Here is a 112912-nt window from a genome sequence, read left to right as displayed (position 1 = left end):
ATGAGCTACTCCAGCCAATTTAAATACCGAATGATACACAATCTTTCGCCGCCGTGGGTTGACAGGCCTGGAGCGGCTAGGTATATTTGTACCGTTCGATATATAAAGAACGCGACGCGTGGCGCCATGTCGGCCGGAAACCGACGGAACACCACGCAATTTTTTTACTTATTTATGTACCATTCGGTATATTTATCGGAGCACGCACATGTCAAAATCCATTGAAGCACGCCTCGACGCCATCGAAAGCCGGTTCGCCATCGATGCCCTGATCGCCAATTACGCGGAGGCGTTCGACACCATGAATGAGGAACTGCTGGCCACGTTGTGGCATCCCGACTCGCGACTATACCTTGGCGCAAACGGCAATTCCGAGGGCCTGGAGGCCATCCTGGCGCAAGCGCGCGTCAACATGAAACGCATGCCGCATATGCACCATTGGATGGCCAACGCCCTGATCACGCTGGACGGTGACAACGGCCACGGCCTGGTCGCGGCGGACTGTCTTTTCTACGACGTTGAAAAGGGCCCCTTGCAGGTCAGCGGCCAGTATCGCGACATCTATCAACGGCGGGACGGCCGCTGGGCATTCCTGGAGCGGACCTTCGAGATGCACTTCGCGACGCCGCTGCAGAACTGGAAACCCATCAGCGGCACCGAACGCTTCGGCCTGCCTGACTGAACCGAACCCAAGGAGCTGAACATCATGCACGCGAAGACTTCAGACAAGCGGCGGTGGCTCGCATTTGCGGTGTTGCTGGTGGGGGCGTTCCTGCCGCCACTGGACTTCTTCATCGTCAATGTGGCGATGCCGTCCATACAGGGCAGCCTCGACGCGAGTGCCGCAGAACTGCAACTCGTCATCTCGGGCTATGCCGCCGCCTACGCGGTCTTCCTCATCACCGGCGGCCGGCTCGGCGACCTCTTCGGACGGCGACGGATGTTCCTGATCGGCATCAGCGGCTTCGGCCTGACTTCGCTGATGTGCGGTCTTGCCACCTCGCCGTCGATGCTGATCGCCGGGCGCGTGCTGCAAGGGCTGAGCGCGGCCGCGATGGCGCCGCAAGGGCTGGCGTCGATCCACGCGCTGTTTCCGGTGCATGAGCGCGCACGCGCGCTCGGCCTGTACGGCGCGACCGTCGGGCTGGCGGCGGTGGTGGCGCAGGCATTGGGCGGCGCGCTGATCTCGGCCGACGTTTTTCACCTTCAGTGGCGCGTCATCTTTCTCATCAACCTGCCGGTGGTTGCCGCCGTGCTGATCGGCGGCTTGCCGCTGCTGCCCGACAGCCGGGGCGACAGCCCCGCCCCCATCGACCGCGTCGGCGTGCTGCTGTGCGCCCTCACGTTGGGTCTGCTGATCGTGCCACTGGTCGAGGGGCGCGAACTGGGCTGGCCGGCCTGGGCATGCGTGATGCTGATCGCGAGCCCGGTGGCTGGCGTCTGGTTCTGGCAGTACGAGAAGTCGTTCGCGCGCCGTGGCGGCGTGCCGCTGGTGAATGTAGAACTGGTCCATCAGCCGGGCCTGATGAGTGGACTCACCGGCGTGCTGTTCTTCTATGTCGTGTCGGCGTTCTTCCTGGTATTTTCGGTGTACCTGCAGTCAGCGCTCGGCCTGGATCCGCTGGCGACCGGGCTGATCTTCCTGCCGTTTGGCGTCGGCTTTTTCATCGGACCGCTGACCACGCCGCTGGCGATCCGCTACTTCGGCCACTGGGTGCCGGCGATCGGCATGCTGCTCGAAGTGGTGGGCTGCGTCTACCTTGCCGCGCTGGTTGCCGATGCGCCAGGGCAGTTGCCGGCTCACCTGCCACTGGTCGTTGCGGTGGGACTGCTCGGTTTCGGCCAGGGCTGGGCGCTGCCGACGCTGGTGCGCTCAGTCATCGATCGGGCGCCGGCGACGGGGTCGGGAATGATCGCCGGCATCACGAATTCTGCGCTGCAGATCAGCGCGGCGCTCGGCGTCGCCGTCATCGGCGGCATCTTTTTCGGTATCGCGGGAACATCGCCCAGCGCGCTGTCGATGGCACATGCGCTCATGGCCGCCATGCTGTGTATCGGCGGCAGCCTGGCGATCTCCGCGATCTTTTCAGTGGTGGCCTGGCGCTCGAGCGCCCGACAGCCCTAGATCTCTACACGCTGTGGAAACGTCAGCGGAAATTCGATAGAATCGTTCGATGACTAAAGCAAGCAGATCAAAGACCGCTCCCGCCAAGGGCGATGAAGAAGGCACGCGCGCCCGGATCCTGAACGTCGCGCTGCAGGAATTTTCCCGGCTCGGGCTGAGCGGCGCCCGCATCGATACGATCGCGGCCGAAAGCGGCCTCAATAAAGCCATGATTTACTACCACTTCGGTAGCAAGGAAGAGTTGTACGTGGCCGCGCTCAAGGAAAGCTACCACCGCTTCCGCGAGATCGAGGGCGCGGTGGAGGTCGATGGCACGCTGGCGCCCGAGCAGGCGTTGCGCAAGCTGGTCAGCGCGAGTTTCGATTTTCACGCGGCCCATCCTGAATTCGTCCGCATGGTGATGGGCGAGAATATCAACCAGGGCGAGTACATCAGCAAGATTCCCGAACTGCGCGCCATCAACCATAGCGCGATCGCCTTGCTGGAACAGGTCTGCCAGCGCGGCATTGCGGCCGGCGTGTTTCGCGCCGATGTGGATCCGGTCGACCTGCACATGTCGATCAGCGCGCTGTCGTTTTACAACGTGTCGAACCGCCACACCTTCAGCTTCATCTTCGGCCGCGACCTCGGGGCGGCCGATGTGCACGCGGCACGGCGCGCCTCGGTGGTGGACACCATCCTGCGCGCCGTGCGCGCCGCCTGACTCAGAAGGTGATTTTCAGCTGGGTGCCAACCGCCAGCGCGTTTTGCGTCGCGCGGTAGCTGAACGCGCCCGGGTCGACGATATACTGCACGTCGGCCCGCACGCCCAGCCAGCGCAGCGGCTGCCAGCCATAGCTCAGTTCAACCACGGTTTCGCCGGCCGGCAGCGCCGCATAGCCGCCGGTATCCGGATTGGCCACAGCGGCGCTCGCGCGCAGGCGTGGATTGAGCTGCGCATGGACCACACCCAGCGCCACCGTATCGGCGTCGCGGCCGGCGAAGGTGCCGGTCTTGACCAGGCCGGCAGCATACCAGCGCGTGATCTGCGCCGATGCCTTCGGATTGGCGGTGAACTGGCCGAACAGCGCGAGGCTGCGGCCGCTGGCGTTGTCGCGCACGATCGCCTGGTCCGCCAGCAGGTACACGCCATGGCGTTCATCGACGGTGCCGGGTTGACCCTGGCGCCTGGCGCTGGCGGTGTCGTAGATGAGGCCCAGCTTGTAATGGCCGGGGAGCGCCCTGCTGTGCGGCGAGCTGCCGGGCGCGTACTCCACTTCCAGCGGCAGTATCACACCCGCCGTGCCGGCGGCAAAGGGCCGGAACGCGTTGTCCTTGTCGCCGAGATGCGGATTGTCCTGGAAGGCGCCAGTGCGGACAAACAGCTCAGGCTGCACCTGGTAGCGCACCGCCGCGCCCCAGCGCGCGTTCGGGTAGTTGTACCAGCCGGTATTGCCCGACATCGACAGCGGATGGGCGCAGAAGGCCGCGTTCACCAGCTGGCAGCCGATGGCCATGCCGCCCAGGTCATTGCCCATGGCGAAGAAGCCCAGGCGCAGATTGAGGCGGTTGCCGAGCAGGTTCTGCTCAACGCTGGCCTCGCTCAGGCGCGTGTACGGGCCGCCGTGGACTTCCTGCACCGGCAGCCGGTTGCCGATATAGTCGGCCGACACCCCGCCGCCGCGCCGGTCATTGATGGTGAAATGCAGCGTGGCGCCGGACCAGCCGGCCAGCCGCGCCATGTCGAAGTCGGCGCCCAGGCGCACTTGCTGGGCGTAGGTGCTGCCGCGATCGCGGCCGCCGCTGACGTTGGCAAAGGTCTCGGAGACGTAATCGCCGCGCAAGTTGACGCCGGCCTGGGTGTACTGGCTCCGCGCGCCGCCCCAGTCGCCGGTGAGAGTGGCGGAGTCGCCCGCCTGTGCACCAGCCGAGGCCAGCGCGGCCGCGACGATCAGGGCGGCGCTGCCGGCGCGTCCCGTCAGGTAGGTATGTTCGTGTTGCATTGTATCGTTACACATTATTGTTGTTTCAGTGCGTAGGCGATCACGTAATCGCCACGGTCCGGCGACTGGCGCGCGCCGCCGGCCGAAATCAGCACGTACTGCTTGCCGGTCTTGGGCGACACATAGCTCATTGGGCCGCCCTGGCTGCCGACCGGCAGGCGTGCCTTCCAGACTTCCTTGCCGGTCGCGCTGTCGAAAGCGCGCAGGTAGTAATCCTGGGTGCCGGCGATGAACACCAGTCCGCCTTGCGTGGCCAGCGTGCCGCCCAGCGTCGGCATCCCGACCGGCATTGTCATGCGCATCTTGACGCCGAACGGACCGGTGTCCTGCACGGTACCGACCGGCACTTGCCACAGCACCTTCTGCGTCTTCAGGTCCACCGCCGAGAGCGTGCCGAACGGCGGCTTCTGGCACGGAATGCCGAGCGGCGACATGAAACGGTTCTTGTTGACCGCGTACGGCGTGCCTTTCAGCGGCACCGCGCCCATGCCGGTGTTGACCGCCTCGCCGCCGTTGCTGGCCGGGCCGCTGTCGGTTTTCTGCGGGATCATCTGCACCCACAGACCGAGGCGCATGTCGTTGACGAAGATCAGGTGGTTGTTCGGGTCGGTGGACAGGCTGCCCCAGTTCATGCCGCCCAGCGAGCCCGGGAAGCTCAGCGACACGTCGGTGCCCGGCGCCGTGAACAGGCCTTCATAGCGCATCGACTTGAAGCTGATGCGGCACGCCAGCTGATCGAACGGCGTGGCGCCCCACATGTCCGATTCGTTCAGCTTTTCCGCGCCGATTTGCGGCATGCCGACCGAGAACGGCTGCGTCAGCGCATACTGCTCGCCGCTGATGCCGGCGGTCTTCACCGGGCGCTCCTCGACGCGCGTGATCGGCTTGCCCGTCAGGCGGTCGAGCACGAAGATCTGCCCCGATTTCGAGCCGAACACGACGGCAGGCGTGGTCTTGCCATCCTGGCCGGGGAAATCGATCAGGCTGGGCTGCATAGGCACATTAAAGTCCCACAGGTCGTTGTGCACCGTCTGGTAGACCCACTTCTCCTTACCGGTGGTGGCGTCGAGCGCCAGGATCGAGGTGGCGTAGCGGTGATCGAGCGGCGTGCGGTTGCCGCCCCACAGGTCGACCGACGAGCTGCCCATCGGAATGAATACCGTGTTCATTGCCGCGTCATACGACATCGGCGCCCACGAATTCGGCGTGCTGCGGGCATAGGTACGGCCCGGCTCCAGCGGCGCGTTCGGATTGTCGCGGCCCGGATCGAAAGCCCAGCGCATCTGGCCGGTAATGACATCGAAGCCGCGCAGGACGCCGCCCGGCATGTCGGTCTGCACGTTGTCCGCCACGCGGCCGCCGACCACCACGGTCGTGCCGGCCAGCGTTGGCGCCGAGGTCAGCTGGTATTTCGGATCTGCCGCGTCGCCCAGGCCGGCCTTCAGATCGACAACACCACCGTTGCCGAAGCCGGCGCACAGGGCGCCGGTGTCGGCGTCGATGGCCACCAGGCGGGCATCGATGGTATTCATCAGCAGGCGGCGCTGGCAGTTGTCGCCGGCCGCCACCGCCGCCGGCAGTACCGGCGTGGCGCCGGCCAGCGTCGGCTGGGCCAGCGGCTGGGTGGCGTCGAAGTACGCGAGGCCCCGACAGCGGTTCCAGACCTGCGATTGCGCGTTGATGTCGCGCTCCCAGATTTTCTTGCCGCTGTCGGCATCGACCGCGATCACGTTGTTATGCGGCGTGCACAGGTAGACGCGGTCGCCGATCTGCAGCGGCGTTTGCTGGTCCTCGGCGCCGTTGCCGGTCGGGCTGATCGGGGTGTCGCCAGTGTGGAAGGTCCATGCGACCTCGAGCTTGCTGACATTGTCGCGGGTGATCTGGTCCAGCGCCGCAAAGCGGCTGCCGCCCGGCGTGTTGCCGTAGTTGCTCCAGTTCTTTTGCTCATGGCCAGGGGCGACCGGCACCAGCGGCGCGGGCGTGCCGTGGAACGCGACGGTCGGGTGCGGCTGAAACATCTGCACGAAGGTCGCGACCATCACCAGCGCCAGCACGGCGGCGGCGAGGTAGGCGCCGCGGCCAGTGGCGGCACCGGTGTCAGCCTGGCGCAGCGCTGGCCAGGCCAGCAGGGACAGCACCATCAGGCCGGCGGGCAGCATCAGGCGCGAGACCAGTGGCCAGAAATCGAGGCCGGCGTCCACCAGGGCCCAGATCACGGTGCCGGCGAATGCCGCGCCATACACCAGCACGGCGGACGACTTCAGGCGCATGAACTGGATGGCGGCCGCGACGATGACGACGCCGGCGATTAAAAAGTACAGGCTCCCGTGCAGGGCCGCCAGCTTGGCGCCGCCAACGGCAAAGAACAGGCCGGTGGCCAGCAAGACGAGGCCGAGCACTATACACCCGGCTTTCAGTGCCACTGAATGATGGGCTTCACTTCTTGTCATTTTGAACATCCCTTCGGTAACTGACATCGGCTGGACGAAATCCGCCGAAAACGGGATTATAACTAACTATTTGGTTAATTGCTGAGGGTGGTTAAAATCGGCTGAAAAATGCAAACACGCCGCGTGCGGGCGATGCCTTTAGCGGGCATAAATGACAAACGGCCCGGACGTCATCACGACCGGGCCGTCAAGGCAGCGCTTAAACGCTATGCCGTCAAACCGCAATGGCAATTATTACTTTCTCACTCTCACTCCATCCTCAACAGAGGAAGAAATCAATTTAAAAACAAGTATTTAGCAATAGGCAAGCCAACAATACCATGAAAAATACATATTGAGATTGTTTCACCAAGAAGAGCAAATATGGCCGTTTCAAGGGTCTACCTTTCCGCTGCAGGCGCCACAAGCTGCACAACCACTTTGCCTTTCGCCCTGCCCTGTTCGAGGTAAGCCAGGCCCTCTCTGGCCTGAGTGAACGGAAATATTTTATCGACGACCGGACGCAGCCGTGACGCAGCAAGATGACCGCCGATCTCGGCCAATTGCTGGCCATCCGGACGCACGAACAGGAAGGAATAGCTGGCATTGCGCTGTTTCGCAAGCCGGATGATCTTCCCGCTCAACAGGCCGAACACGAACCTCATCAGGAAATTCATCCCGCGCTTGCGCGCGAATGCCGCATCCGGCGGGCCGATCAGCGATATGATCTGGCTACCGGGCCCAACAACCTGCAGGGATTTTTCCAGCTCGCCGCCGCGCAGTGTTGCCAGCACCACGTCGTAGTTGCGCAGCAGCGATTCAAATTCCTGCTTCTTATAATCGATCACTTCGTCAGCGCCGAGCTGACGCACCAATTCCACATTGGCGGTGCTGGTCGTCGTCGCCACCTTGGCCCCGAGCAGTTTCGCCAACTGGATGGCGAAGCTGCCAATACCGCCGGCGCCCGCCGGAATGAATACTTTCTGGCCAGGCTGCAGCTGGGCCCGTTCAATCAAGGCTTGCCACGAAGTGAGACCCACCATCGGTATCGATGCGGCCTGGACAAAGTCCAGCTTGTCGGGCTTAAGCGCTGCCACGTGCTCAGGCACCGCTGCGTACTCGGCAAGCGCGCCGACACCCAAGTCAAAGGTGCTGGCAAATACCGCATCGCCGATTTTAAAGCGGGTCACCCGGCTACCGGTCTCGACCACCACGCCAGCGAGGTCGCTGCCCATGGTCGACGGCAGCTGGAGCTTGATGATGGGTTTGAAGCTCCCGGTTGGGATCATGTTATCAATAGGATTGAGGCCTGCCGCGTGAACCTGGACCAAGATCTCATCCGGCTTGACGGTTGGCCGGGGCAGGTCTGCGAACTCGACGTTCTTTGCGCCGCCGTAGCGTTTCAAGACGAGTGCTTTCATTGCTTTTGCTCCCTGATGATTTGCGAAATGGTGCGAGAAACTTGTGGCGGCCTACGCCAGGCTTAAATCCTTGCGCAGCCCTGCGTCCACCAGGCCCGCCGGGGCGAATGCGCGCAATAAGCGCAACCGCTTTGCCAGGGAGCCAGCGGTGTAGCGCAGTTTCGGCTTGCCTGTCCGCGCGGCCAACAATACGGTCTCCGCGACCACGTCCGGCCCCTCGGCACCGGCCATCGCCTCCTGCACCCGGCGGGCCACGGCATTCCGCACTTCGTCGTAGGCATTCAGCTTGGCGTCAGGTTCCAGCAGGTTGGCATCGAATGGCGTCTTGGTGTACGCCGGTTCGATCACGATGGAACGGATGCCCCAGTTGCGCAATTCGTGGTCCAGGGACTCGGAATAGCCTTCGATAGCGTGCTTGCTGGCGGCGTATAAAGCGCCGTAGGGCATCGGCAGAAAACCCAGCACAGAACCGATGTGGAGTATACGGCCCTCCCCCCTCGCCCGCATATGGGGCAGCACGGCGCGCGTCATGCGGACCACGCCGAAGAAGTTCGTGTCGAAAATCGCCTGCGCCTGTTTGAGAGAGCTTTCTTCGGCACCGGCAGGGGCCACCCCGAAGCCTGCATTATTGACCAGCAGATCGATGCGTCCTTCCTGCGCGATCACCGCCGCGACGGCGGCTTGCACCGAAGCCTCGCTTGTCACATCGAGGGTAAGCATCTCGTACCCCTTTGTCGGCCCGTGGGCGCTACGGCGGCTGCTACCGTAGACTTTGAAGCCAGCCTCGGACAGGCGCGTTGCAGTCGCTGCACCAATGCCGGACGAGGCGCCGGTTACCAATGCAATCTTTTTCATACAGCTTCCCCTCGGGATCAAATTTAAAATATGATGACCATCATATTCATGGGTAAAAAAAAATGCCTAATCAACCCTTGAGCCGGCGACCAGCGAAAATTGTTTTAGCGCGGCGGCACACAACGCTTGCGACAACTTCGGATCGTCGACAGCACGCGCCACCATCGTCGTACCGATCAAGCCGCACACCAGCGCCATTGCCTGTTCGTGCGCCTGGGGCTGCCCCCAATTCGGCAATTGACGCGCGAATAAGTCAATCATTTCCTTAATGTGGATGGTCGCCGCCCGCCGCACCTCCGGTGCTTGCCGTGGCATTTCCGACCCCAACGCCGAAACGGGGCACCCTGTTTCAATCGCCGCGATGTGCTCCGGAGACAAATAGGCCTGCATCATGGCCTGCAACGCAAGCCCAGGGGGAGCCGCCGCCGCCACGCGCGCCGCCAACGCTACCGACTCGGCACCAGCGCGATCCCCGGCTTCCGCCAGCAGCGCATCCCGAGAATCGAAGTGCGCGTAGAAGCCGCCATGCGTCAGGCCGGCTTCTTTCATGATGTCTGCGACACCAGTACCGCCATAGCCGGTGCGGCGAATGGCACGAGCCGCAACTTCCACGATACGCTCGTGCGTTTCTTCTTTGCGGTTTAAGAACTTCTGATTGGGGGTTTTGTTGCGCATGATGATCATCATATACCAATTTCTAAAGACACGCTTCAAGCCTTTTATTCCAGCTAAACGCAGACAGCCTTCCATGAAAAATGTCATTGATGACCCAACCAAGATCATCAATGACATTCATTTAACTCAATTAAATCAATGGGTTAAAAACTGGCTCATTCCCACTCGATGGTCGCGGGCGGCTTGCCGCTGATGTCATACACCACGCGGTTGATACCACGCACTTCGTTGATGATGCGATTGGACACCTTGCCCAGCAGCGCATGCGGCAGGTGCGCCCAGTGCGCGGTCATGAAGTCCTGGGTCTGCACGGCGCGCAGCGCCACCACGTATTCGTAGGTGCGGCCGTCGCCCATCACGCCGACCGATTTGACCGGCAAGAACACGGCGAACGCCTGCGAGGTCGCCTCGTACCAGTTCCGCGGCACGGCGTCCTGATCGAAGCCCGGCACCACGGTCGCCTCGTACGGCGTGTTGCGCAGTTCTTCGATGAAGATGGCGTCGGCCTGGCGCAGCAGGTCGGCGTATTCCTTCTTGACTTCGCCCAGGATGCGCACGCCCAGGCCAGGACCCGGGAACGGATGGCGGTAGACCATGTCATGCGGCAGGCCCAGCGCCACGCCCAGCTTGCGCACTTCGTCCTTGAACAGTTCGCGCAGCGGCTCCAGCAACTGCAGCTTCATGTGCTCCGGCAGGCCGCCGACGTTGTGGTGCGACTTGATGGTCTGGCCCTTCTTGCCCTTGCCAGCCGACTCGATCACGTCCGGGTAGATGGTGCCCTGCGCCAGCCACTTGGCGTTGACCAGCTTGCCCGATTCGCGGTCGAACACTTCAACGAACTCGCGGCCGATGATCTTGCGCTTTTGCTCGGGATCGGAGACGCCGGCCAGGTGGCCCATGAACTGGTCTTCGGCGTCGATGCGGATCACCTTGACGCCCAGGTTTTTGGCGAACATGTCCATGACCATCTTGCCTTCGTTCAGGCGCAGCAGGCCGTGGTCGACGAACACGCAGGTCAGCTGGTCGCCGATGGCGCGGTGGATCAGCGCCGCCGCCACCGACGAGTCGACGCCGCCCGACAGGCCCAGGATCACCTCATCCGTGCCCACCTGCGCGCGGATTTTCTCGACCGCTTCCGAGATGTAGTCCGGCATGTTCCAGTCCGACTTGCAGCCGCAGATTTCGTGCACGAAGCGGCTCAGCATGACCTTGCCCTGCACCGTGTGCGTGACTTCCGGGTGCCACTGCACGCCGTAGAAACGCTTCTCCTCGTTGGCCATGGCGGCGATCGGGCACGATGGCGTGTCGCCCATCAGCACGAAGCCCGGCGGCATGTCCAGCACCTTGTCGCCGTGGCTCATCCAGACCTTTTGCATGCCGTGGCCTTCGTCGGTGACGAAGTCGACGATGCCGTCCAGCAGCTTGGTGTGGTTGCGCGCGCGCACCTCGGCATAGCCGAATTCCCGCACCTTGCCGTTCTCGACCTTGCCGCCCAGTTGCGCGGCCATGGTCTGCATGCCGTAGCAGATGCCGAGCACCGGCACGCCCAGGTCGAACACGGCGTCCGGCGCGCGCGGCGCGTCGCCTTCCAGCGTGGAGCTGTGGCTGCCCGACAGGATCACGCCGGCGGCGCCGTAATTGCGCACGAATTCGTCGCTGACGTCATACGGATACACTTCCGAGAACACGCCGGCGTCGCGCACGCGGCGCGCGATCAGCTGGGTCACTTGGGAGCCGAAATCGAGAATGAGGATTTTAGAGTGCATGGAGTCTGAACCAGGTTGAATATAGAAAAACGCCGGCGTCGGCCGGCGTTTGCAAGGATCGCTTAGTCGCCGGAACGGTAGTTCGGCGCTTCCTTGGTGATTTGCACGTCGTGCACGTGCGATTCGCGCATGCCGGCCGAGGTGATCTCGACGAACTCGGCTTTGTTGCGCAGCTCATCGATGGTGGCGCAGCCGCAGTAGCCCATCGACTGGCGCACGCCGCCGACCAGCTGGAAGATGATCGCCAGCACCGAGCCCTTGTAGGCGACGCGGCCTTCGATCCCTTCCGGCACGAACTTGTCAGCCTTCATGGTGGCGTCCTGGAAATAGCGGTCGGCCGAGCCGTCCGACATCGCGCCCAGCGAGCCCATGCCGCGGTAGGACTTGTACGAGCGGCCCTGGTACAGGATCACCTCGCCCGGCGCCTCTTCGGTGCCGGCAAACATCGAGCCCATCATCACGGTCGAGGCGCCGGCGGCCAGCGCCTTCGAGATGTCGCCCGAGAAGCGGATGCCGCCGTCGGCGATGCATGGCACGCCGGTGCCTTCCAGCGCCTCGGCGACGTTGGAGATGGCGGTGATTTGCGGCACGCCGACGCCGGCGACGATACGGGTGGTGCAGATCGAGCCCGGGCCGATGCCGACCTTGACCGCGTCCGCGCCGTATTCGACCAGCGCCTTAGCGGCGGCGGCGGTGGCGATGTTGCCGCCGATGACGTCCACTTGCGGGTACTTGGTCTTGATCCACTTCACGCGGTCGAGGATGCCCTGCGAGTGGCCGTGGGCGGTGTCGACCACCAGCACGTCCACGCCGGCAGCGACCAGCAGGTCGATGCGCTCTTCATCCTTGGCGCCCACGCCGACGGCGGCGCCCACCAGCAGCTTGCCCTGCGAGTCCTTCGACGCCAGCGGGTGCTCGTGCGATTTCTGGATATCCTTGACGGTGATCAGGCCGCGCAGCTCGAAGGCGTCGTTGACCACCAGCACGCGCTCCAGGCGGTGCTTGTTCATCAGGCGCTTGGCTTCGGTGGTGTCGGCGTCTTCCTTGACGTACACCAGCTTTTCGCGCGGCGTCATCTTGACGCGCACCTCGGCGTCCAGCTCCTGCTCGAAGCGCAGGTCGCGGTTGGTGATGATGCCGACCACTTCCTTGCCCTCGACCACCGGGAAGCCGGAAATGCCATACTGCTCGGTCAGCTTGATGACGTCGCGGATCTTCATGGTCGGCGGGATGGTGATCGGGTCACGCAGCACGCCAGCCTCGAAGCGCTTGACGCGCGCCACTTCACGCGCCTGATCCTTCGGATTCAGGTTCTTGTGAATGATGCCAATACCGCCCTCTTGCGCCATGGCGATGGCCAGGCGCGCCTCGGTGACCGTATCCATGGCTGCCGACAGCAGCGGGATGTTCAGGCTGATATTGCGAGTCAGACGGGTTTTGAGGGACGTATCCGCAGGAAGAACGTTGGAGTACGCTGGGACGAGCAGCACGTCATCGAAGGTGAGTGCTTTTTGGAGTAGACGCATAGCATTTCCTATAGGCGCAAAAGCAGATTATACGCGCTTTGTACTTTTTTGTCTGCAACTTCCCCAGAGCCCCCTAGACTTAGTGGTTTGGAGTAGATAATAAACTACCTGTATGCCCGGAATTGTCCAAAATGGTTTGAGTTTTCGCCCAAATTTCGCCCACGTTTGCCCCACTTCAATGCCTATGCCGAGTCCTGAACCCAACCAGCGGCGCCGTTCGCATTGACCTACCGCAGCATGCGCGCCTCACGCTTGGTCAGTTCCCGCTCCTTGATGTCGATCTCCACCAGCCATCCGGCGCGCTCCAGGCGCTCGGGCTGTTCGCCATGTGCGTCCCAGACCCGTAACCCGCCGAGCTCGAAGGCTTCATCAGACATCCACTTAATGTGGCAGTCGACCGCCGGGCATCCGCGACTGGCAGACCCACGTTTGCGCCAGTCCGCGCGGGCGGTCGCCGCTTTGTCGCAGCTCCTCAATACCGCTGAGCACCAACGTCCCTCCCTGCAGCTTCACCAGCTTCGGCTGCAGAAGCTGGACAAGAATCCGCTGTTCGCTGATCGGCATCAGTCGCGCAATCTTTGACGGGCGCCGGTCGCCGTCGAGCGCGACCTCGACCACCACCAGCTCCAGCAACGAGGTGCCGTCGACCGCCCGCACTGCCGCAGCTAGCGCATATCCGTTCTCCCGCCGCCTCGATGCCCAAACCTTCATTATTTCCCCGGATCCGATACTGCACACATATACGACATTAAGCCTGCAAAGGAATCGCGCTGGAGACGACGATGGGCGTGATCATCGAGCTGCACGACGCCGGCTTCTGGAAGACTGAGACGTGGAAGGACTCTGGCGCGCCCACCGTGCGCCGGGCGCCGGCGGCCAGCGCGAAGGCTTGGTAGCCAGCTACGGCATGGTGCCGCGCAAGCGCATCCCGCCAGGCGTTCGCCCATTCGACACGAAGAACGGGCGCGCCGAGACCGTCGGTCGGCTGCGGTCCTTCTCTGGCGCGTGGACGAAGTCGCAGCTGTGCCTGATGCCGATGACCACCTTCTACGAACCGAACTACGAAAGCGGCAAGCCCGTGCGCTGGCGTATTGGCGCAGACGAATCGATGTTCGCCGTGGCCGGGCTATTGCGCTAATGGGACGGCGAGGCTGGCTCATAGCTCAGCTTTACGCAGCTGACGATCAACGCGGATGACCATCCGCTGATGCGGCGCTTCGCAAGCCGGGGGACGAAAAGCGCACGCTAATGATCGTGCCGCATGACGTCGTCGCGCGGCCAGTACAGCGCCTGCGCCTGGTACACGCGGCGGCCAGTCCAGCGCCTGCGCCTGGTACACGCGGCGGCCCGCCCAGCGCTGGCGGTAGTTGGCCAGCATGAACTGGGTTGCCCGGCGCAGCGCCACCTCCTTCTCGGCGTCGGCGCGCGGGGCCCAGTCAGCCACTCCGAGGGCGGTGCAGCGCGCATCGGCGGCGGCGACACTGGCGTAGCTTACAGCATCAGGTGGACCCAAGCCGGTTTCAATTACAAGCAAAATTCACAGCCAAAATAAAATATTGCCAACAAGTTTGCAATTTAGCATGTAGAATGAATTGTTGCCAATATATACACCACTAGGGGGTACTCATATGAAAATGCTCTTCCAGGCAGTGCCGTTGCTTTTTGCGCTTTTGTCGACCGCCGCACAAGCGAACACATACAGCTTCTCATTCACCTTCAATATTGGCATTGTCGTTAGCGGTCAATTTGACGGGACGCCGATCGACGGTCTTGTTACAGACCTTTCCAATCCGTCAGTTTTCGTCGATGGCGTACAGAAAAGCGGCCACTTAGAAATTGCAGGAGAGGTGTCCTCTAACGGAAAACGTAACAACTTCTACGTCGGCGCCGGTCCTGATTTTGTTTTTCAATTTTACGCGGGGGGAGCTTATCCTGATTACCTCAGTATGGTTAACCTCTACGATTCATCTTTGGATCCTAAGTATCAAGTGATCCCAGATTATTATTTACTAACGCAAATGTATGATAACGGTAATAACTGGCAATTGCGGGACATCAACGCCGTTCCAGAACCTGAAACCTATGCGATGCTGGTGGCCGGCTTGGGCCTGGTGGGCGCTGTGACACTGCGCCGCAAGCAGCTGTAAGCGAAGCCCTCTGAAGAGCCGCTCGGGGCTTTTTGCCCATATTGCTGGCGGCGCGCAGACGGTCTGCATCGACACGGCAGCGATCTGCGACGCATGAATCCCATCCTCGATGTATGCGCCGTAGTCGAGGTAGATCGTCGCATTCGTAACCTTGTTGTTCACGTAGAGCGTGGAATGGGGTGGTGGTGGCATGTAGGATGGCTGCTCGGCCAAACGATCAGACGCTTTTCCACTTTCGGCGATGCTGAGGTTGGCCTCGTACTTAATTGCTCGCAACGCCCATTGAGCGCCACGGATTGATTGACAGTTGCTATGAATCATGGCGAAATCGGTGCATGCCTTACTGGAGCGCCGTATGAATCACCGCCATATCCTGCTTGCCGCCCTGCTGCTGGCGGCCGCGCCACTGTCGCTGGCGCAGTACATCTGGATCGACGACAAAGGCGTCAAGCAGTTGTCCGACCGGCCGCCGCCGCCCGGCATTCCGGAAAAGCGCATCTTGAAGGCGCCGGGCAAGCCGTTGTTCAATCCGTATGCGCCGGCCGCGACGGAGTCCGGCGACAGCGCGCAGCCGACACCGTCACCGGCGCCGACGTTGACAGAGCGCAACGAGGATTTTAAACAGCGCAAGCTGGCCGCCGCCGAATCCGCCCAGCGTGCCGCCGACGAGGCCAGGCGCAAGGCCGATCAGACTTCCCGCTGCGACGCGGCACGTAAAAACCAGCAGGCGCTGGACCAGGGCGTGCGGCTAAGCACCTTCGATAAAAATGGCGAACGCAGCTTCATGGACGACGCCCAGCGCGAGGAATTGCGTAAAAATACGCAAGCGGTGTTGGCCGAATGCAAATAAATGCTCTCTCTTTCGGCTTGGCTGCCGTATGATATCGCTATCAATATCATTCATGTTGCAGCAATGACGAAGACACAAGCGGGCAGGAGCCGCGCCAGCGGCCGTATCACTCTGGCGATGGTGGCCAACAAGGCCGGCGTAGCGACCATGACCGCGTCGCGCGCCATCACCCAGCCGGAGATGGTGTCGCAGGCGTTGCGCGACCGCGTTGAGAAGGCGGTGGCCGAGCTGGGCTACGTGCCCAACCGCGCCGCGCGGGCGCTGGCGTCGTCGCAGTCGAAGGTGATTGCGGTACTGGTGCCGTCGCTGTCCAACGCCGTGTTCACCGAGGTGCTGGCCGGCATCCAGGACGCGCTGGACGCCGATGATTACCAGATCCTGATCGGCAATACCCGCTATTCCGACAAGGAAGAGGAAAAGCTGATCAACACCTACCTGCAGTCGAATCCCGATGGCATGCTGTTGTCCGGCCTGACCCACAGCCCGCGGGTGCAGCAGATCCTGTCCACCTTGCGCATGCCGGTGGTGTCGATGATGGACATGTCGACCGATCCCGAGCAGCTGACGGTCGGATTCTCGCAATTCCAGGCCGGCCACGCGATGACCCGCTATCTGCTGGAAAAAGGCCACCAGCGCATCGGTTTCATCGGCGCCCAGCTGGACGAGCGCACGCTGCGCCGCGCCGAGGGCTACCGCAAGGCGATGCATGAAGCCGGCCTGGCCGACGCCCGGCTGGAGGTGATGGTGGCCGAACCGTCCACCATCGCCCTCGGCGCCGAGCTGCTGGGCCGCATGCTGGCGCAGGCGCCCGACTGCGACGCCATCTTCTGCTGCAACGACGACCTGGCGCATGGCGCCATTTACCAATGCCAGCGGCGCGGCATCGCCGTGCCGACGCAACTGGCGATTTGCGGCTTCAACGACTTGCCGGCATCGGCCTGGATGAATCCGTCGCTGACCACGATCGGCACGCCGCGCTACCGCATCGGTTACGAGGCGGCCGCCCTGCTGCGCTCGGTCATCAAGGGCGACACGCCGCCCAACCGCCAGATCGACCTCGGCTTCACGCTGATGGCGCGCGAGAGCGCTTGAGCGTACGCGAGCGGAACCATCGCCGGCACCGCCGACGGCAGCGAGCCCGGCTGTTGCGCCGCACCATCGATAATGCTTTACATTTTTTTCAATCCGTCTAAACTCGCCGTACCTGTTAGCGCTATCATTCCTATGAATAAAAATACACAAGCCCGTTGGGTGGTGATGGGCGTCAGCGGCTGCGGCAAGAGTTCGATTGGGCTGCAGCTGGCCGGCGCGCTGGACGTGCCCTTCCTCGAAGGCGATGCTTACCACTCTTATGCAAACGTTGCCAAGATGACCGCCGGCGTGCCCCTGACCGACGCCGACCGCGCCGACTGGCTGCAGGCGCTGCACAAGGAGATCCACGACGCCCGTGTGCGCGGCAGCGGCCTGGTGCTGTCCTGCTCGTCGCTCAAACGCCGCTACCGCGACCTGCTGCGCAGCGCCGACCCCGAGCTGCGCTTCGCCCACCTGGCCGGCCCGCGTGAACTGATCGCCGAGCGCATGGCCGCGCGCAAGGATCACTACATGCCCACCTCGCTGCTGGACAGCCAGCTGGCCGCGCTGGAACCGCTGCAGGAGGACGAAGCCGGCATCGTGCTCGACATCGCCGGATCGCCCACCGAGCTGGTGCGGCAGATCCTGCAAACATGATAGTTACCGCTATCAAATCCAGGCTCTCCCCGGAACGGCAACACGTTCCGTTCAGGCAGTGATACCCTTGCTGCCTGCTTTTACATGCGCGTAAAGACGAATTGTGACTAAACAACTGACCTGGCGGGAAAAAATCAGCTACGGCGTGGCCGACATGGGGTTCAATTTCTACTGGACCAATATCGCCACCTTCCTGCTGATCTATTACACCGACGTGTTTGGCATTTCGGCCGCCGCCGCCGCGTCCATGATGTTCGCGATCAAAATCGTCAACGCCTTCACCGACCCGATGATCGGCGCCGCCGCCGACCGCACCAGCACGCGCTGGGGCAAGTTCCGTCCGTGGCTGATCTGGGTGCCGCTGCCGCTGGCCGGCGCCGCCTTCCTCACCTACACCACGCCCGACCTGTCCGAGGGCGGCAAGATCGTCTGGGCCTATGGCACCTACCTGGCGATGATGGTGTGCTACACCTGCATCAACATCCCCTACAACGCGCTGTCCGGGGTGCTGTCGGCGGACGCGCAGGAACGCTCGACCGTCAACGGCCTGCGCTTCATCTTCGCCTTTGCCGGCGGCACGCTGGTGACCGCCGCCACGCCGGCGCTGGTGCGCTGGCTGGGCGCCGGCAACGACAAGCTGGGCTGGCAGCTGACCATGCTGACCTGGAGCGTGCTGGCCTCGCTGTTGTTCGTGCTGACCTTCCTCAACACGCGCGAGCGCATCGCCCCGCCGTCCACGCAGAAGAGCAACGTCTGGCAGGACGTGCGCGATTTGTCGCAGAACCGGCCGTGGGTGGCGCTGTTCTTCCTGGCGCTGATCATCATGATCACCATCACGCTGCGCACCAGCAGCGCGGCCTACTACTTCAAGTACGTGGTCGGTCGCCCGGACCTGATGGCGGGCTTTGTGCCGGCCTACATGATGGCGGCCGCCGCCGGCGCCGCGCTCACGCCGCTGATGACGCGCTTCGTCGACAAGAAGAAGCTGATGATCATCCTGATGAGCATCACCGCCGTGCTGTCGTCCGCCTTCTTCTTCGTGCCGCGCGACCAGATCGGGCTGATGTTCGCGCTGCAGATCGGCATGGGCCTGGCGCTCGGCCCCAAGTCGCCGCTGGCGTTCTCGATGTACGCCGACACCGCCGACTACAACGAGTGGCGCACCGGCCGCCGCGCCACCGCCATGACCTTCGCTGCCGCCACCTTCTCGCAAAAGCTGGGCACCGCGATCGCGGTGGCGGTGATCGGCTGGATCTTCACCCGCCTCGGCTACGTCGCCAACGCCGCGCAGAGCGAAGGCTCGCAGGCCGGCATCGTGTGGCTGATGTCCTTTATTCCGGCCGCCTTCGCGCTGCTCGCGGTGGCCGTGATGTTCCTCTACAACCTCGATAACAACAAGCTGCTGCGGATCCAGGCGGATCTGGAAGCGCGCAAATCCTGACGGAGAAAGCAATGCTACGCCCCACCCATGACGGTCACCGCTACGAACTGACCAGCGCCACGGCCATGCCGCAGGCGGCCGGCTTCCTGTGGAACCAGAAGATGATGATCCAGATCACCTGCCGCGGCTACGCCACCGCGCAGTTCATGCAGCCGGAGCCCGCCAAGTACGCGCACGCGCCCAACCTGGAGGCCAAGACCTTCATGCAGCCGGAGCAGAACTACTACGCGCACCACCCCGGCCGCTTCTTCTACATCAAGGACGAGGAAACCGGCCAGCTGTTCTCGGCGCCGTACGAGCCGGTGCGCGCGCCGGTGGACCGCTTCACCTTCTCGGTCGGCAAGAGCAACCTGGAATGGACCATCGAGCACCTCGGCGTGCGGGTGGAACTGACTCTCGGTTTGCCGGTGGCGGACGTGGTGGAACTGTGGTCGCTGCGCGTGACCAATCTGTCCGGCCGCGCGCGCAAGCTGAGTATCTATCCCTATTTCCCGATCGGCTACATGTCGTGGATGAACCAGTCCGGCGAATACCGGCCGGACCTGGGCGGCGTGGTGGCCAGCAGTGTCACGCCGTACCAGAAGGTGGCCGATTACTTCAAGCAGAAGGACTTCAAGGACAAGACCTACTTCCTGTGCGAGCAAGCGCCGGACGCGTGGGAAGTGCGCCAGTCGGCGTTCGAGGGCGAAGGCGGCTTGCACGCGCCCTCCTCCATCGTCGCCGACCAGATGGGCAACAGCGACGCCCGCTACGAAACGCCCACCGCCGCCGTGCAGTACCGCGTGGCGCTGGCCGAGGGCGAGGCGCGCGATTACCGCTTCCTGTTCGGCCCCGCGTTTGACGACGCCGAAATCGCGGCGGTGCGCGCCAGGTACCTGAACGCGGCCGCCTTCCAGGCCGCCGCCGACGACTACGCGGCCTACGTCGCCAGCGGCCAGGGATGCCTGAAGATCGAAACGCCGGACGCGGACCTGGACAACTTCGTCAACAACTGGCTGCCGCGCCAGGTGTTCTACCACGGCGACGTCAATCGCCTGAGCACCGACCCGCAGACCCGCAACTACCTGCAGGACAATATGGGCATGAGCTTCATCAAGCCCAGCGTGATGCGCGCCGCCTTCCTGCACGCGCTGTCGCAGCAGGAGGCCAGCGGCGCCATGCCGGACGGGATCCTGCTGGCCGAGGGCGCTGAACTGAAATACATCAACCAGGTGCCGCACACCGACCATTGCGTGTGGCTGCCGGTGGCGCTCAAGGTCTATCTTGATGAAACCGGCGACTACGACATCCTGCACGAGGACGTGGTGGGCAAGGAAACCGGCATCGCCCTCACCGTGTCCGAGCGCGTAAGCAGCGCCATGGACTGGCTGCTGCAGGCGCGCGACAAGCGTGGCCTCAGCTACATCGCGCAAGGCGACTGGTGCGACCCGATGAACATGGTCGGCTACAAGGGCCGCGGCGTGTCTGGCTGGCTGACCGTGGCCACCGCCTACGCGCTCAATCTGTGGGCCGAGATCTGCGAAACCACCGGCGCCAGTTCCTCGCTGTGCGAAAGCGCCAAGCACTTCCGCGCCGGGGCGCGCGCCGTCAACCGCGCCGCCAACGAGCACCTGTGGGACGGCGACTGGTTCGCGCGCGGCATCACCGACGACAATGTCACCTTCGGCATCAAGAAGGACAAGGAGGGCCGCATCTGGCTCAACCCGCAGGCCTGGTCCATTCTCGGCGGCGCCGCCAACGCCGGCCAGCGCGCCTCGATGCTGGAACAGGTTGACCAGCAGCTGGTGACGCCCTACGGCGTGCAGATGTTCGCGCCGCCGTTCAGCGCCATGCGCGACGACGTCGGCCGCGTCACGCAAAAGCATCCGGGATCGGCGGAGAACGGCGCGGTGTACAACCACGCGGCGGTGTTCTACATCTACAGCCTGTACACCATCAACGAGAGCGACCGCGCCTACGACCTGCTGCGCCGCATGCTGCCGGGTCCGAGCGAGGCCGATTACCTGCAGCGCGGCCAGCTGCCGGTGTTCATCCCCAATTACTATCGCGGCGCCTTCCACGAGTATCCGCGCACGGCCGGCCGCTCCAGCCAGTTGTTCAACACCGGCACCGTGTCGTGGGTCTACCTGTGCTTTGTCGAGGGCCTGTGCGGCTTGAAGGGCAACAGCGAGGGGCTGACCATCAAGCCGCAGCTGCCATCGCACTGGAATGGCATGAAGGTGGTGCGCCAGTTCCGCCACGCGACCTTCAATGTGTCTATACAACGTGCGGACGTGGACGACATCCAGGTGTGGCAGGACGGGAAGCGTTTGACTGAAAACGTTATCAAAGGTATCGTTGCGGGCGGAGCATATGCGCTGGAGGTCCTCATCCCGCGCTGACACATCAACTTAAAATTATAAGGACACTGTAATCCTATGAAGAAGCGTCTCTGGCTGTCCCTGGCACTGGCTTATCCACTCATGTTGACCGGCGCCGCGCACGCCGCAGACGCCTCCAAACCCTGGCTCGATCCGGCGCAATCGCCGGACGCGCGCGCCGAGCAGCTGGTCAAGGCGATGACGCTGGACGAAAAAATCCAGACCGTCTTCGCCTACTTCTCCACCGAATTCGCCCCGAAAAAATACGAGCAGCCGAAGGAAGGCCGTCCCGATTCGGCCGGCTACGTGCCTGGCATTCCGCGTCTCGGCCTGCCGCCACAATGGCAGTCGGACGCCGGCGTTGGCGTCGCCACGCAGGCCGTCTCCAAGAAGCCGTACGAGCGCACCTCGCTGCCTTCCGGCCTGGCCACCACCGCCACCTGGAATCCGCAACTGGCGTTCGCCGGCGGCGCCATGATCGGCAGCGAAGCCCGCAGCACCGGCTTTAACATCCTGCTGGCCGGCGGCGTCAACCTGATGCGCGAGCCGCGCAACGGCCGCAACTTCGAATACGGCGGCGAAGATCCGCTGCTGGCCGGCACCATGGTCGGCGAACAGATTCGCGGCATCCAGTCGAACCACATCATCTCCACCGTCAAGCACTACGCCTTCAACGACCAGGAAACCAACCGCAATCACGTCAACGTCAAGATCGAGGACAAGGCTGGCCGCATGTCGGACCTGCTGGCGCTGCAGTTTGCGATCGAGCGCGGCGACCCGGGCTCGGTGATGTGCGCGTATAACCGCATCAACGGCGACTACGCCTGCGAGAACGACTACCTGCTCAACGAGGTGCTGAAGAAGGACTGGAAGTACACCGGTTACGTGATGTCCGACTGGGGCGCGACCCACTCCACCATCCCGGCCGCCAACCGTGGCCTGGACCAGCAGTCCGGCCATCCGTTCGACAAGTCGGACTACTTCAACCAGGCGCTGAAGGAAGCGGTGGTCAACCGCCACGTGCCGGAAGCGCGCCTGGATGACATGGTCAAGCGCATCACCCGCACCATGTTCGCGCACGGCGTGGTCGAGCATCCGGTATCGACGCCAACGTCGGCCGATGCCGGCATCGACTTCGAGGCGCACGGCAAGGTCACGCAAGCCGACGCCGAAGAGGCCATCGTCCTGCTGAAGAACCACAACGACCTGCTGCCGCTGGCGGCCGGCGTGCGCAGCATCGCCATCATCGGCGGCCACGCGGATGTGGGCGTGCTGTCGGGCGGCGGCTCGGCACAGGTTTATCCGAAAGGTGGTTCGGCGGTGCCGAATGAGGGCCCGACGCACTTCCCTGGCCCCATCGTCTACCACCGCTCGTCGCCGATGGGCGAACTGGCCAAGCTGACCAGGGCCAAGCTGACCTACAACGACGGCAAGGACGTCGTCGCCGCCGCCAAGCTGGCCGCCGGCGCCGACGTGGTCATCGTCTTCGGCAACCAGTGGCTGGCCGAGAGCTTCGACGCCGACGACCTGAATCTGCCGAACAAGCAGGACGACCTGATCGCCGCCGTGGCCAAGGCCAATCCGAAAACCGTGGTGGTGCTGCAGACCGGCGGCCCGGTCGTCATGCCATGGCTGGACAAGGTCGGCGCCGTGGTCGAGGCCTGGTATCCGGGCTCGAATGGCGGCGCGGCGATTGCCCGCGTGCTGAGTGGCGAAGTGAATCCGTCCGGCCGCCTGCCGGCCACGTTCCCGGCGTCGCTGGCGCAGCTGCCGCGTCCCAAGCTGGATGGCGACGCCAAGACCAAGGATGAAAACATCATCGAGAAGGTCACCACCGACTACAACATCGAAGGCGCGGCGGTCGGCTACAAGTGGTTTGACTTGAAGGGCCACAAGCCGCTGTTCCCGTTTGGTTACGGCCTGTCGTACACCAGCTTTGCATATGAGGGCCTGAGCGCCAAGCCAGCCGGCAATGGCATCGAGGTCAGCTTCAACATCAAGAACACCGGCAAGCGCGATGGCAAGGCCGTGGGCCAGGTCTACGTGTCGCCGGTGGCAGGCGGCTGGGAAGCGCCGAAGCGCCTGGGTGGCTGGGACAAGCTGGCCGTCAAGGCCGGCGCCAGCGGCCAGGCCAAGGTGAAGATCGATCCGCGCCTGCTGGGCGTGTACGACAGCGCCAGCAAGACCTGGAAGATCGCCGCCGGCGAGTACCTGGTTACGCTGGCCGAATCGGCTGGCGCCAAGCCGGCGGCCAGCGTCAAGGTCAAGCTGGACGCGCGCACGGTGGACGTCAACGGCCGCTGATGCGTGGATGGCGCGCCGCTAGCGCGGCTTGTCCGGCGTGGACAGGCCGTTCAGCAGCGGCGCCAGTCCGGGCTTGAAGGCGCGCTTGACGGCGGCATCGTCGAAGTAGTGCGCAAAAATGCCCTGCACCGCCTGATCCGCCAGCATGGCTTTGACGACGGCGGCGTAGTACTGGCGCGTATCGGCCGGCACCGTATTCCGGGACAGGTAGATGCCCGTCACGCGCGGCGCCGATTCGGGCAGCGGTACGATTGCCGCGCGCGCCTGCAGGCGGCTCTGCTTCAGATACTTGCTGTAGATTGGCGGCGTGGCCAGCGTGCCGTCGGCGCGGCCCATTTCCAGTTTGCCGAACACGGTTTCGAAATCGTTCACCACCTCCAGCCGGCCGGCGGCGGCCAGCCGCGCCAGCTGGGTTTCTATCGCCGGATCATACGCCAGGCCGCGCGTGACATTGAGCCGGCCGGTGCCGCGCGCGACAAAGTCGCTCAGGCTGGTGTAATGCTGTGTGCCCGGATCCGCCAGCACCAGATCGTATTGCACCCAGGCGTAAGGCAGATGGTCGGCGTAGGCATCCCGCTCCGGCAGCCGCAACGAACCCATCGTCATATCGATATGTCCCGCCGCCAGCTCGATGAACAGCCGCTGGCGCGGATACCAGTGAAATTCGAACTTGCAGCCGCTGCGCCGGGCCATCTCCCTGGCGATATCGACCGAGATGCCGGCGATGCGCCCCTGCTCGCGGTAGGCGGCATAGCCAAGGTCGCTGAGGCCGACGCGCGTGACGGCCGGACACGCCGGCGCCGCGCTGGCGGGCGGCACGCCGCAGCACAAACTGGCGACCAGGAGCAAGAACTTGCGTCTCATCATGAACTCTTAGCTTGGGATAACGATGAGTGTATCTTAGGCTGGCATCGCAACGCGAGAAAAGCCCCACGCCTGCAAACCCACTTTGCAACAGTGCAAGGCGGCCTGCGCGGACGGCGCTAAACTGCACCCATGCCACTATCTCCCAACAAGCAAGCCGAACTGCATCGCGCCTTGCAGGACGCGCTGGCCGACCGCGCCCTGGTGGCGGCCATGCCGGACCTGCAGCCGATGGCCGGCACGCCGCCGCTGCCGGCCGCCTTCATCGCCGACAGCCAACTGCACATCGTGCGCCACAAGGACAGCGGCTGCGTGCAATTCGTGTTTCCCGGACCGACCGGACCGGGACTGGTGTCGCCGGCGCAAGCGGGCTGGGACTGGATCGTGCAGGCCACGCTCAACGCCAGGGAGCGCATGACGCAGGCAATGATCGACAAGATCGAGGCGCACAGCAAGCCGGAGCGCTTGCTGGCGCTGCGTCACGGCTACGGCCACAGCGCCACGCAGGGCGAACTGGCGATGGCGCGCGGCCGCAAGGTGCTGATCCTGGTGCATGGCGTGTTCAGCTCGACCGAGGCGGCGTTCGGCGCGCTCGACCTGCAAGCGCTGCTGGAGCGCTACGAGGGCCGGGTGTTCGGCTACGACCACTGGACCATCGCCCGCACGCCCCAGCAGAACGCCATGAACCTGCTGCACCGTCTGCCGCCCAACGCCGGCTGGGAAGTCGACCTGCTGTGCCACAGCCGCGGCGGACTGGTGGTGCGCTCGCTGCTGAGCGAGGGCCTGGCCGACATCGCCCGCGCGCGGGCCGGACGCATCGCCAGGGTGGGCAAGGTGATGTTTGTGGCGGCCGCCAACCAGGGCTCGCCGCTGGCGCAGCCGGACGACATCAAGCATTTCCTCAATGTCGCCGCGCTGCTGGCCTCGTTCAGCGGCAGCCTGGCGCTGGACGTGGTGATCGGGCTGGCGCGGATGGTGGTGTCGCTCGGTTTCGACCGCCCCAGCGTGCAGGCGCTGGCCGAGGATTCAACGCTGATCTCGCTGCTGAACCGCGGCGGCTCGCTGCTGACCAGCGCCAACAGCTACTACGCCCGCGCCAATTTCGCTTACGGCGACTCGGCGCTGGAGCGCGCCGGCGCCCTGCTCAACCGCGCGCTGATCGACAACGCCAACGACATGGTCGTACCCTATGCCAACGTCCTGCTGCCCGACGCCACGCCCGAGGCCGACCACATGCTCAGCTTCGGCAGCGCCGACCAGTAACAGAACGAAGTCTGGCACACCGAGTTCTTCCACCACCCGGCCACGCGTGATTTTGTATTGCGGAATCTGAGTTGATCAATCGCCGGACTCGGCGGACTCGGCGGACGATGCGGTCTTGCGGCGGCGGCGGGCGTGCTTGGGGTCGGCGATCAGCGGCCGGTAGAGTTCGACGCGGTCGTGGGCGCGCAGCGGCGTGTCCAGCGGCTTTTTCTTGCCGTAGATGCCGGTCTGCAGCTGGCTCAGGTCCAGACCGGGCACCTCGTCCAGCACGCCGCTGAGGGCGATCGCCTGCTCCAGCGTGGTGCCGGCCGGCACCTGCAGGTCGCGCAGGAATTGCACCGCGTCGCTGGCGTAGCACACCTGGATGGCAAAGGTCTCAGCCGCCATAGACCGTTTCCGCCCGTTTGCAGAAGGAGTCGACCATGCTGTTGGCGATCATGCCGAACACCGGCCCCACCAGCTTGTCCAGCAAGCCGCTGGAAAATTCATAGCGCAGGTCCAGCTCGATCTTGCACGCGTCCGCGCGCAACGATTTGAAGGTCCATACCCCGTCCAGGCACTTGAAAGGCCCGTCCACCAGCTTCATCTTGATTTGATCGGGCGGCGTGTTCTCGTTCGAGGTGGTGAAGCTCTGCTTGACGCCATGGTAGTTGATGCCGACGCTGGCCACTACCGTGTTGCCATTGCGCTCGCGGATCTCGACACCACCGCACCACGGCAGAAACTTGGGATAGTCCTCGATGCCGGCCACCAGATCAAACATTTGCTGCGCGCTGTAACCCAGGAAAACTGATTTGTGTACTACTGCCATTGTCTAACCATTTGCTATGATGTTGAATTATTCGCGTCCGACGGCGCGCAGCAGTAGTTTAACCGATACCAACTCATGACCATAGCCGATAACAAAAAAGCCTTTTTTGACTACTTCATCGAAGACCGCTACGAAGCCGGCATCGTGCTCGAAGGCTGGGAAGTCAAGGCCATCCGCGACGGCCGGGTGCAGATCAAGGAAGCCTACGTGACCATCAAGGGCGACGAGCTGTTCCTGTTCGGCGCCCACATCAGCGCCCTGCCGACCGCCTCCACCCACATCACGCCCGACATGGTGCGCACCCGCAAGCTGCTGCTGCACCGCCAGGAAATGGACAAGCTGATCGGCAAGGTCACGCGCGCCGGCTACACGCTGGTGCCGCTCAACCTGCACTTCAAGGGCGGCCGCGTCAAATGCGAGGTCGGCCTGGCCAAGGGCAAGAAACAGCATGACAAACGTGCCACGGAGAAAGATCGCGACAACAAGCGCGAGGTCCAGCAGGCGATGAAAGTGCACAAGCGCTAAACTGTTGCGCGTCCCGTACACCACCCGGTCCCGCGCCGGGTTTTTTATCGCCGCCTGAATTTCTAATTAGAAACATCCATGCTAAACTGGGCGCTGGATGATTTTACATTCGTGGCCATCGGCTGGCCGCGACGACTGGACTTTTGACGACGAGGCTATCATGGCGCTGAAAACTGCAATGGCTCTGGCGGCCGGGGTGACGCTGCTGGCGGGATGCGCGGCGCGCTACACGCCGACGCCGCTGGCCGCCAACTTCCCCACCACCAAGCAAGCCAAGCTGCAGGCCGCCTACCACTGGGGCGTGATTTCCGACAATATCGAAAAACGCGTCGTGGCCGAGCTGCGCAAGAGCCCGCCGCGCCCGGTGTACATCAACGAGCCGAAGAACCCGTCGGCATTCCAGCGCGCGCTGGCGACCCAGCTGACCACCTCGCTGGTCAACGACGGCTACGTCGTCTCGCGCAGCCCGGCCGGCTCGCTCAAGATCGACATGGACGTGCAGGCGGTGACGTTCAGCGCCAACCGGCCGCAGTACCGCTACCACGGCGAGCGCGCCATCCTCGGCAGCGGCGTCTGGCTGCTGAGCGAGATCGAGGCGCCAGCCCTGCTCAACGTCGCGGTCGGCGCCGGCGCCTGGGATGCCTACGACTGGTTCAACGCCCAGTTCGCGCCGGGCGACACGCCCAAGACCGAAATCATCGTCACCGTCTCGGTGTCCGACCAGTACCGCTACCTGGCGCGCAACACTTCGGCCTATTACGTGGCCGACAGCGACCGCATCCTGTACGGCATCGTCGACCCGACGCCCGAAGAACCTAAACTGACCCGCACCTTCCAGGTGCGCGGAGATATGTGATGCAGATGACATCCCTGGTCCGCGCCGGCATGCTGGCCCTGCCGCTGTTGCTGGCGGCCTGCTCGTCGACGCCGAAAAATGACGAAGGCAACTACGCCACCATCTCGCCCAACCAGTTCATCAACGCCAACTACAAGGCGGCCGACACGCTGCTGCAGCAGCTGAGCGGCAAGCTGGTGGCCGACAAGCCGCTGATCGTCGCCACCGTGGTCAACATCGACGCGCTGGAACAGACCACCACGCTGGGCCGGCTGGTGTCGGAGCAGGTGTCCACGCGCATGGCGCAAGGCGGCCTGAGCATGCTGGAAATGAAGCTGCGCAACAGCGTCTACCTGAAGCGCAACCAAGGCGAGCTGATGCTCACGCGCGAGATCGGCGAAGTGGCCACCAGCCACAACGCCCAGGCCATCGTGGTCGGCTCGTACGCGGAAACCAGCGACATGGTGTTCATCAACATCAAGGTGATCCAGCCCAACACCAACTTCGTGCTGGCCGGCACCGACTACGTGCTGGCCAAGGAAGCCATCGTCCGCTCCATGCTGCAGCGCTAAGCCGCTTACAGCAGCAGCGGCAGCACCTCCACCGCCGACGCCTCCACCTTCAGGCCGATCAGGTCGTCCGCCCGGGTCCTGCCCAGGTTGATGGCCGCGATCGGCTTGTTCGCCTGCGCCGCCAGCTTGGCGAAGCGGTAGCCCGAAAACACCATCAGCGACGAGCCGACCACCAGCACCGCGTCCGCCTCGTCGGCCCATTGCAGGGCCTCGGCCGTGCGCTGCGGCGGGATGTTGTCGCCGAAGAAGATCACATCGGGCTGCAGCACGCCGCCGCAGGCGTCGCACACCGGCAGCCGGAAATCCTGGAATTCGTCCAGTTCGACCTCGGCGTCGCCGTCCGGCCGCGCCTCCGGTACTACCTCGCCGGCCGGCCCGGTCGGCACCAGCGACGGGTTGGCTTCGGCCAGCCACTGCTGGATGGCGGCGCGCGGATGCACCTTGCGGCACGCCAGGCACAGCACGCCATGGATGTTGCCGTGCAGCTCGATCAGCTTGCGGCTGCCGGCAGCGGTGTGCAGCCCGTCGACGTTTTGGGTGATGATGCTGTGGATGCGGCCGGTCCGCTCCAGTTCGGCCAGCGCGTGGTGGCCGGCGTTGGGCGCGGCACCGGCCAGGGTCGGGTAGCCGGCCATGCTGCGCGCCCAGTAGCGGCGGCGCACGGCCTCGGACTTGCGAAAGTCCGGCCCCTGGATCGGATTGCGGCCGCGCCGCACGCCGTCCTTGTCGCGGTAGTCGGGAATGCCGGACGCCGTGCTCAGGCCGGCGCCGGTCAGCACCAGCACTCGCTCGTGGCGCTGCAGGAAGGTGCTCAGGTGGTCGATTTGCTGGTTCAGGTTCATATGCGCATGGTAGCCTAAAAATAATTTCCCGATTTGTAGAACCGTTTGCGTTCGGCAAGGTATTAACCGGGAAAATGGAGGAAGTGGATGGCCCCGGATTCAGATGATGCACAATTATTAGGCAGGATCGCCGCCGGGGACAGGCATGCCTTCGAGACGCTGTATCGCGCGTATTTTCCGCGCCTGTCGCGTTTTGCCGGCCGCATGGCGCGCAATCCGGCGCTGATCGAGGAAGTGGTCAATGACACCATGTTGGTCGTTTGGCAAAAAGCGGCCAGCTACGACGGCAGTTGCAAGCCCTCCACCTGGATTTTCGCGATTGCCTACCGCAAGACGCTGAAGGGGCTGAAACTGACCGACGAGCCGGTCGAATCGGACGCGTCGCTGTACGAAGATGAGGGCGACAGCCAGCCGGAACAAGTGCTGGGCCGGCAGCAGATGCAACAGACCGTGGCCGACGCGCTGGACGCGCTGCCGGCCGCGCAGCGGGCGGTGATGGTGCTGACGTATTATCACGATATGGCCTATGCCGAGATCGCCGAGATTGTCGACTGCCCGCTGAATACGGTCAAGACCCGCATGTTTCATGCGCGGCACCGATTGAAGGATTTGTTGTGGAACGAAAGAGAGAGCAGCCGATGAGCGGGCGCGTGGTCAGACTGGATATACCGGAGCATCAGGCGGTGCGCGAATTGCTGCCGTGGTATGCGTCGGCGCAGCTATCGGCGGACGAGACGCGGCGCGTGCACGAGCATCTGCAGGGCTGCGCGCAGTGCCGCTACGAGCTCGAATGGGAATACGGCATGCGCACCGAGGCCGCGATGCGCGCCGACCAGTTGCCCGATGGCGTGGACATGGAACGCGCGCTGGCCCGGCTGCTGCCGGCGCTCGGCCCGCAGGAACGCACAGCGCCAGCCAATACTGCCGCCCCGACCGGTGCCGCGCATGTCGCGCCAGCCAACATCGCCGCCCAGACCGCCACCGGGCATGCCGCGCCAGCTGACATCGCCGCCGACGCCGACACCGCCGCTGCACAGGGCACACAGCGCGCATCGGCCGCCCCCGGCACGCCGCAACGCGTCGCATGGTGGCGCGCGGCGGCGGCCAACCAATCCTCGTGGCTGCGCTGGGCGGTTGCCGCGCAGTGGGTGACCATCATCGGCCTGGGCACCCTGCTGCTGCGTCCCGACGACACGCCGGCCTACCGTGTCCTTGGCGCCAGCGCGGCGGCTGGCGGCAACATGGTCGTCATGTTCCAGCCCAACACCAGCGAACGCGAACTGCGCCGCATCCTGCAGGCGCAAAATGCCCGCATCGTCGACGGCCCCACCGTCACAGACGCCTGGCTGCTGAACGTGCCCGCCGACCGCCACGCCCAGGTGCTGCAAGCGCTGCGCGCCAACGCCGCCGTCAAGCTGGCGGAGCCGCTGGATGGCGAGGCCCGGCCGTGAAATGGCTGCGCATCCTGCTGCTGTGGGCCGCGCTGGCCGCCGCGCACGCGCCGGCGCTGGCCGCCCGTCCCGAAAGCGACCTGCCCACCACGGATGTCGCCGCAACCGCCAGCCCGGGCGCCAAGGACGAGTACCGCGATGACCACCAGTTGCTGGTGATGCTGCGCCTGCCCGCCACGCACTATCGGCCAGATGCCAGCTACGGCGGCCGCTACATCGAAGACAACAGCCGTAACGCCCGCCAGCGCCGCGCCGAGGCACTCGCCCGCCAGCACGGCCTGACGCTGGTCGAAGGCTGGGCCATGCCGGTGCTGGGCATCGACTGCTACGTCATGCGCTATCCGGACACCGCCAACGCCGAACAACTGATCGCCCAGTTGGCGCGCGACCCGCAAGTGGAATGGGCGCAGCCGGTGGCGCGCTTTGAGGGCATGGCCATGAGCCAGACGGCCGGCGCCGCTGTCGCTGCCGATCTCGACGCCGAACTGGCCGGCGATCCGCTCTACCGCGTCCAGCCCGCCGCGCGCTACTGGCACGTGGCCGAGCTCCACCGCTACACCAGCGGCCGCGACGTCAAGGTCGCCGTGATCGACAGCGGCATCGACGCCTTCCACCCCGACCTGCAAGGCCAACTGGCGCTGAACAACAACTTCGTCGACGCCGGCCCGGCCCCGCCGGAAAACCACGGCACCGCGGTGGCCGGCATCATCGCCGCCCGCGTTGGCGGCGGCGGCATCCTCGGCATCGCCCCGCGCGCCAAAGTGATGGGACTGCGGGCCTGCTGGCAGCAGCGCGATCTCGTCACCCGATGTAACAGCTTCACGCTGAGCAAGGCAATCAACTTCGCCATCCAGAACGGCGCGCAAATCATCAACCTCAGCCTGTCCGGCCCGCCCGACAGGCTGTTGGACCGTCTGCTCGACGTGGCGCTGGAACGCGGCATCAGCGTGGTTGGCGCCATCGACCCGCGCGCCACCGGCGCGGCGTTCCCGGCCAGCCACCGCGGCGTGCTGGCCGTCGCCGCGCAACCGCGCTTCGAGCCCGCGCAAACCGCCCCCATCCCTCGCCTGACCAGCGCACCCGGCGCGATCGCCCTCGCGCAGCCCGGCAGTGCGGCCCGCGTGAGCGGCGACAGCGACGGCAGCGCCGGCGCCGATCCGCCGCTGCTGGCGCCCGGCAACGACATCCCCACCTCGGCGCCGGGCGGGCGCTGGGTCTTCGTCAGCGGCAGCTCGTACGCCGCCGCCCACGTCAGCGGCATGCTGGCCTTGCTGGACGAATTGCGTCCCGGCGCCTCGCCGGCGCAAATGCGCGCGCTCATCCAATCGGGCGCGGCCCTGCATGCTGCTACCATAGACGCATGCACCGCCATCTCCCGCCTGGTGCGCGACCTCAGTTGCGTCCGCACCCTCAGCCAACGCGGCGCCGCGCCTTGACGCAGCGCGCCCTGCCCCTGCTGCTGGCCGCGCTGACCGCGCCCACCGCCGCGCAGATCGACCTCAGCGGCAGCGTCGGGCTGCAATCGGCCTACACCTTTCGCGGCCAGGCGGCCGGCACCAGCAGCCCGTCGCCGCAACTCACGCTCAATCTGGACAGCGCCAGCGGCTGGTACGCGGGCGCCTACGTCGCCGGCATGCACATCGGCGACGACTTCGGCTACAAGCTGCAAGGGTATGCCGGCTACGCGCACCGGCTGACGTCATCGCTGAGCTGGGATGCCGGCTGCGGCCGGATCACTTACACGCAATCGCACTTCAACGACTTCCACGAATGCTACGCCGGCGTCAGCAGCGAGCGCACCAGCGCGCGGCTCTCCTACGCACCGCGCTACTTCGGTTTCCGGGCCAAGGTGCTGTACGGCGAAGTCAACACCTTCTACCCGGTGCACCCGCGCTTCAACCTGATCGCCCACGCCGGCCTGCTATACAACCTGAGCGACGGCGTCTGGCCCGGCGTGCCGGCGCGCTCGCGCTACGACGTCAAGCTCGGCGTCGCCATCCCCTTCGACAACTGGACGCTGCAACTGGCGCGCGAACACAGCCGCGACGACGGCCTGCGCTACCGCAGCTACCCGGTCCATCCCCCCAAAGCCTGGACCGCCGGCCTCACCTACGCCTTTTAATCCGGGGTCAGGTCCTCCATTTCTACACGAGCTGTGCCGTACGCGTGCGTACGGCACAGCTCGTGTAGAAATGGAGGACCTGACCCCGGAGTTATTTGAGGCGGGCGCGCAGGTCTTCGACCGATGCCAACCACTCGGCGTGGTGCTCGCTCTCTTCCCATAGCTGGCGCAGTTCGCTGTCGGCGGACAGGATGCGGTCGAGCGCGCGCATGGCCTTGTCGGCCAGATCGGCGCGGGGCTTGGCCTTGGGCTTGCGCACGTCCACCCACTCGTCGACGGACGCGCTGTCTTCGGTGCGCGGGCCGCCTTTGCCTTGTAGACGGGCCAGCACTTCGATTGCCACCAGGGCCTCGGCCGCGAACGGCGCATCCAGTTCGCCCGGCGTGTCCAGCGCGGTGTTGAGGGTGTCTTCCACCGCGTCCAGATTGCTGGTCTCGTGCAGGTCTTCCGCCCAGTCTTGCGCGTAGTCGTTGCCGAACGCGTCTACCGCCCAGGTGCCCATGTCTTACTCCTTGATGATCTTGCCTTGTGTTTTGACGACTTGCAGCGCGGTGGCGATCAGCCCGCTCATGTCGCCCAGATTGGCCGGTATGATAATCGAATTGTTGGTCCTGGCCAGTTGGCCGAAGGCGTTCACGTACTGCTCGGCCACCTTGAGGTTCATGGCCTCGTCGCCGCCCGGTTCGCGCAGCGCGGCGCCGACCTGGCGCAACGCCGAGGCGTTCGCTTCCGCCAGCGCCACAATCGCCGCCGCCTGGCCTTGCGCGCGGTTGATGGCAGCCTGCTTGTCGCCCTCCGAGCGCGCGATCTGCGCTTCGCGCTCGCCGCTGGCGATGTTGATCTGCTCCTGCTTGCGGCCTTCCGAGGCGGCGATCAGCGCGCGCTTCTCGCGCTCAGCGGTGATCTGCGCCTGCATGGCGTGCAGGATTTCCTTCGGCGGCGTCAGGTCCTTGATCTCGTAGCGCAGTACCTTCACGCCCCAGTTGGCGGCCGATTCGTCGATCGCGTTCACGATCGTGGTGTTGATGTGCTCACGCTCCTCGAACGTCTTGTCCAGCTCCATGCGGCCGATGACGGAGCGTAGCGTGGTCTGCGCCAGCTGCGTGATGGCAGCGATGTAATTGGACGAGCCGTATGACGCGCGCATCGCGTCCGTTACCTGGAAGTACAAAATGCCATCCACCTGCAACTGCGTGTTGTCGCGCGTGATGCAGACCTGCGGCGGCACGTCCAGCGGGATCTCCTTCAGCACGTGCTTGTAGGCGATGCGGTCGACAAACGGTATCACGATGTTGAGGCCCGGCCCCAGCGTGGCGTGATACTTGCCGAGCCGCTCGACCACCCACGCGTGCTGCTGCGGCACCACGTTGATCGTCTTGAAAACAAATACCAGAGCCAGAATAAACAGAATGAAGGTGACATTGCCGATGCTGATGTCCATGTAGTTCTCCGTGAGTTGATCTTACGCCGCCACGATCAGGCGGCTGCCGCGCACTTCGCGTATCGTGTACTGCCCGGGGGCGCTGCTGCTGCCGGGCGCCAACTCCACATCCCACAGCGCGCCGCGATACATCACGCGCGCCGCGCCATCCTGCCACGCCGGCACATGGATGGTTTGACCAATGTCCAGGTTCACGTTGGGATCGCGCTCGGCCTGCACGCGCTGCTGCAGTTGTCCGTAGCGGCTGCGGCGCAAGGCGACCGTGGCGCCGACGCCGACCACGGCGGCGATCAGCCACTGCAACGCCTCACCCAGTCCGAGCAAGGCGGCGCCGCTGCCCGCCGCCAGGCCGATGGCAATCATCAGCAGATAGAAGGTGCCGCTGAACAGTTCCAGGATCACGGTCACGCCGGCGGCCGCCAGCCAGTAGCTCCAGTCACTCATGATGGTCTCCTTTCAAAATGCAAAAACCCCCGCGTCCCGTCAGGGCTGCGAGGGTTTCTGCTGCTGGACAGATGGTATTGATAGCGTTTTTTGCTACTGAATCCGATAACCCCAGTCTATACCATTTTCCGTTAACGTCAACTACTTCTGCAGCGACGCCAGCTTCTGCCAGGTGTCGATCACCGAGTCAGGATTCAGCGACATCGACTCGATGCCCTGCTCCATCAGCCACGCCGCGAAGTCCGGGTGGTCCGATGGGCCCTGGCCGCAGATGCCGATGTACTTGCCTTGCGAACGGCAGGCCTGGATCGCCTGCGACAGCAGCGCCTTGACCGCGTCGTCGCGCTCGTCGAAGTCGGCCGCCAGCAGCGCCATGCCGGAATCGCGGTCCAGGCCCAGGGTCAGCTGGGTCAGGTCGTTGGAACCGATCGAAAAGCCGTCGAAGTGCTCCAGGAAGCGCTCCGCCAGGATCGCGTTGGACGGCACTTCGCACATCATGATCAGGCGCAGGCCATTCTCGCCGCGCACCAGGCCATTCTTGGCCAGCAGGTCGACGACCTTCTCGGCCTGGCCCAGCGTGCGCACGAACGGCACCATGATCTCGACGTTGGTCAGGCCCATGTCGTTACGCACGCGCTTCATGGCCGCGCATTCCATTTCGAACGCGCCGGCGAAATCGGCCGCCAGGTAACGCGCCGCGCCGCGGAAGCCCAGCATCGGATTTTCCTCATCCGGCTCGTAGCGCGAACCGCCGATCAGCTTCTTGTACTCGTTGGACTTGAAGTCCGACAGGCGCACGATCACCGGCTTCGGCCAGAACGCGGCAGCGATGGTCGCCACGCCTTCGGCCAGCTTGTCGACGTAGAAGGCTTTCGGCGAAGCGTGGCCGCGCGCGACCGACTCCACCGCTTTCTTCAGGTCCGCATCAATGTTCGGGTACTCCAGAATCGCTTTCGGATGCACGCCGATGTTGTTATTGATGATGAACTCCAGGCGCGCCAGACCCACGCCGCCGTTCGGCACAGCCTGGAAGTCGAACGCCAGCTGCGGGTTGCCGACGTTGAGCATGATCTTGGTCGGCAGTTTCGGCAGCTCGCCGCGCGACACTTCCGACACTTCGGTTTCCAGCAGGCCGTCGTAGATCTTGCCCTCGTCGCCCTCGGCGCAGGACACGGTAACGAAGGTGCCGTCCTTCAGCACTTCAGTCGCATCGCCGCAGCCCACCACCGCCGGCACGCCCAGCTCCCGCGCGATGATCGCCGCGTGGCAGGTGCGGCCGCCACGGTTGGTAACGATGGCGGAAGCGCGCTTCATCACCGGCTCCCAGTTAGGGTCGGTCATATCGGCCACCAGCACGTCGCCCGGCTGCACGCGTTCCATTTCCGACGGGTCGGTGATGACGCGCACCGGACCGGCGCCGATCTTCTGGCCGATCGCACGGCCCGAGGCCAGCACGGTGCCGGACGACTTCAGCTTGAAGCGCTGCTGCACGTCGGTGGTCTTCTGCTGCGACTTCACGGTTTCCGGACGCGCCTGCAGGATGTACAGTTTGCCGTCGCGGCCATCCTTGCCCCACTCGATGTCCATCGGACGGCCGTAGTGGTTCTCGATGATGACGGCGTACTTGGCCAGCTCCACCACTTCCTCGTCGTTCAGCGAGTAGCGGTTGCGCAGCTCGACCGGCACGTCCACGGTCTTGACCGAGCGGCCCGCCTTGGCTTCGGCGGTGAACTCCATCTTGATCAGCTTCGAGCCGATGTTGCGGCGGATGACAGGCGACTTGCCCTTTTCCAGCATCGGCTTGTGGACGTAGAACTCGTCCGGATTGACCGCGCCCTGCACCACCGTCTCGCCCAGGCCATAGCTGGAGGTGACGAACACCACATCCTTGAAACCGGACTCGGTGTCGATGGTGAACATGACGCCGGCGGCGCCCAGGTCCGAGCGCACCATGCGCTGCACGCCGGCCGACAACGCCACTTCGGCGTGGGTGAAGCCCTTGTGCACGCGGTAGGAGATGGCCCGGTCGTTGTACAGCGACGCGAACACATGCTTCATCGCGTCCAGCACGTTGTCGATGCCGACCACGTTGAGGAAGGTCTCCTGCTGGCCGGCGAACGAGGCGTCCGGCAGGTCCTCGGCGGTGGCTGACGAGCGCACGGCGAACGACACTTCGGTGGACGAATCGGCCACCAGCTGGTCGTAGTAGGTGCGGATCTCGTCTTCCAGGCGCGGCTGGAATGGCGTGTCGATGATCCACTGGCGGATCTCGGCGCCGGCCTGTGCCAGCGAGCGCACGTCGTCGATGTTGAGATCCGACAGGCGGTCGGCGATGCGGTCGGCCAGCGACTTGCCGCCATCAACGCTATGCGACAGGAAGTCGCGGAACGCCTGGGCCGTGGTCGCAAAGCCGCCTGGCACGCGCACACCGGCGCCGGCCAACTGGCTGATCATCTCGCCTAGCGAGGCGTTTTTGCCGCCGACGGATTCCACATCCGTCATCCGCAAATTTTCAAACGAGGCAACGTATACCGCTTCGTTGTTCTGCTCCTTCAATGCTACGTTGGACATAATTACACCTTTTTGATGATAGAAATCTTTCCGGCGTCGGGCAGGCCCATGTTCTTGTTATTCTGGTGGCCGTGCCGCACAATGCATCCTGTTGGCGCCCATTCTACAGCCTGTGGCGCGAATTGACGATTCACAATACCGATAGCCGCCTCTACATGACACAAGAACAACGCCCCCCTCTTCCCGCCGCCGCCCGCACCGTCTTTTTCGTCTCGGATGGCACCGGGATTACCGCGGAAACCTTTGGTCACTCGGTGCTGACGCAGTTCGAATTGCGCTTCCGCCAGGTGCGGCTGCCGTTCATCGACACGCTGGACAAGGCGCACGAAGCGGTGCGCAAGATCAATGAGGCGTTTGCGACGGATGGTCAACGGCCGATCATTTTCTCGACGCTGGTGCATACCCAGCTGTCTGATGTCATACGGCAATGCAAGGGCATGTACATGGACATGTTCCAGACGTTTGTTGCCCCACTGGAACAAGAGCTGGGCGTGAAGTCGACGCATACGATCGGGCGGTCGCACAACATCGTCGACAGCGAGGAGTACAAGAACCGGATCGAGGCGATCAACTTCTCGCTGGCGCATGATGACGGACAGTCGCACAAGAACCTGGCCGAGGCGGATGTGATCCTGGTGGGCGTGTCGCGCTCGGGCAAGACGCCGACCAGTTTGTACCTGGCGATGCAGTATGGGATCAAGGCGGCCAACTATCCGCTGATTCCGGACGATTTTGAGCGGGGCAAGCTGCCGTCGTCGCTGTATGAGTTCAAGTCGAAGATCTTCGGGCTGACGATTACGCCGGAGCGCTTGACCGAGATTCGCAACGAGCGGCGGGCGGGGAGCAAGTATGCGTCGCTGGAGAACTGCCGCTACGAGGTGAATGAGGCGGAGGCGATGATGAAGCGCGAGGGGATACGCTGGCTGTCGTCCACCACCAAGTCGATCGAGGAGATTTCGACGACGATCCTGCAGGAGATCAAGCCGGACCGCCGGGAGTACTGACCACCCCGCACGGCCAGGCGGGGTCTGACCCCGTACGGGGTCAGACCCCTAAGTGGTGGCGCACGCGTCGAGGCAAAAGCGCGCGGGTTAGACGCGTGGCGGATCCGTCTCGCGCGCATACACGCGATGCCGCGCCAACACCCCGATAAACCCCTGTAACCCCTCGGCCGCGTCGCTCGATTCCACCACGATCACCCCGGGGTCCTGCACCCCATGCGGCAACTTGCGCGGGATCTTGGCCGCCTTCAGCAACTCCACCGCACTCCCCAACGCCAGCAGCGGCTTCCCATGCCGGTACTGCAGCTTCAAAAACTCCAGCGCATTCGCATCCCGGCTCAAGGCATCGCGCGCGTCCGCGCAATCCGGAATCACCACGCCGTCCCACGACACCGACGGCCCGCTCTCCAGGCTGATCTCCACATCCAGCGGCGCGTCGGTGTACGACACCACCGCCCCAATCCGCTGCCCAACCAGCCTTGGCACCGCCGCCTGATCCAGCAAGGCCGCGTACAGCTTGCGCGTCTGCATCCCATCCACGCCCGGCCCCACCAGCAAGGCCACGCGCCGCGTGCGTATCCCCGTCGCGCCCGGCCGCGCAAACAGCGACAACGAAGGCGACGCCATGTACTCGTACGCCGGCCTGTCCGTTGCCAGCGGCAGCGGCGGCGGCACTTCCATGCCCAGTCCCTCGGCCACCGCCGCCGCCAGCGCCGGATCCACATTCACCAGCAACGCCAACGTGCGGCGACGCACGGCCGGCGCCTGCACCCGCGTCAGCTCGAAGCGGAACGCGTTGATGATGTGCCGCTGCTCGGTCACACTCTGACTGATCCAGAATAGGCGCGCCTGCGCACAATGGTCGGCAAACAGCTCCGGCTTGCCGCGTACCTCATTGCCCTGCGATGGCTCCGCCACACTGACAAATCCCCGCGCCCCCGCCTGGAACGGACAACCGCCAGCCAGCGAATTCGGCTCGTAACTCACCCGCCCGCGGTTGATCTGCTGCCGATGGAAGCCGTCGCGCTGATTGTTATGAATCTGCGCCACCGGCGTGTTGATCGGAATCTCGTGGAAATTCGGCCCGCCGAGGCGCGTGATCTGGGTGTCAATGTACGAATGCAGCCGCCCTTGCAGCAGTGGATCGTTGGTGAAGTCGATGCCCGGCACCACGTGCGCCGCGCAAAATGCCACCTGCTCGGTCTCGCCGAAGAAGTAGTCCGGATTCCGGTCCAGCACCATGCGGCCGACCGGCCGCACCGGCACCATCTCCTCCGGCACAATCTTGGTCGGGTCGAGGATATCGAACGGGAACTGCGCCGCCTGCTCCCCGGTGAAGATTTGCAGGCCCAGTTCATACTCGGGGAACTGGCCGCTGTCGATGGCTTCCCACAGATCGCGGCGGTGGTAATCCGGATCGGCGCCGGCCAGCCGCACCGCCTCGTCCCACACCAGCGAATGGGTACCCGCCATCGGGGTCCAGTGGAATTTGCAGAACACCGACGCGCCCTGCGCGTTCACCAGGCGGAAGGTGTGCACACCGAAGCCCTGCATCATGCGGTAGCTGCGCGGGATGGCGCGGTCGGAGGTGTGCCACATCAGCATGTGGGCGATTTCCGGGCTGAGCGAGGCGAAGTCCCAGAAGGTGTCGTGCGCGCTGGCCGCCTGCGGCATGCCGTTGTGCGGCTCGGGCTTGACCGAGTGGATCAGGTCCGGAAACTTCATCGCGTCCTGGATGAAGAACACGGGGATATTGTTCCCGACCAGATCCCAGTTGCCTTCGTCGGTGTAGAACTTGGTGGCGAAGCCGCGCACATCGCGCACGGTGTCGGCGGAACCGCGCTCCCCGGCCACCGTCGAGAAGCGCACAAACACCGGCGTGCGCTTGCCGGCCGCCGCGAACGGCGCCGCGCGCGTGATGGCGCTCAGGTCTTCGTAGCTTTCAAAGTAACCATGGGCGCCCGAGCCGCGCGCGTGCACCACGCGCTCAGGGATGCGCTCATGATCGAAGTGCGTGATCTTCTCGCGCAAGATGAAGTCCTCCATCAGCGTCGGTCCGCGCAGGCCGGCCTTCAATGAGTTCTGATTGTCCGCCACCGGCACCGCCTGATTGGTGGTCAGTTCGCGGCCGGTGTCGTCCACACGCACGCGGTCGAGCGGACGGTTGATGGCGTTGTCGCCGATGTCCGGCTGGCCGTCGCCGACCTTCTCCGAGGCGACGGTTTCGGTACTGGTGCTGGCGATGGCGATGGGCGAAGGCGGCACGTGCGTCTCGCCGGTGTGCGGCGTGTAGGCCGCTTCGCCGTATTCCAGCGGCTTGGTGGAATTGAACGGCATATCGGCCGCCAGCTTTTCGTCGCCGGTCACCTTTTCCAGCAGTTGATCGGCGATCGGATTGGGTGGCCCGAGCCGTGAGGGTTGCGGCGGCGCAGCCGGTCCGGCGATGGTGCTCAGGATGGAACCGGCGCCGTCCAGCGACGCGCCGTTGTTTTTGCGTTTTGCCATGTCGACCTCCAGAGTGTGGGCAGAGGTCGAGTGTGCGGCGGTTGCCGCTTACCGTACTTGATAGACATCAACTTCCAACATCGGGGTCAGTGCCGACATTCGGACACGAACACTGCCGTAGCGGCAAGCTACGGCAGTGTTCGTGTCCGAATGTCGGCACTGACCCCGGTTTTACTGACCCCGGTTTTAGAAGAAGTGCTGCCAGTCGGACAGCCAGGCGGGGAAGTCTTCCACCGGCATCGGTTTGGCGATGTAGTAGCCCTGCGCGTAGGTGCACCCCAGGCCTTGCAGGAAGTCCCAATCCTGCTTGGTTTCGACGCCCACCGCCACCGACTTGCGATCCAGGCTGCGGGCCAGGCCCAGGCAGGAGCGCAGCACGGTGCCGATGGCGGCGCGCTTGGAGGCGCCGTCGACGAAGCTGCGGTCGATCTTCAGTTCGGAGAACGGGATGCGCGCCAGCAGTTGCAGGTTGCTGCGCCCCGTTCCGTAATCGTCGATGGCGAGGCCGAAGCCTTTCATGCGCAGCCGCAGCAGCCGTTCGAGAAAGTGCGGGTCGGTGCTCAGCACCGCCGATTCGGTCATCTCGAAGGTGATGTAGTCGGCCATGATCTGGTAGCGCTCCAGGCAGGCCGCGATCTGCTCCATGAATTGCGGGTGCGCCAGCGTGGTCTGGTCGACGTTGATCGAGAACGAGATCGGTATGCCCTGGTCATGCAGCTTGCGGCAGGCGGCCACCGATTTTTCGATCATGGTCCAGTCGAGGAAGTCGACGCGCCGCGCTTCTTCCAGCGCTGGCATGAAGGACGCGGGCCCCAGCACGCCATACAGCGGGTGGCGCCAGCGGGCGAACATTTCCAGCCCTTTCACCTGCCCGGTTTCCAGTTCGATCTTGGGCTGGAAGTAGGGATCGAATTCGCGGTTCTGCAGGCCCTGGCCGACCTGCGCAAACGATGCGGCCGGCGCGGCATCGCCGCCGCCACGCGCTTCCGACGGTTGCAGGTGGTTCTGGATCAGCGCCACCAGGCGGCTGCCGATCACCGGCTTGCCGATGGCGCCCAGCACGTTGACGCCGCAGGCGCTGGCCATCGTCTCCACCGAGAACAGCACGGCGTTGCTTTGCGCGCCGACGATGATCACGCCGGACTGGCAGCGCGCTTCGCCGAGGCGGCGGATCAGTTCCAGCGCGTCCATGCCCGGCAAGGCCAGGTCGATGATGGCGATGTCCACCGGCGGCGTGATGCCGGCGCTGAAGTGGCGCAGCGCGGTGTGGCCGTCCGGCGCCTGCGTGATCCTGCCGACGCCGACGTGCACCAGGATATCGGCCAGCGCATGGCGTTGAACCTGATCCCCTTCGGCTACCAGAAAGTGCAACTGCGCGATATCCATGACGGCTCCAAAAAGTGCTTACGTCTGATTCTGCCTGACTTGCTCGAAAAAGCATACTGCCGCGCAGGCGGCGACGTTGAGCGATTCCACTTGGCCCAGGTGCGGTATCACCACCTGGTGCGAGGCCAGCGACAGCAGATCGTCCGCCACGCCCTGCCCTTCGTGGCCGAACAGCCATACGGTTGGCGCGGTCAGATCGACGTCGTACAGGCGCCGGGTGGCATAGCCGCTGGTGGCCAGGGTCTGCACCTTGGCGTTGCGCACCAGTTCCGCCAGGTCGACGTTTTCAAAGATGTCCAGCACGAAGTGGGCGCCCATGGCGGCGCGCAGCACTTTCGGCGACCAGCAGAACGCGGTGCCGGCGCTGCAATACACTTGCGTGATGCCCGCCGCCGCCGCGCTGCGCAGGATGGAGCCGACGTTGCCCGGATCCTGCACGCCGTCCAGCAGCACCGCCGACACGCTCACCGGCGCCGTCACCGCGCGCTCCGGCGTGGCGATCAGGAACATGATGCCGACGCCGTGTTCCACCTGGCTGATGCCGTTGTACAGCGCATCCGGCAGCGCCAGCACGTGTGCGCGCTGGTTTTCGAGCTGGCCGACGATGTCCATCACTTCAGGATTGTGCAGCGCGCTTTCGCTGACCACGCACTGCTCCGGCAGGCCGCGTAGTTGCAGGTAGGCCTGGCACAGGTGGACGCCGTCCAGCAGCGTGCGGCCGGCCTTGCGGCGCGCCGGCTGGCTGCCGGCCAGCTTGACCAGTTCCTTGTATTGCGCGTTGTCGCGCGAGGTAATCGTCTTCACAGGTCGATCTCCAGCAGGGCGCGCACCGGCGCGAACGAGCGGCGATGCACCGGCGACGGGCCGTGCTCGCGCAGGCGCTCCAGGTGCAGCGCGGTGCCGTAGCCCTTGTGCTGATCGAAGCAGTATTGCGGGTAGCGTTCGTGCAGCGTCACCAGCGCAGCGTCGCGCGCGGTCTTGGCCAGGATGGAGGCGGCCGAGATGGCGTCCACCTTGTCGTCGCCGCCGATCACGGCGATGCTCTGGATTTTCATGACCGGGCAGCGGTTGCCGTCGATCAGGGCTAGCGTCGGCACGGTGCTCAATGCTTCCACCGCGCGGCGCATGGCCAGCATGGAGGCTTGCAGGATATTCAGCTTGTCGATTTCTTCTTCCGACGCTTCGGCGATGGCCCAGGCCAGCGCGTGCTGCTTGATTAGCGGCGCCAGCATGTCGCGTTTGGCTTCGGTCAGTTTTTTCGAGTCGCGCAGGCCTTCGATGGGGCGCGCGGCGTCGAGGATGACAGCGGCCGCGAACACCGGGCCGGCCAGCGGACCGCGGCCGGCTTCGTCCACGCCGCAGATGATTTCATCCGGCGAATCAGGCAGGTCGTCAAACAGGCCGAGATTTTGGTTCTTCACGTTGTACTTTCGATTACGCGCAGCACGGCGGCCGCGCTTTCCACCGCGCTGTTGCGCAGCAGGCTGTGATGCATGTCGGTGAAGCGCTGCGCCAGCCGCAGGCGATGCGGCGCATCGCTCAGTTGCTTCCACATCGCTTCCGCCAGGGCGTCGGCGCTGGCCGCGTGCTGCAGCAGTTCCGGCACCAGGAATTCGCGCGCCAGGATGTTCGGCAGCCCGATCCATGGCTGGTAGCCGAAGTGGCGCAGGATCTGCCATTCCAGTTCCATCATCTTGTAGGCGATGACCATCGGCTTCTTGAACAGCGCCACTTCCAGCGAGGCCGTGCCCGAGGCCACCATCACCGCGTCCGCCGCCGCGATGGCGGTGTGCGACTGGCCGTCCAGCACCTGCAGCTCCACGTCCTGCAGGCCCGCTTGCGCGATCAGCTGCTGGAAGTAGGCGCGCTGGCGTTCGCCGGCCATCGGCACGACGAACTTCAGCGAACGGTCGCGGACCTTCAGCAGCTTGGCCGCTTCGATGAAAGCCACGGTGTTGTACTTGATCTCCGACATGCGGCTGCCCGGCATGATGGTGACCACGTTGGCGTTTTCCGGCATGCCGAGCGCGCGGCGCGCGGCGCCTTCGTCCGGCGTCATCGGAATCAGCTCGGCCAGCGGGTGGCCGACATAGCTGACCGGCACGCCGGCCTGCTTGTAGATCGCTTCCTCGAACGGAAACACCACCAGCATGTGCGACACCGCCTTGATGATCTTCTTGATGCGGCCACCGCGCCAGGCCCAGATCTGCGGCCCGATGTAGTGCACGGTCGGGATGCCGGCCGCCTTGAGCTGCATTTCCAGCCCCAGGTTAAAGCCCGGATAATCCGCGCCGATGAAGGCGGCCGGACGCTCGGCCAGCAGCCGGTCGCGCAACGCCGTCTGGATGCCTTTGAGTTCGCGGTAGCGCAGCAGCACCGGAATCAGGCCGCGCACGGTCAGCTGGTCCATCGGCACATCCGACTCAAAGCCTTGGGCGATCATCTGCGGTCCGCCGATGCCGTGGAAGCGCGCGTCCGGCAGGTGCGGGCGCAGGCCGGAAAGCAAACGAGCCGCCAGCATGTCGCCGGACGGCTCGCCCGCTACCAGCGCCAGGGACAGCGGCCGGCCGGCCGCCGCCCCCGGCCCGGCACCATCGACGCCGGGCCGCGCGCTGTGCGGCGCCATCTTATCGGACGATGCCACGGCTCGCGGTATCCAGGAACTCGCGCATGGCGCGCATGTGCAGCGCCACGTCGGCCGGCACGTTGGCCTCTTCGGCGATCAGCGCCGCCTTGGCCTCGTCCAGCGTCAGGCCCTGGCGGTAGATGATCTTGTACGCGGCGCGAATGCCGTTGATCTGCTCGCGGGTAAAGCCGCGGCGCTTCAGGCCCTCGATGTTGACGCCGTGCGCCGCCGCCGGATTCCCGTTCAACAGCACGAACGGCGGCACGTCCTGCGTCAGCGAGGTGCTCATGCCGACAAACGCGTGCGCGCCGATCTTGCAGAACTGGTGCACGTTGGCGAAGCCGCTCATGATCACCCAGTCGCCGATTTCCACGTGGCCGGCGATCTGCGCGTTGTTGGAGAAGATCGTGTTGCTGCCAACCTGGCAGTCGTGCGCCAGGTGGACGTAGGCGGAAATCCAGTTGTCGTTGCCGAGCGAGGTCACGCCCTTGTCCTGCACCGTGCCGGTGTTGAAGGTGCAGAATTCGCGGATGGTGTTGCGGTCGCCGATGGTCAGGCGGGTCGGCTCACCCTTCCACTTCTTGTCCTGCGGCGCGGCGCCGATCGACGAGAACTGGAAGAACTTGTTGTCGCTGCCGATGGTCGTGTGGCCTTCGATGACCACGTGCGGACCCACCACCGTGCCGGAGCCGATGGTCACGTTCGGGCCGATCACCGAGTAGGGGCCGACTTCCACGCTGTCGTGCAGCTCGGCCTTGCTGTCGACGATGGCGGTGGCGTGTATCTTGGCCATGGTTACTGGCCCGCGGCAGGCTGCGAGGCGTCGGCGCTGCTGCGGATGGTGCACATCAGTTCCGCTTCCACCGCCACCTGGCCGTCGACCGAACCGACCGCCTTGTATTTCCAGATGCCGCGCGCCACGCGCAGGATTTCGATGTCCATCTTCAGCTGGTCGCCAGGACCGACCGGGCGCTTGAAGCGCGCGCCGTCGATGCCGACGAAGTACACCACCGAGCTTTCATCCGGCTTGATGCCCATGGTCTTGAAGGACAGCAGCGCGGCGGTTTGCGCCATCGCCTCGATCATCAGCACGCCCGGCATCACCGGCTTGTGCGGGAAGTGGCCGTTGAAGAATTCCTCGTTGACGGTCACGTTCTTGATGGCGGTGATGGTCTTGCCCTCTTCATACGAGATAACGCGGTCCACCAGCAGCAGCGGGTAACGGTGCGGCAGGTAGGACTTGATCTCGCAGATGTCCATGGTCTTGTTTTCGGTCGTGGTCATGATTCTTCGTTTTCAGTTTTGGTCTTGATAATTTTTTCCAGTGCGCGGATCTTGTCGCGCATGGTGGTCAGGTTGCGCACGATGGCGGCCGACTTTTCCCACTCGCTGTTCTTGGCCAGCGGGTAGAAGCCGGTGTACTGGCCCGGCTCCAGGATGGAGCGCGACACCATCGAGCCCGAGCCCACGTGGACCTTGTCGACGATGGTCAGGTGGCCCAGCACCATGGCGGCGCCGCCGAAGGTGCAGTACTTGCCGATCTTGGCGCTGCCGGCCACGCCGACGCAGCCGGCCATCGCCGTGTGCGCGCCGATGTGGCAGTTGTGGCCGATCTGGATCTGGTTATCCAGCTTGACGCCATCCTCGATGATGGTGTCGGCCAGCGCGCCGCGGTCGATGGTGGTGTTGGCGCCGATATCGACGTCATCGCCGATCATCACGCGGCCGGTCTGCGGAATCTTGATGTAGACGCCGCCCTCGTTGGCAAAGCCAAAGCCGTCGGTGCCGATCACGGCGCCCGAGTGGATGATGCCGCGCTTGCCGATCTGGCAGCGCGCCTGGAAGGTGACGTTGGCGAAGAACTGCGTGCCGTCGCCGATCACCGCCTCGCGGCCGATGAAGCAGCCGGCGCCAATCACGGCGCCCTCGCCCACCACGGCGCCGTCCTCGATCACCACGCGCGGGCCGATGTGCGCCGAGGCGGCCACGCGCGCGCTGTCGGCCACCACGGCCGTGGCGTGCACGCCAGCCGGCGGCGCCACGGCGGTCAGCGACGCGAAGTACTGCGCCGCGCGGGCAAAGTACACGTAGGGATTGGGGACGATGACGCGTGCGCCGCTGTAACCGGCGGCGATAAAAGCGTCATCGGCGGCCGACACGATCAGTGCCGCCGCCTTGCTCTGCAGCGCCTCGGCGCGCAGCTTGCTGTTGCTGAGAAAGCTGATGTGCGAAACGCCGGCGTCCGCCAGGGGCGCGATCCCGGTCACTTCCAGGTTCGCGTCGCCCACCAGCTGTCCGCCCAAGCGTTCGACCAATGCTCCTAGTCGAGTGCCCATCGGGTGATCCAATCGTGAGGTTTACTTGTCTTTATCCAGCGCGGCCAGCACCTTGTCGGTGATGTCGATGCGGTTGCTGGCCCAGACCGCGTCCTGCAGCACGATGTCGAAGCCTTCGACGGCGGCCAGCTGCTTGATGATCTTGGTGGCCTTTTCCGAAATCGCCTGGCGCTCCTCGTTGGTGCGCTGGCTGACGTCCTCGCGGAACTCGCGCTGGCGGCGCTGGTATTCCTTGTCCAGCTCAAACACGTCGCGCTGGCGCTTGACGCGGTCCGCCTCGCTCAGCGTCGGCGCGTCCTTGTCCAGCTTTTCCGACGCCGCCTTCAGGCGGCCGGCCATGTCGGCCATGGCCTTTTCGCGGCTCTTGAACTCTTCCTTGAGCTTTTCCTCGGCCAGCTTGGCCAGCTTGGACTCGTTGTAGATGCGCTCCGGGCTGATCCAGGCGATGCGCGACGGCAGCGGCTGGGGCTGAGTCTGGGCCTGCACCGGCGCCAATGCACACCAGCCCAGTGCCAGCACGGCGAAAAATTTGGTCATGGTTGCGGATGCAGTCTTCAACTTATTTCTCCGAAATAAAAAATATTACTCTTATGCATTACACGCCAGATCAGAAGCCGGTGCCCATCTGGAACTGGAAGCGTTCCAGGCGGTCGCCGGTCTTGGCGTTCAACGGCTTAGCATAACTCAGTTTCAGCGGGCCGACCGGCGAAATCCAGCTGATGCCCAGGCCGGTCGAATAGCGCAGCTCGGAAGCGCGCATCTTCTGGCCTTCCTGGTAGACCTGGCCGGTGTCGAGGAAGCCGAACCAGCGCAGGCTGCGGTCCTGGCCCGAGCCCGGGAACGGCAGCTGCAGCTCGGCATTGCCGATCAGGCGCGAGGCGCCGCCCAGCGCGTCGCCGTAGGTGTAGTCGACCGCGCCCAGCGACGAGCTCAGGTAGCCGCGCACCGAGCCGATGCCGCCGGCATAGAAGTTCTTGAACACCGGATAGCTGCTGTTGCCGATGCCGTGGCCGTAGTCGATCTCGCCCTTCAGCGCCAGCGTGACCTTGGAGAACAGCGGCTTGTACCACTGGTGCTCGTACACCGCGCGGTAGTATTTCTGCTCGCCCACCAGGTCCAGCTCGAGGTTGGCGCGCTGGTAGCGGCCGATGGTCGGCGTCACCGCCGAGTCGCGGCTGTCGCGCGCCCACGCCGCGGTCAGCGGCACGGCGGTGGTGGAGGCGGTGCCGATACCGTTGGCGATGCCGGTGATGGTGGTCACGTACTCGCGGAAGCGGGTCGGCGAGGTGGCGTCGGTGGTGATCTTCGAGCGTTCCAGGCCGATGCCGAAGAACACGGTGTCGACTTCCGAGAACGGCACGCCGTAGCTGATGCGGCCGCCCTGCTGCTTGATCGTGTACGAACCGATGTTCAGCGCCGGCGGCTGCTGCGTGCGCAGATACAGCTCGTAGCCGCGCGACACGCCATCGTCGGTGTAGTACGGGTCGGTCTGCGAGAACGAAATCGTGCGGCTGTACTTGGAGGTGTTCAGCTCCAGGCCGACGGTGGTGCCCGAGCCGGCAAAATTGGCCTGCTGGATCGCCGCCTGGAACGAGAATTTTTCCGACTGCGAGAAGGCGCCGCCGATCTGGAAGTTACCGGTCGGACGCTCGGTCACGGTCAGGTTGACGTCCACCTGGTCGGAGGTGCCCTGTGCTTCCGGCGTGTCGACGGTGACGTCCTTGAAGTAGCCGAGGCGGTCGACGCGGTCGCGCGACAGCTTGATCTTGTTGGCGTCGTACCAGCTCGACTCGAACTGGCGGAATTCGCGGCGGATCACCTCGTCGCGGGTGGAGGTGTTGCCGGCGATGTTCATGTGGCGCACGTAGGCGCGCTTGCCCGGATCGATGAAGAAGGTAAACGACACTTCGCGCTTCTCGACGTCGATGTCCGGCGCCGCGTTGACGTTGGCGAAGGCGTAGCCGAAGGTGCCCAGGCGGTCCGAGATCAGCTTGTTGGTGGCGGTCAGCAGCTCGCCCGAGTAGGTCTGGCCGCTGCGCAGCAGCACCAGCGAGCGCAACTCGTCTTCGCGGCCGAAGGTCTCGCCCTCGAACTTGATGTTCTTGACCTTGTACTGCTCACCCTCGGTGATGTTGATGGTGATGTAGATGTCCTTCTTGTCCGGCGTGATCGACACCTGGGTGGAGTCGATGTTCATGCTGATGTAGCCGCGGTTCAGGTAGTAGGACTTGAGCGACTCGATGTCGCCGGTCAGCTTGGTCTTGGAATACTGGTTGGCCTTGGTGTACCACGAGAACCAGCCGCCGGTGTTGAGCGCCAGTTGGTCCTTGAGTTCCTTGTCGGAGAACACCTTGTTGCCGACGATGTTGATTTCCTTGATCTTGGCGACCTCGCCCTCGTCCACCACGAAGTTGATGTTGACGCGGTTGCGCTCCAGCGGCGTGACGGTGGTTTCCACCTTCACGCCGTACAGGCCGTGCGACAGGTACTGGCGCTTCAGTTCCTGCTCGGCGCGGTCGACCGACGCCTTGTCGAAGATCTTGGCCTCGCCCACGCCAATGTCCTTCAGCGCCTTGACCAGCGTATCCTTTTCAAATTCCTTGGTGCCGGTGAAGTCCACCTTGGCGATGGCCGGGCGTTCCTCGACCAGCACCACCAGCACCTGGCCGTCCTTCTCCAGCTTGACGTCCTTGAAGAAACCGGTGGCGTACAGCGCCTTGATGGCGGTGATCGATTTGTCGTCGTTGAAGGTCTCGCCGACGCGCACCGGCAGATAGCTGAACACCGTACCGGCTTCCGTACGCTGGATGCCTTCGACGCGGATATCTTTGATGACGAACGGGTCGATGGCCAGCGCGCTGCCGCTGCACAGTGCCAGGACGGCGGCGCTGATCAGGCTGCGGCGCAAGGAAGTGGAAGTAATACGGTCAGAATATCTTTTCATCGGGTTTTCAATGGCTCAATCAACGAGAACTACACACAACTACAGCAGCCGGGCGACGTCGTTAAACACCGCCAGCAGCATCAGGGTCAGCAACAAGCCCATGCCCAGGCGCTGTGCAATCTCTCCAACGCGCTCCGGCAGAGAACGCCCAGTTAAAACTTCCAGCGAATAATACAGCAAATGCCCCCCGTCTAGAACGGGAATCGGAAGCAAATTCATCACACCCAGACTGATGCTGATGAAGGCGACAAAGCTCAGGTAGTACTCCATGCCCATCTGCGCGGTTTTGCCGGCGTAGTCGGCGATGGTGATGGGACCGGTCACGTTTTTCAGCGAGACTTCGCCGCTCAGCATTTTGCCGATCATTTTCAGCGTCATCGTACAAGTGTCCCAGACCCGCGCCACCGCCTTGCCCAAGGCCACCGGCGGCGACGATGGCACATTGATCATATCCGGCCGGTTGGCGATTTCCGCGCCGATCTTACCGACTGTTACAGTTCCTTTGCTGGTTTTTGCCTGGGCCGCCTCCGGCACCACGCTCACCGTCAGCGGTTGGCCGTTGCGCTGGATCGCCAGCAGCAGCGTCTTGCCGGCGCCGGGCCGGATCTTGTCGATGAAGGACGGGCTGTCGTCGACCGCCACGCCATCGACGGCGGTCATCAGGTCGCCGGCGCGCAGGCCGGCGCGCTCGGCCGGGCTGCCCGGCAGCACCTGCAGCACCACCGGCGCCGGCCGCGCCACGTCCACGCCCAGCTGGGCCGGCACGTCGCCCTCGATGTTCAGACCCTGCAATGCGGCGGCCGGCAGCGACAGGTTCAGATGGCCCTGCCCCGAACGCTCGACCGCCAGCCGCAGCGCCTGCTTGTCGATGGCGGCCTGCACCATCTGCCAGCGCAGCTCGGACCACACGCGCACCGGCTGGCCGTTGACTTCGGTGACAGTGTCGCCGCTGCGCAGGCCGGCCTGCCAGGCCTGGCTGTCGGCATGGACGCTGATCTTGCTGGCCGGTTCCTCGACGCCGTGCATGAACAGGCCGGCATACAGGACGATGGCCACGAGGAAGTTGGCGATCGGGCCGGCGGCCACGATGGCGATGCGCTTCCACACGTTCTGGCGGGTGAACTCGCGTTGCAGGTCGGCCTCGGACACGCCAGTCAGCTCGCCCTCGCGCGCGTCCAGCATCTTGACATAGCCGCCCAGCGGCAAGGCGGAAATCGCCCATTCGGTCTGATCCTTGCCGAAGCGGCGCGACCACACCACCTTACCCATGCCGACCGAAAAGCGCAGCACCTTGACGTTGCACCAGCGCGCCACGAGATAGTGACCGAGCTCATGGAATACCACCAGCGAGCCGAGGCAGACAACAAACGCCAGCGCTGTCTGCAGGATGTTCATCGCGCCAGTCCGGCGATGCAGGCGTCGGCGGCGGCGCGCGCGGCGGCGTCTTGCGCCAGCACCGCCTCGATGCTGTGAGCGTCGCCATGCGGCAACTGGTCGACCACCTGGCCGATCACGCGGTCGATCTGGCGGAAGCCGATCTTGCGGTCGAGGAAGGCCTGCACCGCCACCTCGTTGGCGGCGTTCAGCAGGGCCGGCGCCGTGCCGCCCGCGCGCAGCGCCTCAAACGCCAGCGCCAGGCACGGGAAGCGGTCGAAATCCGGCTGGTGGAACTGCAGCGTGGCGATTTGCGTCAGGTCGAGCTGGGCGACGCCGGACTCGATGCGTTCCGGGTAGGCCAGCGCGTGGGCGATCGGCGTGCGCATGTCCGGATTGCCGAGCTGGGCAAGTACCGAGCCGTCGACATAGGACACCATCGAGTGGATCACCGACTGCGGGTGGATCACCACCTCGATCTGCTCGGCCGGGGCGCCGAACAGCCAGTGCGCCTCGATCACTTCCAGGCCCTTGTTCATCATGGTGGCCGAATCGACCGAAATCTTGCGGCCCATCGACCAGTTCGGGTGCTTGCAGGCCTGCTCGGGCGTCACCGCGTCCAGCGTGGCGACGTCGCGCGTCAGGAACGGGCCGCCGGACGCGGTCAGCAGAATCTTGGCGACGCCGGCCGGTGCGTGGCGCACTTCCGGCATCTTGCCGCCGAACTGCGGCATCGACTGGAAGATGGCGTTGTGTTCGCTGTCGATCGGCAGCAGCACGGCGCCGGATGCATGCACGGCGTCCATGAACAGCTGGCCGGACATCACCAGCGCCTCCTTGTTGGCTAGCAGGACCTTCTTGCCGGCGCGGGCGGCGGCCAAGGTCGGCGCCAGGCCGGCCGCGCCAACGATGGCGGCCATCACGCTGTCCACCTCCGGCGCGCTGGCGATGGCGCACAGCGCCTGCTCGCCCCACGCCACCTCGGTACTGACGCCAGCCGCGCGCAGCAGCGAGGCCAGGCGGTCGGCGGCGGCGGCGCTGCCGACCACGGCGCGCGCCGGGCGGAACTGGATGCACTGCGCGGCCAGCTCGTCCACGCGGCTGTGCGCCGACAGCGCGTACACGGCGTAGCGGTCAGGATGGCGCGCCACCACGTCCAGCGTGGATACGCCGATCGAGCCGGTGGCGCCTAAAACGGTAATACGTTGCATGGGAATTCTTTCAGAGCCAGGACGTGATCAGCGCGGCCATCGGCAGCACCGGGATCAGGGCGTCCACGCGGTCAAGCACGCCGCCGTGGCCGGGCAGCAGGTTGCTGCTGTCCTTGATGCCGGCGCGGCGCTTGAGTTGGGATTCGAACAGGTCGCCGATGACGGAGAAGATCACGATCACCAGCAGCACCAGCAGCGCCACTGCCCAGCCGAAGCGGGCTTGCAGGCGGAAGGCGAAGGTGTCCTGCAACCACGGCGCGGCGCCGTTGGCCAGGATGATGGACAGCGAGGCCAGCGCCAGCACGGCGATGGCGCCGCCGATGGCGCCTTCCCACGACTTGCCGGGCGAAATGGTCGGCGCCAGCTTGCGCTTGCCGAAGGCCTTGCCGGAGAAGTAGGCGCCGATGTCGGCGATCCACACCAGCACCATCACCGACAGCAGGTACAGCGGCGAATGCAGGTACAGGCCAACCAGCGCGAAGAAGGCGGCAAACACGGCAAAGGTGAAGGTGATGGCCAGCGACCAGTTGGCGGCGCCGGCCAGCGGCGGCAGGCCCAGGCCCAGCGTCGGCGCATAGCGGATCAGCCACAGCAAGGCGGCCACGCCGTACAGCGCGTTGACCGCGCCCGGCTTGGCAGAATACATCAGCGCGACGAACAGCGCGGCGCCGAGGAAGCCGGCCACGCGGGCACGGCCCTCGGTGAAGCCGAACAGGCGCGCGCCCTCCCACACGGCGGCGCCGACAAACAGCGTCACCACCAGGGCAAACGCGGGAAAGTAGTTGAAGAACAGGACCGGCAGCAGCACCGCCAGCAGCACCACAGCGGTAATAATCCTCGTTTTCAGCATCAGTTTGTCTTTTCAGCCAGTTGCGCGCCGGTGCGGCCGAATCGCCGCTCGCGGTGCTGGTAGGAGGCGATCGCCTCGTCGAGACACGCGGCGGAAAAGTCCGGCCAGTACGTGTCCGTGAAGAACAGCTCGGTGTACGCGAGCTGCCACAGCAGGAAATTGGAGATGCGCTGTTCGCCGCCGGTGCGGATGAACAGGTCGGGCTCGGGCGCGTAGGCCATGGCCAGGTGCGGCGCCAGTTGCTCCTCGTTGAAATCGGTGGCGCCGGGATGGGCTTTGACCATCTGCGACACGGCCTGCATGATGTCCCAGCGGCCGCCGTAGTTGAAGCAGACGGTCAGCGTCATGCGGGTGTTGGCGGCGGTCTTGCGCTCGGCGGCGGCAATCATGTCCTGCAGCTTCTGGTCGGCGCGACTGAGGTCGCCGACCACGCGCAGGCGGATGTTATTGGTGTGCAGCTTGGAGACTTCGCGTTCGAGCGCCGTCACGAACAGGCGCATCAGCAGCGACACTTCCTCTTCCGGGCGGCGCCAGTTTTCGGAGCTGAAGGCAAACAGGGTCAGGTATTCGACGCCGCGGCGGGCGCAGGACTCGACCACGGTGCGCACGGCATCCACGCCCTTGGCGTGCCCGGCCACCCGCGGCAGAAAGCGCTTGGTCGCCCAGCGGCCGTTGCCGTCCATGATGATGGCCACATGGCGTGGCACGGCAGGTGCGTCTGGTACCTCGGTAGTCGAACTCGTATATTTCATGAAAACTTCGGTGCCAAAGTATAAAGTATTGCAGGTGTGAGGCAAAAAGACAAGACGCCAGTCAACCGAACCCGGCAACCGGCCCGTTGCGGGGTCAGACCCCGTACGGGGTCTGACCCCTCGGACGAGGTGCTGGATCTGTTGCTGGCGTCTATGGGTTTTACACCGTCAGAACTTCTTTTTCCTTCTCGGCCAGCATCTTGTCGATGTCGGCGATGGCCTTGTCGGTCAGTTTCTGGATGTCGTCGGCGCCGCGGCGCTCGTCGTCTTCCGAAATCGCCTTGTCCTTGACCAGCTTCTTCAGGCCCTCGTTGGCGTCGCGGCGGATGTTACGCACCGCCACCTTGGCATCCTCGCCCTCGCTCTTGACCAGCTTGACCATCTCCTTGCGGCGCTCTTCGGTCAGCGGCGGGGTCGGCACGCGGATCAGGTCGCCCTGGGCCGACGGGTTCAGGCCGAGGTCGGCGTCGCGGATCGCCTTCTCGATGGTGGCCGCCATTTTCTTCTCGAACGGCTGCACGCCGATGGTGCGGGCGTCGACCAGCGTCAGGTTGGCCACCTGGTTGATCGGGGTCGGATTACCGTAGTAATCGACAGTGACGTGGTCCAGAATACCGGTGTGGGCGCGGCCGGTACGGACCTTGCCCAGGTCGGCACGCAGGGTTTCCAGCGATTTGGCCATGCGCTCTTGCGCGCTCTTTTTAACGTCAGCTACGGACATTGCTGCTCTCCTGTTGTATCTAATCTAATTTAAACGTGAACCAGTGTACCCTCATCCTCGCCCATGATGACGCGCTTCAGCGCGCCCGGCTTGGTGATGGAGAACACCTTGATCGGCAGTTTCTGGTCGCGGCACAGCGCAAACGCGGTGGCGTCCATCACCTGCAGGTGCTTGGCGATGGCTTCATCGAAGCTGATCGAATGGTACAGCGTGGCGTTCGGATCCTTCTTCGGATCGGCGGTGTAGACGCCGTCCACCTTGGTGGCCTTGAGCACGATCTCCGCGCTCACTTCCGAGCCGCGCAACGCCGCTGCGGTGTCGGTGGTGAAGAACGGGTTGCCGGTGCCGGCCGCGAACACCACGACCTTGCCTTCCTCCAGGTACTGCAGCGCCTTCGGGCGCACATACGGCTCGACCACCTGCTCGATGCCGATGGCCGACATCACGCGCGCGGTGATGCCGACGTGACGCATGGCGTCGGCCAGCGCCAGCGCGTTCATCACCGTGGCCAGCATGCCCATGTAGTCGGCGGTGGCGCGGTCCATGCCTTGCGCACCGGGCGCCACGCCGCGGAAGATGTTGCCGCCGCCGATGACGATCGCCAGTTCCACGCCCAGTTTCGCGACCTCGGCCACATCGGCCACTGTCCGCTCGATCGTGGCGCGATTGATGCCGTAGGGATCATCGCCCATCAGGGCTTCGCCGGACAATTTGAGGAGGACGCGCTTGTAGGCTGGTTTGGACATGAGACGGGGCTCCTTTAAGGGGGTTGTTCGGGGATTAAGTCTGCGGCGCTATGATACCTTGCCCGGCGCCGCGTACTGCTGCGGGCTTAAAAAAACGGGCCTCTCGGCCCGTTTTCTGTATTACGCTCCTTTGGAGGCGGCTACTTGCGCAGCCACTTCGGCGGCGAAGTCGTCCACCTTCTTCTCGATGCCCTCGCCCACCACGTACATGACGAACGCTTTGACGGTGGTCGCTTTTTCTTTCAGCATCTGCTCGATCGACTGCTTGTCGTTCTTCACGAACGCCTGGTTCAGCAGCGACACTTCCTTCAGGTACTTCTGTACCGAGCCTTCCAGGCGCTTGGCGACGATGTCGGCAGGCTGCACTGGCTTGCCGGCGGCCACGGCGGCAGCCGCGTCTTCATCGGCCTTCAGCTTGGCCACCGAGCGCTCTTTTTCGATCAGTTCGGCCGGCACTTGTTCCGACGACAGGGCCACAGGCTTCATGGCGGCGATGTGCATCGCCACGTCCTTGCCCACTTGCTCGTCGGCACCGTCGAATTCGACCATCACGCCGATGCGGGTGCCGTGCAGGTACGAGGCCAGCTTGGCGCTGGTTTCGAAACGCTGGAAGCGGCGGATCGACATGTTTTCGCCGATCTTGCCGATCAGGGCCGAGCGCACTTCGTCCAGGGTTTTGCCGTCGTCGGTTGCCGGCAGGGCCAGCAGGGCAGCCACGTCGGCCGGGTTCTTTTCAGCGACCAGACGGGCGGCGGTGTTCGCCAGCGCCAGGAAGTCGTCGTTCTTGGCCACGAAGTCGGTTTCCGAGTTCACTTCGACCAGCGCGCCCACGCCGCCGGCGATGTAGGTGGCCACCACGCCTTCAGCGGTGATGCGGCTGGCGGCTTTGCCGGCCTTGCCGCCCAGCTTGACGCGCAGGATCTCTTCCGCACGACCCATGTCGCCTTCGGCTTCGGTCAGTGCTTTTTTGCATTCCATCATTGGCGCGTCGGTTTTCGCGCGCAGTTCGCCTACCATTGCTGCAGTAATCGCTGCCATGTAATTCTCCTGTAATTCGGTATTCGGGGGTGGTTAGTTAAAAAAAAGGGGGAGCTGATGGCCACCCCTTTTTTCGTACAGCCTGTCAGGAACGATTAAGCCTGTTCGCTGACTTCGACGAATTCGTCGCCGGCTGCGGCTTTAACCAGCTCAACAACTTCAGCGCCAGCTGCGGCACGGCCTTCCAGGATCGCGTCTGCTACGCCGCGGGCGTACAGGGTGATGGCTTTCGACGAGTCGTCGTTGCCTGGAATGACGTACTGCACGCCTTCTGGCGAGTGGTTGGTATCGACCACGCCGATCACTGGGATGCCCAGTTTCGCGGCTTCGGTGATGGCGCCCTTGTGGTAGCCAACGTCAACGACGAAGATGGCGTCAGGAACGCCGCCCATGTCTTTGATGCCGCCGATCGATTTTTGCAGCTTGGCGATTTCGCGTTGGAACATCAGCGCTTCTTTTTTCGACAGCTTCTCAACCGAACCGTCTTGCAGAGCGGCTTCCATGTCTTTCAGGCGCTTGATCGAGGTCTTGATGGTCTTGAAGTTGGTCAGCATGCCGCCCAGCCAACGCTGGTCAACATAAGGAACGCCTGCGCGCTGGGCTTCAGCAGCGATGATATCGCGTGCTTGACGCTTGGTGCCCACCATCAGGATGGTGCCACGGCTAGCGGCAACCTGTTTCACGTGCTTCATCGCTTCCTGATACATACCCATCGTCTTTTCCAGATTGATGATATGGATCTTGTTGCGGTGACCGAAGATGAACGGTGCCATCTTTGGGTTCCAGAAACGGGTTTGGTGGCCGAAGTGCACACCGGCTTCCAGCATTTCGCGCATAGTTACGGACATAATATACTCCAGGGTTAGTTCCGGAATCCGGTCAGTCACCCGGCTTGCGCCTGGCACCCTTGTCAACCGGATTCGAGTTTAGTAAATGAAAATAACAATATTGCTCAAACCGAATTCAAGCAACCCGAGATTCTACCCTAAAAACAGCCACTTGAGCAAGATTTCTCACTCTGCGACGCCGCTCCGCCAACGGTCCCTGGCCCCAAAATAGTACGTAAAAGCAAAAAATTCTCCTAGCAGTCACCAAAAGATGCAGAAAGTGTAATATCATGCCGGAAAAATTCGTTCCGATAATTTAATTTTCGTTGCGCCCAAACCTCGCGATAGCGTCCTTTTCGAAAGATCGCCATCATGTCCGTCCTGTTAGCCGCCGCCCTCGCCGCTACGATACAACCAAGCTGTTCCTGGGATCGCCCGGGCCATAACCCCTATACCGGCAGCACCGCCGCCGCCATCGACCGCTACACCGACATTCCGGCCGCCGTGCGCAGCACGCTGAAGCGCCGCATCGAAGAGCGCTTGCCGGACGACACGGTCAGCATCACGCGCGACGCCATCGGCGGTCAGCACAAGTACGACCCCGCCATTCACGACATGCACTTCGGCGCCGCCTCCGTCTGCGGCACCGTCACCCGCAACAAATGGGCGGCCACCCGCAGCGAGCCCGGCGCCGTCTATTGCGTGGACCAGCACTGCATTCTGGTGCCGAAAATCTGCGGCAACGTCAGCCGCATCACCCGGCTGGCGGCGGGCCAGCCGGCCATGGCCGCAGCCAGCAAGGCCGCCGAGGACAACCAGCCGCTGGAGTTTGCCGACCTCCGCCTAGGCAGCCCGGACGCGCGCGACGACGAGCCGACGCAGCTGGGCCAACTGGACGACGTCGACCCCGACGCCAAGGCCAAGCGTACGCCGCGCCTGGCCAGCAACGGCGTCAGCGACGGTGGCGTCGAAGAATTCGAGATGACCGATGAGCTGGATCTGGACGACCTGGCCGATCAGTTCGCCCGTCTGAGGGCATTCGGCATGGCCATCGACGGCGACGGCGATGGCGCCGTCCGCACCCCGGTGCCCGAGGCCGACACCTGGGCCATGCTGCTGGGCGGCCTGGGCCTGATCGGCTGGGTGGCCCGCCGCCGCGCCCGCGTGGCTGCCAAGGCCGCCGCCTGACGCCGCCCTCTGCCGGGGCCACACCGCAAGCCCCGGCGTCGTTTATAATTTCCCCATATTCGCACGCCACGCGCCGCCCGGCGCGGCTGGCGTGTTCACCGTTTACCTAGCTGATTGCGATCCACTATGTCTATTTCCATCAAAACCGCCGACGATATCGAAGGCATGCGCATTGCCGGCCGCCTCGGCTCCGAAGTGCTGGACTACATCACCCCGTTCGTCAAGCCGGGCGTCACCACGGGCGAACTGGATCGCCTGTGCCACGAATACATGGTCAACGTCCAGGGCACCATCCCGGCGCCGCTGAACTACTGCCCGCCGGGCTACACGCCCTACCCGAAAGCCATCTGCACCTCGGTCAACGACGTCATCTGCCACGGCATCCCCGGCGACAAGGTGCTGAAAAACGGCGACGTGGTCAACCTCGACATCACCGTCATCAAGGCTGGCTACCACGGCGACAACAGCCGCATGTTCTTCATCGGCGAACCGTCGATCCTGGCCAAGCGCCTGTCGGACGTCACCTATGAATGCATGTGGCTGGGCATCGAGCAGGTCAAGCCGGGCGCCGCCTTGGGCGACATCGGCCACGCCATCCAGCAGCACGCCGAAAAAGCCGGCTACAGCGTGGTGCGCGAATTCTGCGGCCACGGCATCGGCAAGGTGTTCCACGAGGAGCCGCAGGTGCTGCACTACGGCCGTCCCGGCACCGGCGTCAAGCTGGAGGCCGGCATGATCTTCACCATCGAGCCGATGATCAACGCCGGCCGCCGCGAAATCCGCGAAATGGGCGACGGCTGGACCATCAAGACCAAGGACCGCAGCCTGTCCGCGCAATGGGAACACATGATCCTGGTGACCGACACCGGCTACGAGGTGCTGACGCTGTCGGCCGGCAGCCCGCCGCCGCCGGCCTTCGTCACCGGCATGGCCGCCAAGGCGGCGTAATCCCGTGAACGCGGCCGTGATGAAGAACGAATTGCGCGAGCAGCTCAAGCGCCAGCTGAAGGCCGACCGCCAGGTCGTCATTGCCGCCTTCAAGGAGGATGGCAAGCCGGAGAAGCTGCTGCGCAGCCTGCGCCAGAGCGTGGACGCGGTGCTGACCACCGCCTGGCACGCGGCCGGCCTGCCGCAACACACGGCGCTGGTTGGCGTCGGCGGCTACGGCCGCGGCGAGCTGTTCCCGTATTCCGACGTCGACCTGCTGATCCTGCTGGAGCAGTCGCCCGACGCCGCCACCACGGCCAGGCTGGAAGAACTGGTGCAGCTGCTGTGGGATCTGGGCCTGGAAATCGGCCACAGCATCCGCACGGTGGACGAGTGCCTGACCGAGTCGGCGGCCGACATCACGGTGCAAACCAGCCTGCTGGAAGCGCGCATCATCTGCGGCGACGAGCAGCTGTTCGCCGCGCTGCAGGCGCGCTACAACGCCGCCATGGACCCGCGCGCCTTCTACCACGCCAAGCTGCTGGAGATGAAGCAGCGCCACGCCAAGTACGAGGACACCGCCTTCAGCCTCGAGCCCAACTGCAAGGAAAGCCCGGGCGGCCTGCGCGACCTGCAGGTGATCCTGTGGCTGGTGAAGGCGGCCGGCCTGGCCAGCTCGTGGCGCACCCTGGCCACCAGCGGCCTGATCACGCAGACCGAGGCCAAGCAGCTGATGGAAAAGGAGCGCGCCTTCAAGGACATCCGCGTGCGCCTGCACCTGCACGCCGGCCGCCGCGAGGACCGGCTGGTGTTCGACGTCCAGACCGCCATCGCCGAATCGCTGGGCCTGACCGCCACCGGCAGCGGCGCGAGCATGCGCCGCGCCAGCGAATACCTGATGCAGCGCTACTACTGGGCCGCCAAGACCGTCACCCAGCTCAACACCATCCTGCTGCAAAACATCGAGGAGCGCCTGTTCCCGTCGGAAGGCGTGGCGGTGCCGATCAACGCCCGCTTCAACGAGATCAACGGCCTGATCGACATCGCCGAGGACGACACCTTCGAACAGACGCCGTCGGCGATGCTGGAAATCTTCCTGCTGATGACCGAGCGGCCGTCGATCAAGGGCATGACCGCGCGCGCCACCCGCGCGCTGTGGCACGAGCGCTTCCAGATCGACGCCGCCTTCCGCGCCGATCCGGCCAACCGCTCGCTGTTCCTGCAGATCATGCAGGCGCCGCGCGGCATCATCCACGCGCTGCGGCGCATGAACGATTTGTCCATCCTCGGCCGCTACCTGCCCAACTTCCGCAAGATCGTCGGCCAGATGCAGCACGACCTGTTCCACGTCTACACGGTCGACCAGCACATCCTGATGGTGGTGCGCAATATGCGCCGCTTCACGATGGCCGAGCACGCGCACGAATACCCGTTCTGCAGCCAGCTGATGGCCAACTTCGCCCGCCCGTGGGTGCTGTTCCTGGCCGCGCTGTTCCATGACATCGCCAAGGGCCGCGGCGGCGACCACTCCAAGCTGGGCATGGCCGACGCCGAACAGTTCTGCCGCGAGCACGGCATGAGCGACGAGGACACCGAACTGGTGGTGTTCCTGGTCGAGAACCACCTGACCATGTCGCAGGTGGCGCAGAAGCAGGACCTGTCCGACCCGGACGTGATCCAGTCGTTCGCCAGGCTGGTCGGCGACGAGCGCCACCTGACCGGCCTCTACCTGCTGACGGTGGCCGACATCCGCGGCACCAGCCCGAAAGTGTGGAACGCCTGGAAGGCCAAGCTGCTGGAGGACCTGTACAAGATCACGCTGCGCGTGCTGGGCGGCGAGCCGCACAGCACCGCCAACGAGCTGCGCAACCGCCAGGACGAGGCGCTGGCCACGCTGCGCCTGTACGGCCTGGACGCGCACGCGCACGAGGCCTTCTGGAAGCAGCTGGACGTGGCCTACTTCCTGCGCCACGACGCCTCCGACATCGCCTGGCAGACGCGCGCGCTGTACGAGCGCTTCAACAGCGAGCAGCCGGTGGTCAAGTGCCGCCTGGCGCCGATCGGCGAAGGCCTGCAGATCGCCGTCTACATCAAGGACCAGCCGGACCTGTTCGCGCGCATCTGCAGCTATTTCGACCGCAAGAACTTCTCCATCCTCGACGCCAAGATCCACACCACGCGCCACGGCTACGCGCTGGACACCTTCCTGGTCACCGAGCAGAACTTTGCAAAGAACTACCGCGACATCATCAGCCTGATCGAGCACGAGCTGTGCGGCGTGCTGACCTATCCGGAGCCGCTGCCGGCGCCCGGCAAGGGCCGGCTGTCGCGGCTGTCGCGCACCTTCCCTATCCAACCGACAGTCGACTTGCGGCCCGACGAGCGCGGACAATACTATCTGCTGTCGGTGGCGGCCAACGACCGCACCGGCCTGCTGTATTCGATCGCCAACGTGCTGACCAAGTACAAGATCAACCTGCACACCGCCAAGGTCATGACCCTGGGCGAGCGCGTGGAAGACGTGTTCCTGATCGACGGCGCGGCGCTGAGCAACGCACGCAACCAGATCCAGCTGGAAACCGACCTGCTGGACGCCATCAAGGTTTAACCTGTTTTTATAAGAGTGTTAGCAATGTCTGAAGAATTACTCCGCCTGTCCAAACGCATGTCCGAACTGGGCTTGTGCTCGCGCCGCGAGGCCGACGAATGGATCGCGCGCGGCTGGGTGCGGGTGGACGGCAAGGTCGTCTCCGAGCTGGGCACCAAGATCTATCCGAGCCAGAAGGTCACGGTCGAACGCCAGGCCGCCGCCGAGCAGTCCAAGCGCGTGACGGTGCTGATCAACAAGCCGATGGGCTATGTGTCCGGCCAGGCCGAGGACGGCTACCAGCCGGCAGTGGCGCTGATCAAGCCGGAAAACCGCTGGCCGGACGATCCGTCGCCGGAGCAGTTCCACCCGACGCAGCTGCGCTCGCTGGTGCCGGCCGGCCGCCTGGACATCGACTCGGTCGGCCTGCTGGTGCTGACCCAGGACGGCCGCGTGGCCAAGCAGCTGATCGGCGAACACACCGACGTCGACAAGGAATACCTGGTGCGGGTCGAGTACACCAAGCCGGGCAGGCTGCCGGACAGCGACCTGAAAAAGCTCAACCACGGCCTGTGGATGGACGGCAAGCCGCTGCTGCCGGCCAAGGTGCGCTGGCAGAACGACGACCAGCTCAGCTTCACGCTCAGAGAAGGCAAGAAGCGCCAGATCCGCCGCATGTGCGAGATGGTCGGCTTGAAAGTTGTCGGTTTGAAACGAGTTCGTATCGGCAAGGTCAAGCTGGGGGATCTGCCGGTCGGCCAATGGAGATACCTGCGCCCCGACGAACGCTTCTGAAACCACAAGTTCCGAAAATTTCTTGCCTTTTTGCAAGCCAAAAACCGGAATCCGCTGTAAACTGCGCAGATCGACCTCGCATTATAGAAGTCATTGTCAAAGAGATATGCCGTCGTGAACGATCCTATACCAAATGAATTCCGTCGCGGGCCCCCCACCCTAAAAGATGCTGTGGAGCCAATCGCAACGGGTTCGAAGCCGCATGACATGACCGATGAACATGACATCGGCGATGCCCTGACCTTGCTGGCCGATGCCGGCGAGCCGATCTCGATTTACCCGGCCAGCGCCACCAACGTGGTGATGGCGCGCATCAAATCGGTCGATCCCGAGAACCCGTATTTTGTGGTCGAACTGAACGAGGGCGAATTCCTGCCGCCGGGCGACGCCACCTTTGTGGCCTGGCTGCGCTCGGCCAAGATCCAGTTCACGCTGTCGTCGCCGGACTGGGCGTCCAAGCCCAACGAGCCGACGCTGATCCCGCTGGAGTTTCCGCTCAAGTGCCTGGTGCTGAACCGGCGCGCCTCGGCGCGGCTGGAAACGCCGCTGGGCGTGTACTACATGGCCTCCTTCGTTTTGAACGGCAAGCCGTACGAGCTGCAACTGTACGACTTCTCGGCCGGCGGCGTCGGCATGCGCGCCTCGCCGCGCGACGCGGTCGGCCTGCACGTCGGCCGCAAGCTGCAGCGCGTGCGGCTGGAGCTGGGGCCGGAATCGGTGATGATCGCCGACCTGGAGATCCGCCTGTCGCGCACCTTCCGCTCCTTCCTGCTGGGCGAACAGGTGCAGATCGGCTGCCAGTTCATCAACCTGTCGCCGGCCATGGAAGATGAACTGAAGCGCCTGCTGGACAAACTCAATTCCAAACACCGCTGAGCTAACCGGCGCGCCGCGCCGGCCGGGCATGCCATAATCGGCGCATGACCAAAGAAGCGGAACTCCAACGATCCAAGCGCCTGGCGCTATCGCTGCTGGCGGCGGCGGCGGCGGTATTCGTGGCCACCTCGCTGGCGCCGCGTGGTTTCTGGGTCGACGGCCTGCGCGCGATCTCGGAAGCGGCCATGGTCGGCGCGCTGGCCGACTGGTTCGCCGTCACCGCGCTGTTCCGCCGCGTGCCGATTCCCTTCGTCTCGCGCCACACCGCCATCATCCCCGCCAACAAGCCGCGCATCGCCGACAACCTGGCCGGCTTCGTCGAAGAGAAGTTTCTCAAGCCGGAGGCGCTGGCCGCCGTCATCCTCAACACCGATCCCGCCACCGGCGTGGCCAACTGGCTGAAGGAGCCGGCCAACCGCGGCTACCTGGCCGGCCACCTGCTGCAGCTGCTGCCGGAAATCCTCGCCACCGCCGACGACGCCCGCATCCAGCAACTGCTGCGCGACGCCCTCAACGCCGCCATCGGCAAGCTGGACCTGTCACGCTCACTGGGCACGCTGCTGGCCGGCCTGACCCGCGACGGCCGCCACCAGGAGCTGCTGGACGACGGCATGGTGGCGCTGATGGGCGTGGTCAACCAGCCGGCCACGCGCGAGATGATCGCCGGCCAGATCGCCGCCTGGCTGAAGCGCGAGCACGCGGCCATGGAACTGGTGCTGCCCACCGAGTGGATCAGCGAGAACGGCGCGGTGATGATCGCCAAGGCCCTCAACAACATCATGCAGGACATCGCCGCCGACCGCGATCACAAGCTGCGCCAGAAGTTCGACGGCGTGGTGCAGCGCTTCCTGGCGCGCCTCGAAACCAATCCCGCCTTCCTCGCGCGCGGCGAGGAATTCAAGCGCTACCTGCGCGACGGCGACACCTTCAACACCTACCTCAAGGACTTGTGGGGCAGCGTGCGCGACTGGATACGGGCCGACATCGCCAGCGGCCAGTCGCGCCTGGGCGACGGCGTGACGCAGGCCAGCGCGTGGCTCAGCGAGGAACTGCTGCGCCATCCGGCCATGCGCGCCTCGCTCAACCAGCACATGGCCGGCATGGCGCGCACGCTGGCGCCAGCCTTTTCCAGCTTCCTCACGCGCCACATCAGCGATACCGTCAAGGCCTGGGACGACCAGGACATGTCGCGCCAGATCGAGCTCAATATCGGCAAGGACCTGCAATTCATCCGCGTCAACGGCACGCTGGTGGGCGGCATGATCGGCCTGGCGCTGTATCTGTGCGCCCAACTGATGGAATGGCTCGCCCGCTGACTATCATGTTAGGATGGGCACATGACAGCCCGGTCCCGATCCCTCTTGATCCTGACATTGCTATGCGCAAGCGCGCGGGCGGCAGACATTCCTGTCACGATTTACGCGGACGCCGGCTATCCGCCCTACTCCTACGAAAAGAACGGCAAGCCCGCCGGGCTGTATTACGAGATCGTGCGCGCCGCCGCCAGCCATATGCACGGCTACCAGGTGGACATCCGCACCGTGCCCTGGAAGCGCGGCATGGCGCTGCTGCGCACCGGCACCGGCTTCGCGCTCTACCCGCCCTACATGAACACCAAGGACGAGCCATGGACCTGGCCGTACTCGCTGCCGCTGTATGAGGAAAAGGTGGTGGCCGTGTGCCGCAAGACGCTGCTGGCCACGCCGCGCAAGCGCTGGCCGGAAGACTTCTACGGCCTCACCATCGGCAACAACGCCGGCTTCATCGTCGGCGGCGCGGCCTTCGACAAGGCGGTGCGCGCCGGCCTGCTGCGCATGGAGGAGGCGCGCGACAGCGAAACCAATATCATCAAGCTGGGCATCGGCCGCATCGACTGCTACATCAACGACCGCGTCTCCATCCAATGGACGCTGAACCAGCTCAAGGCCGAGGGCAAGTACGACGAGGGCGGCACCCACGCGCAACTGGCCGAAGCCACGCAGATCGGCGTCGAACAAGCCTTCCTCGGCTACACCGACCGTGACAACGGCCGCTACGCCTACAAGACGGACTTCGTCAAACAGTTCAACGACGCGCTGTACCAGATGAAGCGCAGCGGCGAAACCGACAGCATCGCCCGCAACTTCTTCAAGACCCACTAGCGTTTGCCCAACGCCGCCAGCGCGCTCCGGTGCTGGAACGCATCCCGCCCGCAGGCCGACACCAGCAGCCGCGTGGCACAATAGCGGCTTACTTTTTTTTGGGATGACCATCATGACCATTTTTGCCGCCCCCGTATTTGACGCCACCGTGATCTACGATGGCCATGAGCTGTTCAAGGGCCAGGGCGCCGCCAAGGGCTGGGCTGAAAAGCTGGCCCGGGAGCTGGAATGCGCGATCGGCGTCGAGAAGATCGGCACCGGCTGGGCGCTGACCGGCACCGTCGACGGTGTCGCCTGCAAGTGGAGCATCGTCGGCCAGCGCCTCAAGCGCATGGATTGATCGTGCGCCAGCGCACATCGTAGCGTGGCGCCGGCGGGTACGATGCATCGTACTCAGCCCACCAAGGACAGCGATGAAGCGCGATGACATTCCAGCCGCCGACCTGGCCCCCGCCGATGCCGCCCGCGCGGCCGGCCTGCGTTATGTGCACGACGGCCAGCCGGGCTACGTGCGCAAGGCGCGCGGCAAACAGTTCCGCTATCTGGACAGCGACGGCCACGCCGTCACCGACGCGGACACGCTGGCCCGCATCAAGTCGCTGGTGATTCCGCCGGCATGGACCGACGTCTGGATCTGCAAGCACGCGCTGGGCCACCTGCAGGCCACCGGCCGCGACGCGCGCGGCCGCAAGCAGTACCGCTACCACCCGCGCTGGCGCAGCCACCGCGACGACGCCAAGTACGAGCGCATGCTCAACTTCGGCAAGGCGCTGCCGGCGATCCGCAGCGCCGTGGACGAGGCGCTGCGCCAACCCGGCCTGCCGCGCGAGAAGATGCTGGCCACCATCGTCCACCTGCTGGAAGCGACGCTGATGCGCATCGGGAATGAGGAATACGCGCGCGAGAACAAGTCCTTCGGCCTGACCACGCTGCGCGGCCGCCACGTGCGACTGGACGGCAGCAAGGTGCAGTTCCGCTTCCGCGGCAAGAGCGGCGTCCACCACGCGGTGGAGGTGCAGGACCGCCGCCTGGCCAACATCATCCGCCGCGTGCGCGACCTGCCGGGCCAGGAGCTGTTCCAGTACGAGGACGATGACGGCAATCCGCACGCCATCGGCTCGGCCGACGTCAACGATTACCTGCACACCATCACCGGCGCCGACTACACCGCCAAGGACTTCCGCACCTGGGCCGGCACCGTGCTGGCGGCGGTGGCGCTGCTGGAGTACGAGAAGTACGACTCGGAGGCTCAGGCCAAGAAGAACGTGGTGCAGGCGATCGAATCGGTGGCCAAAAAACTCGGCAACACGCCGACCATCTGCCGCAAGTGCTATGTGCACCCGGCGGTCATCGAGTCCTACCTGGACGGCACCATGCTGACCGCCCTGCGCCGCCGCGCGCAGGAGGAGCTGAAGGAAGACCTGCACGCGTTGCGCCCCGAGGAAGCCGCCGTCCTGGCCCTGCTTCAGCAGCGCCTGCGCCAGTAAAACGGGAGTAAAATCGCGTGGATGAACAAGCCACTGCCCTTCCCCATCCGCAAAGAATGTCCGCCCGGCGCCTGCGTCTGCGGCCGTGACGATTTGCTGGACGCGTGGGAGCGGGCGCCGGACGGCACCGACATCCGCGTGCTGCGGTTGACGCGCGACGAGGAAAAGAAGCTGATCGCGGCGATCGAAAACCTCGCCACCTACGAAGACCTGGGCCGCATCGAGCGCCGCCTGCATGAACTGCTGGGCATCACGCTGACCATCACCCCCTCCGTGCACGGCGTCAGCACCGTCATGGGCCTGTCGATCAAACTGGCCGAGCAACCGGGCCTGTGCCGCAAAACCCACGAGGCGCTGCCGGCGGCGCTGCGGCGCTGCTTCCGCGCCCGGCCGGACATCGTCTACGCGCTGCTCAACGCGCGCGACCTGCTGGGCGCAGAGGACCGCTAGTCGCCATGGAACTCGCTGGCGGTGGCAAACAGGTCCCAGCAGGCGATGAACAGCGCCGCCACCACCGGGCCGATGACGAAACCATTCAGCCCAAACAGCGCCATGCCGCCCACGGTGGACAGCAGCACCACGTAATCCGGCATGCGCGTGTCCTGCCCGACCAAGATGGGACGCAGGAAGTTGTCCACCAGGCCAATGACGAACACGCCAAACGCCGTCAGTCCGACGCCTTGCCACACCTCGCCGGTCGCCAGGAAGTACACCGCCACCGGCGCCCAGACAATCGCCGCGCCCACCGCCGGCAGCAGCGACAGGAAGGCCATCAGCACCGCCCACAACACCGGCGCACGCACGTCCAGGAACCAGAACGCCATGCCGCCCAGGGCGCCCTGCACGATGGCCACCAGGATGTTGCCCTTGACCGTGGCGCGGATCACCATGGTGAAGTTCTGGAACAGGCGCTGCTTGTACTTGCGGCTTAACGGCACCGCCTCGCGGATGCGCACCACCAGCTTGTCGCCATCGCGCAGCAGGAAGAACAGCAGGTATAGCAGGATGCACAGGCTGGTGAGGAAATCGAAGGTGTACAGGCCGGCGTTGATGGCGCGCTTGGCCACGTCCTGGCTGACTTGCGAGGCGCCCTCGGTCAGCTTGTCCTGCAGGTAGGCGAGGCTGGTCAGATGGAAGCGGTCCAGCACCGACACCAGCCAGTTCGGCAGCACGTCCATGATTTTATTGAAGAACATGGCCACGCTGATTTCGCCCGACTTCGCCAGCGCCACCACCGACGCGGCCTGGTTGACGATGGAGATCGACACCAGCGTCAGCGGCAGGATGACCATCACCACGATCAGCAGCAGCGTCAGCATCGAGGCCAGCCCGGCGCGGTTGCGGGTGCGCTGCAGCAGCCAGCGGTAGACCGGGGCGAAAATGATCGCCAGGATCACGCCCCAGAAAACCGCGCCGCCGTAGGGCGCGAGTATCCACACAAAGCCGATGGTCACAAGGGCCAGCAGCGACAGGAATACTTTTTGATGAAAAGTGAATTGGGACATTGGCAATGAACTTTTTTATAATGATATGGTTTCATATCATAGTTCATCGCCAACGGTTGGCGCGTACGCCAGATAACGCTTTAATCGTCGTCGTTGGGGTCGAGGCCGGGGAACATCACCTCGGTGAAGCCGAATTTGGAGAAATCCCTGATGCGCATCGGGTACAGCTTGCCCAGCAGGTGGTCCACCTCGTGCTGCACCACGCGCGCGTGGAAGCCGTCCACCTCGCGCCGGATCGGCTGGTTACGCTCATCCACGCCCTCGTAGCGCAGCTTGACGTAGCGCGGCACGCTGCCGCGCAGGCCCGGCACGGACAGGCAGCCCTCGAAGCCCTCTTCCATCTCATCCGACAGCGGCGTCAGCACCGGATTGATTAATACCGTTTCCGGCACCTGCGGCGCATCCGGGTAGCGCAGGTTGTGCTTGAAGCCGAAGATTACCAGTTGCAGGTTGACGCCGATCTGCGGCGCCGCCAGCCCGGCGCCATTGGCCGCATGCATGGTGTCGAACATATCGGCGATCAGCTGTTTCATGGCCGGCGTATCGAACTCGGTCACCGGCTCGGCCACGCGCAGCAGGCGCGGATCGCCCATCTTCAGAATTTCTCGTACGGTCATGACGCTTCCCCCTTGATCTCGCATTGTATCCCGCGCAGGAACGCGCAGTACTCGTCGCCGGTTTCCAGGTGCTTGAGGCCCATCGCCGTGGTGGCCTTGAGGTAGCCCAGCTTGGAGCCACAGTCGTAGCGCGTGCCGTCGTAGCGGTAGGCCAGCACACGTTCGTCCTGCATCAGCGCGGCGATGCCGTCGGTCAGCTGGATCTCGCCGCCGGCGCCCTTGCCGATGTGTTCCAGGTAGTCGAAGATGCGGCCGGACAGCACGTAGCGCCCCACCACCGCCAGCGTGGATGGCGCCACTTCCGGCGCCGGCTTCTCGACAATGCCCTGCACCAGTTCCAGCTTGGGCTGGTAGGCACTGGCGCTGACGATGCCGTACTGGCGCGTGGCCGCGCGCGGCACGTCCTGCACCGCCAGGATGGACGCACGCTCGCCGCCATACACGTCGGTCATCTGCGCCAGCACCGGCTTGACGCCGTCGGCGGTGTCCATGAAATCATCGGCCAGCAGCACGGCAAACGGCTCGTCGCCAACCACGGGCCGCGCGCACAGCACCGCGTGGCCCAGGCCCAGCGGCGCCGATTGGCGGATGTAGATGCAGTTGACGTGCTTGGGAATCACGTTTTGCACCAGCTCCAGCAACTGCCGCTTGTTGGCCGCTTCCAGTTCCGACTCCAGCTCGTAGGCGGTGTCGAAATGGTCTTCGATGGCGCGCTTGTTGCGGCCGGTGATGAACACCATCTCGGTGATGCCGGCCGCCACCGCCTCCTCCACCGCATACTGGATCAGCGGTTTGTCGACGATGGGCAGCATCTCTTTGGGCTGCGCCTTGGTGGCAGGGAGGAACCGGCTGCCAAGACCGGCAACCGGGAATACAGCTTTGCGAATTTTCTGCATTGTTATTTTTGTGCGAGGAGTTCCAGCAGGCCGGCTTCATCGAGGATGGTGACTTCCAGCTCCTGCGCCTTGGCCAGCTTGCTGCCGGCATCGGCGCCGGCCACCAGGTAATGCGTTTTCTTCGACACCGAGCCGGATACCTTGCCGCCTTCCGCCTCGATCAGCGCGGCGGCCTGGTCGCGGCCCATGGTCGGCAGCGTGCCGGTGAGGACGAAGGTCTTGCCGGTCAGGTGGCCTTCGGCGGTCACGGTTTCCGGCAGTTGCGCCAGCAGGTCGTTGCGCAGCAGGTGCAGCGCCTTGACCTGTTCGCGGTTGGCCGGCACCGCCATCCATTCTTGCAGCGATTCCGCCACCGCCGCCGGCAGGCCGAAGACGTTGAACACCTGCAGATAGGCCAGCGCTTCCAGCGTGACGCCTTCCTCCACCAGCTGCTTGCTGCGCGGTTCGGTCAGTTTCGGGATCGCCAGCGCGGCCATCAGCTTGACCGGGTCCAGCTTCTCGCGCAGCTTGGCGCTGGGCGGATGCTCGCCCTTGGGCGCCACGCCGGCGGCCAGCAGGGCGTCGATGGCTTCCTGGTTTTTGGGCTCGGCGAAGAAGTCGGCGATGGATTCTGCCACCGTGCCGCCGATATCGGGCAGCACGCGCAGCAGCGCGGCCGGCACGCGGCGGATCAGGTCAAAGCGGCCCAGCCACTCGGCCAGCGTCTTGGCGGTGGACTCGCCGACATGGCGGATGCCCAGGGCGAACAGCAGCCGCTCCAGCGGCGGATTCTTGCTGGCGGCGATGGCTTCCAGCAGATTGTCCGCCCACTTGGTGGCGATCTTGCCCTTGGCGACCGTCTCCGGCGTGGTGCCGTCGCGTTCATCGGCCAGGCGCTTCATTTCCAGCAGGTCGTCCAGCTTGAGCGCATACAGGTCGGCCACGCGCTGCACCTTGCCCCATTCGACCAGGCTGTCGATGTAGCGGTCGCCCAGGCCTTCGATGTCCATCATGCGACGGCCGGCGAAGTGGCGGATGGCTTCCTTGCGCTGCGCGGAGCAGAACAGGCCACCGGAGCAGCGCGCGATCGCCTCGCCCTCTTCGCGCACCACGTGCGAGCCGCAGACCGGGCAGGTTTTTGGCAGCTCGTAGGCCACCGTCGACGCGGGGCGACGCTCCAGCACCACCGCCAACACCTCGGGAATCACGTCGCCGGCGCGGCGCACGATGACGGTGTCGCCTACGCGCACGTCCTTGCGGCGCACTTCATCCTCGTTGTGCAGCGTGGCGTTGGTGACATTGACGCCGCCGACGAACACCGAAGACAAACGCGCCACCGGCGTGATGGCGCCGGTGCGGCCGACCTGCACTTCGATTGCCTGTACGATGGTCAGCGCTTCCTCTGCAGGGAACTTGTGCGCCAGCGCGAAACGCGGTGCGCGCGAGACGAAGCCCAGCGTGCGCTGGTCTTCCAGCCGGTTGGCCTTGTAAACCACGCCGTCGATTTCGTACGGCATGGTCGGCCGGGCTGCGCCGATCTGCTTGTAGTAGGCCATCAGGCCATCGTAGCCGCGCACCACCGTGGCTTCCTTCGCCACCGGCAGGCCAAGCTGACGATACCAGTCCAGCAGCGCGGAGTGCGACGCCGGCATCTCGGCGCCTTCCAGCGCGCCGACGCCGTAAGCAAAGAAACTCAGCTTGCGCGACGCGGTGATGCGCGAATCCAGCTGGCGCAAGCTGCCGGCCGCCGCGTTGCGCGGATTGACGAATTCCTTCTGGCCCGCTTCGCGCTGGCGCGCGTTCATCGCCTCGAAATCCTTTTTGAACATCAGCACCTCGCCGCGCACATCGAGGATGGCCGGCGGATGCGCGGTGTTCAGGCGCAGCGGAATGCTGCGGATGGTGCGGATATTGGCGGTGACGTCCTCGCCGGTGTAGCCGTCGCCGCGCGTGGCCGCCTGCACCAGCAAGCCGTCGATGTAGCGCAGGTTGATGGCCAGGCCGTCGTACTTCACTTCGGCGGCATATTCCACCTGGGCGGCGGTGTCCAGGCCCTCGCGCACGCGGCGGTCGAAGTTTTCGATGTCCTCGTCGGTGAAGCCGTTATTCAGCGACAGCATCGGCACCGTGTGGGTGACCTGCTCGAACTGCGGCAGCGGCGCCGCGCCCACGCGCTTGGTCGGCGAGTCCGGCAGCGCCAGCCCGGGGTGTTGTTCTTCGAGCTGCTGCAGCTCGTTAAACAGCTTGTCGTACTCCGCGTCCGGGATGGTGGGCGCGTCCAGCACGTGGTAGGCGTGCAAATGCCGGTTCAGCTCCGCGCTGAGTTGTTCGATGCGCGTTTTGAAATCTACTTCTGCCATGAACCGACCTTCTTAGCTGAACAAACGCAGCGCGCGGGTGGAGCCTGCCGGGATGTCGGCATCGTTCATCTCGGCGTAGAAATCCTGCACCTGGCCGGCGATCTCGGTCAGCGCCGCATCCGACAGCGGCTGGTTGTAGTCGTCGACGATGGTCGCGTCCAGGCGCGCCACCAGGCCCTTGGCGCAAGCGACCATGGCGCCGAAGCCATCGCGCGCCGGCGCCACGCATGGCACGTCCAGCAGCAGCGTCAGGCGCGCGGTGGTTTCCTCGGCCGGCGTCACGTTGGTCGACAGCGAGAACAGGAAGCCGCCCTCGCCGTCCGGCATCACGAAACGACCGTCCGGACGCACGTCGAAGCCCTGCTTCTCCAGCGCGCCAATCAGCGTGGTAATGGCCCACGGGGCGCCGTTCGATTGCAGGTTGACGCCCAGCTGGGCGTCGTGGCCGGCGACGAAGCGGTGCAGATTGCGCGCCTCGGCCATCACTTCGATCATGTCCGGAATCGCCGGCTCGGCGCCGATTTCGTCGGCCATGGCGCGCAGGCGCGTCACCAGTTCCGAGTATTCCAGTTCGTTCAGCGCGGTGCTGCGGCTGGCCAGTTGCACGCCGCCTTGCAGTTCGGTGTAGACGCCACCGTGGGCGATCGGCTCCCAGTCGCCGCTGACGGCCTTGCCGATGTAGTGCACCGGCTTGTTGCCGACCATGCGCAGCGTTTGCAGCACCGGCAGCAGCTTGTCGCCGCGCGCCGGCGCTTCCAGCGCCAGCGGCAGCAGGCAGTCGATCAGCGGATCGACCAGCGCCGTCGCCTGTTCCGCCGCGGCGGCCGACGCGGCGTTGGCGCGCGCCGCCAGTTCGTCTTCACTGGCCGGCGCGCCGGCCGCGTCCTCGGTGCTGAATTCGGCCGCCACCGCGCTCAGTGCGGCCGCCGCAGCGGCAGCCTCGCCGCCGGCCACGCCGGGCGCGGTGTCGGCGTCCAGCGAGAAGCTGGGCTCCAGGCGCGCATGCGGCGGCGCCGATGCCGGCGCGGCTGGCGACGTTGGCGTCAGCTGCGGCTCTTCGCCGCTGCGCATGAGCACATCGTCATGGTCGGTCGAGAAAGCGCGTTCCACGCTTTTCTTGGCTTTGTATTCCTGGATTTTGTTATACGTGAAGACGCCGGCGATGAACACGCCCGCGGCTGCGAGTAGGCTGATTTGAAGGTCTGTCATGCTGCTTGTGCCTCGGAAGCGAAGTTTGCGGCGGATTCCATATCCACCGCCACGATGCGCGATACACCCTGCTCTTGCATCGTCACACCGATCAGTTGATTGGCCATCTCCATCGCAATCTTGTTGTGCGAGATGAAGAGGAATTGGGTCTGGTCCGACATGCGCTTGACCATGCGGCAGAAGCGTTCGGTATTGGCGTCGTCCAGCGGCGCGTCCACCTCGTCCAGAAGGCAGAACGGCGCCGGGTTGAGCCTGAACATGGAGAACACCAGCGCGGTGGCAGTCAGCGCCTTCTCACCACCGGACAACAGGTGGATGGTGGCGTTCTTCTTGCCCGGCGGCTGGGCCATGACTTGCACGCCGGAGTCGAGGATTTCGTCGCCGGTCATGATCAACTTGGCCTGGCCGCCGCCGAACAGGATCGGGAACAGTTCGGAGAAGTGGCCGTTGACGCGGTCGAAGGTATCCTGCAGCAGGTCGCGCGTTTCCTTGTCGATCTTGGAGATGGCGTCTTCCAGCGTGGTGATGGCCTCCTGCAGATCCGCGTTCTGCGAATCGAGGAAGTTCTTGCGCTCGGACGCCGTGGCCAGTTCGTCCAGCGCCGCCAGGTTGACCGCGCCCAGTAGCGAAATGGCGTTGGTCAGGCGCGTCACCTCGCCCTGGAGGTAAGACGCCTTCATATCCGGATGCAGCTTCTCGGCCAGCGCCGCCTCGTCGGCCTGCACCTCGGCCAGTTGCGCGGCAAACTGCTCCTGGTTCAGGCGCGCGGCCTGCTCCTTGAGCTGCATCTCCATGATCTTGTCGCGCTGCGGTTGCAAGGCGCGTTCGGTCGACATGCGGCCTTCCTCGAACATCCGCATCTGCTGCGCGATCTGATCGAGTTCATGGCGCGCGTCGGACAAGTCTTTTTCCTGCGCGCTGCGGCGGTCCAGCAGCTCCTGCAAGCCGTCATGCGACTCGCCGGACTCCAGCCCTTCCAGCTCCATGCGGCCGGCTTCCAGGCTCTCCGTCACCTGCGCCACCTGCGCGTTGGCGGTGGCGATGTTGCGGCGGAATTCCTCGATCTTGCCGCGCTGGGTCTTCTCGGCGAACTGCGCTTCCTGCGCCGCGCGTTCCAGATCGCGCAGTGCCTGCCGCGCGTCGGCCAGGCGCTGTTCTTTTTCCATGAAGTCGGTCTGGCCGTCTTCGTGCGTGCCCTGCAGGTTGCCGAGCTCCATATCCAGCTGCTCGAACTTTTCTTCCGACTCCAGCTTGATCTGCGTCTGCTCCTCTTCCTGCGCGGCGATTTCGGCCAGGTCGGTCTCGATCTGCGTGCTGCGCTGGTTGAAGCGCGCCTCAATCTCGGACAGCTTCACCACCTCGATCTGCAGCGTATGCACCGACTGCTGCAGGCTTTGCAGCTTGGCACGGTACTCGGACAGGCGGCGCGTCAGGTCCGACATGGCCGCCTCCGCGCGCACCGAGCGAGCGCGCGCCTCGTCGGCCAGCATCTGCTGCGCGCGCAGCTGCTTGGTGATGTTGTCGATTTCCTGCTGGCGTCCCAGCATGCCGTCCTGTTCCGAGTCGGCGGCATAGAAACGCACGCTGCCCTGCGTGATCACATGGCCCTGGCGGGTGACGATGCTGCCGCCGGGCGGCAGCTTGGCGCGGTCGGCAAACGCCTCGGCCGTGTCGTCGGCGACGTAGACGTTGTGCAGCCAGTCCTGCAACAGGCCGCGCAGGCCGGGATCATTGAGCTTCAGCAGATTGAGGAAGGGCTTCAGTCCCGCCGCCTCCACCGGCGCCGGCGGCACGGCGGTGGATGGCGCAAACAACGCCAGCTTGGCCGGCGGCGCGTCGCTGAAGAAGGCCTTGGCCCAGTCGATGTTCGACATCTGCAGCGCCGAGGTGCGCTCGCGCAGCACCGATTCCAGCGCCTGCTCCCAGCCAGCTTCGATATTCAGTTTCTGCCACAGGCGCGGCAGCGATTCCAGCTCGTGCTTCTGCAGCCACGGCGTGACTTTGCCCTGGGTCTGCACGCGCTCCTGCAACTGGCGCAGCGCATTCAGGCGCGCTTCCAGCTGGGCGTTGGCGGCGGTTTCGGTGTTGACCTGCTGCTGCGCCTCCTGGCGCTCCTGCTCCAGTTTCGGCTGCTGCTCCAGCGCCTCTTCCAGGATGAAGGTCTGCTCTTCCAGCGCCTGCTGCTTCTCTTCCAGCTGCGTGCGCAGATTGTCCAGGTGCGCGCTGTCCGGCATGCTCAAGCCGTTCTTTTCCTGCTGCAGACGCTCGCGCCGCACGGCCAGGCCGTTGAGGATGTTGTTGGCGTTGCGCTGATGCGCCGACTCCAGCTCCAGTTGCTGCTGCGCCTGCATGATGCGGGCGCGCGACTCGGTGCTGCGGGTCTGCGCTTCCTTCCACGCCTGCTCCAGGCCGGGCAGCGACTCGGCCTTCTGCTCGGCCATCATCTGCGCCTCTTCCACCTTGGCGCCCAGCTCCTCCAGCGTGAACTCGGCTTCGGCGATCTGCTCACTGTATTCGCTGGCCTGGCGCTGCCACTGGTCGCGCTGCGCGGTCAGCGCCGCCAGTTGCGATTGCAGGCGCGTGCGCGACTCAATGGCAAACTTGATCTTGGCTTCCAGGCTGCCGATTTCGGCATTGGTCTGGTACAGCGCGCCCTGCGCGGTGTGCAGCCGGTCACCGGCGGCGAAGTGCGACTGGCGCATCTGCTCCAGCGACAGCTCGACATTGCGCAGCTTGGCGGTCTGCTCCTCCAGATCGTTTTGCGCCTGCTCGACTTCGCGGAAGTATTTTTTCTGCTCGTTTTCCGCTTCGATCTTGCGCAGCAGCCAAAGCAGCTTTTGCTTCTCTTCCTGGTCGGCCTGCAGCTGGTGGAACTTGGTGGCGACGGCGGCCTGGCTCTCCAGCTTTTCCAGATTGGTATTCAGTTCGCGCAGGATGTCTTCCACGCGCAGCAGGTTCTCGCGCGTGTCGTGCAGGCGGTTTTCGGTTTCGCGGCGGCGCTCCTTGTACTTCGACACGCCGGCGGCTTCCTCCAGAAACACGCGCAGCTCTTCCGGGCGCGATTCGATAATGCGCGAGATCATGCCCTGGCCGATGATGGCGTAGGCGCGCGGCCCGAGGCCGGTGCCGAGGAAGATGTCCTGGATATCGCGCCGGCGCACCGGCTGGCCGTTGATGTAGTAGGTGGAGGTGCCGTCGCGCGTCAGCGTGCGCTTGACGGCGATTTCGGCATACTGGCCCCACTGGCCAGCGGCCTTGCCGGCGTTATTGTCAAACACCAGTTCCACCGAGGCGCGGCCGGCCGGCTTGCGGTTGGTGGAGCCGTTGAAGATCACGTCCTGCATCGACTCGCCGCGCAGCTCGGACGCCTTGGATTCGCCCAGCACCCAACGCACGGCATCGATGATGTTCGACTTGCCGCACCCGTTGGGACCTACCACGCCGACCAACTGACCCGGCACCTGAAAATTGGTGGGATCAACGAAAGACTTAAATCCCGACAATTTGATGGAAGATAGACGCACGTTTGTTATCTGGTGTGTGGGCTGTAAAATTTCACAATAATACCATTTAGCGCATCATATCAGGCCGAAAAGGCATCGGGCTACACCATTGTTTAACGCAGCTGCGGGCGGGGTCCGTGCCAGATGGCGCGGGTGTACGGCTGGTCGCGGCCGGACAGGTAAAGCGCGGCCTTGGTAATCCACAGTTCGGTGGGGATGGGCTCAGCGCGCGGCGCCAGCAGCAGGACGGGCAGGCACAGCACGGCCAGCACGCGGCTCAGGGCCAGGTGGCCCTCGCCGCTGGCGTACCAGATGAAGGCGCCGGCCACCAGCAGCCCCAGCACGCAGCCGGTGACGGCTTCGGAACTGGAGTGGGCCTGGACGTAGACGCGCGAAATGGCGATCAGCACCGCCAGCACGACGCCGGCGGCGGTGCCCAGTTGGCGCGCCCACAGCGGCGACGAGCGGGTGACAAGGAAGCCGACCACCGGGTAGACGGCGGCGGCGCGCATCGCGTGGCCGCTGAAGCCGGCGAAGTCCACCGAGGCCACGCCGATGCCCCAGCCGATGAAGGCCATCTTGGTGGCGACCACCAGCGCCATGCCGGCGCCGAACAGGAATAGCCAGATCGCTGTCAGCCGCCATGATTTACCGGCCAGCAGCCACATCACGATCGCCACGCCGATCGGCCCGGTCACCGCCAGGCTGCCGATCACACTTAACCAATGCCACCAGATCATAGTTCCTCTCAATTATTCCGCACTGCACAACGCATTAAAACACAGGGCAGTGCCTTTTTGCCATAGCTTTACCACTCGTAACTTTTTTAGGCGGGGCCGATGGCGGCGCTCGCCATCGCCGGATCGTTTTCCGCAGCGCGGGACAAGGCCTGGCTGAGCGCGACGGCGACGATGCCTTCGGCGTGCACGACCTGGGCGCTGCCGTCGCGGAAGCGGCGCGCGAGTTCGTCGCCGGGCATGGAGAACGCTTCCTGCCGCGCGGCGGTGGAGAAGATGTAGAGCGTCCGGCGCGGACTGATCCACGCCAGCTTGACCTTGCGGCTGCTGCCGTCCTCCTGCTCGAACGCCAGCCACATGCCGCGCTCCAGGTGATCGACTGCGATGGCGGCCGGGTCGTCGTCCTCTGGCGGACGGGCCTGCCGCTCGGCGTCGGCGCGGGCTTGCAGCGCGAGGCGGCGTTCGGCGGCCCGCTGCGCCACCTGCATGGCTATCTCGACCTGCCGCGCCGGCGACATCTCCAGCGGCGCGCGGACGATTGATGCGTGGCATTCGGCCAGTTCGGCGAAGAATTGCAGCCGGTCGGCGTCCTGCCACCGGATCACGTCCAGCCATTTGTTGAGCGCGGACAGCAGGCCCGGCAGCCTGGCGATCAGCTGCTTGCGGTCGTCGGCGGTCAGCTTGGGGCGGACGCTCCAGATCAGGTCGTCCATGGTGTTGGTGGCGTTGTTGACGGCGCCGGGTTTCTCGTCCTCGATGCTGTAGGCGATGGTCAGCACCGACACCCAGCGTTGCTCGAGGAAGGCTTCGATCACGGCGATGACCTCGCCGCTGCCGATACGCAGCGCGACGGCGTTTTTGGCCAGCTTGTTCGACTCGGCCCTCTTTTCCTGCCTGAGCGCGGCGGCGATGGGCGCGGCGATGGCGGCGGTGGCGGCTTGTTCCTCGGCCAGTATCAACGCCTCCAGCTCGTTGACGGCGTCGGTGAAGACCGACAGCTCGTGCTGATCGTCGCGGCCAACGCGGTCGACGCTGCGCTGCATGGCCTGGAACAGCGGGTCGTCCGGGCCCTTGCGCTGCTCCCAGCCCATGCGCGACAGCAGTTCCAGCAGGCGGCGCGCCGGGTGGGCTTCCTGGAAGAAGAAGTTCTTGTCGACCAGCGCGGCTTGCAGCACCGGGATTTGCAGGAAGCGGATCAGTTCGCGGATCTCGGGGGAGATACCGGGGTCGCGGAAGACGGTGTCGAAGACGGCGGATAGCAGGTCGATGGTGGATTCGTCGGCGCGCGTCAGGCTGCCTTGCGGCATGGTGTGTTTGAGGGCGGGCAGGTAGAAAACGTTGCCAGCCGAGGCGCCGCTGGTGACGGCGGCCAGGTTGCCGATGGATTCGTAAGGCACGGCTTTTTGCAGTTCCGCGAGGTAGGCCAGCAGCGGCTGCCTGGCGCCGATCTGGGCGAGGCGCTGGGCGTCCTCGTTAGGCAAGGCGCCGGCATGGAAGCCCTGCGCCGCGCCTGGCGTCCAGCTCGCGCCGGCCGCGATGCCAGCAATTGGCGTTGCGCCGCGCGCCACGACGTCGCCAGTCGTCGATTCGGCGCCTGCGGCGCCGCCGGCAACTGCCGTTTCGCCCACGCCCGCACCCGCCGCCGCCGCGTCCCTCTGACCGCCGGTAGCGTCGGTCAACTGGCCGCGCATGGCGTGCCGCGCCACCTCCGGCGTCGTCCCACCGGCCGACCGGCCGCAAGTGGCGTCCAGGGTGGCCCCCGGCGAACCGGAGCCGCCGGCCGGCAGGACGCGGGTGACGTGCTGGGCGGCGCTCGGCGCACCTGCGCTGCCGGCCGGCTGGCCGCGGGTGGCGTGCTGAGCGGGGCCTGGCGCCCCGGAGCCGCCGGCCGGTTGGCTGCGGGTGGCGTGCAGGTCGGCGTTCGGCGTCCATGTGCTGCGGGCCGCCAGCGCGGCTGCGGGCAGATCCGGGATGGTCAAGTCGACACCGCCGGCGCCCTGCAGCATGCCGCTGGCGATGCCGTCGACAATCTGTCCGGCCGCCGAGCCCGCCACCTCGCTGGAAGCGAAGAACTGCCGCAACTGCTGCGCCAGCGCCGCCTGGTTGGTCTTGGCCGCCCCGACCGCGACACCGCCGTCCGACTTGCGGCGCTGATACCGATCCACTCCCCCCGGCAGCACGCCGCCAGCCTGCAGCGCCAAATTCAGCGCGTCCAGCATCGGCCCCAGCTCAATGAACATGCCAGGCTTAATCCACGGCAGCAACAACTCCGCCGAGGCCTCCTCCGTATCAAACTCCACCCACGCCTGCTGCAAAGCCTGCAGAAACACCGCCGGCCGAAACGGATTCTGGCTGCCCCGCAAGATATCCCGGTCCAGCAAAAACGCCAGCCGCACATTCAGCGTCTGCAAGGCATCCGCATGCAGACTTTCAAACGGCTTGCTGACGCCAGACAGCGCAACCTTGTGATCCATCTCCTCGAACGGCACCAGCGACAAGGGCTGAGCGGCGGCACGCGCCTCGCGCCTGGCGGCGGGTGCCAACTCGGCGAGCTCGCGCCGCAGCGCCCGCTCCAGCGCGCTGCTGGCCAGATGCAAAAACGCGAAATTCCGGTTGCGCAACTGGTTGCCGGCGCGGATACGCTGCTGAATCAGCCGCGTGTCGCCATCGGTGGCATCGATCAACGCCCCGGCCAGCTTGCTCGCCAGCGCCAGATACTGTTCCCCGGCATGCTTGAGCGCGATCCCGATCAACTCCTCCAACAAGGCGTGACGCGGCGACACCGTCTTGTTCGGCGCTGCGGATGTTGTTGGAGTTGCAACCATGGGCTTACCTGCTGGGCGAAGTCGGGCTTATCCCTACCTTGTCACATGATATTTCCATCAAGCAATACCAATTAGCCAAGAAGCGCCAATTTTTTGCGTATTTTGAGACGCCTCAACGAGCAAGCTTGGCGTTTCCCTAAGATAAAACTCCCTCCCGCCCACCAAGGATGCCCATGAAATTCCTGCACAACCTGGAAACGTCGCGCAAGCTGCTGGCCGCTTTTGCCGTCGTGCTCGGCCTGACAGCACTGCTAGGACTGAGCGCCCTGTCGCGCATCGACGCCATCAACCACGCAGCAGCGGAACTGTCCGGCACGTGGCTGCCGCAGACCACGGCGGCCTTGTCGCGGCGCAACGAGGCGCTGCTTGGCGAAGGCACAGCGCCGTCGACCGAGACACAGCTGCAACAGGCGCGCGCGCTCAACACGCAACTCAGCCGGCTGCTGGTCGCGGCCATCCAGGCCAGCCAGGAGGAAACGCGGCAGACCGGCGAATTGTACGCCGGCGCCCGCATCATCACCTACAGCCTGCTGCTGTTGGCGATGGCCGGCGGCACGCTGCTGGCGCTGTGGACGGCCCGCTCAATCTCGACGCCACTGAGGCAGGCGACGGCGGTGGCCGAGCGCATCGCCAGCGGCGACCTTGGCACACAGATTCCGCCGCAGCCAGACAACCAGACCGGCAAGCTGCTGCGCGCCATGCAGCACATGAACGACAGCCTGCAGGCCATCGTCCGCCAGGTGCAGCATGGCGCGCGGGCGCTGGGCGGCGCGGCGGCGGAGATTGCGCAGGGTAACCAGGATTTGTCGGCGCGCACCGAACAGCAGGCGGCGGCACTGGAACAAACCGCGTCATCGATGGAACAGCTGACCGCCACCGTGCGCCAGAATGCCGGCCACGCGGTCGAGGCCAACCAGTTGGCGCTGTCGGCGTCCGCCGTGGCGGTGCGCGGCGGCGAGGACGTGGCGCAGGTGGTGGGCACGATGGCCTCGATCAACGACAGCTCGCGCAAGATCGCGGAAATCATCGGCGTGATCGACGGCATCGCGTTCCAGACCAACATTCTGGCCCTGAACGCGGCGGTGGAAGCCGCGCGCGCCGGCGAACAGGGGCGCGGCTTTGCGGTGGTGGCATCCGAGGTCCGCAACCTGGCGCAGCGCTCGGCGGCGGCGGCCCGGGAAATCAAGGAATTGATCGACGACTCAGTCGACAAGGTGGCGCGCGGCACCCAACTGGCCGACCAGGCGCGCAAGACCATGGATGCGGTGGTGGGCAGCGTCAAGCAGGTGACCGGCCTGATCGGTGAAATCGCCGCCGCCAGCGCCGAGCAGACGGCCGGCCTGGAACAAGTCAACCAGGCCATCGCCGCCATGGATCAGGCCACGCAGCAGAACGCCGCGCTGGTGCAGCAGGCGGCGGCCGCGGCGGCGTCGATGCGGCTGGAGACGGGCAAGCTGGGCGACGCCATCAGCGTGTTTGCCGTCGGCACCGAGGCGTCCGCGCCAACGGCCTCGCCGGTTACGGAGACGACCCGGCCGGCGCCCGACAAGGCACCTGCAACGCCAGCACGCGGCGCGCCGCCGAGATTGCCGCGCGCAGCGCGCAAGGAAGTTGAGTGGGAAGAATTTTGAACGGCAAGTGAGGCGTACTCCTACAGACCCTCAGCACGAACTCCGATACCGGGCCGGAGCTCAAAAACGCATCATGGCGTCACCGGAAACGCCTCAGCTATCGAAAAGCCGGGACGATTCTGGCGAGTACGTTCTTTTCACTTTTCAAAGGAATCAAAAATGAACTCGAACCAAAAAGGCAGCAGCAGTAACCAGGGCTCGAAACAAGGCTCGAATCAAGGCAGCAACAAGCAGTCGGGCGGCGCTGGCTCCTCCAGCGGATCGCGCGGCACCCAGGGTGGCACCCATGAGCAGCACGTCGAAGCTGGCCGTCAAAGCCATAAAAATGACGGCAACAAATCCGGCAACCGCTAAGTAGACAAGCAGCGGTAATGCGGCGCCCCGCGCGCCGCATCGGGTCCCCTCTTCCCACGCCTCAGATGTTGGTCACGCGGTGACCGCCTGGCGGCACAAAATCCTCCACGGCATTGATCAGTCCCACCTTCAGCGCTTCGCCCGCCGTCAGGTGCAGGTCGGAATATTCATGCGTGCGCCAGTGGTCCTCGGTCAGCCTGACGTGGCTGCGCAGGATCTGCTCGGTGCGGGCGTCGTCCGCCTGCAAGCCCTCGACGATGATGCGCAGCGCGTCCGGCCGGGCGCCGTGCGGCGCGCTGGCATGCGACTTGTGCACCATGAAGCGCGCGGTGTCGCTGGCGTAGCGCTCGCTGCCGGCCAGATACAGGATCACGGCAATCGACGCCACCGCGCCGGCGTTGTAGGTGACGATCTTGATCGGCAGCTTGCTCAGGTAGTTGTACAGGCAGATGCCGTCGCTGACGTAGCCGCCGTTGGACTGGATCAGGATGTGGGCGGTGGTGATGCGGTCCTCGGTCATGTCGGCAACCGCGTCAAACACGCGGCGGACCATGTCGCTGTTGACGTCGCCGGACAGCGTGAACCACGCGTGTCCATCATAATTTTGCTCTTGGCTCATGGCTGGGCTCTCGAAATAGTGTGATTTATTCTAGCAAATTGTTTCTTTTCCAGCATTCCCCACGTTCATTCGTGCGCGCCGGGGGCAAGATTGACATTCAGGCCCTTCTGACATATATTCCCGAGTCTTGATCGGGAGAGGGCAAACACGCGTTGCCGCCGAAGGGGCACTACCCAAAAACTCTCAGGCAAAAGGACCGGTCAGGGGGCCACGCAACACGGCTCAAACTCTGGAGAGAGGTTGCAGCGGCAACCCACCGAAGGGGCGTGCGGAACCAGCTTTCCGCTATCTCTCAGGTACCAAGGACAGAGGGGCGCAACATGATGGAATCATTACGCATTCCCTGTTAACCTCTTTTCGATTTGGACCGGACCATGACGCTCAAAGCCACCCCACTCAACAACGCTCACCGCGCAGCCGGCGCCCGCATGGTCGATTTCGGCGGCTGGGACATGCCGGTCAACTACGGTTCCCAGATCGAAGAACACCACGCCGTGCGCACCGACGTCGGCATGTTCGACGTGGCCCACATGTGCGTGGTCGACATCAAGGGCGACAACGCGCGCGCCTTCCTGCGCCACCTGCTGGCCAACAACGTCGACAAGCTGCAAGTGTCGGGCAAGGCGCTGTACTCGTGCATGCTCAATCCAGAGGGCACCGTCATCGACGACCTGATCGTCTACTTCATCAACGAGGGCTGGTTCCGCCTGGTGGTCAACGCCGGCACCGCCGACAAGGACGTGGCGTGGATGCAGCAGCAGAACGCCGCCGGCAACCACGGCTTGAGCATCACCCAGCGCCGCGATGGCGCCAACGCCATGGCGCTGATCGCCGTGCAGGGCCCGAACGCCCGCGCCAAGGTGTGGGAAGTGATCCCGGAAGCGAAGGACGCCACCGCCGACATGAAGCCGTTCAACGTCGCCTTTGCGCAGAGCCCTGCGTTTGGCGAGGCCATGATCGCCCGCACCGGCTACACCGGCGAGGACGGCTTTGAGATCGGCGTGGCCGCCGACAAGGCCGAGCAGCTGTGGAACGCGCTGGCCGCCGCCGGCGTCAAGCCGGCCGGCCTGGGCGCGCGCGACACGCTGCGCCTGGAAGCCGGCATGAACCTGTACGGCCAGGACATGGACGAAACCGTCAACCCGCTGGACGCCGGCCTGGCCTGGACCATCGACCTGGTGTCCGAGCGCGACTTCATCGGCAAGGCGGCGCTGCAGGCCCAGGGCCAGAACGCCCAATTCGTCGGCCTGATCCTGCGCGAAAAAGGCGGCGTGCTGCGCGCCCACCAGAAAGTCATCGTGGCCGGCACCGACGCCACCGGCGAAATCACCAGCGGCACCTTCAGCCCGTCGATGCAGCAGGCCATCGCGCTGGCGCGCGTGCCGATGGGCGTCAACGTCGGCGACACCGTGCACGTGGAAATCCGCGACAAGAAACTGGCCGCATCTGTGGTTAAATTGCCGTTCGTCCGCAACGGCAAAATCCTGGCCGCTTAATTCATACCCTCACCCTCTGGAGCCTTACAATATGAACATTCCTGCAGACCTGAAGTACACCGAATCCCACGAATGGGTACGCGCTGAAGCCGATGGCACCGTCACCGTGGGCATCACCGAGTACGCGCAGGACGCGCTGGGCGATATCGTCTTTGTCGAACTGCCGAAAGTCGGCGACAGCTACGAAGCCGGCAACGACGCCGCCGTGGTGGAGTCGGTCAAGGCCGCCAGCGACATCTACGCGCCAGTGGCCGGTGAAGTCGTGGCCGTGAACGAGGACGTGGTCAACGCGCCGGAATCGATCAACGCCGACGCCTACGCCAACTGGCTGTTCAAGATCAAGCCGACCGACGCCGGCGCGATCAACGGCCTGCTGGACGCCGCCGCCTACGGCAAAAACATCGGCGCGTAATCGTCGTCCCGGCGTACGCCGGGACCCATAGAACGCCAGCTCAGCATGGGTTCCGGCCTGCGCCGGAACGACAGCTTATTTCTCTCTCTGCCCTCGCCCAATCATGACCCGCACCAGCCTGACCCAACTCGAAGCGCGCGACGCCTTCATCGCCCGTCACATCGGCCCAGACGCCGCCGAACAGCAGGAGATGCTGTCGGTACTCGGCTACGCCTCGCGCGCCGCCCTGATCGACGCCATCGTGCCAGCCAATATCCGCAACAAGGCCGCCCTGCCGCTGGGCGCCTACACCCAGCCGATGCCGGAAAACGAAGCGCTGAACAAGCTGAAAAAAATCGCTTCGAAAAACAAGGTCCTGAAGTCGCTGATCGGCCAGGGCTACTACAACACGCTGACGCCCAACGTCGTCCTGCGCAATATCTTTGAAAACCCGGCCTGGTACACCGCCTACACGCCCTACCAGCCAGAGATTTCGCAAGGCCGCCTGGAAGCCATCCTGAACTTCCAGCAGACCATCACCGACCTGACCGGCATGGGCATCGCCAACGCCTCGATGCTGGACGAAGGCACCGCCGCCGCCGAAGCCATGACGCTGATCCAGCGCGTGAGCAAGTCGAAGTCCAACGTGTTCTACGTTGCCGACGACGTGCTGCCGCAAACCCGCGAAGTGGTCGAGACCCGCGCCAAGCCGCTGGACATCGTCGTCAAGACCTTCCACCCGGCCGAACTGGCCAGCGTGGGCGAATGCTTCGGCGTGCTGCTGCAATATCCTGGCGTGAACGGCAACGTGCGCGATTACAAGGCTGACGTGGAAGCCGTCAAGGCCAAGGGCGCGATGGTGGTTGCCGCCGCCGATCTGCTGGCGCTGACCATGCTGACGCCACCGGGCGAATGGGGCGCCGACGTCGTCGTCGGCAACTCGCAGCGCTTTGGCGTACCGCTGGGCTTCGGCGGCCCGCACGCCGGCTACATGGCCACCCGCGATGAATTCAAGCGCTCGATGCCGGGCCGCCTGGTGGGCGTGACCATCGACGCGCAGGGCAACAAGGCTTACCGCCTGGCGCTGCAAACCCGCGAACAGCACATCCGCCGCGAAAAAGCCACCTCGAACATCTGCACCGCGCAGGTGCTGCTGGCGGTGATGGCGTCGATGTACGCCGTCTACCACGGCCCGCAAGGCCTGCTGCAGATCGCCAAGCGCGTGCACCGCCTGACCGGCGTGCTGGCCGCCAACCTGAAGACCCTGGGCTACACCATCACCAACGACAGCTGGTTCGACACCCTGACCGTCAACGTCAAGAACGCCGAGCAGCTGCACGCGTCGGCCCACTCGCACGGCGTCAACCTGCGCGTGATCGACGCCACCCACGTTGGCGTGTCGCTGGACGAAACCACCACCCGCGAAGACATCGCCCTGCTGTGGACCGTGTTCTCGCACCCGGTCGGCGGCCCGGCCCACGGCCCGGACTTCGACACCGTGGAAGCCGCCGTCGAGCGCTCGTTCCCGGAATCGCTGTCGCGTAGCTCGGCCTATCTGACCCACCCGGTGTTCAACCGCTATCACTCGGAAACCGAGATGCTGCGCTACCTGCGCTCGCTGGCCGACAAGGACCTGGCGCTGGACCGCACCATGATCCCGCTGGGTTCCTGCACCATGAAGCTGAACGCCACCAGCGAAATGATCCCGGTGACCTGGCCGGAATTCTCGACCATCCACCCGTTCGCGCCGGAAGCGCAGACCGTGGGCTACCGCGAGATGATCGCCTCGCTGGAAGAGATGCTGTGCGCGGTGACCGGCTACGCCGCCGTCTCGCTGCAGCCTAACGCCGGCTCGCAGGGCGAATACGCCGGCCTGCTGGTGATCCAGGCTTACCACCAGTCGCGTGGCGAAGGCCACCGCAACATCTGCCTGATTCCATCGTCGGCGCACGGCACCAACCCGGCGTCGGCATCGATGGTCGGCATGCAGGTGGTGGTCACCGCCTGCGACGAAAACGGCAACGTCGATCTGGCCGACCTGAAGGCCAAGGCCGAGCTGCACTCGAAGAATCTGGCCGCGGTCATGGTCACCTACCCTTCGACCCACGGTGTGTTCGAAGAAGGCATCCGCGAACTGTGCGACATCATCCACAGCCACGGCGGCCAGGTGTACGTCGACGGCGCCAACATGAATGCACTGGTCGGCGTGGCCGCACCTGGCGCGTTCGGCGGCGACGTCTCGCACCTGAACCTGCACAAGACCTTCTGCATTCCGCACGGCGGTGGCGGCCCAGGCGTCGGCCCGATCGGCGTTGGCGCGCACCTCGCCAAGTTCCTGCCGAACCAGCGTTCGAACGGCTACATCCGCGACAACGCCGGCATTGGTTCGGTATCGGCGGCGCCATACGGCTCGGCGTCGATCCTGCCGATTTCGTGGATGTACATCGCCATGATGGGCGCGGAGGGCCTGACCGCCGCCACCGAAACCGCGATCCTCAACGCCAACTACATCGCCCGCCGCCTGGCGCCGCACTTCCCGGTGCTGTACACCGGCCACGATGGCCTGGTGGCGCACGAGTGCATCATTGATCTGCGTCCGCTGCAGGATGCCACCGGCATCTCGAATGAAGACGTGGCCAAGCGCCTGATGGACTTTGGCTTCCACGCGCCGACCATGTCGTTCCCGGTGCCGGGCACGCTGATGATCGAGCCGACCGAATCGGAATCGAAAGTCGAGATGGACCGCTTCATCGACGCCATGATCGCCATCCGCGGCGAGATCGCCAAGGTGGAAAGCGGCGAGTTCGACAAGCTGGACAACCCGTTGAAGTTCGCGCCGCACACCGCCGAGGTGCTGACCGCCGACGTGTGGGAGCGCAAGTACTCGCGTGAAGTGGCGGCCTATCCGGTGCCATCGCTGCGCAAGCAGAAGTACTGGCCGCCAGTCGGCCGCGCCGACAACGTCTACGGCGACCGCAACCTGTTCTGCGGCTGCGCGCCGATCAGCGACTACGAATAATCTTTATTCGATCTCCTCAAAATCCCGGCCTCGTGCCGGGATTTTTTTTGCTTGCAGATTTTTCTTGCATTGCTTTCACCTGTCAGATATTCTTTACACATGAAATCAAAAAATCTCACTGGTGATCAGTTGTTGGCGACGCTGTCTGCGCTGTCCAATCCGCATCGCCTGCGGGTGATCGCGGCGCTGTCGGCTGGCGGCCGCAATTACGTCAGCCAGCTGGCGCGTGAGTTGAATATCAGCCGCCCGCTACTGCATTTGCATCTGCAGAAGCTGGAGGAAGCCGGCCTGGTGACCAGCCAGATGGAGCTGTCGGAAGACGGCAAGGCGCTTAATTTTTTTGAGGCGGCGCCGTTTGCCATCAACCTGACCCCGGCCACGATTGCCGAAGCAGAACCTACCCTGTCTAACACCAACGATAAATGAGGCGCCCATGTCTGAGCCGGTCTACATCACCACCATTGCCATTCTGTTCGGAACGGTCTTTCTGATTTTCCTGATCCGTTCACAGACCACCATCAAGAAAGCCGAGCTGCAAGCGGAAAGCGCCGATGCCTACCGCGCCCTCGCCGAACGTGCCGTGGCGGCGCAGGAGCAAACTGCGGCCGCGCTGGCCGATCTGAAAACCCGCATCATCGCGATTGAAAAAGTACTGAAGGAAGTCGAGTAATCCAACCTAAGGAGTGCCGCACCATGCCGCAAGTATCGCTGTTTCGCCTGTATTCGCTGAGAGCTGTGTATCTGATTATCGCGCTGGGACTGGCGCTGGTGGTGTGGCCAGGCGTACTTCGTCACGCCGAGCCGTGGGGCCTGTCACAAGGCGTGGTCAAATGCATGCTGACCGCATTCAGCCTGCTGTGCATCGCCGGCATCCGCTATCCGCTGCAAATGCTGCCGTTGCTGCTGTGGGAGTTGATGTGGAAATCGCTTTGGCTGCTGCTGGTCGCCCTGCCGGCCTGGCAAAGCGGCACGATGGATGACGCCATCACCGCCACCGTCTTTGAATGCGCGGTCGCCATCATCATTCCACTGGCGATGCCGTGGAAGTATTTCTACACTCACTACATCCAGAAAGCCGGCGACCGCTGGCGCGCCGCCTAACTGCGAACCGACGCCAAACGCAAACGCACCACGCGCGCGCTGCCTGCCGGACGCGTGGCATCCGGCGGCTCAACGCCTTCATCCAGCTTGAAGATGGCAACCGCCTCCGACAGATAGAGCGCCTGCCGCTGCAAGGTGCTGGCAGCAGCAGCGGCCTGTTGGACCAGCGCCAGATTCTGCTGCGTGACCTGATCGAGGCTGACCATGGCTTGCTGGACGCCCTGCACACCATTTGCTTGCTGGCCGCTGGCATCGCCGATCTGGGCCATGATGTCGCTGAGCTGGCGCACCGAGGCCACGATCTCCGTCATGCTGTCGCCAGCTTCCTCCACCGAACGGGTACCGCTGTCGATTTCCGCCACCGAATCGGCAATCAGCAGCTTGATTTCCTGCGCGGCCGATGCGGAGCGCTGGGCCAGCGTCCGCACTTCACTGGCCACCACGGCGAAACCTTGGCCATGCTCGCCGGCGCGCGCGGCTTCCACGGCGGCCGAAAGCGCCAGCATATGCGTCTGCACAGCCAGGCCATCGATCACGCCGACGATCTCCACCACGCGCCGCGAACTGCCGCGTATCGATGCCATGGTCACCACCAGCCGCTGTACCACGCCGCCACCGCGCGCCGCGAAGCTGTTGGCGCAGTGCGCCAGCTGGCCCGCCAGTTCGGCGTGCGTGGCGGTGTCGGATAGCTGGACGCCCAGTTGCCGCATGACGTCGCCGGCTTCCTCCAGTGTGCCGGCCTGCGCGCGGGTGCGGCGTGCCAGCACCACGTTGCCCTGGGCGATCTCGCGCGAGGCGTTGTCGATCGACTGCGCGCTGGCCAGGATGGTTTTCAGCGTGGTGTTCAGATTGCGGATGCTGGTATCAAGCGCGCGCGAAGTCTCGGCGATTTCGTCACGGCCGTACACGCGCTGGCGCACCGTCAGGTTGCCTTCGGCCAGATCGACTGCCGCCGCGCCGATCTCACGCACTTCTTTCAGCATGGCGTTGCGCACTGCCATGGTCACCAGCAGCGACAGGGCAATCGACAGCGCCACCACAATCGGCATCCACGTGGACAGCACGCGGAAATCCATTTCGGCGTCCGCGTAGGCGCGCTCGCTCAGGCTTTGTTCGAGCTGGGACAACTCCTCCAGCCGCTGCGCCACCACGTCGAACGCCCGCTCGGCCTTGGACATGGCGTTGGCCGCCATCGACTGGTCGGCCATCGCCAGCTCGATCACGTCCTGCATCGCCTTGACGTAGACCGTATGCGCGGCTTGCGACTGCACCACGAAGCGGCGCTCCGCCGGACTGGATTGCGTGGCCATCTCCAACTGCGCGAACTGGCGGTCCAGCGCCGCATGCCGCAGATGAATGTCGCGCACCAGCGCGTCCACGCGCGGCGCCGAGAAGCTGGCGTTGATCCACGTGAGCAGCTGGTAGATTTCGGTATGCGCCTTGTGCGCGCCGGCCACCAGGTCGGCCGCCGCCTTCAGGCGCACGGCGCGCTGCTGCACCATGTTATCGAGCGACTGGTTCTGGCGCAGCAGCCCGAGATACGCGCCAGCCGACAGCGCGATCAGCAGGATCAGCACCACGCCCGGCGCCAGCAGCAGCTTGGGCCCGATCTTCAGTTTACTGAGCATGGGATGAAGTGAACGCAGCACGGCCGCTCAGTGCTTGTAGATGCCGGCTTCCAGCGCCACGTCGCCGACCCGCAGCACGTAGGTGCGCTTGGCCTCGACCCTGCCCGTCTCCGGATTGCGGAATTTGTAGTCCACCCAGCCATGGCCAACGCCGTTGGCCAGCGCCACCATCTCCTGGCGGAACAGCTTGCCGTCGGCGTCCGGCACGTCCAGCAGGTTCTTGCCGATCAGCGCCGTGGTCGGATGGGCGATGGTGATGCCCTGCATGTCGCGCATGGCCAGGTACAGCGCGCCCTGGTTGAATTCAGGATCCTTGCTGTTGATGCGGGCAATCATCTCGGCCTTGCCGTGTGCGCGCACGAACTGCGCGCCTTTCTCGGCCAGTGCCACCGCGTCCTTTTCGGCCGGCGCGGCGTGCGCCACGCAACTCGTCAACACAGCGATAATGATCCACGCACGCATGATTCCCCCTGACAGCCAAGATGTTGTAATCTACGCTGGCTGCCGTGGTGCAATCTTGCGCTCGGTCAATCGGCACACAGTAACAACAGGAGCATTATGAAAGCATCGATCAGGGCGGCGTTGATCTCGGCCTTGCTGTTTCCCGGACTGGGCCACCTGGCGCTGCGGCCACGACGCGCGTCGCGCGGCATGCTGTTCCTGGTGCCGACCGCGCTGGCGGTGCTGTACCTGCTGGGCAGCATGCTGCAACTGGTGTCGCAGTTGCAGCAGGAGCTTAACGAAGGCAGGCTGGCGCTTGATCCGTTTGCCATCCTCGACCGCGTGCACGCGTCCGGTATCGACAATCCGGCCACCAACCTGGCTGCGGCAGTGATGCTGGTCGGCTGGATCGGCGCCCTGATCGATGTGGTATGGCTTGGGAAGCGGATGACCAGCTAGCCGCTACCGCGCCAGCCGTCCGGCCGGCAGCACCGGCGGCAGCGCCATCAGCGTCCGCCAGCGCAGCGCCAGATAGGCCAGCGCGCCGAAGCCGATCGCGCTGCCCACCTCATACCAGGCGAAGTGCGAGACGAGCCGCGACATGGCAAGCATGGTCAGGCACGCCACCACCATGATCACGATGACCGCCGTCCACTGCATGCCCAGGCGGCGCGCCGGCGCGATGGCGTAGTTGCGCAGCAGCGGCGTCACCGTCCACAGCATGCTCATGGCCAGCATGAAGCTGAGGCCACGCAATGTCAGGCGGCCAGCCAGTGTCGAGTCGAGCGCGACCGCGCAGGCCAGCGACACCAGCCAGACGGCAAGCGCGCGGCGCAGCAGCATCGCGTTCAGCAGCCGATTGATGGCGCTGGCGGCGGGCGCGGCCGGCGTCAGCAGATACAGCTGTTGTTCGGGGCCGTGCAGCACCACATCATCGGACGCGCTGAACGCATACACCAGCACCGCGCCCAACTGCACCAGGCAGGTGGTGGTGATCATGACAACCGGCGGGCTGTCGTTGAACCAGGCGGCGGCCAGCGCCAGCGCGGTCGAAGCCAGCGAATAGGCAATCACCGTGGCGGGATGGGTGCCGGGGCCCAGCACGTGCGTCATGGCGCGGCCAGCGGCAACGCCGGGCCGGCTGTCGCGGCGCAGCGCCGCCACGTAGAAGAATAGAAACAGCTTGCGCAGACGCGAACGAACCGGCGCCCCGGCGGCCGGCGTGTGCACGCCGGTCCACGCGTCCTGGCGCTGGCTGTAGCTGGCTTGCCACGTCCAATGGCGGTCGCCGCCTTGTTGCAGGAGCTGCCGCAAGCCCCAGCCACCAAGCAGCACCGCCACCGGTGTGACCGCCAACGTCAACGTGACTTCGCTGACGGCGCCAAGCAGCGACGGCGCGCCCTCAATGAGGAACTTGGTGCCGAACGGGATCGCCAGCACCATCCCCCAGGAGAGCGCCCTGAAGCGATGCATCAAGATCATCAGGACCGTCATCGCGCCGCCCAGCACCAGGCCATAGCCGGGATGCCCGAAGACCAGTCCCGTCGCGACGGAAAACAGCGCGGTATTCGCCAGGTACAGGCCGGCAGTGAGCCGCAGCAGGCGGCAGCGCAGATTCGGCACCAGGCAAGCGTACTCCGGCCGGTTCTGGCGGATGGCATTGCGCATGAAGGCGCCCGCCCACATTTGCAGCAATATCCATGGCATCAACATGAGCAGCAGCTTGTCCATGTCGCTGCCCAGGCCGGCGTGGCTGGTGAACAGGACGAGCTGGGTGACAGCGAATAATACGGTCGTCCGTATCATCTGGCGGTAGAGGGCCTTGTCCTGCACCAACTGGGCCAGCAAGGGTCCATACGAATGACGCAGCGCGGCGTTCATTTCGTGACCTCGACAAACAAGTCTTCCAGGCTGAGATTTTTACCTTCAAGCAACTCATCCAGCGCGCCTTGCAGGACGATCTTGCCGCCTTGCAAGAACGCGACATCCAGCGCTACCCGCTCCAGGTCGGACAGAATGTGGGTGGAAAAGATGACGGTCGTGTCGCGCTCGATGACGTCGCTGATCAGTTCCTGCAGAAAATCGCGGCGGCCGACCGGGTCCAGGCTGGCGACCGGCTCGTCGAGCACCAGCAATTGCGGATCGTGCGCCAGGGCGCGGATGATGGACAGGCGCTGGCGTTGTCCGCCCGACAACTGGCTGATCTGCCGGTCGCGCGCCTCCCCCTGGAAACCCCAGCGCTCCATCAGCGCGTCCACCTTGGGCTGGTTCCAGCGGGGATAGAGCGATTTAAAATAGGCCAGAAGTTGCACGGGCGTCAGCCACTCGAACAGGTCGGATTTCTGCGGCACATAGCCAATGCTGGCGCGGGAGTGCTCGTCCAACGCGGTGACGGGCTGGCCAAACAGGCGGCTTGTGCCGCTATCCGATTCTCGCAAGCCAAGCAGGCATTCCAATAAAGTCGATTTACCGGCGCCATTACGGCCCAATAAACCGATCACCTTGCCCGGCGCAATGGTCCAATTCACGCCCTGTAATACTTGCTGCGCGCCAAACGCCTTATGCAGATTTTCCACCACCACTGGATTCATTTATTTTCCCCAAGAATTTTGGCAAATAGTTGCAACACAGTTTCCGGATCAAGCTCCAATTGACGGGCTTCGGCGGCGGCCCGTTCCAAGGTCGGTATCAAAAGCTTTTCCCGACCTTGTGGCGATTTCCCTTCCGCCACCAACATACCGACACCACGCGCACGGCTTAATAATCCTTCGGTTTCCAACATGTTATAAGCCTTGGAAACCGTCATGGGGTTGACTGCCAGCGCCAGCGCCACTTCCCGCACGGATGGCAAAATATCGCCCGGTTTTAACACGGCAGCCGCAATGAATCGCCGGACCTGTTCGATTAATTGGCGGTAAATAGGATCGGACGAGCCGGTCGCTATCGAAAACAAGGCGGCGGTGTGCGTGGCCATCAGCTTCTGTATTTGTGTATTAGTTGGTTAATACAGTAGATCCAACGGCTGCAACTGTCAAGCATTACGTGGATTGACGCCAGATGTTGGCTGGATCATGCCAACCCTTGGCACGACTGGACAGAATTAGGTGCGCCAACGCACTCCTGTCATGCGGTTTGCGCGATAAACTTGCTGTATGCGTATCGCTACCTTCAATGTCAACGGCATCGGTGCCCGCCTGCCCGCCCTGCTGCAGTGGCTGGATGAAACCCGGCCGGATGTCGTCTGCCTGCAGGAACTAAAAGCCCCGCAGGAGAAATTCCCCGAGCAGGACATCAATAACGCCGGCTATGGCGCCATCTGGCACGGCCAAAAAAGCTGGAATGGCGTCGCCATATTGGCGAAGGGCGAGACGCCGACGGAAACCGGGCGCGGTTTGCCGGGCGATCCGGACGATGTGCAAAGTCGGTATATTGAGGCCGTGGTAAATGGCGTCATTATCGGCGGTTTATATCTGCCGAATGGCAATCCAGCGCCCGGACCGAAATTCGACTATAAACTTAAATGGTTCGAACGATTAATCACGCATGCCGCGCAATTAATCGACAGCGGTGCACCGGCGATACTGGCCGGCGATTTCAACGTCATGCCCACGGAATTAGACGTGTATAAACCGGAACGCTGGGTCGATGATGCCCTGTTCCGTCCCGAAACACGCGCCGCCTTCCACCGACTACTGGAGCAGGGCTGGTGCGACGCGCTGCGCACCATGCATCCTGGCGAAGTCATATACACCTTCTGGGATTATTTCCGCAACGCTTATGGCCGCAATGCCGGTCTGCGCATCGACCATCTGCTGCTCAGCCCGTCACTGACGCCGGCACTGAAAGCCGCCGAAGTCGACCGCGACGTGCGCGGCCGCGAGAAGCCCAGCGACCATACGCCGGTCTGGGTGGAACTCGATTTGAAAAGGATAGCGTGATGGAGCAGAAATGGCCTCAGCAACTCTGGCTGGTGCGGCACGGCCAAAGCGCCGGCAATGTTGCGCGCGACGCCGCTGAGGCCAGCAAGCAACTCCTGATCGACATCGCCGACCGTGATGTTGACGTTCCGCTATCGGAACTTGGCCAGCGCCAGGCCCGCGCCATGAGCGACTGGTTCCACGCGCTGGGGCCGGACGGGCAACCGACAGTCGTGCTGCACTCGCCCTACGTGCGCGCGCGCGCCACCGCCCAAGCCGTGCTGGACCGGCTGGACCGCGCGCAATTGACTGCCGTCGCCGCCGACGAGCGCCTGCGGGAGAAGGAATTCGGCATCCTCGACCGGCTGACGCCGCTTGGCATCCGCGACAAGTATCCCGAGCTCGCCGAGCAGCGCGCCCACGTCGGCAAGTTCTACTTCCGGCCACCGGGCGGCGAAAGCTGGTGCGATGTCATCCTGCGGCTGCGCAGCGTGATCGACACCATTACACGCGAGTACCGCGGCGAACGTGTGCTGATCGTCGGTCATCAGGTCATCGTCAACTGCTTCCGCTACCTGCTGGAGCGGCTGGACGAGGACGCCATCCTGGCGATCGACCGCGGCGGCGACGTGCCCAACTGCGGCATCACCGAATACCGCTTCGACCCGCACGCTGGCAAAAATGGCAAGCTCAAGCTGGTGCAAGCCAACTTCGTCGCCCCGCTGGAGCAGGCCGGCACGCCGGTGACGCACGAAGCGGATCAGCCAGCCGCTCCCAAATCATGAACCAGGACATCACGCCCGCCCTGCTGCGCCAGTGGCCCCTGCCGATGCCGGGCGCCGATGCCGACAAGGAAGCGCGCGGGCATGTGCTGATCGTCGCCGGCGCGCGCGAGATGCCTGGCGCGGTGCTGCTGGCCGCCAGCGCCGCCTTGCGGGCCGGCGCCGGCAAGCTGACCATCGCCACCGCCGCCAGCGTGGCGGCCCACATCGGCACCGCCGTGCCGGAAGCGCGCGTGATCAGTCTGGAAGAAACGCCAGACGGCGGCCTGCTGGCCGACCACGCCGCCAGCCTGCATCACGCCTGCAGCCAGGCCAGTGCCGTCCTGATCGGCCCCGGCATGCAGGATGACGCCGCCTGCTGCCATCTGGTCCGTGCCCTGCTGCCACACTGCGCCGACACCCACCTGATCCTGGACGCGGCCGGCATGAGCATCGTCGGCCGCGACGCCGCCTGTGACGCGGCGTCCACTCCCGCAGGCTTCCGCTTCGACCGCCCCGTACTGCTAACGCCGCACGCCGGCGAACTGGCGCGCCTGACCGGCGCCGACAAGCACGACATCCAGGCCCAGCCGGAAGCCGCCGCCCGCCTGGCCGCGCAACGCTGGCAAACGACGGTAGCCCTGAAAGGCGCGGTGACGGTGGTGGCGACGGTGGACGGCCGCCAATGGCGGCACGAAGGCGGCAATGCCGGATTGGCGATATCGGGATCGGGAGACGTACTGGCCGGCATCATCACTGGCCTGGCCGCGCGCGGCGCGACGCTGGAACAGGCAGCCGCCTGGGGCATCGCGTTGCACGCGCTGGCGGGCGAACAATTGGCGCTGAAACACGGCCCGCTAGGCTACCTCGCCCGCGAGCTCAGCACCGAAGTCCCCGCCCTCCTCCGCGTTTAACCCGGGGTCAGGTCCTCCATTTCTACACGGCCTCTACCGTACGCTCGCGTACGGTAGAGGCCGTGTAGAAATGGAGGACCTGACCCCGGAGTTTACAGCTTGGCGGAGTGTTCGCGGGTGGCGTGGAATTGCAGCTTGGGCCAGCGCTCCTGCGTCAGGCGCAGGTTGACGCCGGACGTGGCCAGGTAGGCCAGGTTGCCGGCGGCGTCGTAGGCGACGTTGTGGCCCAGCGCCGCTTCGAAGTCGGCCAGCGCTTTCTTGTCCTCGCTCGATACCCAGCGCGCGCTGCTGATGCTGGTGCTTTCAAACACCGCGTCAACGCCGTATTCGTTCATCAGGCGGCTGGCCACCACTTCAAACTGCAGCACGCCGACCGCGCCCAGCACCAGCTCGCCACCTTGCACCGGCTTGAAGACCTGCACCGCGCCTTCTTCGCCCAGCTGTTGCAGGCCCTTGTGCAATTGCTTGATTTTCAGCGGGTTGCGGATGCGCACCTGGCGGAAGAAGTCCGGCGCGAAGAACGGGATGCCAGTAAACGTCAGCTGCTCGCCTTCGGAGAACGAGTCGCCAATCTGCATGTTGCCGTGGTTCGGCAGGCCGATGATGTCGCCGGCGTACGCTTCTTCCACCTGCTCGCGGGTCGATGCCATGAAGGTCACCACCGACGATACCTTGACCTCGCGCCCCAGCCGCAGGTGCTTGACCTTCATGCCGCGCTCGAAGCGGCCCGAGCACACGCGCAGGAAGGCGATGCGGTCGCGGTGCGCCGGGTCCATATTGGCCTGGATCTTGAACACGAAGCCGGTGAACGGTTCTTCTTTCGGATCGACCGCGCGCACCGTGGCGTCACGCTCGCGCGGCGCCGGCGCCCAGTCGACCAGCGCCGACAGGATCTCGCGCACGCCGAAGTTGTTGATCGCCGAGCCAAAGAACACCGGCGTCTGCACGCCCGCCAGGAATTGCTCCAGGTCGAACGGGTTGGAGGCGCCGTGCACCAGTTCCACTTCCATGCGCAGCTGGTCCATCTCCAGCGGGAACATTTCCTGCAGGCGCGGGTTGTCGATGCCTTCGATCAGCTCGAAGGCGCCGTCGGCGCGCTCCTCGCCGGCCTTGAACAGCATGATGGTGTCGTTCAGCAGGTGGTACACGCCGCGGAAGTTCTTGCCCATGCCGATCGGCCACGTCACCGGCGCGCACTTGATCTTCAGCACCGATTCCAGCTCGTCCAGCAGTTCCAGCGGATCGCGCGTTTCGCGGTCCATCTTGTTCATGAAGGTGACGATTGGCGTGTTGCGCATGCGGCACACGTCCAGCAGCTTGATGGTCTGCGCTTCCACGCCCTTGGCGGCGTCGATCACCATCAGCGCCGAGTCGACTGCCGTCAGCACGCGGTAGGTGTCTTCCGAAAAGTCCTGGTGGCCGGGGGTGTCCAGCAGGTTGACCACGTGGTCGCGGAATTCGAACTGCATCACCGACGAGGCCACCGAAATGCCGCGCTGCTTCTCGATTTCCATCCAGTCCGAGGTGGCGTGGCGGCCCGATTTGCGCGCCTTGACCGTGCCCGCCATCTGGATCGCGCCCGAGAACAGCAGCAGTTTTTCGGTCAGCGTGGTTTTACCCGCGTCCGGGTGGGAGATGATGCCGAACGTGCGGCGGCGCTGCACTTCGCGCGCGATCAGGGCCGGCGTCTTGGCGCTGGACGCCGCCGCGACGGCGTCGTCATTGTTCTCGGGGATTGTGTTTTCGGTATCGTTGACCATTGTGTGAGCGATCTGAGGCGGTTCTGCAAACCCTCGATTATACCGGCTCTTGGCCCCGCCGACAGCAACTTATTCCCCCTGCACCCGCCGCCAGCCGACCCGGTGCGCCTCGGCCGATTTGCCTTCCTGCAGCTGGGTGGTCTTGGTGACGCCGGTGGCCAGCGTGGTGGTCATCTTCAGCTGGCCATTCTGCAACCGGTAGATGATGAAGCCCACCGCCGCCGAGTCCGACGACAGGATGGTGCCGGCCGGCGTGTTCGGCAGCGCGTTGCCGGTGCAGATGTCGACCTGGTAGGCGTTGCTGGTGCCGCCCACCGAGCAGGCCGACGACGACGACGGCAGGTTGGTCACCACGTTGGCCACGCCGCTGACGATCTGCGGGTCCAGGTTCATGCGCTCGCCCGGCGTCACGCTCCAGTCGAAGAACCAGCCGTCCCTCTGGCTCAGGTCGACCGGGTTGCTGCTCAGCGCGAAGGTAATGTTGCTGCTGGTGCCGACCTGGCTCAGCGTCTGCTGCACCATGCTGGCGCCGCGCACATTGATGGTGGCGCCGCTGTCCTTCAGCAGGAACAGGCTCTGGACGTCGGTGTTGGTGGTATCCGGCACGTCCAGCAGGCGGCCGGTGCCGAACAACACCACGCGCTGGGCGGTGGTGGCGCTGCTGGTGACGCCGGCGTCGGTGCTGCTGCTGGTCATGGCGCACAGCGTCACGTCCGGCCGCGTGGTGATCGGCTTGCTGGTGCCGGCGTCGCCCATCTTGACCACCGGCACGGTGGCGCCGGTGCTGTCGGTCAGGTCGAAGCGCCACATGCGGCCGTTGACGTCGCCGCCGTAGATGTAGGTGGTGACCGGGTCCAGGTTGGGGTCGCTGCTGATGGCGGTGATCTTGGCCAGGCCGGACGGCGTGGTGGTGTCGCCGGTCAGCGTCGAGACTTTTTTGAGCACCGCGCCGGTGGCGACGTCGACGATGTACAGGATGCCCTGGCCGCTGCCGGTGTTGACGCCGTCCGTGCCTGGCACGTTGTTGTAGCCAGAGGTCAGGAACACCACCCACTGGTTGTTCCACAGGCCAAATTGCGGGTTGCCGAAGCTGAGGCCGAGGTCGGGGTCGTTGCGGCTGCAGATGGCGCTGTCGGCGCACAGTTCCCACAGCGCGACCGGATTGGTGGGGTCGGTCACGTCCAGCGCGTAGTAGCCGCGTCCGCCGCCGTTGAGGCCAGCCACCAGCACGGTTTTCCACACGCCGCCAATCTGCACGTCGCCCAGTTCGGGCGCGCCGTCGGTGGTGAACTGGTGGTTGGTGCCGTAGGTGGTGCTGGCCTGCAGGTACAGCTTTTTCATCGTAATGCGCGGCATGTAGGCCCAGCGCTCGTTGCCGTTGCTGGCGTCGAAGGCGTGCAGCATGCCGTCGTTGGCGGCGGTGAACACGGTGGCCGGCCGCGTCTGCGTGCCGGCCTTGAAGCTGGCGTAGCCGGCGCGGGTGTAGCTCTTGCGGGCGTCGCGCAGGTAGGCCGGCTTGGACGAGGCGATGTCGCCCAGCACGATCGGAATCGGGCCGCTCAGGCCGGCCGGCGTGTGGTCGGTCAGCGTGTAGGCGCGGAACAGGCGGTCGTCGGCATAGGTCTGGGCGCCGCGCAGCCAGTTGACCAGGTTGACGCCGTTGTTGACGGTGTCGCGCTCTGCCGAGGTGAGCAGCGTGCATTGCGCCAGTGCCGTGCACTTGTTGCTGAACCAGCTCTTCTCCAGCGCGCTCATGTTGTCGTAGCTGACTTCCTTCAGGCCGCCATTGCTGGTGTCCAGCATCTTGATGACGCGCCCGGCCGGGCCGGTGGCGCCGGGATTGCGGCCGACGGTGTCCGAACTGGTCCAGGTGACCGCCGTGCCGACCTCGCCGGTCGAGGCGTTGATCTTGCGCGCCGACAGTTCGCCATACCATTTGACGGTGGTGAAGGTGTCCGAGAAGATGTCGTTGTCCTGCACCGAGATATTGGGCGTCGAGGTGGCCGCCGCGGCGGCGGCGCCCAGGCGGATCTGCATGTTCGACAGCGCCTCGCTCAGTCCGGCCACCACCTCCTTCGGCTGCGAGGCGCTGAAGTACTTGCCGTGGCCGTTGACGGCGGCGTGCCACAGGTCGTCCACCCGCTCCTGCACCGTGTTGCCGGTGTTGGTCACGTCCGGGTTCGGCCACACGTAGGGGCCGTTGTTGTTCCATGGGCAGCCGGTCTGCACCCGCGTGATCAGGTTGTAGAAGTCGCCGCCGACCTTGCGCGCGGTGGTGTCGTAGTTGGGGTCGTAGTTCATCACGCCGTCCACGCCCAGGCCCAGCGTGTAGGTGTTCATGTGCAAGTGGGTGTTTTCGCCGGAGCGCGCCGGCACCGAGCCGGGCTTGTTCATGTTCGGCTCCAGCGCCGGCCGCAGCGACACGGTGCCGGTGCTGGAGCCGCCGTTGTACCAGTGCAGCGCAACGTCGGCCAGCGACGGCTGGCTTTGCGCGCGGATGTCAACGCAGCCGGCCGCGTAGCTGCAAAAGCGCGTGGTGCTTTCGACGTTGTCGTTGTTGACGATCGGCGAATAGCCGTCGCCGTAGTCGCGGGTCGAGCCGCCGTTCCAGTAGCCGTCGGTGGTGAAGATCAGGAAGTTCTGCTGGCACGGGAACTGCACCACCTCCTGCCCGGCCGCGTACTGGTAGGGCGTGACGTTGGCGAACATGCGGCCGACGCTGTCCATCGCCGGCCGGCTGGGCGTCGAGCCCGAGGTGGTGGTGCCGTACAGCTTGGTGTACCAGGTGCTGCGCGAGGTGCCGGTGAAGTCGGTCGGTACCATGTCCATGGCGCCGCCGGTGGCCGCCACCGACAATCTGGCATAGCCGACCTTGTAGTTGGCGTTGAGCGCCGAGAAGGCGATGCCCACCGAGGTCTTCATCATTTGCAGGCGCGTCTTGTAGTAGACGTACCAGTTGGCGAAGTTGGTCATCTCCTCCTGGTAGGTGCAGACGCCGGCCTGGGCCACGCAGTCGGTGCGGTCGCTGCCCTTCGGATAGGTGCTGCCGGAAACAATGTTGACGCGGGTGAAGCTGCTCGGCCCGGTCGAGCCGCCCGACATCGGCGCGGTGGTGATCGGGATGGTGTCGGCGTAGCCGGCGCTGTTGGTGGCGCTGAACGTCAGCCCGGACACGGCCGAGGCGGACGGCACCTGCCCATTGCCGGTGGCCGCCACGTTCACCAGGCAAACGCTGCGGTTGGTGGCGGCGCCGCAGATCGTCGTGACGTTGTTGCCGCCGACGTAGGCGCGCACGTTGGCGCCGGTGCCGATGGCGTTGACGATGGCGCTGGCCGCCGTGGCCGCGCTGGCGTTGCGCGGGATCGAGATGTTGTTGGCCAGCGTCGTACTGTCGAGCTTGACGGTGGTGAACAGCAGCAACGAATTGGCGGCGGTGCCGCTGATGGTCAGCAGCGCGGTCGACGGCACCGCCGCCGATGGCGAGGTGGCCACGGTCAGCGCGTAGCCGGCGCGCGAGGCGTCGAAAATGCGCGGGCAGGTGGCGGCGCTCTTGGGCGTGGCCGTGCAATCGACCGCCACCACGGCAACGATGTTGTCCGCGCTCAGCGTGATGCCGAGGCTGGCGCAGGTCGGCACATTGCTGACGCCGGTGGGCGTGCGCACGCAGGCCAGGTATTGCGTGGCCGCGCCGTTGTTGTTGATGTTCGACGCCAGCGCGCTGGCCATGGCCTGGCGGTTGATGGCGGTGGTGGTGCCGCCCGCAGCCGTCACGGCACCGGACGTCAGCGTGACGTTGCTGCCGTTTTCATTGATGCTGACGCTGCTGACCGACAGCGAACCGGTGCTGGCCGAGGTGCCGATGGCGATGGTGGCGTAGGCCGCCACCGAGCCGGCCGAGGTCGAATAGCGCGGATACTTGAACGCGCCCACCTGCTTGGCCTGGCAATTGGTCAGCGTCTTGTCGTTGCACCAGCGGACCTTGACCGGCACCGGATAGTTGGGCGGCGCGCCGGCGCCGGCCGAGGTGGTGCGGCACACGGTCATGGTATCGTCGGTGCAGTACTCGGTCACGCCGATGGTGTAGTAGTACGGCGCGCCGTAGATGGCGCTGGCCGAGGTGTGGCTGGCGTCCGGGTAGGTGTAGGTGGTGGTGTTGACGCCGCAGTCGCTGTTGTTGTTCGGGTTGCACCAGCGCAGATCGGGGAAGCCGGTCACCAGGTTGACCGAGGAGGCGGTGCTGCTGGCGCTGCCGCCCAGCACGCTGTAGCGGACGCCAAAGCCGTCGTTGCTGACGTTGCCCCAGTTGCTGGTGTTGGCGGCGGTCTGGGACGGGTAGAGGCTGCCGTCGGCGCGTACCGGCACCGCGTACAGGATGGCCGGGTTGTAGTACTGCTTGTTGAAGTCGGACGTCATGTACGGCGGATGGCCGGGCGAGCAGCTGACCGCGCTGGCGGCCAGCGTGGCGCCGCCGCGGCAGATGGCGTCGTCCACGTAGTCCGGCGTGTAAGCCTGGTCCATCGAGCCGGAGTTATCGAACAGCAGCATCAGGTTGGGCTTGACCGTGCCGGTGCCGGTGATGTTCAGCAGCGGCACCTGGGCGATCTGCGTGGCGGCGGCCAGCGCCGCCGCCGATGCCAGCAGCATCAACGGCAGCAAGGCGCGGCGGGCCATCAGGGACAGTGGGTATTTCATGATTCGATCATCCATTTCAAAAATCGCCAATTGCCGCCCGCGACCTGCGCAGGCTGCCGGCCGCGCCTCACGGCCCCATCATCACGACCGACTGCACCACCACGTTGCCGCCGCGCGGCCCGAAGATGCGCGCGGTGATCACGTAGTGCAGTTGCGGCTGGCCGTCGTACTGCGGCGCGTTCTGCGACAGGCTGGAGCCCAGCGCCACCGGCGCCGCCACGCCCTGCTTCGCCGCGCTCAGCATGCAGCTGTTGGCGGCGGGCGTGGTGGCGTTGTAGGCGCCCGCAAATGTGCACATGCGGTGAATCACGTATTCCACCCGGCTGCCGCCGCCCACCGGATCAACCGTTACCGAACCGGTCCAGAAGGCCGGCGTGCTGACGGTCCAGACCGGATTGACGCTGGCGACGTAACCGTTGGCCGGGCTGTCGGCCAGCAGCAGCGCCTTGGTGGTGGGCTGCGACAGCCACTCGAAGGCGGCGTGCACGCCGAGGTCGGCCTCCTTGCTGAGCGCGGCGTCGTAGGCCAGGTTGGTCACGGTCAGCGTGGTCGAGGTGCTGGCGCGCAGCAGGTAGATGCTGGTCACCAGCATCACCGTCAGCATGATCAGGATCACCGGCAAGGCGACGCCGCGCTGGCGCGGCAACAACGGCAGAGGCGACGATGGGCGGCGCGGCATCACGGCCTCCATTGCGCGTTGCGCACCGGAACCACGGTTTCAAACACCCGGTAGCGATAGCACTGCCAGGCGACCGGATCGCCGGCCACGGCGACATTGACGCTGACCGGCACCGCCGCCGCCCCGCCCACCGCCGTGTTGAACACCACCGGCTGGGCGTTAGCCGTGTGGCAATGGCCATCGCTGCCCGGCCGCTCGGGATGCTTGCTGCGCGCCACCACCGCCAGCCGCAGCGCCACCACGCGCTGGAAGTCGCCGGGACCGGCCACGGTAAGGTCGCCGTCGGCGTCGATCATGGTGTTGCTCCACTGGGTCAGTTGCACGCCATTACCGTCCGGCGCCGGCAGCGGGTTGTAGACGGCGAAGGTGCGCGTGTCCAGCCCGTACTGGGCCTTGATCGAGACGATGTTGTCGGTCACCGCCACGCCCTGCGCGCCGGCGCCGGCCAGGTCGGTGGCGCGCAGCAGCAGGTTGCCGCCGGCCACCGACCACGTATGGAAGGACAGCCGCGCCGCCGGCCCAAGATTGAAGATGCGGCCGCCGCCCTGGGCGTAGCCGTTGGCGATGCCGCCAGCGGGGCCGAAGCGGAAGCTATTGCCGCTGCCCAGGGTGAGCGTGTCGTTGTTAGGCGCGGGCAAGGCGCCGCTCATCTGCACGATCGAGCAGGACGGATTGGCGGCGGTGGCCGGTTCCGGTACCACCAGCAGCACGTCGCCAGCGGCGAAGCCGAACGGCGACAGCGTGGTGGTCGGCAAGACGGCGGCGCCAGCGGCGATGGCGCCGTTGGTGCGCAGCGAACCGACGGCGGCGGCGGATTTGCCGGCGTACAGCGAAATCACGTCCGGCCCGCTGCCGCCGGGCTGGATCACGGCGGCCGCCAGCGGCGTGCGGGTGACGCCGCCGACGCTGATCTGCGCCAGCGCGTAGCCGCCGGTGTCGCTGAAGCTGGTCTGGCAGCCGGCCGCCAGCGGGTCGTTGATGCCCCAGCCGGCTTGCGCGGCGTCGTTGCTGATCGAGTACAGCGCCAGCATGCCGTTTTGCATCGAATCGGAGCCACCGACCGCGCCATCCTTGCTCTTTTCGCCGCCGATGACCAGCCGCGTGGCGAACAGGATGGCCAGCATGCCGATCACCACGCTGACCATCAGCTCCACCAGCGAGAAGCCGGCCACGCGGCGCACAACGGAGAGGCGGCGCATGTCAGGATCCTATGTAAGCGGTGAGCTGTTGGCGGATTTCCGCCGCGCCCGCCTTGCGAGTCCAGCGGATGCTGATGTCGACCTGGCTGCGGCGCGCCTGCGGCGTGACCACCACCGAGATGACGGCGCCGGGGATCGCAGCCGTGGTCTCGCGTACCCAGGGGCCGATGGTGGCGTTCGGCGTGGCGCCCTCGGCCAGCGCGTAGTTGGCCACATTGGCGGCATCGGTGCTGATGGTGCCGACCAGCTTTTCGCAGGCCAGCGTGGCCTCGGCGCGCTGGCCTGCGTCCGACAGCGCCGCGTAGGCGCGCGCCTGCATGCCGATTGCGCCCAGCAGGCCGATGCCAAGGATCACCAGCGCGATCATCACCTCCAGCAAGGCAATGCCGCGTTGCTTGTCGCTGTGCCGGCGGCGCGTCATGGCGGACACGCCCGCGAATCGCCGGCCGCCTTGGTCGGGTCGCACTTGGTTGGCATGCCGGCCAGCGACACCGCCAGCGCGCTGGCCGGCACGTCGTGCGCGTAGGCGCTGGACGGATCGAGCCGCAGCTGCGTCAGGCGGTTGTCGACGGTGGTGTCGACCCAGCCGAGCGGCGTGTAGTAGACGCTGGTCGCGCCCTCCGGCGTGATGCTGGGTTGCAGCACGTCGGTGCCTGGCAAGGCGCTGGCGGCGCGCAACACCGAGCGGAAGCCGGCCGCGCCCTGCGGGTCGTTGGCGGCGGCGGCGTCCGGCGTGGACCAGCCGGCGCTGTTGTCGTCGCACGGCGTGCCGGGGCGCGGGAAGCAGATGTCGACCTGCCAGTCCATCTGCCCGGTGCCGGGATTGACGGTCAGCGAGATGCGGCTGGCGCTGTTATGGCTGACGGCCTCGCGCCGCGCCATGCTGAAACCCTCCATGTAAAACTCGCTGGCCGAGCGCGCGCGCGAAGCCAGCAGCCAGGCGCTCATATTGGGAATGGCGATGGCCAGCAACACGCCCATGACGACGATGGCCACCATCATCTCGATCAGCGTGAAGCCGCGCTGCCACCTCAGTTGGACGAACATTGCCCACCCTTGCGGTCGACCCAGCAACTGCTGTTGGTGCCCCACGGACTGGCGGTGGTGGCGCGCCGGCCATTCTGGTCGAGCGTGTAGACGAAGCCGCTCATCTTGCCGATGCCGGTGGCGGTCAGCGTGTAGGTCGAGGCGCTGGCGTTGCTCAGCGCGTAAGTGAAGTTGGCGGTGGCGGCCGGGAAGCCGGTGGCGGTGTCGAAGTTGGCGTAGCTGCGGCTGTTGGGCCAGAACTGCTCGGCGGCCGGCTGCGCCGCGCCCAGCGCGGTGAAGGCCTCGGTCAGGCGGCTGCGGGTGACGTAGTCGCCATACATCGGCAAGGCCACCGCCGTCAGAATGCCGATGATGGCGATGGTCACCAGCAATTCGATCAGGGTAAAGCCGGCGCGCGCGCGTTTCATGATGTCCCCGCTTGAAATATTTCCACGTGGAGACAGTATAACGCCGACGGCTGACATTTCCCTGTGGAAATCCTGACAAACCGCTGACAAGCGCACAAACTTAGCGGAATTTCACGCTGAACAGCGCCCCCTGGCCGCCCGGCGGGTCGGAAATGCTCAGGCTGGCGCCATGGACGGTGGCGATATCGCGCACAATGGCCAGGCCCAGGCCGCTGCCCTCGGTCTTGTCGTCCAGCCGGACGTAGCGGTGGAACACCTGCTCGCGCCGCGCCGGCGGAATGCCCGGGCCGTTATCCTCCACCGTCAGCAGGCCGGGGCGGACGGTCACGGTCACCGCGCCCTGCGGCGGCGTGTAGCGGATGGCGTTGTCGATCAGGTTGTCGATCAGGTCGCGCAGCAGGAAACGGTCGCCGCGGATGACGGCCGGCGCCAGGTCGAAGCCGATGTCGATGTCCTTGCGCGCCGCCTGGTCGACAAAGGACTGCACGGCGTCGGCCACCAGCGCATCCAGCGCCAGCGGCTCCAGCCGGGTCTTTTCGAAATGCCGCGGCGCGGCGCGGGCCAGCGCCAGCAACTGGTTGGTCTGGCGTATCATGCGCTCGGTGGCGGACAGCATCAGGCCGACCGGGCGTGCGGTCTCGGTGCCGGCGTGGCGCACGCCCAGCCATTCGAGCTGCGTCTTCAGCCCGGCCAGCGGGGTGCGCAACTGGTGCGCCACGTCGGCCAGGAACGCCTGCCGCGCCTGCGCGCCCTCGCCCACCTTGGCCAGCAGCTCATTCAAGGCCGCCACCACCGGCTCCAGTTCATACGGCACCTGGTCGGCCGCGATTGGCGCCAGGTCGTCGCCCTCGCGCGCGTTCAGCTCGGCCCGCAGGCGGTTCAGCGGCCGCAGCCCGTTGCTGACGGAGAACCACACCAGCGCGACGCAGGCCAGCCCGAACACCATTTCCAGCAGCACCAGCGTGCGCAGCACCGCTTCGCGCAAGGGCGGCGGCGCCAGCATGTAGGCCAGCGCGCCGGCCAGCAGATTCATCAGCAGCACCGGCGGGATCACCCAGCACAGCAGGCGCAGGCGGATGCTGCTCATGCGGCCGGCTCCAGCATGTAGCCAAAGCCGCGGATGGTGCGGATCGACACGCCGGCGTCGGCGATCTTCAGGCGCAGGCGCGAGACATACACTTCCACCGCGTTCAGCGTCAGGTCGTCGCCCCAAGGCAGGATGGCGTCGATGATCTGCTGCTTGGACACCACGCGCGCCGCGTGCTGCAACAAATACTCCAGCACCGCCCATTCGCGCACCGACAGTTCGATGACCTTGTCGCCGACGCGCGCGCGCTTGGCGGCCAGGTCCAGCGCCAGGTCGCCCAGCGCCAGCGTGGCCGGCTTGGGCGTGTTGCGCCGCGCCAGCGCCTTCACGCGCGCCACCAGCTCGGCGGTGGCGAAGGGCTTGACCAGGTAGTCGTCGGCGCCCTGCTCCAGGCCGCGCACGCGGTCCTCGATGGCGTCGCGCGCGGTCAGCAGCAGCACCGGCACGGCGCTGCCGCGCGCGCGCAAGCGGCGCACCACCTCGAAACCGTCGATGCCGGGCAGGCCGATGTCCAGCACGACGACCTCGGCGCCGACCGCGCGCTGCAGCAGTTGGTCCGCCTGGGCGCCGTTGCCGACCACCTCCACCGCCATGCCGTGGCCGCCCAGCACGCGGCTGAGGCCGTCCGCCAACACGGTGTCGTCTTCCACCACCAATACATGCATATTCGTGCGCCGTCTGTTCGGGATGTGTGCCATTATGCCGCTGCCTCTCCGATAAAGACAGGGTCCACTGTAGGACCAGGACTACAAATGGGCATGGCCCATGCTTACATTTGTGCGTCCGCTGATCTTATGTTCGATAATTAACATTCCTCATAAAGTTACACCCAACACGTAACTAGCTTGTGAGGAACACCATGAACAACACCCAAGTCCACGCCACCGCCCGCACCGCCCGCGCCCTGCCGCTGGCGGCCAAGCCGATCAAGGTGACGTCCCGGCCTGTGGTCACCTACAGCGGCGCCCAGCAGAACGAGCTGCTGGCGGCCTTGCCGCGCGAGGTGCTGGAATCCTTGTTTGAACACCTGGAACTGGTGCAACTGCCATTTGGCAAAGAGTTGTTCGAGTTCGGCAACGCCATGGAGTATGTGCACTTCCCCACCACCGCCATCGTCTCGCTGCTGTACGTCATGGAAGACGGCGCCACCACCGAGATCGCCGTGGTAGGACATGAGGGCGTGGTCGGCGTGTCACTGTTCGAAGGCGAGCGCGCCATGTGCAGCGCCGTGGTGCAGGCGGCCGGCTACGGCTACCGCATGAAGGCCGAGCACCTGCGCGCCGCGTTTGCCAAGGGCGGCGCGCTGCCGGCCCTGCTGATGCGCTACAACACCGCGCTGTTCGCGCAGATGGCGCAAAACGCCGTCGGCGGCCGCCACAGCTCGATCGAACAGAAGCTGTGCCGCTGGCTGCTCGACCGTCTCGACCGTTCGCCATCGAACTCGCTGAAGGTCACGCAAGAAATGATTTCCAATATGCTGGGCGTGCGCCGCGAAAGCATCACCGCCGCCGCCGGCAAGCTGCAGGACGAAGGCCTGATCACCTACCGCCGCGGCAATATCACTGTACTTGATCGCTCAGGCTTGGAGGCGTATGCGGGCGAGTGCTATAAGGTGGCGAAGTCGGAGTTTGACCGTCTGCGCTCGGATGTAGCGCGCTGCTGATCACCTCGGTAATCGCCGGCGGCAGGATGGTCGGCGTGGTGCCGCCGGGAGCGCGCCGCTCATGCGTGGGCGGCGCGGACGGCGGCGCGGCGGGGTTGTCGTCGCGGCTGCGCAGCGGTATCGCCACTTCAATGCAGGTTCCGGTATCGTTGCGTCCGCGACGGATATTCATCACCCCACCCAGTTGCAAGGCGCGCTCGCGCATGCCCAGCAGGCCGTGCGACATCGGCTTGATGATGGTGTCCGGCGCGATGCCGATGCCGTCGTCGATAATCCGCAACATCAGCCCCTCCTGCGTGCGGTTCAGCGTGACCGTCACGCGCGTGGCCTTGGCGTACTTGCGGATATTGGTCAGCGATTCCTGCACGATGCGGAACAAGGCGATCGACAGGTCGCCGGAATGGCGGCTCAGGCCCTCGATCTCGGCTGCCACATTGCAGTCGCAGCGCACCTGCGACAGGCGGCTGAATTCCTGGCAATAGCTTTCGATGGCCGCGCACAGGCCCAGGTTGTCCAGCAGGCTCGGCCGCAGATTCTCGACGATGCGGCGCTTCATCTCCACCGTTTCCACCAGCGTGCCGCGGGCGCGTTTGAGTTGCTCGGCCAGTTCCGGGTGGCTCTGGCGCAGTTGCTGCGTGACGGCGGCGATGTCCATGCTGATCGAGGTCAGGTTGGCGCCCAGCTCGTCGTGCAGCTCGCGCGACAGCCGCACCTTTTCCTCCTCGCTGATGCTGATCAGGCGGCGCGACAGCACCGACAGCTGCTCGGTACGCTGCTGCACCGTCGATTCCAGGTTCTCGTTGGCGCTTTGCAGCGCGTGCTCGACCGCCGCGCGGTGCGCAAAGCTGCGCCGCACCAGCTGGTAGAACAGCACCAGCACGAAGATCGCCAGCGCGTTGATGCTGACGCCCAGCCACACGGCCTTCTGGTACTCCTGGTAGAACACGGCGCTGCGCGCGTTCAGCGTTTCGTTCTGCTCCTGCTCCATGATGACCACCAGCAGGCGGATTTCGTCCATGGAAGCGCGGTCGTCGCTGAGGCGGGCGATCTTGACGATTTCCTGCAACCCGCCGTCGCGGTACACGTCCAGCGCCTGGCTCATGATGCTGAGGCGGCGCCGCACCAGCGTGTGCAGCTGGGCCAGGTTTTTCAGTTGCGACGGATTGTCGGCCAACAGCTTTTCCAGCTCCTTGAACTCGGCCTCGCTGTCGGCCAGCGCGGTGCGCGTCGGGCCAAGATAGGCATCGCGGTCGGACAGGAAATAGCTGCGCATGCTGCTTTCGGCGTCCAGCACCAGCACATTCAGGTATTGCAGGCGGTCGGCCACGCGCGCGGTCTGGCTCAGCAGGACTTGCGCGCCGCGCAGCGCCTGTAGGTTGTGAAACAGGCTGAAACCGTTGACGATGAGCAGCAGCGCGCAAGTCACGCACAAGAGAGTCTTGTACAGCGGCAAGCGGTGATGCGGCGCTGTTTCGACGGTGAAGTACATCCGTTTCCTTCGCAATTGGGGCCCGGCGAGACTACGCCGAGCTTGCCAATTATAGACTGGAAGAAAAATTGATGCGTCTGTACGCACTCCAACAGTGCGCAACAGAAATTAATCCAGAAGATTGTTTTTCATGGCGTAGTACGTCAGGTCCGAATTGGACTGCATGCCCATCTTTTCCATGATGCGCGTGCGGTAGGTGCTGACGGTCTTGATGCTCAGCGACAGCGCCACGCCGATGTCCGACACGGTGGCGCCGCGCGCCAGCCGCAGGAACACCTGGAACTCGCGGTCCGACAGCTCGGTGTGCGGCGCCTTGTTCGGGTCGCGGTCGAAGCTCTGCGCCAGCAATTCGCCCACCTGCGAGCTGACGTAGCGGCGCCCTTGGTAGACGGTGCGCACGGCGGTGATCAACTCGTCCGCCTCGCATTCCTTGTTCAGATAGCCGTTGGCGCCCATCTTGAACAGGTTGAGGGCGTACTGCTGCGCCGGATAGCCCGACAGGATCAGCACCGGCAGATCGGGCTGGCCCTGGCGGATGGTGCGCAAGGTGTCGATACCGCTCTGGTCCGGCATGGCGATATCGAGCAACAGCACATCGCAAATTTCTCGGCGGGCGATATCCAGCGCTTCGCGCCCGGTACCGGCTTCCGCCACCACCTCGAAATCATCCGAGGAAGAAAAAATCTGTTTAAAGCCTGCTCTTACAATTTGATGGTCGTCACAAATGGCAACGCGTATCATTGTTTCCTCTCGTCGTGCCCGTTCATAGGTCGGGCTATCCGCCACCGTGCATCAGCGTCGCTGATAATCGAATAATGTTGAAAGTATAGCAGCAATCGTCACGCCAGCCCCGCTTTGCGCCAGCAGTGCGCGGGTCCGTTCAGCCTTGTTTAAGCAAGTCCAGGATGGCCAGCAATTCGCTGCGTATCAAGTCGCGGTCCAGCGGCGGAACAACGGCCGACGGATGCACGCCGTTGACCGCTTCCGCATCATACTCCGCCGCCGCCTTGTCGTAGGCACGGCTGTCGAGTTTATTACGCGCGCCGCTGATGGTGAAGCCCTGCTCGTACAACAGCTCGCGGATGCGGCGTATCAGCAGCACCTCGTGGTGCTGGTAATAACGGCGGTTGCCGCGCCGCTTGACCGGTTTGAGCTGGGTGAATTCCTGCTCCCAATAGCGCAGCACGTGCGGCTTGACGCCGCACAGCTCGCTGACTTCGCCGATGGTGAAGTAGCGCTTGGCCGGGATCGGCGGCAGCACGACCAGTTCCGACTTGGCAAGGCGATCGTTCATTGCAACTCAGCTCCGGCTCAGGCG

106 protein-coding genes, 1 pseudogene and 2 riboswitches (2 of these 109 running past the window's edge) are annotated in these 112912 nt (G+C 64.9%); of the genes and pseudogenes, 43 read left to right on the top strand and 64 right to left on the bottom strand.

Features of this window, described 5'->3' with window-relative positions; genetic code table 11:
• Positions 1–2 carry a 2-nt sliver of a TetR/AcrR family transcriptional regulator gene (locus FHW58_RS05460; RefSeq protein WP_179672020.1) on the bottom strand. The gene continues 616 nt to the left of window position 1, outside the view, so only 2 of the gene's 618 nt are visible here; only part of the start codon is in view: it crosses the left edge, with 2 bases visible at positions 1–2; the stop codon falls past the left edge of the window.
• A gap of 206 nt (positions 3–208) precedes the next feature.
• Between FHW58_RS05460 and FHW58_RS05455 the strand changes: the two genes are divergently transcribed.
• The 3 genes from FHW58_RS05455 to FHW58_RS05445 are packed head-to-tail and all read left to right on the top strand — an operon-like array spanning position 209 to position 2828.
• Positions 209–682 (top strand): nuclear transport factor 2 family protein, encoded by a 474-nt coding sequence (locus FHW58_RS05455; RefSeq protein WP_179672019.1) that lies wholly within the window; start codon positions 209–211, stop codon positions 680–682.
• Between the two features lie 24 nt (positions 683–706).
• Positions 707–2125, top strand: coding sequence for an MFS transporter (locus FHW58_RS05450; protein ID WP_179672018.1), 1419 nt, complete (start codon positions 707–709; stop codon positions 2123–2125).
• A 49-nt stretch (positions 2126–2174) separates the two neighbouring features.
• The gene (locus FHW58_RS05445) at positions 2175–2828 is read left to right on the top strand and encodes a TetR family transcriptional regulator (protein WP_179672017.1); all 654 of its coding nucleotides are present in this window, start codon (positions 2175–2177) and stop codon (positions 2826–2828) included.
• A 1-nt stretch (position 2829) separates the two neighbouring features.
• Here FHW58_RS05445 and FHW58_RS05440 read toward each other — a convergent pair whose 3' ends face one another.
• The 9 genes from FHW58_RS05440 to FHW58_RS05400 all read right to left on the bottom strand — a co-directional run bounded on the left by FHW58_RS05440 (position 2830) and on the right by FHW58_RS05400 (position 13490).
• Positions 2830–4107 carry a carbohydrate porin gene (locus FHW58_RS05440; protein WP_179672016.1) on the bottom strand — a complete coding sequence of 426 codons (1278 nt, stop codon included), beginning with the start codon at positions 4105–4107 and terminating at the stop codon, positions 2830–2832.
• Positions 4108–4121: 14 nt separating this feature from the next.
• A complete protein-coding gene (locus FHW58_RS05435; RefSeq protein ID WP_179672015.1) occupies positions 4122–6557 on the bottom strand; it encodes a glucose/quinate/shikimate family membrane-bound PQQ-dependent dehydrogenase in 2436 nt (811 codons plus the stop codon).
• A 380-nt stretch (positions 6558–6937) separates the two neighbouring features.
• Positions 6938–7957 carry an NADP-dependent oxidoreductase gene (locus FHW58_RS05430; RefSeq protein WP_179672014.1) on the bottom strand — a complete coding sequence of 340 codons (1020 nt, stop codon included), beginning with the start codon at positions 7955–7957 and terminating at the stop codon, positions 6938–6940.
• A gap of 51 nt (positions 7958–8008) precedes the next feature.
• Positions 8009–8812 carry an oxidoreductase gene (locus FHW58_RS05425; RefSeq protein WP_179672013.1) on the bottom strand — a complete coding sequence of 268 codons (804 nt, stop codon included), beginning with the start codon at positions 8810–8812 and terminating at the stop codon, positions 8009–8011.
• Positions 8813–8878: 66 nt separating this feature from the next.
• Positions 8879–9499: a TetR/AcrR family transcriptional regulator gene (locus tag FHW58_RS05420; RefSeq protein WP_179673287.1), complete on the bottom strand. Its 621-nt coding sequence runs from the start codon at positions 9497–9499 to the stop codon at positions 8879–8881.
• A 143-nt stretch (positions 9500–9642) separates the two neighbouring features.
• The gene (gene guaA / locus FHW58_RS05415) at positions 9643–11253 is read right to left on the bottom strand and encodes a glutamine-hydrolyzing GMP synthase (protein ID WP_179672012.1); all 1611 of its coding nucleotides are present in this window, start codon (positions 11251–11253) and stop codon (positions 9643–9645) included.
• 62 nt (positions 11254–11315) lie between these two features.
• Positions 11316–12779, bottom strand: coding sequence for an IMP dehydrogenase (gene guaB / locus FHW58_RS05410; protein ID WP_179672011.1), 1464 nt, complete (start codon positions 12777–12779; stop codon positions 11316–11318).
• A gap of 227 nt (positions 12780–13006) precedes the next feature.
• Entirely contained in the window at positions 13007–13156 is a 150-nt protein-coding gene (locus tag FHW58_RS05405; protein WP_179672010.1) for a hypothetical protein, read from the bottom strand.
• A 4-nt stretch (positions 13157–13160) separates the two neighbouring features.
• Complete coding sequence (locus tag FHW58_RS05400; RefSeq protein WP_179672009.1) at positions 13161–13490, bottom strand: hypothetical protein; 330 nt, start codon at positions 13488–13490, stop codon at positions 13161–13163.
• Between the two features lie 121 nt (positions 13491–13611).
• Between FHW58_RS05400 and FHW58_RS27320 the strand changes: the two genes are divergently transcribed.
• Positions 13612–13917 (top strand): SOS response-associated peptidase family protein, encoded by a 306-nt coding sequence (locus FHW58_RS27320; RefSeq protein WP_373996631.1) that lies wholly within the window; start codon positions 13612–13614, stop codon positions 13915–13917.
• A gap of 18 nt (positions 13918–13935) precedes the next feature.
• On the opposite strand, the gene FHW58_RS27895 is transcribed toward FHW58_RS27320, so the two are convergent.
• Positions 13936–14313: a DnaT-like ssDNA-binding protein gene (locus FHW58_RS27895; protein ID WP_373996630.1), complete on the bottom strand. Its 378-nt coding sequence runs from the start codon at positions 14311–14313 to the stop codon at positions 13936–13938.
• Between the two features lie 526 nt (positions 14314–14839).
• On the opposite strand from FHW58_RS27895, the pseudogene FHW58_RS27890 reads away from it, so the two are divergent.
• The 7 genes and pseudogenes from FHW58_RS27890 to FHW58_RS05360 form a co-directional block, all read left to right on the top strand.
• A pseudogene (locus FHW58_RS27890) lies at positions 14840–14926 on the top strand (PEP-CTERM sorting domain-containing protein); the annotation flags it as partial.
• A 355-nt stretch (positions 14927–15281) separates the two neighbouring features.
• Entirely contained in the window at positions 15282–15776 is a 495-nt protein-coding gene (locus tag FHW58_RS05385; RefSeq protein WP_179672007.1) for a DUF4124 domain-containing protein, read from the top strand.
• Between the two features lie 63 nt (positions 15777–15839).
• Positions 15840–16868: a LacI family DNA-binding transcriptional regulator gene (locus tag FHW58_RS05380; protein ID WP_179672006.1), complete on the top strand. Its 1029-nt coding sequence runs from the start codon at positions 15840–15842 to the stop codon at positions 16866–16868.
• Between the two features lie 132 nt (positions 16869–17000).
• Positions 17001–17504, top strand: coding sequence for a gluconokinase (locus FHW58_RS05375; RefSeq protein WP_229265057.1), 504 nt, complete (start codon positions 17001–17003; stop codon positions 17502–17504).
• 103 nt (positions 17505–17607) lie between these two features.
• Positions 17608–18945, top strand: coding sequence for an MFS transporter (locus tag FHW58_RS05370; protein WP_179672005.1), 1338 nt, complete (start codon positions 17608–17610; stop codon positions 18943–18945).
• An 11-nt stretch (positions 18946–18956) separates the two neighbouring features.
• Positions 18957–21326 (top strand): GH36-type glycosyl hydrolase domain-containing protein, encoded by a 2370-nt coding sequence (locus FHW58_RS05365; protein ID WP_179672004.1) that lies wholly within the window; start codon positions 18957–18959, stop codon positions 21324–21326.
• Positions 21327–21362: 36 nt separating this feature from the next.
• Positions 21363–23609 carry a beta-glucosidase gene (locus tag FHW58_RS05360; RefSeq protein ID WP_179672003.1) on the top strand — a complete coding sequence of 749 codons (2247 nt, stop codon included), beginning with the start codon at positions 21363–21365 and terminating at the stop codon, positions 23607–23609.
• Between the two features lie 18 nt (positions 23610–23627).
• Here the strand turns inward: FHW58_RS05360 and FHW58_RS05355 are convergent, their stop codons facing one another.
• Complete coding sequence (locus FHW58_RS05355) at positions 23628–24473, bottom strand: ABC transporter substrate-binding protein (RefSeq protein ID WP_179672002.1); 846 nt, start codon at positions 24471–24473, stop codon at positions 23628–23630.
• A gap of 132 nt (positions 24474–24605) precedes the next feature.
• Between FHW58_RS05355 and FHW58_RS05350 the strand changes: the two genes are divergently transcribed.
• On the top strand, positions 24606–25736 hold the full coding sequence (locus FHW58_RS05350) for a hypothetical protein (RefSeq protein ID WP_179672001.1): 1131 nt from the start codon (positions 24606–24608) through the stop codon (positions 25734–25736).
• A gap of 75 nt (positions 25737–25811) precedes the next feature.
• Here FHW58_RS05350 and FHW58_RS05345 read toward each other — a convergent pair whose 3' ends face one another.
• Together FHW58_RS05345 and FHW58_RS05340 are read right to left on the bottom strand one after the other, a co-directional pair.
• Positions 25812–26123 (bottom strand): RnfH family protein, encoded by a 312-nt coding sequence (locus FHW58_RS05345; RefSeq protein WP_179672000.1) that lies wholly within the window; start codon positions 26121–26123, stop codon positions 25812–25814.
• On the bottom strand, positions 26113–26547 hold the full coding sequence (locus FHW58_RS05340; protein WP_179671999.1) for a type II toxin-antitoxin system RatA family toxin: 435 nt from the start codon (positions 26545–26547) through the stop codon (positions 26113–26115). Before FHW58_RS05340 ends, FHW58_RS05345 begins: the two co-directional genes overlap by 11 nt.
• Positions 26548–26622: 75 nt before the next feature.
• On the opposite strand from FHW58_RS05340, the gene smpB reads away from it, so the two are divergent.
• The 3 genes from smpB (at position 26623) to FHW58_RS05325 (ending at position 28479) form a co-directional block, all read left to right on the top strand.
• Positions 26623–27072 carry an SsrA-binding protein SmpB gene (smpB, locus tag FHW58_RS05335; RefSeq protein ID WP_179671998.1) on the top strand — a complete coding sequence of 150 codons (450 nt, stop codon included), beginning with the start codon at positions 26623–26625 and terminating at the stop codon, positions 27070–27072.
• 160 nt (positions 27073–27232) lie between these two features.
• Positions 27233–27928, top strand: a complete 696-nt coding sequence (locus FHW58_RS05330) for a hypothetical protein (RefSeq protein WP_179671997.1) — start codon at positions 27233–27235, stop codon at positions 27926–27928.
• On the top strand, positions 27928–28479 hold the full coding sequence (locus FHW58_RS05325) for a FlgO family outer membrane protein (RefSeq protein ID WP_179671996.1): 552 nt from the start codon (positions 27928–27930) through the stop codon (positions 28477–28479). The genes FHW58_RS05330 and FHW58_RS05325 overlap by 1 nt, the downstream gene beginning before the upstream one ends.
• Positions 28480–28484: 5 nt before the next feature.
• Here FHW58_RS05325 and FHW58_RS05320 read toward each other — a convergent pair whose 3' ends face one another.
• Positions 28485–29321, bottom strand: coding sequence for an NAD-dependent protein deacetylase (locus tag FHW58_RS05320; protein WP_179671995.1), 837 nt, complete (start codon positions 29319–29321; stop codon positions 28485–28487).
• 87 nt (positions 29322–29408) lie between these two features.
• Between FHW58_RS05320 and FHW58_RS05315 the strand changes: the two genes are divergently transcribed.
• From FHW58_RS05315 to FHW58_RS05300, 4 genes are read left to right on the top strand one after another with little or no spacing between them, the layout of a single operon-like run.
• The gene (locus FHW58_RS05315; protein ID WP_179671994.1) at positions 29409–29963 is read left to right on the top strand and encodes an RNA polymerase sigma factor; all 555 of its coding nucleotides are present in this window, start codon (positions 29409–29411) and stop codon (positions 29961–29963) included.
• Positions 29936–30772, top strand: coding sequence for a zf-HC2 domain-containing protein (locus FHW58_RS05310; protein WP_373996629.1), 837 nt, complete (start codon positions 29936–29938; stop codon positions 30770–30772). The genes FHW58_RS05315 and FHW58_RS05310 overlap by 28 nt, the downstream gene beginning before the upstream one ends.
• Positions 30769–32208, top strand: a complete 1440-nt coding sequence (locus FHW58_RS05305; protein WP_373996628.1) for a S8 family serine peptidase — start codon at positions 30769–30771, stop codon at positions 32206–32208. The genes FHW58_RS05310 and FHW58_RS05305 overlap by 4 nt, the downstream gene beginning before the upstream one ends.
• Positions 32205–32894, top strand: coding sequence for a TorF family putative porin (locus tag FHW58_RS05300; protein ID WP_229265056.1), 690 nt, complete (start codon positions 32205–32207; stop codon positions 32892–32894). The genes FHW58_RS05305 and FHW58_RS05300 overlap by 4 nt, the downstream gene beginning before the upstream one ends.
• Before the next feature lie 91 nt (positions 32895–32985).
• Here the strand turns inward: FHW58_RS05300 and FHW58_RS05295 are convergent, their stop codons facing one another.
• From FHW58_RS05295 to ppsA, 4 genes are all read right to left on the bottom strand, one after another.
• Positions 32986–33396, bottom strand: a complete 411-nt coding sequence (locus tag FHW58_RS05295) for a DUF4259 domain-containing protein (RefSeq protein ID WP_179671992.1) — start codon at positions 33394–33396, stop codon at positions 32986–32988.
• Positions 33397–33399: 3 nt separating this feature from the next.
• Positions 33400–34335: an SPFH domain-containing protein gene (locus FHW58_RS05290; RefSeq protein ID WP_179671991.1), complete on the bottom strand. Its 936-nt coding sequence runs from the start codon at positions 34333–34335 to the stop codon at positions 33400–33402.
• Between the two features lie 21 nt (positions 34336–34356).
• On the bottom strand, positions 34357–34779 hold the full coding sequence (locus FHW58_RS05285) for an NfeD family protein (RefSeq protein ID WP_179671990.1): 423 nt from the start codon (positions 34777–34779) through the stop codon (positions 34357–34359).
• 141 nt (positions 34780–34920) lie between these two features.
• Entirely contained in the window at positions 34921–37350 is a 2430-nt protein-coding gene (gene ppsA, locus FHW58_RS05280) for a phosphoenolpyruvate synthase (RefSeq protein WP_179671989.1), read from the bottom strand.
• Between the two features lie 155 nt (positions 37351–37505).
• Here ppsA and FHW58_RS05275 point away from each other — a divergent pair, with 155 nt between their 5' ends.
• Positions 37506–38354 carry a pyruvate, water dikinase regulatory protein gene (locus FHW58_RS05275; RefSeq protein WP_179671988.1) on the top strand — a complete coding sequence of 283 codons (849 nt, stop codon included), beginning with the start codon at positions 37506–37508 and terminating at the stop codon, positions 38352–38354.
• 87 nt (positions 38355–38441) lie between these two features.
• On the opposite strand, the gene FHW58_RS05270 is transcribed toward FHW58_RS05275, so the two are convergent.
• The 18 genes from FHW58_RS05270 to rpsB form a co-directional block, all read right to left on the bottom strand.
• On the bottom strand, positions 38442–40856 hold the full coding sequence (locus tag FHW58_RS05270; protein ID WP_179671987.1) for a catalase: 2415 nt from the start codon (positions 40854–40856) through the stop codon (positions 38442–38444).
• Between the two features lie 186 nt (positions 40857–41042).
• Entirely contained in the window at positions 41043–42242 is a 1200-nt protein-coding gene (locus tag FHW58_RS05265; protein WP_179671986.1) for an EAL domain-containing protein, read from the bottom strand.
• Positions 42243–42260: 18 nt separating this feature from the next.
• Positions 42261–43046 carry an RNA methyltransferase gene (locus FHW58_RS05260; protein ID WP_179671985.1) on the bottom strand — a complete coding sequence of 262 codons (786 nt, stop codon included), beginning with the start codon at positions 43044–43046 and terminating at the stop codon, positions 42261–42263.
• Positions 43043–43663 (bottom strand): ribonuclease HII, encoded by a 621-nt coding sequence (gene rnhB, locus FHW58_RS05255; protein WP_179671984.1) that lies wholly within the window; start codon positions 43661–43663, stop codon positions 43043–43045. The genes FHW58_RS05260 and rnhB overlap by 4 nt, the downstream gene beginning before the upstream one ends.
• Positions 43660–44868 (bottom strand): lipid-A-disaccharide synthase, encoded by a 1209-nt coding sequence (gene lpxB, locus FHW58_RS05250; protein ID WP_179673283.1) that lies wholly within the window; start codon positions 44866–44868, stop codon positions 43660–43662. The genes rnhB and lpxB overlap by 4 nt, the downstream gene beginning before the upstream one ends.
• Before the next feature lies 1 nt (position 44869).
• Positions 44870–45661: an acyl-ACP--UDP-N-acetylglucosamine O-acyltransferase gene (lpxA, locus tag FHW58_RS05245; RefSeq protein ID WP_179671983.1), complete on the bottom strand. Its 792-nt coding sequence runs from the start codon at positions 45659–45661 to the stop codon at positions 44870–44872.
• Positions 45662–45663: 2 nt separating this feature from the next.
• Positions 45664–46152 (bottom strand): 3-hydroxyacyl-ACP dehydratase FabZ, encoded by a 489-nt coding sequence (gene fabZ / locus FHW58_RS05240; RefSeq protein WP_179671982.1) that lies wholly within the window; start codon positions 46150–46152, stop codon positions 45664–45666.
• Complete coding sequence (gene lpxD / locus FHW58_RS05235; protein WP_179671981.1) at positions 46149–47204, bottom strand: UDP-3-O-(3-hydroxymyristoyl)glucosamine N-acyltransferase; 1056 nt, start codon at positions 47202–47204, stop codon at positions 46149–46151. The genes fabZ and lpxD overlap by 4 nt, the downstream gene beginning before the upstream one ends.
• Positions 47205–47225: 21 nt before the next feature.
• Complete coding sequence (locus tag FHW58_RS05230) at positions 47226–47741, bottom strand: OmpH family outer membrane protein (protein WP_179671980.1); 516 nt, start codon at positions 47739–47741, stop codon at positions 47226–47228.
• 70 nt (positions 47742–47811) lie between these two features.
• Positions 47812–50148 carry an outer membrane protein assembly factor BamA gene (gene bamA, locus FHW58_RS05225; protein ID WP_179671979.1) on the bottom strand — a complete coding sequence of 779 codons (2337 nt, stop codon included), beginning with the start codon at positions 50146–50148 and terminating at the stop codon, positions 47812–47814.
• Positions 50149–50187: 39 nt separating this feature from the next.
• Positions 50188–51543, bottom strand: coding sequence for an RIP metalloprotease RseP (gene rseP, locus FHW58_RS05220; RefSeq protein ID WP_179671978.1), 1356 nt, complete (start codon positions 51541–51543; stop codon positions 50188–50190).
• Complete coding sequence (gene ispC / locus FHW58_RS05215) at positions 51540–52733, bottom strand: 1-deoxy-D-xylulose-5-phosphate reductoisomerase (RefSeq protein WP_179671977.1); 1194 nt, start codon at positions 52731–52733, stop codon at positions 51540–51542. The genes rseP and ispC overlap by 4 nt, the downstream gene beginning before the upstream one ends.
• Positions 52734–52743: 10 nt before the next feature.
• Positions 52744–53583 carry a phosphatidate cytidylyltransferase gene (locus tag FHW58_RS05210; protein WP_179671976.1) on the bottom strand — a complete coding sequence of 280 codons (840 nt, stop codon included), beginning with the start codon at positions 53581–53583 and terminating at the stop codon, positions 52744–52746.
• Positions 53583–54335 carry a polyprenyl diphosphate synthase gene (uppS, locus tag FHW58_RS05205; protein WP_179671975.1) on the bottom strand — a complete coding sequence of 251 codons (753 nt, stop codon included), beginning with the start codon at positions 54333–54335 and terminating at the stop codon, positions 53583–53585. Before uppS ends, FHW58_RS05210 begins: the two co-directional genes overlap by 1 nt.
• Before the next feature lie 160 nt (positions 54336–54495).
• Positions 54496–55056, bottom strand: a complete 561-nt coding sequence (gene frr, locus FHW58_RS05200; RefSeq protein WP_179671974.1) for a ribosome recycling factor — start codon at positions 55054–55056, stop codon at positions 54496–54498.
• 29 nt (positions 55057–55085) lie between these two features.
• Positions 55086–55802, bottom strand: coding sequence for a UMP kinase (gene pyrH / locus FHW58_RS05195; protein WP_179671973.1), 717 nt, complete (start codon positions 55800–55802; stop codon positions 55086–55088).
• 120 nt (positions 55803–55922) lie between these two features.
• Positions 55923–56840, bottom strand: coding sequence for a translation elongation factor Ts (gene tsf, locus FHW58_RS05190; RefSeq protein WP_179671972.1), 918 nt, complete (start codon positions 56838–56840; stop codon positions 55923–55925).
• Between the two features lie 95 nt (positions 56841–56935).
• A complete protein-coding gene (rpsB, locus tag FHW58_RS05185) occupies positions 56936–57688 on the bottom strand; it encodes a 30S ribosomal protein S2 (protein WP_179671971.1) in 753 nt (250 codons plus the stop codon).
• Positions 57689–58039: 351 nt separating this feature from the next.
• On the opposite strand from rpsB, the gene FHW58_RS05180 reads away from it, so the two are divergent.
• The 10 genes from FHW58_RS05180 to FHW58_RS05135 all read left to right on the top strand — a co-directional run bounded on the left by FHW58_RS05180 (position 58040) and on the right by FHW58_RS05135 (position 68118).
• Positions 58040–58855 carry an MHFG family PEP-CTERM protein gene (locus tag FHW58_RS05180; protein WP_179671970.1) on the top strand — a complete coding sequence of 272 codons (816 nt, stop codon included), beginning with the start codon at positions 58040–58042 and terminating at the stop codon, positions 58853–58855.
• A gap of 126 nt (positions 58856–58981) precedes the next feature.
• A complete protein-coding gene (gene map, locus FHW58_RS05175) occupies positions 58982–59803 on the top strand; it encodes a type I methionyl aminopeptidase (protein WP_179671969.1) in 822 nt (273 codons plus the stop codon).
• Between the two features lie 19 nt (positions 59804–59822).
• Positions 59823–62390, top strand: coding sequence for a [protein-PII] uridylyltransferase (locus FHW58_RS05170; RefSeq protein ID WP_179671968.1), 2568 nt, complete (start codon positions 59823–59825; stop codon positions 62388–62390).
• 24 nt (positions 62391–62414) lie between these two features.
• Positions 62415–63164: a pseudouridine synthase gene (locus tag FHW58_RS05165; protein WP_179671967.1), complete on the top strand. Its 750-nt coding sequence runs from the start codon at positions 62415–62417 to the stop codon at positions 63162–63164.
• A 207-nt stretch (positions 63165–63371) separates the two neighbouring features.
• Positions 63372–64040: a flagellar brake protein gene (locus FHW58_RS05160; protein ID WP_179671966.1), complete on the top strand. Its 669-nt coding sequence runs from the start codon at positions 63372–63374 to the stop codon at positions 64038–64040.
• A 44-nt stretch (positions 64041–64084) separates the two neighbouring features.
• Positions 64085–65356, top strand: coding sequence for a DUF445 domain-containing protein (locus FHW58_RS05155; protein WP_179671965.1), 1272 nt, complete (start codon positions 64085–64087; stop codon positions 65354–65356).
• 21 nt (positions 65357–65377) lie between these two features.
• On the top strand, positions 65378–66181 hold the full coding sequence (locus FHW58_RS05150; protein ID WP_179671964.1) for an ABC transporter substrate-binding protein: 804 nt from the start codon (positions 65378–65380) through the stop codon (positions 66179–66181).
• A gap of 112 nt (positions 66182–66293) precedes the next feature.
• Positions 66294–66521, top strand: coding sequence for a hypothetical protein (locus tag FHW58_RS05145; protein ID WP_179671963.1), 228 nt, complete (start codon positions 66294–66296; stop codon positions 66519–66521).
• A gap of 73 nt (positions 66522–66594) precedes the next feature.
• Positions 66595–67668, top strand: coding sequence for a DNA topoisomerase IB (locus tag FHW58_RS05140; protein WP_179671962.1), 1074 nt, complete (start codon positions 66595–66597; stop codon positions 67666–67668).
• 21 nt (positions 67669–67689) lie between these two features.
• The gene (locus tag FHW58_RS05135) at positions 67690–68118 is read left to right on the top strand and encodes a hypothetical protein (RefSeq protein WP_179671961.1); all 429 of its coding nucleotides are present in this window, start codon (positions 67690–67692) and stop codon (positions 68116–68118) included.
• Here the strand turns inward: FHW58_RS05135 and FHW58_RS05130 are convergent.
• The 8 genes from FHW58_RS05130 to FHW58_RS05095 form a co-directional block, all read right to left on the bottom strand.
• Positions 68115–69173, bottom strand: coding sequence for an AI-2E family transporter (locus FHW58_RS05130; RefSeq protein ID WP_179671960.1), 1059 nt, complete (start codon positions 69171–69173; stop codon positions 68115–68117). The two genes, FHW58_RS05135 and FHW58_RS05130, sit on opposite strands and share 4 nt — an antisense overlap.
• A gap of 80 nt (positions 69174–69253) precedes the next feature.
• Positions 69254–69790, bottom strand: coding sequence for a peptide deformylase (gene def, locus FHW58_RS05125; RefSeq protein WP_179671959.1), 537 nt, complete (start codon positions 69788–69790; stop codon positions 69254–69256).
• A complete protein-coding gene (gene galU / locus FHW58_RS05120) occupies positions 69787–70686 on the bottom strand; it encodes a UTP--glucose-1-phosphate uridylyltransferase GalU (RefSeq protein ID WP_179671958.1) in 900 nt (299 codons plus the stop codon). Before galU ends, def begins: the two co-directional genes overlap by 4 nt.
• A 2-nt stretch (positions 70687–70688) precedes the next feature.
• A complete protein-coding gene (gene ligA / locus FHW58_RS05115; protein WP_179671957.1) occupies positions 70689–73025 on the bottom strand; it encodes an NAD-dependent DNA ligase LigA in 2337 nt (778 codons plus the stop codon).
• A gap of 12 nt (positions 73026–73037) precedes the next feature.
• Positions 73038–74234 carry a cell division protein ZipA C-terminal FtsZ-binding domain-containing protein gene (locus FHW58_RS05110; RefSeq protein WP_179671956.1) on the bottom strand — a complete coding sequence of 399 codons (1197 nt, stop codon included), beginning with the start codon at positions 74232–74234 and terminating at the stop codon, positions 73038–73040.
• Positions 74231–77758: a chromosome segregation protein SMC gene (smc, locus tag FHW58_RS05105; protein ID WP_179671955.1), complete on the bottom strand. Its 3528-nt coding sequence runs from the start codon at positions 77756–77758 to the stop codon at positions 74231–74233. Before smc ends, FHW58_RS05110 begins: the two co-directional genes overlap by 4 nt.
• A 92-nt stretch (positions 77759–77850) precedes the next feature.
• Positions 77851–78477, bottom strand: coding sequence for a phosphatase PAP2 family protein (locus FHW58_RS05100; protein ID WP_179671954.1), 627 nt, complete (start codon positions 78475–78477; stop codon positions 77851–77853).
• A gap of 86 nt (positions 78478–78563) precedes the next feature.
• Complete coding sequence (locus tag FHW58_RS05095) at positions 78564–81299, bottom strand: DUF1631 family protein (RefSeq protein ID WP_179671953.1); 2736 nt, start codon at positions 81297–81299, stop codon at positions 78564–78566.
• A gap of 173 nt (positions 81300–81472) precedes the next feature.
• Between FHW58_RS05095 and FHW58_RS05090 the strand changes: the two genes are divergently transcribed.
• Both FHW58_RS05090 and FHW58_RS05085 read left to right on the top strand, forming a co-directional pair.
• Positions 81473–82930, top strand: coding sequence for a methyl-accepting chemotaxis protein (locus FHW58_RS05090; protein ID WP_304506251.1), 1458 nt, complete (start codon positions 81473–81475; stop codon positions 82928–82930).
• A gap of 159 nt (positions 82931–83089) precedes the next feature.
• Positions 83090–83284: a hypothetical protein gene (locus tag FHW58_RS05085; RefSeq protein WP_179671951.1), complete on the top strand. Its 195-nt coding sequence runs from the start codon at positions 83090–83092 to the stop codon at positions 83282–83284.
• Between the two features lie 61 nt (positions 83285–83345).
• Here the strand turns inward: FHW58_RS05085 and FHW58_RS05080 are convergent, their stop codons facing one another.
• Positions 83346–83903 (bottom strand): ATP-dependent Clp protease proteolytic subunit, encoded by a 558-nt coding sequence (locus tag FHW58_RS05080; RefSeq protein WP_179671950.1) that lies wholly within the window; start codon positions 83901–83903, stop codon positions 83346–83348.
• Between the two features lie 122 nt (positions 83904–84025).
• Positions 84026–84112, top strand: a riboswitch (glycine riboswitch).
• A 10-nt stretch (positions 84113–84122) separates the two neighbouring features.
• Positions 84123–84222: riboswitch (glycine riboswitch) on the top strand.
• Between the two features lie 55 nt (positions 84223–84277).
• On the opposite strand from FHW58_RS05080, the gene gcvT reads away from it, so the two are divergent.
• The 6 genes from gcvT (at position 84278) to FHW58_RS05050 (ending at position 89910) form a co-directional block, all read left to right on the top strand.
• On the top strand, positions 84278–85399 hold the full coding sequence (gene gcvT / locus FHW58_RS05075) for a glycine cleavage system aminomethyltransferase GcvT (RefSeq protein ID WP_179671949.1): 1122 nt from the start codon (positions 84278–84280) through the stop codon (positions 85397–85399).
• Between the two features lie 31 nt (positions 85400–85430).
• The gene (gcvH, locus tag FHW58_RS05070) at positions 85431–85811 is read left to right on the top strand and encodes a glycine cleavage system protein GcvH (RefSeq protein ID WP_179671948.1); all 381 of its coding nucleotides are present in this window, start codon (positions 85431–85433) and stop codon (positions 85809–85811) included.
• Between the two features lie 103 nt (positions 85812–85914).
• Positions 85915–88809 (top strand): aminomethyl-transferring glycine dehydrogenase, encoded by a 2895-nt coding sequence (gene gcvP, locus FHW58_RS05065; RefSeq protein ID WP_179671947.1) that lies wholly within the window; start codon positions 85915–85917, stop codon positions 88807–88809.
• Positions 88810–88860: 51 nt separating this feature from the next.
• Positions 88861–89235 carry a helix-turn-helix domain-containing protein gene (locus tag FHW58_RS05060; RefSeq protein WP_229265055.1) on the top strand — a complete coding sequence of 125 codons (375 nt, stop codon included), beginning with the start codon at positions 88861–88863 and terminating at the stop codon, positions 89233–89235.
• A gap of 7 nt (positions 89236–89242) precedes the next feature.
• Positions 89243–89479 (top strand): hypothetical protein, encoded by a 237-nt coding sequence (locus tag FHW58_RS05055; RefSeq protein WP_179671946.1) that lies wholly within the window; start codon positions 89243–89245, stop codon positions 89477–89479.
• A gap of 23 nt (positions 89480–89502) precedes the next feature.
• Positions 89503–89910 (top strand): hypothetical protein, encoded by a 408-nt coding sequence (locus FHW58_RS05050; protein WP_218892624.1) that lies wholly within the window; start codon positions 89503–89505, stop codon positions 89908–89910.
• Here FHW58_RS05050 and FHW58_RS05045 read toward each other — a convergent pair.
• Together FHW58_RS05045 and FHW58_RS05040 are read right to left on the bottom strand one after the other, a co-directional pair.
• A complete protein-coding gene (locus FHW58_RS05045) occupies positions 89907–91538 on the bottom strand; it encodes a methyl-accepting chemotaxis protein (RefSeq protein ID WP_179671945.1) in 1632 nt (543 codons plus the stop codon). The two genes, FHW58_RS05050 and FHW58_RS05045, sit on opposite strands and share 4 nt — an antisense overlap.
• 27 nt (positions 91539–91565) lie before the next feature.
• On the bottom strand, positions 91566–92000 hold the full coding sequence (locus FHW58_RS05040) for a cache domain-containing protein (protein WP_179671944.1): 435 nt from the start codon (positions 91998–92000) through the stop codon (positions 91566–91568).
• 96 nt (positions 92001–92096) lie between these two features.
• On the opposite strand from FHW58_RS05040, the gene FHW58_RS05035 reads away from it, so the two are divergent.
• Entirely contained in the window at positions 92097–92438 is a 342-nt protein-coding gene (locus tag FHW58_RS05035; protein WP_179671943.1) for a hypothetical protein, read from the top strand.
• Between the two features lie 3 nt (positions 92439–92441).
• Here FHW58_RS05035 and FHW58_RS05030 read toward each other — a convergent pair whose 3' ends face one another.
• Genes FHW58_RS05030 through FHW58_RS05020 form a run of 3 tightly spaced genes read right to left on the bottom strand, consistent with a single transcriptional unit; the run spans position 92442 to position 94953 of the window.
• Positions 92442–93860 carry a hypothetical protein gene (locus FHW58_RS05030; RefSeq protein WP_179671942.1) on the bottom strand — a complete coding sequence of 473 codons (1419 nt, stop codon included), beginning with the start codon at positions 93858–93860 and terminating at the stop codon, positions 92442–92444.
• Entirely contained in the window at positions 93857–94570 is a 714-nt protein-coding gene (locus FHW58_RS05025; protein WP_179671941.1) for an ABC transporter ATP-binding protein, read from the bottom strand. Before FHW58_RS05025 ends, FHW58_RS05030 begins: the two co-directional genes overlap by 4 nt.
• Positions 94567–94953, bottom strand: a complete 387-nt coding sequence (locus FHW58_RS05020) for a GntR family transcriptional regulator (RefSeq protein ID WP_179671940.1) — start codon at positions 94951–94953, stop codon at positions 94567–94569. Before FHW58_RS05020 ends, FHW58_RS05025 begins: the two co-directional genes overlap by 4 nt.
• A gap of 178 nt (positions 94954–95131) precedes the next feature.
• Here FHW58_RS05020 and xth point away from each other — a divergent pair, with 178 nt between their 5' ends.
• From xth to FHW58_RS05005, 3 genes are read left to right on the top strand one after another with little or no spacing between them, the layout of a single operon-like run.
• Positions 95132–95917, top strand: coding sequence for an exodeoxyribonuclease III (xth, locus tag FHW58_RS05015; RefSeq protein ID WP_179671939.1), 786 nt, complete (start codon positions 95132–95134; stop codon positions 95915–95917).
• Complete coding sequence (locus FHW58_RS05010) at positions 95917–96681, top strand: histidine phosphatase family protein (RefSeq protein ID WP_179671938.1); 765 nt, start codon at positions 95917–95919, stop codon at positions 96679–96681. The genes xth and FHW58_RS05010 overlap by 1 nt, the downstream gene beginning before the upstream one ends.
• Positions 96678–97571, top strand: a complete 894-nt coding sequence (locus FHW58_RS05005) for an NAD(P)H-hydrate dehydratase (protein ID WP_179671937.1) — start codon at positions 96678–96680, stop codon at positions 97569–97571. The genes FHW58_RS05010 and FHW58_RS05005 overlap by 4 nt, the downstream gene beginning before the upstream one ends.
• Positions 97572–97663: 92 nt before the next feature.
• On the opposite strand, the gene FHW58_RS05000 is transcribed toward FHW58_RS05005, so the two are convergent.
• The 9 genes from FHW58_RS05000 to FHW58_RS04960 form a co-directional block, all read right to left on the bottom strand.
• Positions 97664–99331 carry a peptide chain release factor 3 gene (locus tag FHW58_RS05000; RefSeq protein ID WP_179671936.1) on the bottom strand — a complete coding sequence of 556 codons (1668 nt, stop codon included), beginning with the start codon at positions 99329–99331 and terminating at the stop codon, positions 97664–97666.
• 69 nt (positions 99332–99400) lie between these two features.
• Positions 99401–104023, bottom strand: a complete 4623-nt coding sequence (locus FHW58_RS04995; RefSeq protein WP_229265054.1) for a pilus assembly protein — start codon at positions 104021–104023, stop codon at positions 99401–99403.
• A 67-nt stretch (positions 104024–104090) separates the two neighbouring features.
• Positions 104091–104702 carry a hypothetical protein gene (locus FHW58_RS04990; protein WP_229265053.1) on the bottom strand — a complete coding sequence of 204 codons (612 nt, stop codon included), beginning with the start codon at positions 104700–104702 and terminating at the stop codon, positions 104091–104093.
• Positions 104702–105901, bottom strand: coding sequence for a PilW family protein (locus tag FHW58_RS04985; RefSeq protein WP_179671934.1), 1200 nt, complete (start codon positions 105899–105901; stop codon positions 104702–104704). The genes FHW58_RS04990 and FHW58_RS04985 overlap by 1 nt, the downstream gene beginning before the upstream one ends.
• A gap of 1 nt (position 105902) precedes the next feature.
• On the bottom strand, positions 105903–106322 hold the full coding sequence (locus FHW58_RS04980) for a prepilin-type N-terminal cleavage/methylation domain-containing protein (protein ID WP_179671933.1): 420 nt from the start codon (positions 106320–106322) through the stop codon (positions 105903–105905).
• Complete coding sequence (locus FHW58_RS04975) at positions 106319–106948, bottom strand: GspH/FimT family pseudopilin (RefSeq protein WP_179671932.1); 630 nt, start codon at positions 106946–106948, stop codon at positions 106319–106321. Before FHW58_RS04975 ends, FHW58_RS04980 begins: the two co-directional genes overlap by 4 nt.
• Positions 106933–107355 (bottom strand): type IV pilin protein, encoded by a 423-nt coding sequence (locus FHW58_RS04970; RefSeq protein WP_179671931.1) that lies wholly within the window; start codon positions 107353–107355, stop codon positions 106933–106935. Before FHW58_RS04970 ends, FHW58_RS04975 begins: the two co-directional genes overlap by 16 nt.
• 100 nt (positions 107356–107455) lie before the next feature.
• Positions 107456–108442: a HAMP domain-containing sensor histidine kinase gene (locus FHW58_RS04965; RefSeq protein WP_179671930.1), complete on the bottom strand. Its 987-nt coding sequence runs from the start codon at positions 108440–108442 to the stop codon at positions 107456–107458.
• Positions 108439–109107, bottom strand: coding sequence for a response regulator transcription factor (locus tag FHW58_RS04960; RefSeq protein ID WP_179671929.1), 669 nt, complete (start codon positions 109105–109107; stop codon positions 108439–108441). The genes FHW58_RS04965 and FHW58_RS04960 overlap by 4 nt, the downstream gene beginning before the upstream one ends.
• Before the next feature lie 194 nt (positions 109108–109301).
• Here FHW58_RS04960 and FHW58_RS04955 point away from each other — a divergent pair, with 194 nt between their 5' ends.
• Entirely contained in the window at positions 109302–110105 is an 804-nt protein-coding gene (locus FHW58_RS04955) for a Crp/Fnr family transcriptional regulator (RefSeq protein WP_179671928.1), read from the top strand.
• Here FHW58_RS04955 and FHW58_RS04950 read toward each other — a convergent pair.
• The 4 genes from FHW58_RS04950 to FHW58_RS04935 form a co-directional block, all read right to left on the bottom strand.
• Complete coding sequence (locus FHW58_RS04950) at positions 110002–111594, bottom strand: CHASE3 domain-containing protein (RefSeq protein WP_179671927.1); 1593 nt, start codon at positions 111592–111594, stop codon at positions 110002–110004. The two genes, FHW58_RS04955 and FHW58_RS04950, sit on opposite strands and share 104 nt — an antisense overlap.
• A 108-nt stretch (positions 111595–111702) precedes the next feature.
• On the bottom strand, positions 111703–112335 hold the full coding sequence (locus FHW58_RS04945) for a response regulator transcription factor (protein ID WP_179671926.1): 633 nt from the start codon (positions 112333–112335) through the stop codon (positions 111703–111705).
• Between the two features lie 139 nt (positions 112336–112474).
• A complete protein-coding gene (locus FHW58_RS04940) occupies positions 112475–112888 on the bottom strand; it encodes a MerR family transcriptional regulator (RefSeq protein ID WP_179671925.1) in 414 nt (137 codons plus the stop codon).
• Between the two features lie 17 nt (positions 112889–112905).
• On the bottom strand, positions 112906–112912 hold the 3' end of the coding sequence (locus FHW58_RS04935) for an integration host factor subunit alpha (protein ID WP_019919772.1). 341 nt of this gene lie beyond the right edge of the window; 7 of the gene's 348 nt are visible here — the last part of the coding sequence; its start codon lies off the right edge, out of view; it ends in the stop codon at positions 112906–112908.

It is taken from the genome of Duganella sp. 1224, assembly GCF_013408245.1.
Lineage (GTDB): Bacteria > Pseudomonadota > Gammaproteobacteria > Burkholderiales > Burkholderiaceae_D > Rugamonas.
Note: the sequence above shows the minus strand (reverse complement) of the source record. Positions and strands in the feature narration are given on the sequence as shown.

What these genes read in the sequence shown, in the direction of transcription:
- FHW58_RS05455 (WP_179672019.1), top strand. Translation starts at nt 209, where the DNA reads ATGTCAAAATCCATTGAAGCACGCCTCGACGCCATCGAAAGCCGGTTC.
- FHW58_RS05035 (WP_179671943.1), top strand. Translation starts at nt 92,097, where the DNA reads ATGAAAGCATCGATCAGGGCGGCGTTGATCTCGGCCTTGCTGTTTCCC.
- FHW58_RS05290 (WP_179671991.1), bottom strand. Translation starts at nt 34,335, where the DNA reads ATGGACATCAGCATCGGCAATGTCACCTTCATTCTGTTTATTCTGGCT.
- FHW58_RS05055 (WP_179671946.1), top strand. Translation starts at nt 89,243, where the DNA reads ATGTCTGAGCCGGTCTACATCACCACCATTGCCATTCTGTTCGGAACG.
- lpxD (WP_179671981.1), bottom strand. Translation starts at nt 47,204, where the DNA reads ATGGGCACTCGACTAGGAGCATTGGTCGAACGCTTGGGCGGACAGCTG.
- FHW58_RS05140 (WP_179671962.1), top strand. Translation starts at nt 66,595, where the DNA reads ATGAAGCGCGATGACATTCCAGCCGCCGACCTGGCCCCCGCCGATGCC.
- rseP (WP_179671978.1), bottom strand. Translation starts at nt 51,543, where the DNA reads ATGAACATCCTGCAGACAGCGCTGGCGTTTGTTGTCTGCCTCGGCTCG.
- FHW58_RS04975 (WP_179671932.1), bottom strand. Translation starts at nt 106,948, where the DNA reads ATGTTCGTCCAACTGAGGTGGCAGCGCGGCTTCACGCTGATCGAGATG.
- FHW58_RS05430 (WP_179672014.1), bottom strand. Translation starts at nt 7,957, where the DNA reads ATGAAAGCACTCGTCTTGAAACGCTACGGCGGCGCAAAGAACGTCGAG.
- FHW58_RS05085 (WP_179671951.1), top strand. Translation starts at nt 83,090, where the DNA reads ATGAACTCGAACCAAAAAGGCAGCAGCAGTAACCAGGGCTCGAAACAA.
- FHW58_RS04990 (WP_229265053.1), bottom strand. Translation starts at nt 104,702, where the DNA reads ATGCCGCGCCGCCCATCGTCGCCTCTGCCGTTGTTGCCGCGCCAGCGC.
- fabZ (WP_179671982.1), bottom strand. Translation starts at nt 46,152, where the DNA reads ATGACCACGACCGAAAACAAGACCATGGACATCTGCGAGATCAAGTCC.
- FHW58_RS05285 (WP_179671990.1), bottom strand. Translation starts at nt 34,779, where the DNA reads ATGAGTGACTGGAGCTACTGGCTGGCGGCCGCCGGCGTGACCGTGATC.
- FHW58_RS04940 (WP_179671925.1), bottom strand. Translation starts at nt 112,888, where the DNA reads ATGAACGATCGCCTTGCCAAGTCGGAACTGGTCGTGCTGCCGCCGATC.
- FHW58_RS05030 (WP_179671942.1), bottom strand. Translation starts at nt 93,860, where the DNA reads ATGAACGCCGCGCTGCGTCATTCGTATGGACCCTTGCTGGCCCAGTTG.
- gcvP (WP_179671947.1), top strand. Translation starts at nt 85,915, where the DNA reads ATGACCCGCACCAGCCTGACCCAACTCGAAGCGCGCGACGCCTTCATC.
- FHW58_RS05100 (WP_179671954.1), bottom strand. Translation starts at nt 78,477, where the DNA reads ATGATCTGGTGGCATTGGTTAAGTGTGATCGGCAGCCTGGCGGTGACC.
- FHW58_RS05090 (WP_304506251.1), top strand. Translation starts at nt 81,473, where the DNA reads ATGAAATTCCTGCACAACCTGGAAACGTCGCGCAAGCTGCTGGCCGCT.
- smpB (WP_179671998.1), top strand. Translation starts at nt 26,623, where the DNA reads ATGACCATAGCCGATAACAAAAAAGCCTTTTTTGACTACTTCATCGAA.
- FHW58_RS05420 (WP_179673287.1), bottom strand. Translation starts at nt 9,499, where the DNA reads ATGATGATCATCATGCGCAACAAAACCCCCAATCAGAAGTTCTTAAAC.
- frr (WP_179671974.1), bottom strand. Translation starts at nt 55,056, where the DNA reads ATGTCCGTAGCTGACGTTAAAAAGAGCGCGCAAGAGCGCATGGCCAAA.
- FHW58_RS05440 (WP_179672016.1), bottom strand. Translation starts at nt 4,107, where the DNA reads ATGCAACACGAACATACCTACCTGACGGGACGCGCCGGCAGCGCCGCC.
- bamA (WP_179671979.1), bottom strand. Translation starts at nt 50,148, where the DNA reads ATGAAAAGATATTCTGACCGTATTACTTCCACTTCCTTGCGCCGCAGC.
- gcvH (WP_179671948.1), top strand. Translation starts at nt 85,431, where the DNA reads ATGAACATTCCTGCAGACCTGAAGTACACCGAATCCCACGAATGGGTA.
- FHW58_RS05295 (WP_179671992.1), bottom strand. Translation starts at nt 33,396, where the DNA reads ATGGGCACCTGGGCGGTAGACGCGTTCGGCAACGACTACGCGCAAGAC.
- FHW58_RS05160 (WP_179671966.1), top strand. Translation starts at nt 63,372, where the DNA reads ATGACCGATGAACATGACATCGGCGATGCCCTGACCTTGCTGGCCGAT.
- FHW58_RS05230 (WP_179671980.1), bottom strand. Translation starts at nt 47,741, where the DNA reads ATGACCAAATTTTTCGCCGTGCTGGCACTGGGCTGGTGTGCATTGGCG.
- FHW58_RS05340 (WP_179671999.1), bottom strand. Translation starts at nt 26,547, where the DNA reads ATGGCAGTAGTACACAAATCAGTTTTCCTGGGTTACAGCGCGCAGCAA.
- FHW58_RS05165 (WP_179671967.1), top strand. Translation starts at nt 62,415, where the DNA reads ATGTCTGAAGAATTACTCCGCCTGTCCAAACGCATGTCCGAACTGGGC.
- galU (WP_179671958.1), bottom strand. Translation starts at nt 70,686, where the DNA reads ATGCAGAAAATTCGCAAAGCTGTATTCCCGGTTGCCGGTCTTGGCAGC.
- FHW58_RS05050 (WP_218892624.1), top strand. Translation starts at nt 89,503, where the DNA reads ATGCCGCAAGTATCGCTGTTTCGCCTGTATTCGCTGAGAGCTGTGTAT.
- FHW58_RS05330 (WP_179671997.1), top strand. Translation starts at nt 27,233, where the DNA reads ATGGCGCTGAAAACTGCAATGGCTCTGGCGGCCGGGGTGACGCTGCTG.
- FHW58_RS05005 (WP_179671937.1), top strand. Translation starts at nt 96,678, where the DNA reads ATGAACCAGGACATCACGCCCGCCCTGCTGCGCCAGTGGCCCCTGCCG.
- FHW58_RS05350 (WP_179672001.1), top strand. Translation starts at nt 24,606, where the DNA reads ATGCCACTATCTCCCAACAAGCAAGCCGAACTGCATCGCGCCTTGCAG.
- uppS (WP_179671975.1), bottom strand. Translation starts at nt 54,335, where the DNA reads ATGAAATATACGAGTTCGACTACCGAGGTACCAGACGCACCTGCCGTG.
- FHW58_RS05405 (WP_179672010.1), bottom strand. Translation starts at nt 13,156, where the DNA reads ATGTCTGATGAAGCCTTCGAGCTCGGCGGGTTACGGGTCTGGGACGCA.
- FHW58_RS05445 (WP_179672017.1), top strand. Translation starts at nt 2,175, where the DNA reads ATGACTAAAGCAAGCAGATCAAAGACCGCTCCCGCCAAGGGCGATGAA.
- FHW58_RS05435 (WP_179672015.1), bottom strand. Translation starts at nt 6,557, where the DNA reads ATGACAAGAAGTGAAGCCCATCATTCAGTGGCACTGAAAGCCGGGTGT.
- FHW58_RS04960 (WP_179671929.1), bottom strand. Translation starts at nt 109,107, where the DNA reads ATGCATGTATTGGTGGTGGAAGACGACACCGTGTTGGCGGACGGCCTC.
- ppsA (WP_179671989.1), bottom strand. Translation starts at nt 37,350, where the DNA reads ATGTCCAACGTAGCATTGAAGGAGCAGAACAACGAAGCGGTATACGTT.
- FHW58_RS05010 (WP_179671938.1), top strand. Translation starts at nt 95,917, where the DNA reads ATGGAGCAGAAATGGCCTCAGCAACTCTGGCTGGTGCGGCACGGCCAA.
- FHW58_RS05385 (WP_179672007.1), top strand. Translation starts at nt 15,282, where the DNA reads ATGAATCACCGCCATATCCTGCTTGCCGCCCTGCTGCTGGCGGCCGCG.
- rpsB (WP_179671971.1), bottom strand. Translation starts at nt 57,688, where the DNA reads ATGTCCGTAACTATGCGCGAAATGCTGGAAGCCGGTGTGCACTTCGGC.
- FHW58_RS05135 (WP_179671961.1), top strand. Translation starts at nt 67,690, where the DNA reads ATGAACAAGCCACTGCCCTTCCCCATCCGCAAAGAATGTCCGCCCGGC.
- FHW58_RS05080 (WP_179671950.1), bottom strand. Translation starts at nt 83,903, where the DNA reads ATGAGCCAAGAGCAAAATTATGATGGACACGCGTGGTTCACGCTGTCC.
- FHW58_RS05210 (WP_179671976.1), bottom strand. Translation starts at nt 53,583, where the DNA reads ATGCTGAAAACGAGGATTATTACCGCTGTGGTGCTGCTGGCGGTGCTG.
- FHW58_RS05345 (WP_179672000.1), bottom strand. Translation starts at nt 26,123, where the DNA reads ATGGCGGCTGAGACCTTTGCCATCCAGGTGTGCTACGCCAGCGACGCG.
- FHW58_RS05275 (WP_179671988.1), top strand. Translation starts at nt 37,506, where the DNA reads ATGACACAAGAACAACGCCCCCCTCTTCCCGCCGCCGCCCGCACCGTC.
- FHW58_RS05365 (WP_179672004.1), top strand. Translation starts at nt 18,957, where the DNA reads ATGCTACGCCCCACCCATGACGGTCACCGCTACGAACTGACCAGCGCC.
- FHW58_RS05425 (WP_179672013.1), bottom strand. Translation starts at nt 8,812, where the DNA reads ATGAAAAAGATTGCATTGGTAACCGGCGCCTCGTCCGGCATTGGTGCA.
- FHW58_RS04950 (WP_179671927.1), bottom strand. Translation starts at nt 111,594, where the DNA reads ATGTACTTCACCGTCGAAACAGCGCCGCATCACCGCTTGCCGCTGTAC.
- FHW58_RS04945 (WP_179671926.1), bottom strand. Translation starts at nt 112,335, where the DNA reads ATGATACGCGTTGCCATTTGTGACGACCATCAAATTGTAAGAGCAGGC.
- xth (WP_179671939.1), top strand. Translation starts at nt 95,132, where the DNA reads ATGCGTATCGCTACCTTCAATGTCAACGGCATCGGTGCCCGCCTGCCC.
- FHW58_RS05180 (WP_179671970.1), top strand. Translation starts at nt 58,040, where the DNA reads ATGTCCGTCCTGTTAGCCGCCGCCCTCGCCGCTACGATACAACCAAGC.
- FHW58_RS04985 (WP_179671934.1), bottom strand. Translation starts at nt 105,901, where the DNA reads ATGCGCCGCCTCTCCGTTGTGCGCCGCGTGGCCGGCTTCTCGCTGGTG.
- FHW58_RS05145 (WP_179671963.1), top strand. Translation starts at nt 66,294, where the DNA reads ATGACCATTTTTGCCGCCCCCGTATTTGACGCCACCGTGATCTACGAT.
- guaB (WP_179672011.1), bottom strand. Translation starts at nt 12,779, where the DNA reads ATGCGTCTACTCCAAAAAGCACTCACCTTCGATGACGTGCTGCTCGTC.
- FHW58_RS05325 (WP_179671996.1), top strand. Translation starts at nt 27,928, where the DNA reads ATGCAGATGACATCCCTGGTCCGCGCCGGCATGCTGGCCCTGCCGCTG.
- FHW58_RS05265 (WP_179671986.1), bottom strand. Translation starts at nt 42,242, where the DNA reads ATGGATATCGCGCAGTTGCACTTTCTGGTAGCCGAAGGGGATCAGGTT.
- FHW58_RS04965 (WP_179671930.1), bottom strand. Translation starts at nt 108,442, where the DNA reads ATGAGCAGCATCCGCCTGCGCCTGCTGTGCTGGGTGATCCCGCCGGTG.
- FHW58_RS04995 (WP_229265054.1), bottom strand. Translation starts at nt 104,023, where the DNA reads ATGAAATACCCACTGTCCCTGATGGCCCGCCGCGCCTTGCTGCCGTTG.
- FHW58_RS05270 (WP_179671987.1), bottom strand. Translation starts at nt 40,856, where the DNA reads ATGGCAAAACGCAAAAACAACGGCGCGTCGCTGGACGGCGCCGGTTCC.
- FHW58_RS05375 (WP_229265057.1), top strand. Translation starts at nt 17,001, where the DNA reads ATGAATAAAAATACACAAGCCCGTTGGGTGGTGATGGGCGTCAGCGGC.
- FHW58_RS05355 (WP_179672002.1), bottom strand. Translation starts at nt 24,473, where the DNA reads ATGAGACGCAAGTTCTTGCTCCTGGTCGCCAGTTTGTGCTGCGGCGTG.
- FHW58_RS05170 (WP_179671968.1), top strand. Translation starts at nt 59,823, where the DNA reads ATGAAGAACGAATTGCGCGAGCAGCTCAAGCGCCAGCTGAAGGCCGAC.
- FHW58_RS05045 (WP_179671945.1), bottom strand. Translation starts at nt 91,538, where the DNA reads ATGCTCAGTAAACTGAAGATCGGGCCCAAGCTGCTGCTGGCGCCGGGC.
- FHW58_RS05400 (WP_179672009.1), bottom strand. Translation starts at nt 13,490, where the DNA reads ATGAAGGTTTGGGCATCGAGGCGGCGGGAGAACGGATATGCGCTAGCT.
- FHW58_RS05315 (WP_179671994.1), top strand. Translation starts at nt 29,409, where the DNA reads ATGGCCCCGGATTCAGATGATGCACAATTATTAGGCAGGATCGCCGCC.
- FHW58_RS05110 (WP_179671956.1), bottom strand. Translation starts at nt 74,234, where the DNA reads ATGACAGACCTTCAAATCAGCCTACTCGCAGCCGCGGGCGTGTTCATC.
- FHW58_RS05380 (WP_179672006.1), top strand. Translation starts at nt 15,840, where the DNA reads ATGACGAAGACACAAGCGGGCAGGAGCCGCGCCAGCGGCCGTATCACT.
- lpxA (WP_179671983.1), bottom strand. Translation starts at nt 45,661, where the DNA reads ATGGCCAAGATACACGCCACCGCCATCGTCGACAGCAAGGCCGAGCTG.
- ligA (WP_179671957.1), bottom strand. Translation starts at nt 73,025, where the DNA reads ATGGCAGAAGTAGATTTCAAAACGCGCATCGAACAACTCAGCGCGGAG.
- FHW58_RS04955 (WP_179671928.1), top strand. Translation starts at nt 109,302, where the DNA reads ATGAACAACACCCAAGTCCACGCCACCGCCCGCACCGCCCGCGCCCTG.
- FHW58_RS05130 (WP_179671960.1), bottom strand. Translation starts at nt 69,173, where the DNA reads ATGTCCCAATTCACTTTTCATCAAAAAGTATTCCTGTCGCTGCTGGCC.
- tsf (WP_179671972.1), bottom strand. Translation starts at nt 56,840, where the DNA reads ATGGCAGCGATTACTGCAGCAATGGTAGGCGAACTGCGCGCGAAAACC.
- FHW58_RS05150 (WP_179671964.1), top strand. Translation starts at nt 65,378, where the DNA reads ATGACAGCCCGGTCCCGATCCCTCTTGATCCTGACATTGCTATGCGCA.
- gcvT (WP_179671949.1), top strand. Translation starts at nt 84,278, where the DNA reads ATGACGCTCAAAGCCACCCCACTCAACAACGCTCACCGCGCAGCCGGC.
- def (WP_179671959.1), bottom strand. Translation starts at nt 69,790, where the DNA reads ATGACCGTACGAGAAATTCTGAAGATGGGCGATCCGCGCCTGCTGCGC.
- FHW58_RS05320 (WP_179671995.1), bottom strand. Translation starts at nt 29,321, where the DNA reads ATGAACCTGAACCAGCAAATCGACCACCTGAGCACCTTCCTGCAGCGC.
- ispC (WP_179671977.1), bottom strand. Translation starts at nt 52,733, where the DNA reads ATGCAACGTATTACCGTTTTAGGCGCCACCGGCTCGATCGGCGTATCC.
- FHW58_RS04980 (WP_179671933.1), bottom strand. Translation starts at nt 106,322, where the DNA reads ATGACGCGCCGCCGGCACAGCGACAAGCAACGCGGCATTGCCTTGCTG.
- FHW58_RS05025 (WP_179671941.1), bottom strand. Translation starts at nt 94,570, where the DNA reads ATGAATCCAGTGGTGGTGGAAAATCTGCATAAGGCGTTTGGCGCGCAG.
- lpxB (WP_179673283.1), bottom strand. Translation starts at nt 44,868, where the DNA reads ATGGCGCCGCACAGCGCGCGGCCCGGCGTCGATGGTGCCGGGCCGGGG.
- FHW58_RS05155 (WP_179671965.1), top strand. Translation starts at nt 64,085, where the DNA reads ATGACCAAAGAAGCGGAACTCCAACGATCCAAGCGCCTGGCGCTATCG.
- FHW58_RS05360 (WP_179672003.1), top strand. Translation starts at nt 21,363, where the DNA reads ATGAAGAAGCGTCTCTGGCTGTCCCTGGCACTGGCTTATCCACTCATG.
- FHW58_RS04970 (WP_179671931.1), bottom strand. Translation starts at nt 107,355, where the DNA reads ATGAAACGCGCGCGCGCCGGCTTTACCCTGATCGAATTGCTGGTGACC.
- map (WP_179671969.1), top strand. Translation starts at nt 58,982, where the DNA reads ATGTCTATTTCCATCAAAACCGCCGACGATATCGAAGGCATGCGCATT.
- pyrH (WP_179671973.1), bottom strand. Translation starts at nt 55,802, where the DNA reads ATGTCCAAACCAGCCTACAAGCGCGTCCTCCTCAAATTGTCCGGCGAA.
- FHW58_RS05450 (WP_179672018.1), top strand. Translation starts at nt 707, where the DNA reads ATGCACGCGAAGACTTCAGACAAGCGGCGGTGGCTCGCATTTGCGGTG.
- guaA (WP_179672012.1), bottom strand. Translation starts at nt 11,253, where the DNA reads ATGCACTCTAAAATCCTCATTCTCGATTTCGGCTCCCAAGTGACCCAG.
- FHW58_RS05020 (WP_179671940.1), bottom strand. Translation starts at nt 94,953, where the DNA reads ATGGCCACGCACACCGCCGCCTTGTTTTCGATAGCGACCGGCTCGTCC.
- FHW58_RS05000 (WP_179671936.1), bottom strand. Translation starts at nt 99,331, where the DNA reads ATGGTCAACGATACCGAAAACACAATCCCCGAGAACAATGACGACGCC.
- FHW58_RS05095 (WP_179671953.1), bottom strand. Translation starts at nt 81,299, where the DNA reads ATGGTTGCAACTCCAACAACATCCGCAGCGCCGAACAAGACGGTGTCG.
- FHW58_RS05040 (WP_179671944.1), bottom strand. Translation starts at nt 92,000, where the DNA reads ATGCGTGCGTGGATCATTATCGCTGTGTTGACGAGTTGCGTGGCGCAC.